The organism is Mucilaginibacter sp. P5_A6, from assembly GCF_056400585.1.
Genome location: NZ_JBFUKZ010000002.1, coordinates 230,687 through 346,029, shown reverse-complemented (window position 1 = coordinate 346,029; position 115,343 = coordinate 230,687). Strand labels below are relative to the sequence as shown.

Annotated in this window: 103 protein-coding genes, 1 tRNA gene and 1 riboswitch (1 of these 105 cut by a window edge); of the genes, 56 read left to right on the top strand and 48 right to left on the bottom strand. The window is 41.5% G+C overall.

The genetic code is table 11. The annotated features are described in order from the left end of the window. From AC1DO4_RS03520 to AC1DO4_RS03500, 5 genes are all read left to right on the top strand, one after another. Window positions 1-499 carry the end of a sigma 54-interacting transcriptional regulator gene (locus tag AC1DO4_RS03520; RefSeq protein WP_477413031.1) on the top strand. Its footprint begins 1,430 nt before the window's first position, so the window shows 499 of its 1,929 coding nt (coding positions 1,431-1,929); its start codon lies beyond the left edge, outside the window; the stop codon is at window positions 497-499. A 383-nt stretch (window positions 500-882) separates the two neighbouring features. Next, complete coding sequence (locus AC1DO4_RS03515; protein WP_477413029.1) at window positions 883-3,153, top strand: histidine kinase dimerization/phosphoacceptor domain -containing protein; 2,271 nt, start codon at window positions 883-885, stop codon at window positions 3,151-3,153. A gap of 485 nt (window positions 3,154-3,638) precedes the next feature. Then, window positions 3,639-5,975 (top strand): tetratricopeptide repeat-containing sensor histidine kinase, encoded by a 2,337-nt coding sequence (locus AC1DO4_RS03510; protein WP_477413026.1) that lies wholly within the window; start codon window positions 3,639-3,641, stop codon window positions 5,973-5,975. 207 nt (window positions 5,976-6,182) lie between these two features. Then, entirely contained in the window at window positions 6,183-6,605 is a 423-nt protein-coding gene (locus AC1DO4_RS03505; RefSeq protein WP_477413024.1) for a cupin domain-containing protein, read from the top strand. Window positions 6,606-6,658: 53 nt separating this feature from the next. Next, window positions 6,659-7,153 carry a hypothetical protein gene (locus tag AC1DO4_RS03500; protein WP_477413022.1) on the top strand — a complete coding sequence of 165 codons (495 nt, stop codon included), beginning with the start codon at window positions 6,659-6,661 and terminating at the stop codon, window positions 7,151-7,153. A 33-nt stretch (window positions 7,154-7,186) separates the two neighbouring features. Here the strand turns inward: AC1DO4_RS03500 and AC1DO4_RS03495 are convergent, their stop codons facing one another. Further along, on the bottom strand, window positions 7,187-8,656 hold the full coding sequence (locus tag AC1DO4_RS03495; RefSeq protein ID WP_477413020.1) for an aminotransferase-like domain-containing protein: 1,470 nt from the start codon (window positions 8,654-8,656) through the stop codon (window positions 7,187-7,189). A gap of 56 nt (window positions 8,657-8,712) precedes the next feature. Next, window positions 8,713-10,005: an NAD(P)/FAD-dependent oxidoreductase gene (locus tag AC1DO4_RS03490; RefSeq protein WP_477413018.1), complete on the bottom strand. Its 1,293-nt coding sequence runs from the start codon at window positions 10,003-10,005 to the stop codon at window positions 8,713-8,715. A gap of 138 nt (window positions 10,006-10,143) precedes the next feature. On the opposite strand from AC1DO4_RS03490, the gene AC1DO4_RS03485 reads away from it, so the two are divergent. Next, window positions 10,144-10,290, top strand: a complete 147-nt coding sequence (locus AC1DO4_RS03485) for a hypothetical protein (RefSeq protein WP_477413015.1) — start codon at window positions 10,144-10,146, stop codon at window positions 10,288-10,290. A 93-nt stretch (window positions 10,291-10,383) separates the two neighbouring features. Here the strand turns inward: AC1DO4_RS03485 and AC1DO4_RS03480 are convergent, their stop codons facing one another. The 11 genes from AC1DO4_RS03480 to AC1DO4_RS03430 form a co-directional block, all read right to left on the bottom strand. Further along, a complete protein-coding gene (locus AC1DO4_RS03480; RefSeq protein ID WP_477413013.1) occupies window positions 10,384-11,628 on the bottom strand; it encodes an RNA polymerase sigma factor in 1,245 nt (414 codons plus the stop codon). Between the two features lie 58 nt (window positions 11,629-11,686). After that, on the bottom strand, window positions 11,687-12,025 hold the full coding sequence (locus tag AC1DO4_RS03475) for a YciI family protein (protein ID WP_477413011.1): 339 nt from the start codon (window positions 12,023-12,025) through the stop codon (window positions 11,687-11,689). A gap of 101 nt (window positions 12,026-12,126) precedes the next feature. After that, window positions 12,127-12,720 carry a DNA polymerase ligase N-terminal domain-containing protein gene (locus AC1DO4_RS03470; protein WP_477413009.1) on the bottom strand — a complete coding sequence of 198 codons (594 nt, stop codon included), beginning with the start codon at window positions 12,718-12,720 and terminating at the stop codon, window positions 12,127-12,129. A 240-nt stretch (window positions 12,721-12,960) separates the two neighbouring features. Then, window positions 12,961-14,562, bottom strand: coding sequence for an efflux MFS transporter permease (locus AC1DO4_RS03465; RefSeq protein WP_477413007.1), 1,602 nt, complete (start codon window positions 14,560-14,562; stop codon window positions 12,961-12,963). Further along, window positions 14,559-15,608: an HlyD family secretion protein gene (locus AC1DO4_RS03460; RefSeq protein ID WP_477413005.1), complete on the bottom strand. Its 1,050-nt coding sequence runs from the start codon at window positions 15,606-15,608 to the stop codon at window positions 14,559-14,561. Before AC1DO4_RS03460 ends, AC1DO4_RS03465 begins: the two co-directional genes overlap by 4 nt. A gap of 24 nt (window positions 15,609-15,632) precedes the next feature. Next, entirely contained in the window at window positions 15,633-16,994 is a 1,362-nt protein-coding gene (locus tag AC1DO4_RS03455; protein WP_477413003.1) for a TolC family protein, read from the bottom strand. A gap of 95 nt (window positions 16,995-17,089) precedes the next feature. Beyond that, on the bottom strand, window positions 17,090-17,419 hold the full coding sequence (locus AC1DO4_RS03450; protein ID WP_477413001.1) for a YciI family protein: 330 nt from the start codon (window positions 17,417-17,419) through the stop codon (window positions 17,090-17,092). A gap of 686 nt (window positions 17,420-18,105) precedes the next feature. After that, window positions 18,106-19,104 carry a hypothetical protein gene (locus AC1DO4_RS03445; protein WP_477412999.1) on the bottom strand — a complete coding sequence of 333 codons (999 nt, stop codon included), beginning with the start codon at window positions 19,102-19,104 and terminating at the stop codon, window positions 18,106-18,108. 14 nt (window positions 19,105-19,118) lie between these two features. After that, window positions 19,119-20,129 carry a bestrophin family protein gene (locus AC1DO4_RS03440; protein ID WP_477412997.1) on the bottom strand — a complete coding sequence of 337 codons (1,011 nt, stop codon included), beginning with the start codon at window positions 20,127-20,129 and terminating at the stop codon, window positions 19,119-19,121. Window positions 20,130-20,363: 234 nt separating this feature from the next. Next, on the bottom strand, window positions 20,364-20,537 hold the full coding sequence (locus tag AC1DO4_RS03435) for a hypothetical protein (protein WP_477412995.1): 174 nt from the start codon (window positions 20,535-20,537) through the stop codon (window positions 20,364-20,366). Window positions 20,538-20,940: 403 nt separating this feature from the next. Then, the gene (locus AC1DO4_RS03430; protein WP_477412993.1) at window positions 20,941-23,628 is read right to left on the bottom strand and encodes a sigma 54-interacting transcriptional regulator; all 2,688 of its coding nucleotides are present in this window, start codon (window positions 23,626-23,628) and stop codon (window positions 20,941-20,943) included. Between the two features lie 587 nt (window positions 23,629-24,215). Between AC1DO4_RS03430 and AC1DO4_RS03425 the strand changes: the two genes are divergently transcribed. Beyond that, window positions 24,216-24,668: a carboxymuconolactone decarboxylase family protein gene (locus AC1DO4_RS03425; protein ID WP_477412991.1), complete on the top strand. Its 453-nt coding sequence runs from the start codon at window positions 24,216-24,218 to the stop codon at window positions 24,666-24,668. Window positions 24,669-25,240: 572 nt separating this feature from the next. After that, entirely contained in the window at window positions 25,241-25,864 is a 624-nt protein-coding gene (locus AC1DO4_RS03420; protein ID WP_477412989.1) for a DsbA family oxidoreductase, read from the top strand. 518 nt (window positions 25,865-26,382) lie between these two features. Here the strand turns inward: AC1DO4_RS03420 and AC1DO4_RS03415 are convergent. Next, window positions 26,383-27,138 carry an SDR family oxidoreductase gene (locus tag AC1DO4_RS03415; protein WP_477412986.1) on the bottom strand — a complete coding sequence of 252 codons (756 nt, stop codon included), beginning with the start codon at window positions 27,136-27,138 and terminating at the stop codon, window positions 26,383-26,385. A 496-nt stretch (window positions 27,139-27,634) separates the two neighbouring features. Here AC1DO4_RS03415 and AC1DO4_RS03410 point away from each other — a divergent pair, with 496 nt between their 5' ends. Continuing rightward, window positions 27,635-28,390, top strand: coding sequence for an SDR family oxidoreductase (locus tag AC1DO4_RS03410; RefSeq protein WP_477412984.1), 756 nt, complete (start codon window positions 27,635-27,637; stop codon window positions 28,388-28,390). A 596-nt stretch (window positions 28,391-28,986) separates the two neighbouring features. Next, window positions 28,987-29,280, top strand: a complete 294-nt coding sequence (locus tag AC1DO4_RS03405; RefSeq protein ID WP_477412982.1) for a hypothetical protein — start codon at window positions 28,987-28,989, stop codon at window positions 29,278-29,280. A 232-nt stretch (window positions 29,281-29,512) separates the two neighbouring features. Here the strand turns inward: AC1DO4_RS03405 and AC1DO4_RS03400 are convergent, their stop codons facing one another. Then, complete coding sequence (locus tag AC1DO4_RS03400) at window positions 29,513-30,736, bottom strand: Pycsar system effector family protein (protein ID WP_477412980.1); 1,224 nt, start codon at window positions 30,734-30,736, stop codon at window positions 29,513-29,515. 698 nt (window positions 30,737-31,434) lie between these two features. Here AC1DO4_RS03400 and AC1DO4_RS03395 point away from each other — a divergent pair. From AC1DO4_RS03395 to AC1DO4_RS03370, 6 genes are all read left to right on the top strand, one after another. After that, the gene (locus AC1DO4_RS03395; RefSeq protein ID WP_477412978.1) at window positions 31,435-32,094 is read left to right on the top strand and encodes a carboxymuconolactone decarboxylase family protein; all 660 of its coding nucleotides are present in this window, start codon (window positions 31,435-31,437) and stop codon (window positions 32,092-32,094) included. Window positions 32,095-32,100: 6 nt separating this feature from the next. Further along, window positions 32,101-32,523: a putative quinol monooxygenase gene (locus AC1DO4_RS03390; protein ID WP_477412976.1), complete on the top strand. Its 423-nt coding sequence runs from the start codon at window positions 32,101-32,103 to the stop codon at window positions 32,521-32,523. A 25-nt stretch (window positions 32,524-32,548) separates the two neighbouring features. Then, the gene (locus AC1DO4_RS03385; protein WP_477412974.1) at window positions 32,549-33,250 is read left to right on the top strand and encodes an SDR family oxidoreductase; all 702 of its coding nucleotides are present in this window, start codon (window positions 32,549-32,551) and stop codon (window positions 33,248-33,250) included. Window positions 33,251-33,625: 375 nt separating this feature from the next. Then, window positions 33,626-34,609 (top strand): helix-turn-helix domain-containing protein, encoded by a 984-nt coding sequence (locus tag AC1DO4_RS03380; protein WP_477412972.1) that lies wholly within the window; start codon window positions 33,626-33,628, stop codon window positions 34,607-34,609. 109 nt (window positions 34,610-34,718) lie between these two features. Then, window positions 34,719-35,663, top strand: coding sequence for an NADP-dependent oxidoreductase (locus AC1DO4_RS03375; RefSeq protein WP_477412970.1), 945 nt, complete (start codon window positions 34,719-34,721; stop codon window positions 35,661-35,663). 91 nt (window positions 35,664-35,754) lie between these two features. Then, window positions 35,755-36,834 carry an alkene reductase gene (locus tag AC1DO4_RS03370; protein ID WP_477412968.1) on the top strand — a complete coding sequence of 360 codons (1,080 nt, stop codon included), beginning with the start codon at window positions 35,755-35,757 and terminating at the stop codon, window positions 36,832-36,834. Window positions 36,835-37,330: 496 nt separating this feature from the next. Here the strand turns inward: AC1DO4_RS03370 and AC1DO4_RS03365 are convergent, their stop codons facing one another. The 5 genes from AC1DO4_RS03365 to AC1DO4_RS03345 form a co-directional block, all read right to left on the bottom strand. After that, the gene (locus AC1DO4_RS03365) at window positions 37,331-38,053 is read right to left on the bottom strand and encodes an SDR family oxidoreductase (protein ID WP_477412966.1); all 723 of its coding nucleotides are present in this window, start codon (window positions 38,051-38,053) and stop codon (window positions 37,331-37,333) included. Between the two features lie 251 nt (window positions 38,054-38,304). Further along, window positions 38,305-39,324, bottom strand: a complete 1,020-nt coding sequence (locus tag AC1DO4_RS03360; RefSeq protein ID WP_477412964.1) for an amidohydrolase family protein — start codon at window positions 39,322-39,324, stop codon at window positions 38,305-38,307. A gap of 115 nt (window positions 39,325-39,439) precedes the next feature. Beyond that, window positions 39,440-40,858, bottom strand: a complete 1,419-nt coding sequence (locus tag AC1DO4_RS03355; protein ID WP_477412961.1) for a carboxymuconolactone decarboxylase family protein — start codon at window positions 40,856-40,858, stop codon at window positions 39,440-39,442. Window positions 40,859-40,893: 35 nt separating this feature from the next. Next, a complete protein-coding gene (locus tag AC1DO4_RS03350; protein ID WP_477412959.1) occupies window positions 40,894-41,805 on the bottom strand; it encodes an alpha/beta hydrolase in 912 nt (303 codons plus the stop codon). A 103-nt stretch (window positions 41,806-41,908) separates the two neighbouring features. Then, the gene (locus AC1DO4_RS03345; protein WP_477412957.1) at window positions 41,909-42,853 is read right to left on the bottom strand and encodes an aldo/keto reductase; all 945 of its coding nucleotides are present in this window, start codon (window positions 42,851-42,853) and stop codon (window positions 41,909-41,911) included. Between the two features lie 196 nt (window positions 42,854-43,049). On the opposite strand from AC1DO4_RS03345, the gene AC1DO4_RS03340 reads away from it, so the two are divergent. The 5 genes from AC1DO4_RS03340 (at window position 43,050) to AC1DO4_RS03320 (ending at window position 47,088) form a co-directional block, all read left to right on the top strand. After that, window positions 43,050-43,949: a helix-turn-helix domain-containing protein gene (locus AC1DO4_RS03340; RefSeq protein WP_477412955.1), complete on the top strand. Its 900-nt coding sequence runs from the start codon at window positions 43,050-43,052 to the stop codon at window positions 43,947-43,949. 312 nt (window positions 43,950-44,261) lie between these two features. After that, entirely contained in the window at window positions 44,262-44,591 is a 330-nt protein-coding gene (locus AC1DO4_RS03335) for a hypothetical protein (RefSeq protein WP_477412953.1), read from the top strand. Window positions 44,592-44,593: 2 nt separating this feature from the next. After that, window positions 44,594-45,382, top strand: a complete 789-nt coding sequence (locus AC1DO4_RS03330; protein WP_477412951.1) for an SDR family oxidoreductase — start codon at window positions 44,594-44,596, stop codon at window positions 45,380-45,382. A gap of 62 nt (window positions 45,383-45,444) precedes the next feature. Continuing rightward, window positions 45,445-46,338, top strand: a complete 894-nt coding sequence (locus AC1DO4_RS03325) for a helix-turn-helix domain-containing protein (RefSeq protein WP_477412949.1) — start codon at window positions 45,445-45,447, stop codon at window positions 46,336-46,338. A 114-nt stretch (window positions 46,339-46,452) separates the two neighbouring features. After that, window positions 46,453-47,088: an NAD(P)H-dependent oxidoreductase gene (locus tag AC1DO4_RS03320; protein WP_477412947.1), complete on the top strand. Its 636-nt coding sequence runs from the start codon at window positions 46,453-46,455 to the stop codon at window positions 47,086-47,088. Window positions 47,089-47,399: 311 nt separating this feature from the next. Here the strand turns inward: AC1DO4_RS03320 and AC1DO4_RS03315 are convergent, their stop codons facing one another. The 4 genes from AC1DO4_RS03315 to AC1DO4_RS03300 all read right to left on the bottom strand — a co-directional run bounded on the left by AC1DO4_RS03315 (window position 47,400) and on the right by AC1DO4_RS03300 (window position 50,486). Beyond that, window positions 47,400-47,789 carry a nuclear transport factor 2 family protein gene (locus AC1DO4_RS03315; protein WP_477412945.1) on the bottom strand — a complete coding sequence of 130 codons (390 nt, stop codon included), beginning with the start codon at window positions 47,787-47,789 and terminating at the stop codon, window positions 47,400-47,402. 67 nt (window positions 47,790-47,856) lie between these two features. Next, window positions 47,857-48,747 (bottom strand): MBL fold metallo-hydrolase, encoded by an 891-nt coding sequence (locus AC1DO4_RS03310; RefSeq protein WP_477412943.1) that lies wholly within the window; start codon window positions 48,745-48,747, stop codon window positions 47,857-47,859. A gap of 77 nt (window positions 48,748-48,824) precedes the next feature. Further along, window positions 48,825-49,403, bottom strand: coding sequence for a Crp/Fnr family transcriptional regulator (locus AC1DO4_RS03305; RefSeq protein WP_477412941.1), 579 nt, complete (start codon window positions 49,401-49,403; stop codon window positions 48,825-48,827). Window positions 49,404-49,895: 492 nt separating this feature from the next. Then, the gene (locus tag AC1DO4_RS03300; RefSeq protein WP_477412939.1) at window positions 49,896-50,486 is read right to left on the bottom strand and encodes a TetR/AcrR family transcriptional regulator; all 591 of its coding nucleotides are present in this window, start codon (window positions 50,484-50,486) and stop codon (window positions 49,896-49,898) included. 260 nt (window positions 50,487-50,746) lie between these two features. On the opposite strand from AC1DO4_RS03300, the gene AC1DO4_RS03295 reads away from it, so the two are divergent. The 10 genes from AC1DO4_RS03295 (at window position 50,747) to AC1DO4_RS03250 (ending at window position 61,864) form a co-directional block, all read left to right on the top strand. Beyond that, the gene (locus AC1DO4_RS03295) at window positions 50,747-51,808 is read left to right on the top strand and encodes an efflux RND transporter periplasmic adaptor subunit (RefSeq protein WP_477412937.1); all 1,062 of its coding nucleotides are present in this window, start codon (window positions 50,747-50,749) and stop codon (window positions 51,806-51,808) included. A gap of 9 nt (window positions 51,809-51,817) precedes the next feature. Further along, a complete protein-coding gene (locus AC1DO4_RS03290) occupies window positions 51,818-54,925 on the top strand; it encodes an efflux RND transporter permease subunit (RefSeq protein ID WP_477412935.1) in 3,108 nt (1,035 codons plus the stop codon). Between the two features lie 10 nt (window positions 54,926-54,935). Further along, complete coding sequence (locus AC1DO4_RS03285) at window positions 54,936-56,228, top strand: TolC family protein (protein WP_477412933.1); 1,293 nt, start codon at window positions 54,936-54,938, stop codon at window positions 56,226-56,228. Between the two features lie 57 nt (window positions 56,229-56,285). Beyond that, window positions 56,286-56,867: a TetR/AcrR family transcriptional regulator gene (locus AC1DO4_RS03280; protein ID WP_477412931.1), complete on the top strand. Its 582-nt coding sequence runs from the start codon at window positions 56,286-56,288 to the stop codon at window positions 56,865-56,867. Window positions 56,868-57,042: 175 nt separating this feature from the next. After that, window positions 57,043-57,633, top strand: coding sequence for a TetR/AcrR family transcriptional regulator (locus AC1DO4_RS03275; RefSeq protein ID WP_477412929.1), 591 nt, complete (start codon window positions 57,043-57,045; stop codon window positions 57,631-57,633). A 140-nt stretch (window positions 57,634-57,773) separates the two neighbouring features. Next, entirely contained in the window at window positions 57,774-58,586 is an 813-nt protein-coding gene (locus tag AC1DO4_RS03270) for an SDR family NAD(P)-dependent oxidoreductase (RefSeq protein WP_477412927.1), read from the top strand. A gap of 23 nt (window positions 58,587-58,609) precedes the next feature. Continuing rightward, window positions 58,610-59,383 (top strand): SDR family oxidoreductase, encoded by a 774-nt coding sequence (locus AC1DO4_RS03265; protein ID WP_477412925.1) that lies wholly within the window; start codon window positions 58,610-58,612, stop codon window positions 59,381-59,383. After that, complete coding sequence (locus AC1DO4_RS03260) at window positions 59,380-60,336, top strand: NADP-dependent oxidoreductase (RefSeq protein WP_477412923.1); 957 nt, start codon at window positions 59,380-59,382, stop codon at window positions 60,334-60,336. Before AC1DO4_RS03265 ends, AC1DO4_RS03260 begins: the two co-directional genes overlap by 4 nt. Window positions 60,337-60,379: 43 nt before the next feature. Further along, window positions 60,380-61,381: an NADP-dependent oxidoreductase gene (locus AC1DO4_RS03255; protein ID WP_477412921.1), complete on the top strand. Its 1,002-nt coding sequence runs from the start codon at window positions 60,380-60,382 to the stop codon at window positions 61,379-61,381. Window positions 61,382-61,423: 42 nt separating this feature from the next. Then, entirely contained in the window at window positions 61,424-61,864 is a 441-nt protein-coding gene (locus tag AC1DO4_RS03250; RefSeq protein ID WP_477412919.1) for a DUF2147 domain-containing protein, read from the top strand. 322 nt (window positions 61,865-62,186) lie between these two features. Here the strand turns inward: AC1DO4_RS03250 and AC1DO4_RS03245 are convergent, their stop codons facing one another. From AC1DO4_RS03245 to AC1DO4_RS03230, 4 genes are all read right to left on the bottom strand, one after another. Continuing rightward, window positions 62,187-63,749 carry a RagB/SusD family nutrient uptake outer membrane protein gene (locus AC1DO4_RS03245; RefSeq protein ID WP_477412917.1) on the bottom strand — a complete coding sequence of 521 codons (1,563 nt, stop codon included), beginning with the start codon at window positions 63,747-63,749 and terminating at the stop codon, window positions 62,187-62,189. Between the two features lie 20 nt (window positions 63,750-63,769). After that, the gene (locus tag AC1DO4_RS03240) at window positions 63,770-67,042 is read right to left on the bottom strand and encodes a SusC/RagA family TonB-linked outer membrane protein (RefSeq protein WP_477412915.1); all 3,273 of its coding nucleotides are present in this window, start codon (window positions 67,040-67,042) and stop codon (window positions 63,770-63,772) included. A 368-nt stretch (window positions 67,043-67,410) separates the two neighbouring features. Beyond that, complete coding sequence (locus AC1DO4_RS03235; protein ID WP_477412913.1) at window positions 67,411-68,613, bottom strand: FecR family protein; 1,203 nt, start codon at window positions 68,611-68,613, stop codon at window positions 67,411-67,413. 101 nt (window positions 68,614-68,714) lie between these two features. After that, window positions 68,715-69,323: an RNA polymerase sigma factor gene (locus AC1DO4_RS03230; RefSeq protein WP_477412911.1), complete on the bottom strand. Its 609-nt coding sequence runs from the start codon at window positions 69,321-69,323 to the stop codon at window positions 68,715-68,717. 790 nt (window positions 69,324-70,113) lie between these two features. On the opposite strand from AC1DO4_RS03230, the gene AC1DO4_RS03225 reads away from it, so the two are divergent. Next, window positions 70,114-73,782 (top strand): ABC transporter permease, encoded by a 3,669-nt coding sequence (locus AC1DO4_RS03225; RefSeq protein ID WP_477412909.1) that lies wholly within the window; start codon window positions 70,114-70,116, stop codon window positions 73,780-73,782. A 317-nt stretch (window positions 73,783-74,099) separates the two neighbouring features. On the opposite strand, the gene AC1DO4_RS03220 is transcribed toward AC1DO4_RS03225, so the two are convergent. The 14 genes from AC1DO4_RS03220 to AC1DO4_RS03155 form a co-directional block, all read right to left on the bottom strand. Next, window positions 74,100-74,441, bottom strand: a complete 342-nt coding sequence (locus AC1DO4_RS03220; protein ID WP_477412907.1) for an OsmC family protein — start codon at window positions 74,439-74,441, stop codon at window positions 74,100-74,102. Window positions 74,442-74,514: 73 nt separating this feature from the next. Then, window positions 74,515-75,540: a YncE family protein gene (locus AC1DO4_RS03215; RefSeq protein ID WP_477412905.1), complete on the bottom strand. Its 1,026-nt coding sequence runs from the start codon at window positions 75,538-75,540 to the stop codon at window positions 74,515-74,517. A gap of 464 nt (window positions 75,541-76,004) precedes the next feature. Further along, window positions 76,005-76,184, bottom strand: coding sequence for a hypothetical protein (locus AC1DO4_RS03210; protein ID WP_477412903.1), 180 nt, complete (start codon window positions 76,182-76,184; stop codon window positions 76,005-76,007). A gap of 166 nt (window positions 76,185-76,350) precedes the next feature. Next, complete coding sequence (locus AC1DO4_RS03205; protein ID WP_477412901.1) at window positions 76,351-77,433, bottom strand: serine hydrolase domain-containing protein; 1,083 nt, start codon at window positions 77,431-77,433, stop codon at window positions 76,351-76,353. A 78-nt stretch (window positions 77,434-77,511) separates the two neighbouring features. Next, on the bottom strand, window positions 77,512-78,564 hold the full coding sequence (locus tag AC1DO4_RS03200; protein ID WP_477412899.1) for a hypothetical protein: 1,053 nt from the start codon (window positions 78,562-78,564) through the stop codon (window positions 77,512-77,514). A gap of 2 nt (window positions 78,565-78,566) precedes the next feature. Next, window positions 78,567-79,757, bottom strand: coding sequence for a beta-ketoacyl-[acyl-carrier-protein] synthase family protein (locus tag AC1DO4_RS03195; protein WP_477412897.1), 1,191 nt, complete (start codon window positions 79,755-79,757; stop codon window positions 78,567-78,569). Window positions 79,758-79,769: 12 nt separating this feature from the next. Further along, a complete protein-coding gene (locus AC1DO4_RS03190; protein ID WP_477402027.1) occupies window positions 79,770-80,036 on the bottom strand; it encodes a phosphopantetheine-binding protein in 267 nt (88 codons plus the stop codon). Window positions 80,037-80,039: 3 nt separating this feature from the next. Beyond that, a complete protein-coding gene (locus tag AC1DO4_RS03185) occupies window positions 80,040-81,323 on the bottom strand; it encodes an ABC transporter permease (RefSeq protein WP_477412895.1) in 1,284 nt (427 codons plus the stop codon). After that, window positions 81,323-82,078 carry an ABC transporter ATP-binding protein gene (locus tag AC1DO4_RS03180; protein WP_477412892.1) on the bottom strand — a complete coding sequence of 252 codons (756 nt, stop codon included), beginning with the start codon at window positions 82,076-82,078 and terminating at the stop codon, window positions 81,323-81,325. The genes AC1DO4_RS03185 and AC1DO4_RS03180 overlap by 1 nt, the downstream gene beginning before the upstream one ends. Further along, window positions 82,066-83,082 carry a BtrH-related acyltransferase DarH gene (gene darH / locus AC1DO4_RS03175; RefSeq protein WP_477412890.1) on the bottom strand — a complete coding sequence of 339 codons (1,017 nt, stop codon included), beginning with the start codon at window positions 83,080-83,082 and terminating at the stop codon, window positions 82,066-82,068. Before darH ends, AC1DO4_RS03180 begins: the two co-directional genes overlap by 13 nt. Continuing rightward, entirely contained in the window at window positions 83,072-83,479 is a 408-nt protein-coding gene (DarG, locus tag AC1DO4_RS03170) for a flexirubin biosynthesis protein DarG (RefSeq protein WP_477412888.1), read from the bottom strand. Before DarG ends, darH begins: the two co-directional genes overlap by 11 nt. Before the next feature lie 19 nt (window positions 83,480-83,498). Further along, window positions 83,499-84,647, bottom strand: a complete 1,149-nt coding sequence (darB, locus tag AC1DO4_RS03165; protein WP_477412886.1) for a dialkylresorcinol biosynthesis protein DarB — start codon at window positions 84,645-84,647, stop codon at window positions 83,499-83,501. Between the two features lie 7 nt (window positions 84,648-84,654). Beyond that, window positions 84,655-85,554 (bottom strand): hypothetical protein, encoded by a 900-nt coding sequence (locus AC1DO4_RS03160; protein WP_477412884.1) that lies wholly within the window; start codon window positions 85,552-85,554, stop codon window positions 84,655-84,657. After that, window positions 85,554-86,066 carry a hypothetical protein gene (locus AC1DO4_RS03155; protein WP_477412882.1) on the bottom strand — a complete coding sequence of 171 codons (513 nt, stop codon included), beginning with the start codon at window positions 86,064-86,066 and terminating at the stop codon, window positions 85,554-85,556. Before AC1DO4_RS03155 ends, AC1DO4_RS03160 begins: the two co-directional genes overlap by 1 nt. A gap of 317 nt (window positions 86,067-86,383) precedes the next feature. On the opposite strand from AC1DO4_RS03155, the gene AC1DO4_RS03150 reads away from it, so the two are divergent. Genes AC1DO4_RS03150 through AC1DO4_RS03130 form a run of 5 tightly spaced genes read left to right on the top strand, consistent with a single transcriptional unit; the run spans window position 86,384 to window position 89,861 of the window. After that, on the top strand, window positions 86,384-87,190 hold the full coding sequence (locus AC1DO4_RS03150; protein ID WP_477412880.1) for an SDR family oxidoreductase: 807 nt from the start codon (window positions 86,384-86,386) through the stop codon (window positions 87,188-87,190). A 17-nt stretch (window positions 87,191-87,207) separates the two neighbouring features. Then, window positions 87,208-87,669 (top strand): 3-hydroxyacyl-ACP dehydratase FabZ family protein, encoded by a 462-nt coding sequence (locus AC1DO4_RS03145; RefSeq protein WP_477402520.1) that lies wholly within the window; start codon window positions 87,208-87,210, stop codon window positions 87,667-87,669. Then, window positions 87,666-88,967 carry a beta-ketoacyl-[acyl-carrier-protein] synthase family protein gene (locus tag AC1DO4_RS03140; RefSeq protein ID WP_477412878.1) on the top strand — a complete coding sequence of 434 codons (1,302 nt, stop codon included), beginning with the start codon at window positions 87,666-87,668 and terminating at the stop codon, window positions 88,965-88,967. Before AC1DO4_RS03145 ends, AC1DO4_RS03140 begins: the two co-directional genes overlap by 4 nt. Beyond that, window positions 88,942-89,199, top strand: coding sequence for an acyl carrier protein (locus AC1DO4_RS03135; RefSeq protein ID WP_477412876.1), 258 nt, complete (start codon window positions 88,942-88,944; stop codon window positions 89,197-89,199). The genes AC1DO4_RS03140 and AC1DO4_RS03135 overlap by 26 nt, the downstream gene beginning before the upstream one ends. Next, window positions 89,196-89,861, top strand: coding sequence for a 4'-phosphopantetheinyl transferase superfamily protein (locus AC1DO4_RS03130; protein WP_477412874.1), 666 nt, complete (start codon window positions 89,196-89,198; stop codon window positions 89,859-89,861). The genes AC1DO4_RS03135 and AC1DO4_RS03130 overlap by 4 nt, the downstream gene beginning before the upstream one ends. Before the next feature lie 10 nt (window positions 89,862-89,871). Here AC1DO4_RS03130 and AC1DO4_RS03125 read toward each other — a convergent pair whose 3' ends face one another. Further along, entirely contained in the window at window positions 89,872-90,357 is a 486-nt protein-coding gene (locus tag AC1DO4_RS03125; protein WP_477412872.1) for a hypothetical protein, read from the bottom strand. A gap of 434 nt (window positions 90,358-90,791) precedes the next feature. Beyond that, window positions 90,792-90,856, top strand: a riboswitch (Fluoride riboswitch). A 214-nt stretch (window positions 90,857-91,070) separates the two neighbouring features. Between AC1DO4_RS03125 and AC1DO4_RS03120 the strand changes: the two genes are divergently transcribed. After that, a complete protein-coding gene (locus tag AC1DO4_RS03120; protein ID WP_477412870.1) occupies window positions 91,071-92,462 on the top strand; it encodes a voltage-gated chloride channel family protein in 1,392 nt (463 codons plus the stop codon). Here the strand turns inward: AC1DO4_RS03120 and AC1DO4_RS03115 are convergent. Then, entirely contained in the window at window positions 92,459-95,038 is a 2,580-nt protein-coding gene (locus AC1DO4_RS03115) for an OstA-like protein (protein WP_477412868.1), read from the bottom strand. The genes AC1DO4_RS03120 and AC1DO4_RS03115 overlap by 4 nt on opposite strands. A gap of 51 nt (window positions 95,039-95,089) precedes the next feature. Between AC1DO4_RS03115 and tilS the strand changes: the two genes are divergently transcribed. Together tilS and AC1DO4_RS03105 are read left to right on the top strand one after the other, a co-directional pair. Beyond that, window positions 95,090-96,424, top strand: coding sequence for a tRNA lysidine(34) synthetase TilS (gene tilS / locus AC1DO4_RS03110; RefSeq protein ID WP_477412866.1), 1,335 nt, complete (start codon window positions 95,090-95,092; stop codon window positions 96,422-96,424). After that, the gene (locus tag AC1DO4_RS03105; RefSeq protein WP_477402512.1) at window positions 96,421-96,906 is read left to right on the top strand and encodes a hypothetical protein; all 486 of its coding nucleotides are present in this window, start codon (window positions 96,421-96,423) and stop codon (window positions 96,904-96,906) included. The genes tilS and AC1DO4_RS03105 overlap by 4 nt, the downstream gene beginning before the upstream one ends. 5 nt (window positions 96,907-96,911) lie before the next feature. On the opposite strand, the gene AC1DO4_RS03100 is transcribed toward AC1DO4_RS03105, so the two are convergent. Both AC1DO4_RS03100 and AC1DO4_RS03095 read right to left on the bottom strand, forming a co-directional pair. Then, entirely contained in the window at window positions 96,912-97,601 is a 690-nt protein-coding gene (locus AC1DO4_RS03100; protein ID WP_477412864.1) for a CPBP family intramembrane glutamic endopeptidase, read from the bottom strand. 52 nt (window positions 97,602-97,653) lie between these two features. Beyond that, window positions 97,654-98,535, bottom strand: coding sequence for a LysR substrate-binding domain-containing protein (locus AC1DO4_RS03095; protein ID WP_477412862.1), 882 nt, complete (start codon window positions 98,533-98,535; stop codon window positions 97,654-97,656). A 142-nt stretch (window positions 98,536-98,677) separates the two neighbouring features. Here AC1DO4_RS03095 and AC1DO4_RS03090 point away from each other — a divergent pair, with 142 nt between their 5' ends. Then, entirely contained in the window at window positions 98,678-99,916 is a 1,239-nt protein-coding gene (locus AC1DO4_RS03090) for an MFS transporter (RefSeq protein ID WP_477412860.1), read from the top strand. 8 nt (window positions 99,917-99,924) lie between these two features. On the opposite strand, the gene AC1DO4_RS03085 is transcribed toward AC1DO4_RS03090, so the two are convergent. Both AC1DO4_RS03085 and AC1DO4_RS03080 read right to left on the bottom strand, forming a co-directional pair. After that, window positions 99,925-101,145: an immunity 26/phosphotriesterase HocA family protein gene (locus AC1DO4_RS03085; protein WP_477412858.1), complete on the bottom strand. Its 1,221-nt coding sequence runs from the start codon at window positions 101,143-101,145 to the stop codon at window positions 99,925-99,927. Between the two features lie 94 nt (window positions 101,146-101,239). Continuing rightward, on the bottom strand, window positions 101,240-102,202 hold the full coding sequence (locus tag AC1DO4_RS03080) for an isopenicillin N synthase family dioxygenase (protein ID WP_477412856.1): 963 nt from the start codon (window positions 102,200-102,202) through the stop codon (window positions 101,240-101,242). 192 nt (window positions 102,203-102,394) lie between these two features. Between AC1DO4_RS03080 and AC1DO4_RS03075 the strand changes: the two genes are divergently transcribed. From AC1DO4_RS03075 to AC1DO4_RS03005, 15 genes are all read left to right on the top strand, one after another. Beyond that, on the top strand, window positions 102,395-104,347 hold the full coding sequence (locus AC1DO4_RS03075; RefSeq protein WP_477412854.1) for a DUF6600 domain-containing protein: 1,953 nt from the start codon (window positions 102,395-102,397) through the stop codon (window positions 104,345-104,347). Between the two features lie 98 nt (window positions 104,348-104,445). Next, a complete protein-coding gene (locus tag AC1DO4_RS03070) occupies window positions 104,446-104,895 on the top strand; it encodes a thioredoxin family protein (RefSeq protein ID WP_477412852.1) in 450 nt (149 codons plus the stop codon). Between the two features lie 499 nt (window positions 104,896-105,394). After that, entirely contained in the window at window positions 105,395-105,706 is a 312-nt protein-coding gene (locus tag AC1DO4_RS03065; protein ID WP_477412850.1) for a hypothetical protein, read from the top strand. Between the two features lie 130 nt (window positions 105,707-105,836). Further along, a tRNA-Val gene (locus AC1DO4_RS03060) sits at window positions 105,837-105,911 on the top strand. 51 nt (window positions 105,912-105,962) lie between these two features. After that, the gene (locus AC1DO4_RS03055; protein ID WP_477412848.1) at window positions 105,963-106,145 is read left to right on the top strand and encodes a GIY-YIG nuclease family protein; all 183 of its coding nucleotides are present in this window, start codon (window positions 105,963-105,965) and stop codon (window positions 106,143-106,145) included. Between the two features lie 330 nt (window positions 106,146-106,475). Further along, entirely contained in the window at window positions 106,476-106,856 is a 381-nt protein-coding gene (locus tag AC1DO4_RS03050; RefSeq protein ID WP_477412846.1) for a DoxX family membrane protein, read from the top strand. Between the two features lie 51 nt (window positions 106,857-106,907). After that, entirely contained in the window at window positions 106,908-107,225 is a 318-nt protein-coding gene (locus AC1DO4_RS03045) for an ArsR/SmtB family transcription factor (RefSeq protein ID WP_477412844.1), read from the top strand. Next, on the top strand, window positions 107,225-107,728 hold the full coding sequence (locus AC1DO4_RS03040) for an SRPBCC family protein (RefSeq protein WP_477412842.1): 504 nt from the start codon (window positions 107,225-107,227) through the stop codon (window positions 107,726-107,728). Before AC1DO4_RS03045 ends, AC1DO4_RS03040 begins: the two co-directional genes overlap by 1 nt. 192 nt (window positions 107,729-107,920) lie before the next feature. Next, window positions 107,921-109,015 (top strand): MBL fold metallo-hydrolase, encoded by a 1,095-nt coding sequence (locus AC1DO4_RS03035; protein ID WP_477412840.1) that lies wholly within the window; start codon window positions 107,921-107,923, stop codon window positions 109,013-109,015. Window positions 109,016-109,302: 287 nt separating this feature from the next. After that, window positions 109,303-110,178 (top strand): alpha/beta fold hydrolase, encoded by an 876-nt coding sequence (locus tag AC1DO4_RS03030; protein ID WP_477412838.1) that lies wholly within the window; start codon window positions 109,303-109,305, stop codon window positions 110,176-110,178. A 105-nt stretch (window positions 110,179-110,283) separates the two neighbouring features. Then, window positions 110,284-110,853, top strand: a complete 570-nt coding sequence (locus tag AC1DO4_RS03025) for a dihydrofolate reductase family protein (protein ID WP_477412836.1) — start codon at window positions 110,284-110,286, stop codon at window positions 110,851-110,853. A gap of 414 nt (window positions 110,854-111,267) precedes the next feature. Further along, the gene (locus tag AC1DO4_RS03020) at window positions 111,268-112,686 is read left to right on the top strand and encodes a hypothetical protein (protein WP_477412834.1); all 1,419 of its coding nucleotides are present in this window, start codon (window positions 111,268-111,270) and stop codon (window positions 112,684-112,686) included. Between the two features lie 134 nt (window positions 112,687-112,820). Then, the gene (locus AC1DO4_RS03015; protein ID WP_477412832.1) at window positions 112,821-113,123 is read left to right on the top strand and encodes a hypothetical protein; all 303 of its coding nucleotides are present in this window, start codon (window positions 112,821-112,823) and stop codon (window positions 113,121-113,123) included. Window positions 113,124-113,224: 101 nt separating this feature from the next. Then, window positions 113,225-113,788 (top strand): dihydrofolate reductase family protein, encoded by a 564-nt coding sequence (locus AC1DO4_RS03010; RefSeq protein WP_477412830.1) that lies wholly within the window; start codon window positions 113,225-113,227, stop codon window positions 113,786-113,788. 357 nt (window positions 113,789-114,145) lie between these two features. Then, a complete protein-coding gene (locus tag AC1DO4_RS03005; RefSeq protein ID WP_477412828.1) occupies window positions 114,146-115,243 on the top strand; it encodes a zinc-binding metallopeptidase family protein in 1,098 nt (365 codons plus the stop codon). Window positions 115,244-115,343: the final 100 nt, after the last annotated feature.

Genomic DNA, 115,343 nt, shown 5'->3' with positions numbered 1-115,343 from the left:
TTTAGAACAGGAAATGGAAGAAGGCCGGTTTCGTTTAGATTTGTATTATCGCCTATTTGTATTTCCTATTGAGATCCCATCCTTACGCGAAAGAACGGACGACATACCGGCCCTTGTGGATCATTTCGTCACTTACTATTCAAATAAATATAATAAGCCGGTTACCGGTGTATCGCCGGAGGTTCTTGATCAGATGCTCGATTACCCATGGCCAGGCAATGTCAGAGAGTTGGAACATTTTATTGAACGCTCCATATTAATGGCTAAAGGAACGGTAATAACGGAAGTCAAATTGCAGAAACGCACAGCAACCAGCGTAAATCCAAATCAACCTGTCGACGAAAGGATCAAAACAATTGAAGAAAACGAAAGGGATTACATTATTAGCGTGCTAAAAAAATGTAATGGCCGTATAAGAGGCGCTGGCGGAGCTGCTGAGGTTACCGGCCTGCCGCCTACTACACTACACTCGAAAATGAAGAAATTGGGTATCAAATAACTTTGAACCACATAATCGTTTATAATAAGTTTCTCTGCTCTAATACAGCGCTTCCCCGTCTAATATCTGCATAGCAATTCGCCCTCACCGTTTTGTTGTTGATCACTTACAATTATTTTATTTCTTAAAGCCGACTAAATATCGTCCGCTATTACAAAACCGTCCGAAATATCGTCTTTATATTATTAAGCTGTAATCATATTTAGCTGATTATTAAAATTTTAAATAAATGGTACAAGCTTGGCTCATACAACTGGAAGTCTTTTCAGCCTTTTAATTTCCACAATGTGGAGTTAGCAATGAATAATATCGATGTGATATTTTAAGATGAAGAATTATAAAAATATCTGCGACGGAACAATAAAAGCTAATTGAACTTTACCATGATTAACAGGCTCATTATCAGTACCGTTATTTTACTCTCCAGATCATTAACTATTGCTCGTAATCGTGCCCTCGCTATATCCATACTATTATTACTCCCATTAGCAAGCCTGGGCCAATATTACCCCTCGCCTCAGCCAGAGAATTCTTCAAATGAACATATCCTGTTAAAACGGCTTGTAAGTGTTTCCGGAAAGAATAAAATAAATATACTCCTCAGGCTAACTAATCTTTACCTGAATAAGCCGTTTCGTCACGATTCAGATATGAAACGCGCATTGGCTTTCGGAATAGCGGCAAGTGATTCAAGTATAAAGTACCATACTAAAAAAAGTAAAGATGAGGCTTTATTGTTTATGGCCGACATTTTTACTTTCCAGAATAATATGCAGGCTGCCGAAAACATTCTCCCGGCATTAAAAGATACAGCCAAAGCCGCATTATGTCTGAACTTAAGCTATAAATATGGAATAACTGACGCTGCTGACCAGCAAGCCGCATGGAACAAAGGGCTCTATTATGCTGAAGAAGCGCGACGCATAAGCATTCAATTTCATTTGCCGGATAAAGCGTACATCCATATGGCTCAGTCAAAAGGAGATTCTGAGAACGAATATCTCGAAGCCTTGAAGAAGTACCGCGCTTTGAAATATCCTTATTTACAGTACACATTTAATGTCCTGGCAGGTTATTATTTTTATACCGGCCATCCCGACAAAGCAGAATACTACAGTCAGGAAGCAATAAAAACGATGAAGGCTACGAAGGACACCCTCATTGCAGGCGACATCTATTTTATCTATGGAATGGTCTCTTTCAATAACGGAAACTACCAAAAGGGCTTTGATCTTGGAAACTTAGCTATTGAATATCTGAAAATACATGCGGGCATGTTTTGCTTAAATCAACGTTCTGCTTTTAATCTGCCGATACGTGCGTTGCGAAAAATGAAAAAATATCCTGAGGCTATCAAGTATGTTCGGCGCATGCAGACTGAATACCCGGCAACAAATGCCGACGATAAGATTGCTGATGCCATGTTACTCGGAAATATTTATCGCGACATGAAAAACTATAAAAAAGCTGAGGAAGCCTTTTTTACTGCGTTAACGATAAATAAAACTCAGGCAGTCCTATCTGTCTCTCTTTATAAGGATATTGGTCAGCTTTACGTCGAGTCAAAACAGTATGCCAAAGCAAAACCCTTCTTAAATTTTGTCGTTAATCATAAGAACAATGTGCTCGCGTCGTCGGTAAAAAGCCATTTAAATTATTTGCTTTTCCTGGCTGATTCAGCAACCGGTGATTATTTCTCGGCCATCAAACATTTAAGTTTTTACCATAACGCACAGGAATTTGACTTGAATCGGGCTAAGGAAGAGAACGCAAAAAAACTCGCCGTTCAATTTGAAACCAGGCAAAAAGAAGATAGCATAAAACTGTTAAATCAATGGGCCGCACTGGATAAAAGCAATCTGCAACGGGCTAACCTGATGAAGGATATTACAATTGCTGGCATCGTGTTAGTCTTAATCATAGCGGCGCTATTATACCGGCAAGGCCGGCTAAGGAAAATGAATAACAGAACCGTCACGCTGCAAAACAAACTTATCACTCAAAAAAATGAGCAGCTGGAAAATCTGGTGACCGAAAAAGAATGGCTACTCAAAGAAGTTCACCACCGTGTTAAAAACAACTTGCAAATAGTAATGAGTCTGCTCTATACGCAAGCTGCATATTTACAAAACACCGATGCAATCGAGGCCATCAAGGATAGTCAGAACAGGGTGCAGGCAATTTCAATTATTCATCAGAAGCTTTATAGCAAGAGTAATGTCGCAACGATTATAATGTCCGATTACGTTAGCGACCTGGTAAGGCATCTTTGTGCTTGTTATGATTGTAACCATCGAAGGATCAAACTGAAAGAGGTCGTAGAACCGGTGAACCTCGACATCTCCCAGGCGGTACCTATGGGTCTGATATTAAACGAAGCGATAACGAATTCCATCAAATATGCCTTTGGAACGGATGGCGGAGCGATCATTATTGAAGGCCACAAGTTAGGCACGGACACTGTTAAACTTACAATTGCTGACAATGGTAAAGGGCTGCCCGACAATTTCAATTTGGTCGAAACGTCGTCGTTAGGGATGGAAATGATGAAAGCACTCAGCAAGCAGCTTGGCGGCAGTTTTGAGATCAGCGGAAAACTGGGTGTAATCGTAACTGTACTGTTTAAGATCGAAAATCAATTAAAAATAGCTTAGCATACACACTATTCCCCCGGAGTAATTATATATGCAGCCTAATTCGCAAGGATGTTAAGCTGAATTTGGCATCACGTATTGGATAGATTAAAACGTCGTACGCTGCACAATAAGCCACATGATATATTTGCATCTTTATTATCTGTTTCCGTTTCAAAGCAATCCCGTCAAGAGCCATCTTTTACAACAACAAAAAATAATAGTAAGTGCTTACTATAGAAAAAGGGAGTAACTATGCGCACCTTCTTTATTAAATTTATACTCCAGTTTACGTAAAAACTTTACAGTTTTTAGCTTAGTTAACCCTGAATGTGGTATGGCAATAATTATCTTCTGATAATTCAAAAATTGAGTAATTTTAAGCTTTTGAATAGCATGATAAAGCTAATTAAGTAATATCCTGCGATTAAAGGGATATAATCGAACAAAACGTCGGTGATCTTAAGATTAATTTATTCCCACATTATTAGTTAATTGAAGGCACTATGAATAAAGGGCTTATTATCTTTATTAGTCTTTTGCTCTCGACATTAATCGCTGTGGCCCAGGAACCCGGTACTCTGCTGTCAAAACTCAGCACAACAGGTAAAGATACTAACCGGGTAAATTTGCTGCTTCAGTTAGGACGTCATTACCTGAACAAGTCCGGCCCAGACAAAAAAAATCTGGACAGCGCTTTTTATTACGTCCAATCTGGTGAAATACTCAGTAGCTCTATTAATGCAATTGATCAACAATATCGTGCACTGGCGATGGCGGCCGAAATTAGTATAAAGAGGCGGGATTTTGAGAAAGCTGGTAAGCTCTTTACAACGGTAACTGATCATTACCATTCAACAGGTGAGCAGTTAAAAGAGGCGGCGATATGGGATAAGTACGCCGATCTTATCCAATATGATGACGCTCCGCATCTAAACATCAGAAGTAAATGCGTCAACAAATCCTACGAAATATATAAATCGAGAAATGATAAACTAAAAGCCTCCCAGGCTCTCGGCAGAGTAGCTGATGTGGATCTCAATCTGGGCCTTTACGATAAGGCCGAACGGGAATTACTTTCAGTTATTGCACAGTCCAAAGCGCTCCATTATCCGAAAACATATTATGCCTATTATTTGCTCGCTGAAACCTATTACCGGAAAAATGACGTCCAGAAAACTTTGATGGCACGAATTGAATGTGTAAACAGTTATGAAAATTATCCTCTTCATACTATTGACGATGGAATGCTTTATTATTATTGTTTGGCCAGGGCCTATTTTAAAAACAAATTATATGAAAAGGCGATCCCGTTTTATCAAAAAAGCATGGCAATTTCTGTTAAGCTGGAAGACAGAAGTTATTATTTCCCGTGTATAAACGGAATTGTAACCTGCTATACTGATCTGAAAAAATACAGGGTAGGCTTGGCCCACCTGCGGAAATTATCTAAAAGGTACCCGGTAAAAACTGTTAGCGAAGAAAGTATGATCTTGTCCACAGAGTTGAAGTTGTACAATTTACTTAATAATGTTTACGATGCAGAAAAGATTGTCCCGGCTTATAAAAGGGTTTTTAAGAAATTATACCAGGACGTTAAAAAAGATTCTCAATTTTACACGCTTGATAAATACATTGAAAATTACGAACCGCTCCTCAAACACTATATTTTTACCAAACAATGGGATAAGCTATCTGAGGAATTAATTTCATTAGAGACGCTGCAAACAAAAAAAATGTTGGTGGTCACCAGGTTGACAATATATACCGACCGTTTTAAACTGGATTCTGCCAGGGGGGATTTCCAGGCAGCACTAAAAGGATTTCAGCGAATAAAACTCATACAGGACTCGCTTACTGATTTGGCAAACAACAGGCAGATTAACGAGCTTGAGGCCAAATATGAGTCGGTGAAAAAGGATAAGACCATTCAAAACCTCAACGGTCAATCAAGTATTCAAAAAAGCGAACTAGAAAAGAGTAACTTACAAAGAAATATTACACTTGCGGGAATCCTCATAACTATTATACTCGCTACTTTATCTTACTTAGCCTACCGAAATAAACGGCGAACCAATTTTCGTCTTCAGTCTAAACAGGATCAAATTAATCGCCAGAACAACGAGCTCTCTGCACTGGTCAAAGAAGAAGAAAAACTATTAAAGGAAAAAGACGCCTTATTAAAACAGCAGGAAGGTTTAATAGCTGAAAAAGAATGGCTGCTCAGAGAGGTTCACCATCGGGTAAAAAACAACCTTCAGATTATTATGAGTTTGCTTTACACGCAATCTGCTTATTTACAAAACACCGATGCTATCGATGCGATCAGGGATAGTCAAAACCGCGTACAGGCTATCTCGATTATTCATCAAAAGCTTTATAGTAAGAGCAATGTAGCAGCTGTTGTAATGCCTGATTATGTTGGCGACCTGGTGAGGTATCTTTGCGCTTCTTATGATTGCAACAATCGCAAAATTAGGTTTAAAGAAGAAGTGGAACCGGTAAATCTCGACATATCACAGGCCGTGCCTATGGGGCTGATATTAAACGAAGCGATCACCAATTCCATTAAATATGCCTTTGGTGATGATGGCGGAGAGATCGTTATCAAGGGCCAATTAATTGAACCGGAAATTGTTCGGCTTATCATTGCCGACAACGGTAAAGGTTTACCGGCTGATTTTAATTTGGCGGCTACGTCGTCGCTGGGCATGGAAATGATGCGGGCCCTTAGTAAACAACTTGGGAGTAGTTTTGAGATAAGTAATGCCCCCGGTGTTGCAATAGCCATAAAGTTTAAGATTGAAAACACTTTGAAAGCAGCCGGTGGAGTAGCCACATAAGCCATACGTATTACATCAAATTGTTTTTTTCAACTATTCAGGAGCGCATCATTCGCATCACCTTTATATTTTTTAGCGTATTGTAATTTTCTATTTTTAGGTTTTTCTGGACCCTCATCCACCCGACCTCTGGACCACTTTTAGGCTGTTGAATAACTGCAATTTTGCATAAGCAGTTTAATACAGGATTGCTTTAAAATTTATCTAATGAAAAAGGTCATTCTCAGCTCAATTATTTTAAGCATTGCATTTTCAATTACCGCAAAAGCGCAGCATTCAATGGCAAATGATGTTATTAAAACACCGCCGGCTGTAATATTTAAAAAGTTGTTTAACACACCTGGTATAAAAAATCAGCAGGTACAAATGGTATTGGTCACCTACGCACCCGGTGAAGTTTCCGGCGGCCACAGACATCCGATCGAAACCATTGCCTACGTATTGGAGGGCGAAGTGGAATCCACTTTTGACGGCAAGGTTCAGCGTTTTAAAAAAGGTGATGCGTTTTACGAAAGGCCTAACGGACTTCATGCCGGAACAAAAAACCTTAGCGCAACTAAAGAAGCGAAACTTTTGGTTTATTTTATCGGAGACCCGGATAAACCATTTGTTATTCCTGAAAAAAATTAATCCAGCATGTTACGGTAAGACGCGGCATTGTTGCTAAACTAAAATTTTAACAAATGGAACAACGAATTCAAATCAACTCAAAACCTAAACCAGGAAGCCTTAAGACTATAACATGGGCAGGTTTAGTAGCGGGGTTACTTGATGGTACTGCAGCCTCGATAACGCTTTATATTAAACATGGTTTAAATCCCGGGCAAGTCATGCAATACGTAGCAAGCGCACTTTATGGCCCATCGGCTTTTGCCGGAGGTATCCCGATGATCCTGATTGGCACAGTGTTGCACTTTATGATATCTATTACAATCGCGGCCATTTATTTCTATGTATATCCTAAAATCAAAATGCTAAGCAGTTCTCCCGTTCTGTCGGGTTTAGCGCTTGGCTTGGTTACCTGGGCTTTTATGAATCTTATAATTGTTCCCTTTAGCAAGACCCAGCCCGCTCCGATTGAGGCAGGTGCAGCAGCAATTGATATTACTTTGCATATGATTTTGGTGGGATTACCTATTTCGCTCATCATCAAAAGGCACTTTGACAAGCAACTTTAATCATCAATCATTTTATTACAAAAGCAGTGGTTACTAACTTGTTAATTCAACAAGGATTGCTACTGCTTTTGTCATTTCTTCTTCCGAAAGTGATGCAAATCCAAAACGCAGACCGTTATCATTCGGATCACCGGGTTGCTGGAAGGACATGCCAATCATGCACAGCCCTGCATGGGAAGCATTATGTATAATTTTGTTTATCGGAAATTTTGCCCGGAATTTCAACCAAATTGCCATACCGCCCAGGGGTTTGGAAAATTCTATAGCATGGGATAGTTTTTTAATTAGCAAGGCGCATAAAAAATCGCAGCGTTGGGCATAAATTCTGTTGGATTTTTTAATATGCCTGCTAAGATCTCCGTTTATTATCATTTGGGATAACATATATTCGGTAAAAGTATCGCCTCGCAAATCTATCAGGCGCCTGAGGTTTATCGCCTTTTTAACAATTTCAGGTGCTGCAATCATGTACCCAACCCTAATAGATGGTGCAAGTAATTTTGTAAATGACCCAATATATATAATCTTACCATTATGCCGGGCACAAGCTAAGGGAAGTGTCGGATTGTTTTCGAAATGAAGGTCGTAGTCGTAATCATCTTCAATTAAATAAAACCCATAGTGCTCAATTAGTTGTAATAACTTAAGCCTCCGGGCTGCTGACAGAGTTACCGTTGTTGGATGGTGGTGATTAGGCACGATATAAAGCAGTTTAATTTGGGTCGTTTTCAAAATTTGCTCCAATTGATCAATATTCGGCCCATGGTGGTCAATTGTGATCTTAATAATATTGGCCCCCGTATTTTCGATGACCTCATTGGCATAAATGTAATTTGGCTCTGTCACAACAACATTGTCACCTTTTGAGAGCAGCACAGAGGCTGCGATATATATGGCCATTTGGGCTCCACGGGTAATTACAATATCCTCCCTGGTTATGTTAAGTCCTCTTGTTTCATTTAAAAAAACGCTGGCCGCGTCTTTAAGCAATCCAAGTCCTCCTTCGTCCCTTAAGCACATTAACTGTTTAATCCTTGCACTAACCCCTTCATCGCGGTACACCTTACTTATATCCTTAAAAGGAGCAAGCTCCGGATCTGGAAAGCCGTCATTGACAACGATGTCAGAACTTTTAGTTAGCCGGTGTTGGGGCTGATCAACGCATTGAGTAGTATTTGCGCGAGAGCTGCTTATATCAGTGGGTATAAAATGGCTTGGTGGACGGAATGTTCGCGGTTTTAGTACAGGTAACTCTGGAATAACCCGGTATCCTTTTCTGTCTATCGATTCAATCCATTCCTCCATCAGTAGTTCTTCGTAGGCATTAATAGCAGTTTTCCGGTTAACCGAAAGTAACTCTGCCATTTGTCTGGTTCCCGGCAAAAACGCGCCGGGAGGAATCATACCTTCTTTTATTAGATTGATCAAACGATTAGTTATCTGCTTGTAAACAGGAAAATGACTTTCTTTATCAGGTAGGATCAAATTATTAAAAGGTAACATACGCTTAGTTTGTAATGCTACGAGAGTAACCCGCAGGAATAAGTTTGGACATTATATTAAACACGGTTCTCTCTACTTTCTGACCGAAAAATCATTCTCAAAGTTTGATCGGAGGTGAGATAGGCAAACGCCCAGTTATAAAATGTTTTTATTTTGTTATTTCCGCTTACCAAAGACATCAGGTGGATGAATAACCAGCTTGCCAGGCCCGGCAAACCGCCAAAGTGCAACTTATGTTTAAATAAGTCGGCAACGGCTACCTTCCGACCTATTATAGCCATTTCACCACGGTCAAAGTATTTGAAGGGTCTCATTTGTTGTCCACCGGCAACGCGAAGTAGATTTTTAGCGAGCGCTTTCCCCTGCTGAATAGCGGGTTGGGCAAGTTGCGGATGGCCATCGGGGTAATCACTATCGCTAAGCTGGATACCCATATCTCCAACTGCATAGATATTTTCATATCCCAGAACCTGACTATATCCGTTTGTGATCATTCGTCTTCCCTTTCCGAGACTGGTTTCGTCTATTCCTTCAAATGAATTGGCTATGACGCCAGCTGACCAGATCAGTGTTTTGGACTCGATTACTTCGCCATCAGACAAATGCACCTTTTCATTTTCAAAAAATACGACATCCGTATTTAATCTGATATGTACGCCAAGTTCATCAAGGGCTTTGTAAGCGGCCTGATGAGTTTTTTCGCTCATCGGGGCCAATAAATAGGGTGAACCCTCAATAATATAAATTTCGCAGGGGTAATCCTTTAATTCAGGATAATCCCGTGCATATATGTAAAGGCGCATTTCTGCCAGCATTCCTGCCACTTCCACACCCGTGGGCCCACCACCTGCAATTACAACAGTGAGCAGCCTTCTTCTTTCATCAGGGTCTTTTTCGATGGATGCTTTTTCAAGTACCCTGATCAGTTCATTGCGCATAATCAGTGCGTCATCAATTCCTTTTAGGGAAAAGGCATTGGTGCCTATATTTTCGTTCCCGAAAAAATTTATTTTTGAACCCGCCGCAAAAACAAGGATGTCATAATATAACTGATCACCATCGCTCAAATAAATCGTATTTTGCGATGGGTCAACCCTGGTCACCGTTGCCATTCTGAAAGCAGTATTCTTGTTTTTAAAAAGCTTTCTGAAAGGATAACTTATACTCGAAGGTGCCAGAAAGCTCGTGGCAACCTGGTACAGTAGTGGCGTAAAATAATTGTAATTATTTTTGTCGACCAGTGTAACATCATAATACTTATTTTTAAAAAGAGAAGTAATGAAGTTCAGCCCCGCAAAGCCCCCTCCGATAACGACAATATGTTTCCGTTTGATATTATTGATTGCCATACAAATGGTTATATTTTATTGTGTTCCGAAAATTGATTAACGGTTATCTATCGCATACTCCAGTTTAACCGTTGGCTGCACCTCACCATGTTTGCAACTCATGTGCCATGTGTTAACTATCTTATTATAAATAATTTAATGAATATCAGTGATGATAAAGGCTCTATATTTAGCCAGTTAGCGGATGATACGCTAAATAGAGAGGATCATCAATTAAAAAAGATCTGGGTAAAGGAAACATGCCTGCTGTTGTCGGAAAGGGAAACTCCTTTTACAGGCGATTAGGTATATTAAATAAATATCTCCGTACCTTACAAGGGATAATCAAGATTGGACATTTTATTGCAGCATAAGTAACCTCAGATTTGATTTCGAGCCTTACACCGATAATTTGGCTTTTAGCTCATCTATATTTTTAATCATCAATACTTTATCCGAATCATTCGTAGCAAGTTTCAGTGCCGTTTGATAATTTTGAAGTGCCTTACGGTCATCTAAATCGGTATAGAGGTTTCCCAGCAAAGAGTAATAAAAGAGATTATCGGCAAGATTTAGTTTTTCGGCTGCCAGAATAGCTGTTTCTTTCCCCTCGGTTTTAGCAAGCGCAAATGTTCTGTTTAACGCAGCTATAGGAGAGTATTCCAAAACAAGTAAATTATTATAAAGCTGAAGGATATTTTCCCACTTTTCAGCCGAATCTTCCTTATGTGTGTRCCAATAAGCAATGGCTGCCTCAAAATGGTACTTCGTCAGCTGTTCTCCTTTGGCAGCCTGGTTTAAAAAATAAGTGCCGGCATCTATTAGTTCTTGATTCCAGAGGTTTTCTTTCTGATCTTTATATAAAATTGAGTTGCCTGCGTCATCAATTCTCGCATCAAAGCGTGAGGAATGAAAACACATCAAGGCAAGTAATGCGTTGACTTCAGGTCTATTTGTGGATTTATCACCTACCAGTAAATAGGTCAAACGCATCGCTTCATCACAAAGCTCCTTACGAAGGCTGACATTTCTGGAGGAGGAATAATAACCTTCAGAATAAAGTAAATACAACGTTTTTAAAACGTTTTCCAGCCTTTCGCGGATAGCTGCCTGGGATGGTTGTTCAATTTTTATATTGTTTTCTTTTAGTTTTTCCTTACCCCGGTTGATTCGTTTATAAACCACTTCCTTGTTAGTTAAAAAACCGTCGGCAATCTCTTGTATTCCGAACCCACATAGTAGGTTTAGGGCCAGGGCCACCTGGGCATCACTGGAAATTGAAGGATTACAAATAGTAAAAATCATTGCTAACTGGCTATCTGTAATATTTTTTACCGATAAGTCAATTTCAATTTCCTCCCAATCAGGCGTGTTGTTTTTTAATTCAGCTACAAGCTTTTGCTCGAAAACGGAATTTCTTTTTAAGTAGTTTTTTGTTTTGTTTTTCGCGACCGCATACAGCCAGGCGGCTGGATTATCTGGCACACCTGTTATCCCCCAAAGTTCAGTTGCGGAGAGAAAGGTATCACTGACAATGTCTTCTGCTATTTCGATATGTCCGATGCCAAACAGGCAAATAAGTACTGATACAATTTTCTGGTATTCAGTTCGAAATAATTTCGGGAGGAGTTCATGTTCAGCCATATTGAAAATGCCACACAAAAATACAAAGATATCCTCTGTGCTTTACTTTGTGGGTTGTCTAAAGTCCCATGCGGATCTCAACGGTCCCGTCCAATTCAAAGATTGGGCAATCCAGGGCAATCTTTTCGGCGGCCTCGTAATCAGCCGCTTTAATTATGATCATACCGCCAATTGACTCTTTAATTTCAACGTATGGACCGTTGACAACACTTTTACCCTGGCTGACAACTCTCCCCAGGCCGTCCCATCGTTGAGTCGGCCTGGCGAGTATTCCTTGTTCAGCAAGGCGGCCAAACCATTCCTGCCAATGATCAAGGTGTGCTTTTAATTCCTCTGGAGTCGGCTGATTTTCCCGGGTCTTAAAATCCCGGCGAAAAAGAAAAAGAAACTCTTTCATTTTTTGTTTTGATTATTGCCGGTATCCGGCTATTTGAATTTAATCATTCCCTATTTAGAGCACAGTTGAAGCATATTTATTCACGTTCAACGTTTTTCAAACTATTGTCGTCCGCTTCCGATAATCGCCATTTCTTCAATTGTTAGATTCGAAAGTACCGATTTATTTTGCAAGGTCACATCTGACTGGCTGGCATACTCGTCGTTATGTTTGATGAACAACCATCCGTCTTCACCCATACCCCGGGTTTTTACAAGTTCGAATTCACCTTTCAGCTTTTTACCATTCAGTTTGATTTTCAGTGTACCGCTTTCAAACTGGTTCAGTAAATATTTTTCTTGTGCAAACTTACCTTCAATCGCCACAATTGGTTCGTATATGCCCCGGTCCCAGACGATGACCGTTCCACCGCCATATTCGCCTTGAGGAATAACTCCTTCGAAATTCAAGTAGTCAAAAGGGCGATCCTCCACCATCACAGCCAGGTGTTTTATTTTAGGGTTGGTTGACGGTCCTTTTGGGATAGCCCAGCTTTTTAATACACCATCCATTTCCAGGCGGAAATCATAATGTAAATGAGACGCCTGATGTTCCTGGATCACGAACATCAGGTGGTTTTTGTCCCGGCTCATTCCCCCCCTGGGCTCATCAGTTTTTGAAAAATCCCACTTTTCAATATAGGGCTTCAGATTCATAAATAATTTGTTTTAAGATTGTTCAAATGCTGTTAGGCTCTTAACCGCGGACGCCTTTTCAGGTTTGCCGGAATTGCTTATCAGGGCACACTCCTTTTGCAAGTCGCATGCCATTTGATAAGATACTGACCACAAGGACCATACAAACAAAACATCACTTTTTGTCCACTATATTTAGTCAGTTCGCTAATCAATTCACGATATTCAGTGACGTAAGGCGGGGCAACTGTCCCTTTAATTCTAAACCTGAATTGTTTCTATATTTTTCTCCTTTATTTTTACATAAACATTGCCGCAATGGATAATCAGGATTATGCCCAGAATTACCATGATAATGATCGATACATATAGAAAAACAGCCCGGTTGGTCAGCAACTGGCTTTGTATGCCAGTTACCCTGGCCAATGATAAGTTTGCCAATGCAGCAGACTGGTCTGGCGAGAATCCTTTGGATTGATAAAGTTGCCTGAAGCTATCCAGTCGCTCAGAGGTTTGTTCATCCACATTCGCAATATGGCGCAGAAAGCCTTCTTTGTACAATTGATTATAGTAGAGCTGTAAATTGTAAAAACCTGCCCCTGAATTCAATAATGCGATAAAACGTGTATCAGCCGCGATTACCAGGCCTGCGGTACCTGTAGTTTGTGGCACTGATGTCAATATATACACCATGATCGGTACGAACAGAATCCCGGAAGCGGCTCCCTGGAAAAACATTGGAAACATCAGGTCTTCATACGACAGATCTGGAGTAAAGATAAAATACATCCATAGGTGATATAGCAGCAGCATGCAAAACCCTACAGTAAAAAACCTGAAAATAGTTCCCTTATGCCGCACAAGCAACTGCGCCGTAATGATCGTTAAAGTAATCAAGCCCGCCAGATTAGTAAGGCCAAGCAGCATGACCTGGATGGGACTCCATTGCAATACATTGGCGGTATATCCGAATATCAGGTTAATACTTTCCTTCATTCCATAATACAAAGCCAGTAACAGGATACCGGCCCAGAATTTTGGATATTTAAAGACACTAAGATCGACGCCCGGACATTTTACTGCAAGTTCCMTATAGATGTAAAATAATGCTCCCGAAACTGCGATCATTGTGGACATTTTAATTCTGTGGTCAGTGAACCAGTAGTATTTTGAACCATAAATCATCGTGTATGCAAGAGCAGCTGCAGCAATTGTAAAAAGGATGGCCCCTATCCAATCGATTTGGTATAAAGGATAGCGCCGTATACCTGAATTATTATTAAAGCCGGCCAAAACCAGGATCAATACAAATACAAGATAAAGCACCAGGTAAATGTATATCTCTTTGAAATTGGTGCTCGTTTCCACATTAGCAGCTACAATGCCAATTAATACACTGCTGCTCAATATTGATCCGTAGAATACGGATGACCCGATCGGTTGCCTGGCTTCCATTTTCGGGACAAATGCGGGTATAAGGAACATTGTACTTCCCGCAATTGAACAAATTGCCATACCCTGAAAAAATCGGATAATAAAAAACGCTATTATATCCGTTACCAGTAAACTACAAATGCAAAGCAAAATCGAACACAGGAGAGCGACAATCAGAATGCTTTTCATTTCAAAGTACCTTAGGAACCGGAGCAGTACAGGTAACATTGTCAGGATACCTACATAGGTTATTTGTATGGAAAAAGTAATGTCTTCGGGCTGTGCTCCAAAGAAGGATAACAAATAAACCTGGTTTAATGAAAATGTAGCAAACTGTATGAGCGCTGAAAGTAAAATCAGGAAGATCACAACACGAAGGCCCAGGTTCCAATTGGCCAGCCAGGGCTTCAGGTAAGCAGGGGCATTCATAAATCTTTCTTTTTAACGGACACAAATACATTCATTCCCGCTGTTATCGGCTCAATATCTGTGCTCGTAAACCTGATCTTAACAGGAATTCGCTGAACAATTTTCACAAAGTTGCCTGTGGCGTTATCGGGCGGCAGCAAGGAAAACTTAGCGCCCGTTGAAGCAGAGATAGCATCTATTGTGCCATGGTATACTTTGTCGTCAATAGCATCCACCTCAATATCCACAGGCTGGCCAACATACATTCCATAAACCTGTGTCTCTTTAAAATTCGCAGTAATCCACTTATCCCTTTCATTTACAATAGACACTAACGGCTGCCCTACCTGTACCTGCTGGCCTTCAAGGATAGTTTTGCGTCCCAACCTGCCGGTGTAAGGTGCCCGGATAAGGGTGTATCCTAAGTTGATGCGGGCGAGTTCCAGTTCCGCACTTTTTCTTTTCAGGTCGGCACTTAATAAGGCTTTCCGTGATTTCAATTCTTTGATCTTTGCATAGCTGGTTTTAAGGTTGTTTTTTGCAGCACTATAGTCACTTACCGATACATCATAATGTGATTGAACCAGGTCAAGATCCGATCCTGTCGCAGCCTCCTGTTTGATTAGGTTTTTATAACGTTTAATATCCTGGCTTTGCTGTATCAATCGAGCTTTTGCGCCATCTATCTGGTCTTTATTCACCAACGTACCCGCCACTGCTGATTCGATACTGGCATTCAGCACATCAACCTGCGCCCGCGAATCATCAACAGCAGCTTCGGCTTCCTGTAGTTTTGCCCGGTACTCTTTATCGTCGATCAAGACAAGGGTATCGCCTTTCTTTACCAGTTGGTGCTCTTCAAATTTAACCGCTTTAATGTAGCCACTTACCCGGGCAGATACTGGATTGATATAGGATTCCACTTGTGCGTCGTTGGTCTCTGTGTAATGTTTCGCCCTGATAAAATAATTCGTGAAATAAAATGTGGCAATAATGATAGCCACTATGGCGACCATTAACAGAAATATGTTGGCAGGATGCATTTTCGTGTTTGGTTTATTTTCCATGGTTCTAATATTTTGATAATCGGTTTATAGTTTTCCTGACGTATAAAGTAAGGTGTAGTAGATAAATTGAGCACTGGTTTGAGCTTGTACGAGGTTATACCGTGTTTCCTGGTATAGATTATCTGCATCCAACAGATCTGTCAGCAGGGCCAGCTGGTTAAAATATTTTGCACTAACTATTTTGTAATTGACCCTTGCCTGCTCAATGGATTTTTCGTTAACCGCGATCCTGTCCAATGCCTCCTGGTATTTGATCAGCAAACTGTTGGCCTGCTGCCTCGTATTATCGCTGATGGATTGTTGTTGCAATTGCAATTCTTCCAGCCTGCTCTTACCAGCCAATACTTTGTTTTTATTTTGATAAAGGGACGATAGATTATACTGTACCCTGAATCCTACAAATCCAATGGAATAGGCCTGATCCACCGGAGGATAAAAAATATTATTGGGATAGCTCAAAAGGTAAGCCGAATAAAGTGATAGGGAGGGTGAATAATTGCTCCTGATGCTTTTAATTCTTTCAGCCTGCAATTTGACATTTTGATCTGCACGCCTAATTGCGTAAGCATCCGTAGTTGCAATACCTATTATTGGCAATAGACTTTCAACCGCCGGACGCATCATATTTGCTGAGTCAATAGGGGTTATTTGGGTGGTATCCGGCAAATCGATCAATACATCCAGTTTTTGATTGCTAATCTTAATATCATTTTCCACCTGTTGCTGGTTTAGCTTTACTGCCGACAGGTTCAGTTCCGCACGCAATAAATCGCTTCGAGTAACTTTTTCGTTTTTGTATAAAGCGTTGATATTTTTCAGGCGCGTTTCGGCCCTTACTATTTGTTCTTCAATAAACCGCTTCTGATTATTTAGATTAACCAGGTTCAGGTATTGTGCAGCCACCTGCAAGCTGATGTTGCCGCTCTGATCCTGTAGGTTGATACCGGCAAGGTCCTTCTTTAAACTTTGCTCGGATTCAAAGGACCGCTGACGCCCACCTGAATAGAGATTAAATGCTGAAGATAGGCTTGCATTCGCACCGTTCGGGCTTGGTCTTTTTGGGATGGTTTTTGAATCGCCCAAAAAATCGTTGTATAAAGTGAGTTTGGTAAACCGTTGGTAATCGCCATTAAATGATATGACCGGCAGAGCAGCATTTTTGGAATCCTTTAAATCGGCAATACTTGCGTTTTCTTCACTCTTCGCAGCACGTACTTGTTTATTTTGTGCCTTCGAAAGCGAGATTGCATCCTGTAATGAGAGTTGGCGTGGCGCGCCGGGGACGTTTTTTTCCTGTCCAAAGGATTCCAGATTGGTGAAAAACGCCATGAATATAATGAGCCGCGCAACCTTGCAGATTGTTAAGCTATATCGTATTGTTTCCATAATAATGGTTTATTTTATTTATGCTTGCACCGCTAGCTTTAAAGGAAAATTGTTTACAGTATTTCATTTGTTTAAGCCATGGAAAGTCTGTTTTTTTATACTGCTATACGGATCTCGACAATGCCACCCAATTCTAATAGCGGACAGTCGCATGCAATTTCCCTGGCCTCTTCATAGTCAGCAGCATAAATAGTAATAAGACCGTCTATCGATTTTTTACCTTCTACATATGGCCCCGCTATAACCTTTCCGTTTTTTTCCAATACCGTTCCTTTTTTGTCCCAGCGTTTTAACTGACTTGCCAGGATATCATTAACTGCAAGGCTGGTCAGCCATTCTTGCCAGTTTTTTAGATGACTTTGCAGCTGTACCGGTGTGAGCTGTGTTTGGTGGTCTCTTTGGAACACTAATAAAAATTCGTTCATTGGCATTGATTAGTTATTGTTATATTTTGAATATTTATGGTTTTTTCAAAGGGTTACTTGATACTGATATACTTCGAGGTTGGCAATGAGCATGCCAGTGCTATATCTATCTGAAAATCAGGAAAATATAGTCAGTTGAACAAGGTGTTATTCCCTTTATTTAGCGAAACAACGCTATGTTTCACGAAATACAGAGTTTTCATTATTACGGAACGATTTGATCGTTAGCACCTGTGACGCAGACCAGCCCATTCGCAAGGAAACTGCTGCAACTATTGCCTATCGAATCTGGTGAATGCATCAAAATGCGGATTGCCTAAGTAGATTTCTGTTGGATAATAATATTTCCAAAGAGCAATCGGTTCATTGAAATTTTTGCCATAGATGGTATCAACGAGCGCATAAGAATGTCAAGGCCAGTCGAAAATATACCTCTATGCGGATATCATGATTCTATACACCAATTCAGAGAAGTTTATCAGATTCGAAATTTGGGAAGTAATACTCGATAATTTGCATATTCGGAAGGACGAGTGTATGGCTTCGTTTTGCAATTTAAACTAAGATATTTAAGTAAAGGGCATAACAAAGCCATTCACCACGCCTATTATTAACAATCCACTATTTTAATTTCTTTTTTCTTCCAGGAAACATGGGTCTCTATAGGATGCCTGTTTTTTTTCTTGTTATTGATATAAATTAATGGTATCGGGCTTATCCATGTCCCTGATCCACCTTTTAATGTAGGCAAGCAAAGCACTTTGATCTGGACTTGTTTTGTACTCGCCATACGCACCAAAAACAATTAATCCAAGTGCGATACAATGCTGGATCTCCAATCGCTGTAGCAAGCCGATGGTGAAACCGGCAACGAAATTGTCCCTTGCGTCTTCTGCAATCTCAATATTGTGATCAACGATCCTCCTCGTCAGCACGAATTGCTGATCATTTGAATATAAAATAGCATCGTTCACAGAATATATCAACAGGCGGTCTATGCTCATCGTTCGAAATATTGAAAAGTATTTTCTTTTCAATTCGCTTTCAGTAAAGTTTTTAAACGAGATGTCTGGATGTTCTCCGTTTAAAACCATCCATAATTTAACCGCTTCGTTTTCGTCCAGGCAAAAGGTTACACGCCCATGTTTTGAAAACTCACTTATAATATCAAGGATCTCATCTACTTGAAACGTAAGCCTTTTAGCGGGATCTCCAAGGTAAAAAATGAAGTCAAGGTCAGCTTTCTTTAAGGGCCTGATCACGTCCGAGAGCAGGCCGACCCATAAGTCAGAGGAATTTGCCACGTTTGCCCAGTCGTCAAATGCAATGGTACGACAATGCTGAAAAAGCCCCTTAAGGTCAGCTATAAGCTGATCACTTTTTATCTCACGCCACTGGCTTTTATCAGAGTCTTCTTCAGCAACATTAAAGGTGTAGTTGTAGATTTTATTATCGTCGTAAGTGGAATCTAACGTTAAACTGCGTATTCCAAATGTATTCAAAAATTTAGGCAACGCAGCTTCATTAATTCCACAAGAGTTTTTTTGAATTCCCCGCTTCGATGAGTCATTGTTATTTTTGCAACTCAGATAGATGTTTTCAGAATCCTTGAAATTCGGGATAGTTTCAATCAGGTCTGTTAATACCGGTAGTGAATTTTTCACCTCAATGTTATATGCTTGCATGGTTTAATATTTATTTAAAGAATAATATAGTTCTGGGGTTCGAGTTTCGGGGGTAAAACTGTTTCACCAAGTAATTCCCTTAATTCAATCTCAATAGTCCGGCACATCTGTGAAATAGGGACATCGTTGGCCGTTCCTTCAAATGGGTTTTCTGTACTTTCCCCAACCTGTTCAAGCGATGTATACATCCATGATATCATAATGCTGAAGGGCACAACCAGCCATACCATATATCCTTTCATGAAACCGCTGGTTAAATTATTCAGTTTTTCAAATTCCTCCAGCATTCCAAATGGAAGTAAAAAGCAAAAGAGGTTGATGAACAAATTGTTAATTATGGCATACTGGCGAGGATATGGAGAATCCTTTATTTGTTCACTTTTTCCCTGCTGTAGTAAGAAATCTCTTAATGTTCTTTCCATATCAACAAACTGGAGCACCACAATCTCCTCCCGGAGGTACATTTCTTTTATGGTGTTGCTTTGCAGTGCCATAATTTGCGTGGTCTTGTTTTTTGTGGCCAGGATCGATGTTAGTTCATTCTCTGAAAGGTATTTCGCCAGTTCATCTACAAGCAGTGTTTCCCTTTCGGGTATCCTATAATACAACTTCTGGTACTCCTCATTATAACTTATTCTGCTTGTTTCCCATACCCTTTCTTCTCTCATCTGGTAGCGAAGCGCAGTAAGCCAGGCTATATGGCGATAAATCAACTTTTTCGTTTTCTCCGGGTTTGTGAAGTAATCCCGGCTGATCAATCCCCAAGATCTGCTGAGGTTTATAATAGCGGTCCAAACTTGCTCTGCTTCTGCTGTTCGCCTATAGGTTTGCGTATTTTTAAAACCAACAATAAAAGCAGTGGCTGTACCCAATAGCGCGACAATCGGCCATGGAATATTCAGCCATTTTAAATCAAAAGTTTTGTATAGAACGACTGGCGTGATTCCTGTGACAAGAAGTACATATATGTTCCTTCTCGTCCACATTAGAAATTCAGGTACCGTATAAGATTTTCCGACATGCATATTGCTGCTGTTAATTAGTTGTAGATTATGCCCGGTCCTCAAAGGAACTTGCCTTGTAATGGCCTATTTAAGAATGCTTAATAGAAATGATTAATCATGTTACATACTAAAATGTACACTCACCGGCTATATGTTTGGGAAATAATTTGTAGATATGGCTCCTCTGCCGAAGCTTTATATCTCCAGTATGCTTTTGCCTGAAAAACATTAAAATTTCCCTTGTGAGCAATTGGCTTACTCCTTTTCAAAAGGCTGTTCTATCATTCTAAGAGAATCATCCATGTATTCTCCACCCTGAGTGGCGCTTTCATCAAAATTAGGGTCTGCATCGTTTTCAATTTTTTCCGGAGTTGGTTCCATGTTTTTTTTTGCAGAATATAGATGGGCCCAAAAATTAAATTGAATCATTTCGCGTTGTTTTTAGTTAATGATTTGTCTGTCGACGTTTGTTGTTTTTTGTAAAATGCTTGCGGCATAGTTACCCCCCCCTTGCTTGCAACGAATATGCCAACTGCTTAATATTCTGAAAATCTGAATGTTATTAAGAATTAAGTGTTTTATCATGCACTGTATATAGCCAATCGACATTGTATTTCACGAAATACAGCGCATTTTCTAAAAAGGATCGTGTACGCATTATCACCGGAGCACAGCAATAAAGAGCGCTTAATATCAGCGTATAATTGTGCAGCGGTTTGAATAGAAGAAGATGATGATAGGGGTTTTATGTTTTTCTTCAGGATGCCATTGCATAATGAATAGAGGAGGATTAAAAGCCCGCGGGCAATAGTCCGTGGGCCTTAGTTCGAAATTAGTTTTTCGATTTTGGAAAATAATCTGATTTTGAAATGGCCAGTTTTTTTATTTTGGAATGCAGCGTAGTTGAAGGTATGTTTAACTGTTCGGCGGCCCCCCCGCTGCCTGATATCTTGCCGCTGCATCTTTTTAAGATTTCGATAATATGCCCACGTTCTACATCTTCAAGCGTCCCGTCAGTGATGACTTCCTGTTTGAACTTCCTGTCGTTTTGAGCTTTGGGCAAATGTACTTCGCGTATGACACTTTCACCAGCAAGCAGGATACTTCTTTCAATGAGGTGTTCAAGTTCCCTGACATTGCCGGGCCAATGGTAACTTTTTAACTCTTGCATCACGTTATTGCTTATAGCGGTTACTTTTTTGCCCGTATTCTTACTGTAACGAACCAGAAAAAAATTTGCCAGGCTGGGAATATCTTCGGTACGTTTTCTTAAGGAAGGTAGACTAATCGGGAAAACGTTCAGCCGGTAAAACAGGTCCTGCCTGAAACGCCCTGCCTGAACCTCTGCCTCCAGGTCACGATTTGTAGCGGCAACAATACGTACGTCAACCTTCAAGGTCGTTTTACCGCCCACCCTTTCAAATTCCCGTTCCTGGATAACACGTAATAATTTAACTTGCAATTCGAAGGGAAGCTCGCCTATTTCATCCAGAAACAGCGTGCTATGGTGTGCAAGCTCAAATTTTCCGATTCTACGGTCAATAGCTCCGGTAAACGCACCTCTTTCATGCCCGAACAATTCGCTTTCGATCAGGTTTGCTGGTAGAGCGGCACAATTGACCTTCACCATTATCTTGCTTTTTCTTGGTGATGAGTTATGTATTGCCCGGGCTATTAATTCTTTCCCCGTACCGGTTTCGCCTAACAGCAGTACTGTAGAGTTCGTTTCGGCCACAAGCGACAACAGGTGATAGACCTTCTGCATTTCCGTGCCACTGCCAATGATGTCTGAAAAGTTGTAAATGATTTTAATTTGTTCTTTAAGGTGGTCATTTTCAACTTCCAGCATCTGTTTGAAAGTGAGAAGCTGTTCATTTGCCCTGATATTGGATATGGCTATCGAGATTTGAGCGCAAATCCCTTTAAGGATCGTCATATTTAAATCGTTGGTCAATAGCCAAAGGGTTCCAACGTTTAAATTTCCCACGCGAAGGGCGGTACCATAGGCGTTTTTCATTCCTGCCTTTTTCCATAATTGAATGTACGCGCCCTTATTTCCGTTTCTTTCTTCGTTTTCAATATTAAAAATTACCGGTTCCTGACTATTAAGCACCCTGGCCGAAAGGGGTTCATGAATAGTAATCGTTTTAGAAGATAACACCTTGAAACTGTCCTCCGCTGCGTAAAACATGCTTTTGTCATACATGTAAGGGCTCAAACCAACAGCGTCTTCGTCCAGCATCCGGATCATCCCCAGCTTTATGTTCAATACATTTTGAAGAACATTAACGATGGCGATTTCCAGGTCATCCTTCGTCCTCACGCTGGCTAAGCTGTTGCTGAATTCCAATAAGAACGATTTATCCTTTTCGTTTTTTACTATTTCTTCATTCGCGGCGATATTGTTTGCAGCTGTTGATAGCTGACTGGATATCCGGTCTATAATATGCAGCGATTTGTCATTAAAAGTTCCTGGCTTGTCTGAAAATAAAATGATACTGTGTTTAGATTTCCCGTTATCAGGCAGGAACTTGACAACCATTTCCCGCGCACCGGCACCATAATTCAGTTTAAGCCAGAGTGGAACCTTACTCAAATCGAGGGATTTAATGTCAAAGAGCACCGGCTTATCAGAGCGTTCCGCCACATTATAAATATTATCGTTTACCGGGTATGTAGTTGAAATAGCTTCCGTGTATTTGGAAAAGTCCTTTGATTTCGACTCTGGATCTATTAAAAATGCTTTGTAATTTTCGCCCGTCTCATCAATTACTGTCATCACATTATGTGTAAAGTCAATGATATTTTTAAGGCAGGAGTTAATTACGTTAACGACGTCCATTCTGTTCCGGACCATAACCAGTTCATTGCTAAGCGTGAAAATAACTTTATTCACCTTGTTGTTATATTCTATTTCCTCATTAGTAAGAATGTTCGCGACCGCATTTGACAAATGAGGGGCTATACCCTTCATAATGTTTTTAAATTCGCTTGTAAAACTGCCTGGCTTATCTGAGTAAATATTAATGAATCCAATGGTTTCATCTTTATTCTTTAAAGGGGTAAACATCACCTCCCTTGCGCCGCATTCATAGTTCGCAGTTAGGAAGCGGGGAACTTGTGGGTCATTTATAATGTCTTCCAATAAATAGATAACAGGGCCTTCCGCATGAACAACTTTTTGGATAAATGGCTCGTTAGGGTCAAAACGCGATACTATTAACCTGGCGTATTCAGGATGGTTTCGAATAGCCGAGTCCTTGTGATCGAGCAGGAAGGGCGAATAGTATTCCCGCTTCTGATCAATCAGCACAACTATTGTGTAAGTAAAGTAGAACAGGTCCTTTATTCTCGATGAGAAAAGCATGATCAGGTCATTCTTGTCTCTGACCTTTGTTATGTCGTTGCTTAACGCAAGGAGTATGTTTTTTTCTCTTTCATAAACTTCGATCTGCTTCTGAAATGTTTCGAAAAAGCTATTGTGTTCATCTTTCTCTTCTAAAAATTGTTGCTTTTCCATTTCGAATTAATTAAATGCTCGGATAACTGTCAGTTTATAAAGCTGTGTGCCTGCCGGATCGGATGGTTGTGCCATTTGACAGGAAGCGGACAAAATCTTGCCGCTGTTACTGTTCAATTCTTCAAGGCAAATTATTTTTATTACTTTCATTAACATCCATGACAATCAGCCTCAACAGATTGGACATTTCTACGAAGAAAATATCATTATTTTATTTAATAACGATGTTGAAACGTAAGTGCTACTTATTAAAAGGGGGTAATTGTACGGTTTTTCCGTACGTCCGGGTGACCTGGTATCAGACCAGCCCTGGGTCAATCCTCATGTGCCATAATTAACAAAAGAAGAGTTTATAAGAATATTGCTGCACGAACGATCTTCTTGGGCATTTACAGCAACCTTTGTTACCATAGATAATCGAATCAGATCATTGTGATTAACATTTTAATCGGCTACAAAAGATTGTTTTATTCTTTATTGAGAATTGTGATGTTCCATTGATGAGGAAATAAAAAGATTTATTGCCAAACGTGTCCAATTCGAGGAGGTCGATTGTCATTGGGTTTTAACATAACAAATTGACAATTATGGAACAGAGACTTAATGTTCATGCTAAAGGTTCAGCTGCCTTAAAACCACTTTATGGAATAACCGGCTATTTGAAGAAATCATCTGTGGAAGACAGCATATTGGAGTTGATATTCTTTAGGGTATCACAAATTAACAATTGCGCCTATTGTTTGGATATGCACTCCAAAGACGCACGTGCAGCCGGTGAAACCGAACAGCGTTTATATAGTATCGGCGTGTGGAGTGAAACCCCCTATTACAACGAACGTGAGAAAGCTGCATTGGGGTGGGCTGAGGCTGTTACAGCCTGCAATATTCCTGACAGCATCTATCAGGACACATTGGAGCAGTTTTCTGAGGAGGAAGTAATTGATTTGACTCTCGCTATTACCACCATCAACACCTGGAACCGAATTAACCTGGCGTTTCCTAACGAGCCCGGTACTTACAAAGTAGGAATGTTTGGGTAAGCAATTGTTAAACGTTGCCTAATTAACATTAAAATGCACCTTTTCTTATTAGTATATCGCAAAGCCTTCACCAATAAAAAAGTACAGCGCTCGCCTCAAGGACTTCAGAATTCGATCCGGGACTGGCAGAATTGGCATGGTTGTATAGCCGCTCAGAACAGATTAGTAAGGCCGCTGCAATGCTGGGACCAGGAAGGGGTGGTAGTTAGCTCCTATAATGTTTCTAGGGGGCCCCACTTGGAAATTAGTGGGTTCATTGGGGGTATGGTGTTCATACAAGCGGAAAACTACGAGGGAGCATTAGAGATCGCCAGGGGATGTCCGATTTTAAAGTTCGGGGGAAACGTAGAGGTGCGAATGGAAGCTCAAAAAGCATGCAGGTAGCTATTAAAACGTCTTTGCTGCGGGAGGGGTACATTTATTTGCCTGACCGATAAGCTGCTTTAAGCGTGTATTAATAAGAATTGGTTATATGGTTTTTGAATAAAAAAACTGACGGAAGAGAAAGCAGCTCGATGCTACATTCTCCGTTGTCGATATGTGCGATTTACAAAATCATTATCTAAAAAATTATGAAAATTGAGATCTGGTTTGATGTGGCGTGCCCTTTCTGCTATATCGGTTTTAATCATCTTGAAAATGCGCTTAACCAATTTACGGGCAGTAAACCCGAAATCGTTCTGCGAAGTTTTGAGCTGGAGCCGGACGCCGCAAATAATAGCGGAGAAACGCCGCACTTAGCGGTAATGCGAAATTATCGTCAATCTCGGTTAAGGGCGCAGCAGACACTTAACAATGCGTCTACTGCAGGTAAGGCAGTCGGATTGTTAATTGACTTTGATAAGGTTATTGTCACCAATACCTTTAATGCACACAGGCTTATCCATTTTGCCGAAACCTTAGGCAGGGGTCTGGAAATGAAAGAATGTCTTTTTAGGGCCTATTTCTCAGACGGCAAACATATAGGAAAAACCACGGTGCTGTCGGAAATTGCTGCTGAACTCGGGATCGATGCTAAGGCAGTTATGGATAGCGACCTTTATTCTGCGGAGGTGAGAAAAGATGAGCATGCGTCTCATTACCTGGGTATTCGTAGTATTCCATTTTTTCTTTTTGATGGGAAGTATTCTGTTTCCGGCGCACAGTCAGCAGAGACATTCCACAGTCTTTTGACCAAACTGCAAGTGAAAAAATAGCGTCCTTAATAAATGCAGTCAAACGATGCGATGGGCTATGCCGCCCGAAACGAAAGTGTCTTTTAAGTTGCATTATCTATAAATAAGATAATAGAGTCTGATCGCTACTAAATAGATAGGTATCAGTTTACATTTTATGCGGTTTAACGTTTCCTTCGAAACAGATTTTTTCCTAAAACACGATAAATGTTTAAAAATTGATGCTGATCCATTTTTCATCTTGCCTGGGATTTGAATGATTGTAGACAAATACTCTCGCTTATTTGAGTTAATACCATAAATAAAAGGGCACCGTTTAGCATATTTCAGGTGCTTTTATAGATATGAATTTCAGGCAGCTGCAACCCTTCGACCTTTCACGTTGCTGACCGGTTTTCACAGGGACACTGTGCCGGCGTAGGTTGTCCCGTGCATGAACGGGTGGAAAATGCACGCCCTTTACAACATCCTTGAAAAGCTGACACCCGTCATCTTCGTTCCGAAGGGCTTACGCAAACCTAAAAAACATACTTAATCAGTTAAATTTTTTTTGGCTGGTTGACAAACCAATTTTCGAAATCTATTTTGCAAATCCTGGTTTTGTCGCCCGGAACAAGCAACAGCTCGCTCAATTCAGCGCCATAATAAAGTGCATGCGCATCTACTATGACTTTGCGGGAGTCATTATTCCTGGCCAGGTATTTCTGAACAAGAGCCGAAAGCCTTATTTTTTCCGGGCCAGCAATTTCAATTATACCATTAATTGGCGCGCCCAAAGTGACGTCTTTTATAACTTCAGCCACATCTGCTGATGCAATTGGTTGGATATAGGCAGACGACAATCTCACAGTGTCTCCGTCAGTTGCAGCCGCGGCAATTCCGCCCAGGAATTCAAAGAATTGTGTCGAGTGTACAATTGAATAAGGAATGCCGGAGGCCCTGATCAAATTCTCTTGCACTTGTTTTGCACGAAAATAGCCACTTTCCTGTAATCGGTCAGTTCCTACAACCGAAAGGGCAACATGGTGCATCACACCTGCAATTTTTTCAGCTGCAAGCAAATTGTGGGTTGAGGTTTCAAAAAACTCCATAACTGCTTTATCTTCAAATAACGGTGAATTGGATACATCAACCACCACCTTCGCTCCGTTAATGGCTTCCTGTAATCCCTCACCAGTGATCGTATTTACGCCACTTGCTGGTGATGCCGCAATAACTTCATGCCCAAGTTGGGTAAGCCTGGTTACCAATTGAGATCCAATTAGCCCGCTTCCACCGATTACTACAATTTTCATAATTTGATTTTTTTAGGCCCTTATTTAGGCCGGCATTTAAATGATTTGATTTTTCATTCAATAGTTTGCAATCGGCATGCCATGTGGTAAATGTCTAACAATCAATAATTTAATAAAAAACAGAGACGTTTTTTTCACTTCATTCGGTGGAAAGTCCGCCAGGCGACACCATATAAAGTGTACAGCGGCTGGTAACCCGGACTTTTTTAATGGGTTTGATTTTCTTTCGACGATTAATCCAATTATAGAATACATACAGCATCATGCGCAAAAAAAGTTAGCGCAAAAAATGGCCGCGCTGTTTTACTGCGAATTCAAAACCTGGTCCGAATCCCCTTTATAAAGTGAATCATAAAGTGAGTTCACTAAATACAGTGAAAAGTACAATTTAAAGAATGGGGCAATCAATTGATTTAAAGCAATTTGAATGAATGGCATCAAATTAGCAAGGTATAAACAGTTAACAAATTTAAATAAGTATTAAAAAACAAAACCCATGAAAATCGTAATCATAGGCGGCACCGGACTCATCGGTACCAAAGTAGCTGGCAAACTACAGAAGCTTGGCCACACAGTAATTGCAGGCTCTCCATCTACAGGCATCAATTCTCTTACCGGGGAGGGAATTGATGAAGCAATGGTTGGAACTGATATTGTTATTGATCTATCGAACTCGCCTTCCTTCGAGGATGGAGCGGTGATGGATTTTTTCCAAACCTCGGGCCACAACCTGATGGCAGCAGAAAAAAAAGCCGGTATTAAACATCACGTGGCACTTTCGATAGTCGGTGTCGATCAGATGCAGAATGTAGGCTACATGAGGGCAAAAAAAGTACAGGAAGATCTGATCAGGCAATCAGGATTGCCGTATACCATCATCCATAGCACCCAGTTTATGGAATTTCTTCCGGCACTTGTCAGTGGTTCGATTCAGGAAAATGAAGCTCATGTTTCTGATGTCGCATTTCAACCTATCGCTGCCGAAGATGTAGCTTCATTCGTTGCTGAATTTGCCTTGAAGAACCCCGCTAACGGTATTCTGCAGATCGGTGGTCCTGAGCGTCGTACACTTAGTGAATTTGTCGCAATCTACCTCAAGGCAACAGGCGGCACTGAAACTGTTGTGACTAACCAAAACAACGAGTACTACGGCGGACACATCCCTAATGACGCATTGGTTCCGCACGGTGAGGCCAAATTAGGCATTATCAATTTTGAGAAATGGTTTTCATTTCAACATGTGAAATCATAAAAAACAATATTATTTGAAGGCTGCCGCTATTTAAGCATGGCTAAACATCTATGCCAGGTATAGTGGTATGCCTTCAATTTAATGGCACCTTGGCTTTTTGATCAACAATTTGGTCGAACCGGATCCGGGATCAGTAATTTATTTTGCTGTGGGGGGAAGACAGTAATTGACGAAAATGAATTGGTCAGTTTCTCTCCTAATTCCAGTTATGCCCGTATCATTTTATAATTCCCCTTGGCTATTCGCTATATCTTCTGCGAAGAATGCCTCTTCTATCCCTCAATGCATATATTTATTGGATTTTGTAACTGGACCGTATTTAAATATACGAAGTAATGGATTGTTTATCAGTTATTTACATTGATATTTAGATCAATACATACTACGGGAAAGGCAACCTGGAAATTTACCTTCCGCCTGAAGTCAATACTAACTGTATTTCGCTGTTTAGCAGACTGCCTAACCAAGTTTCGACAAAATCAATTATAAACTTAATCTAACTAATTGAATATCAAATAGATATTAGAGTGGCATGATCTTTTCAAGTGATATAACCAAACGATATCGCTTTTTTAATCAATGCTAAATCTAAAACGATGAACAGCCCCGAAAAAAAGAACCGCAAACTCAATTTCAGCTTAACAAAAAGGGTAATCGAACTGCATGCTAAAGGTTATCATTTTGATTATCTCGTATTGCATAACGGGCAATTACTATGTATTCAAAATAGCCTGGCAATCCCGGTAAATGCGGTCCATATTAATGTCATAGACCAGGTTTATGACCAGTTGAGCCAGAGTTTCAAATATATACACACGATAGACACCGGCGACGGTGAGATGGGTGTGATGGTCACGGAGGCAATCGTTACTAACCAAGCCATTATCTAGACTATAAGCAAATGAAAGCCCGGTCTTACTTCCTGGTTAGAGGTAGTTCACGGCTGCGGAATGTCCAGCTGCATATCACTAATCTCTCGACGGAATATAGGTAAATTTCCTTTTTAATCGTAGAAACGGTTTTTCGAAAAAAGAATAAGACAATAGTGATACAATAACCGTGACGAGAAAAGCGATAACGAAGCCAACATCGCTTTTCTATTCACTCAAACGGATCATCTTACTAAAAGATGCTTGAAGACCAATTTGGGTGATGACTTACCGTAGTTGCGATAAAGGCCAGAATTGAAACAATCAAGCCAAACATGAATATCGTATAAGAAACCCTCAGTAAAAAATATTTACGGCCAATCGACCGGCCTTGTTCATAAAGGTCTTGGACAAGAGCTCCGTAAACGAGTTCTTTATAATTCATCATGTGAAACATCGACGCTCTGAAGTCCGAAAGATCCATTCTATTAAAGTTTCCATAGAAAAGCAGGTTAGCTTCATTGTTCTCCAAGGCTTCTCTAGTGAATTTACCTGAAGATCGATGAGGTCGGATAGCAAGTATGGCCAGCGTAATAGAAACAAGGCTAACAGCAACCAATGTTAAGGTTGGATACAATAAATGGGCCTCTTTATCGAGCCTTTTTAGTATCAGGCTTATGATCGCTGATAAAATAATTGAATTAACTGTGATCAGTATCCTTGCTTTATTATCAGCAAGTCCGCTGATACGCTGATTGTTTGCAAGTGAAACCCGGAATAATGTGTCTACACCTTTTTCCGGAAAATTTTTATTCTTGCTGATCAGTACAGCAGGAGGATTATTTAATTCGTTAGAGTCGGATTCATGTTTCTCATGATCGATCTCTTGTAATTCACACCTGAGTAAAGACAGGTTTCTTAGTTTTTTAATTTCCAGTAAGTCTCTTGCTGTTGCAGTATGGTATCGGTGATGCTCCAGCAATTCAACAGATTGTTTGCTCCATTCAGCTTTGCTTATTTTTCGGAATTGCAATTCCGCTTGTTCTTTTCTTTTAAGGTCATTTGCCTGTTTAAATGACTTTTCACCTAAGTAATACGTTTCAGCGTCGAGAAATATTTCAGATAATAAACTTAAGGGTTGAGCCGGTGTCGATGTACATATCCATAAATCAGTTATCCGTTCAATAACATTATCCATTAATTTTAGCTGCTGGAGAAAGTTTACCGCGACCCGCAAACCTGCTGTTTCAGGTGCGGTCGGATCTTCTGTGTAGCCGATATCTTTAAGCCAAAGCGCCGCATAGAGCGCAAATTGATCCGCCGGAGCAAGATTAAAAGGTTCGGCGATAATGTGGGCCCACCTTATTATTTGTTTACAACGCTTAAAATTATGGAACTTCAGCTTGACATACTGTTCATCACTGTACCTTTTTTTTACAAACTTTTTAATTTTTTTTAGCAACTGTTTTTCGTCCATGAATGTGTCCATAGCCGATCGAAATACCAAAGTTATGCCATTACCAAAGTTACTAACAACCAGTATTTTAAAAAATAATACATCTAGTGCAAGCACTGTATATCGTTGTTCATTGGAAAAGTGTCGATATATGGTGGACACTATGAATCAACTTCGGTCCTGCAAATATGATTTAACCATGTGTTTTCAAAATCAAGTTTGCCGTAGTGAGGGAGCTCAGATAGGGTGCCGGTTGCTGTTCATAACCGATATTTATGTTACATCGTTTCGTTTCACCCCGTAGCAAAAGGTGGATTAATGCACAGCCTAATCCCAGTTTAGATACGAGCGGTCCATTTTTACCAAGGTTTATTTTTTCTATGTTTTTCATAGCAGATATGTCATGTATTTACAACACAAAGATCTGCATTATATGCTACGGTCTGTTTCTTTTATGGCTCAATCTACTTGCCTGTATGGCTCATCTTTCTGTTCTCTTTGACCTGTCGGCTGCTATGTTTCCAATGCCTATCAAATGTTATACAAAACTATAACAAGATTTTCCGGGCAAGCTGCCTTTGTATCATAATCAGGAATAATGGTAAGTATTTCAGGAGTCTGTATAACCACGGACTGATATTTTCGCACGAATTTTGCGTTACAATCAAACAATGATCCGCACATTTCTAACACTTCTGATAACAATTACAAGTCTTACTATGAATGCACAGCAAAGTCATGAATTAAAAGCAAACGAAAAACATCTCGTATTGATTGCCGCGTTTGCCGCAACGGGTAACCTACCGCAATTGAAAAATGCCCTGAATACAGGTCTTGATGTCGGATTGACCATCAACCAGATCAGGGAGGAACTGGTGCAGTTATATGCCTACTGCGGTTTTCCGCGTAGCCTCAACGGTATCACCACTTTTATGTCCCTGCTGGAGGAACGGAAATTCAAGGGTATTCACGATCTGGAAGGACAGGCCCCAACTGCTGTAACAGGCAATAATGAAAGCAAATATGAGATGGGAAGGAAAACCCTGGAAACTTTAACAGGTAAGCCGCAGAACGGCCCGTTCACCGGTGCCAATGCTTTTGCGCCCGGCATTGACGCGTTTTTGAAAGAGCACTTGTTTGCTGACATCTTCGGGCGAGGCGTACTGACTTATCGGGAGCGTGAGCTGGCAACAATCACAGTACTTGCGAGCCTGCCCGGACTAGAAGCACAGTTACAAGCGCACCTTGGCATGGGGATGAATGTCGGGCTAACGGAAGGGCAACTGGAACAAGCTTTTGCCTTACTGGAAAGCAGTATCGGGAAACAGCAGGCAGATGCTGCCCGTATAGTATTGGATAAGCTCAAGGTCATTAAATAAAGATCTATGAAAATCAGCAATCATTTTTACAGAGCAACAGTGCGGGCATCATTTAGGATACTTGGTTGTTGCGGAATGTTACTCGTTTCTATTTTACATGCCAAAGCACAAACAGATATGCGCATGATCCGTATAGCCAAAATTGAAGTTGATTCGACACAACTCAAGGAATATAATGCAGCACTGAAAGAACAGATGCAAACCGCTGTCCGGCTGGAACCTGGCGTATTGACCTATTATGCAGTCGCCGATAAAAAAGACCCTTCGCGGATAACTATCCTGGAGATCTACGCCGACAGCACCGCCTATCTCAAACATATTGCAACGCCTCATTTTAAGAAGTACAAGACTACCGTAGAGCAAATGGTAAAGAAACTGGAACTTGTAGACGTTAACCTCATCGGGAGTGCGAAGCAGCCCGGCTTATAGAACATTAACAGACATTTTAAGCTGTATGCAGCATAATTTCATCCGAAGGATGCAATTATGGCAAAATATATTAACTATAGAATTGAATATGACAAAGGTATTAATACTTGGAGCCGGCGGACAAGTTGCCCGGCACGTGATCGATAGGTTATCACAAAACAATTCCATCTATCTTACTTTGTATCTGCGTAATGCCTCACACTTGCAGCATTTGGACGGCGAGCAGATTAGGCTGATCGAAGGCGATATACTGGTTTGCGAAAAACTCAAAAATGCTATGCGGGGACAGGACCTGGTCTATGTTAATATAAACGGTCAGGAAGATGTGATCGCCGAACAGACGGTAAAAGCCATGCAGACCGCAGGTGTGAAGCGTATTGTGTTCATTGCAGCCATTGGGATCTACGATGAAGTTCCCGGTGCTTTTGGCCTTTGGAACAAACAGATGATAGGGCCTATACTGGAACGCTATCAAAAAGCTGCAAGCCTCATTGAGGCATCTGGCCTGGCATATACGATTCTTCGTCCGACATGGTATACGAATAAAGATGAAATTGATTATACAGTCACTCAAAAAGGCCAGCCAGTTACCGGAACCGAAATATCCCGAAAAAGTGTTGCTGACCTGGTGGTAAAACTTATAGAGGATCCGAAACTTCATGTTAATGAAAGCCTCGGCATGGAAAAAGCCGGAACGGAAGCTGATAAGCCTGGTTTTATGAATTAAAGAAATAAATTTGACATCAAACGACAAGTAGCGTTAAGGGAATAGGTAGAAATCCAAGTTGGCTCCAAACTAGTGTTAAGTCAACAGTACTAAGTCGTAAATCTAAAGTTGATTTTTTTCTTTTTTTGACTTAGAACTTAAGACTTTGGGCTAAAGACTATCCATCAATTTATCATTGACATGACACTAATTAGGTCAATCTATTTTGTTTTATAGCAACCTTGAGAAAAAAAATGTTGCAAATAATACTGTAGGATCTAATTATCTTCCATTATATATCAAATACTCATCATCAATGGAAATGTATTGAAAGAAAGTGACTTTTTTTGGAGAAATTTACATAACCTTAGACATATTAATTAGTTACTTCCTGCAATGATTTTTGAATTTACAACTGCCCCGGGTTTTGACTTTATAACACTGTTCTCAAAACAGATCAATGCGCCCGTAAGGGACAATGTATTGGAAATCCCGAAGACACTTGGAGAAGGGTATGTACGTAAAGTTGGGTTTGGGGATGATTTCAAATTAACGATCCATCGTTATGTATTGAAAGAAGATCTGATTGTTAAACGCAATCCGGCTGCAATAGCTAATGATGTCCGTACCATTTTCTTTTATAATGACAGGGAAGATCTTGAAGTTAAATATCATAATGAGGCAAACATACCATGCTCACAAAAAAATGATTCTTCTATACTCCTGTCATCAAATGATTTGCGCACGGAAATTCGTTTTCCTGCCGGYAGCAATATTCAATATGTAGTAGTTGGGATCACTGCTAACAGATTACGCTCAGTTCTATCTATTGAAAAACCCAACGGTACCTTAAAGACCATCATAGCGGAAAACGCATCCTTTCTCTTTTTCGAAAGTTTGGATGCTGAAATGCAGTTACTGCTTAAAAATATTGTATCCGTCGACATGAATAACTTGCTGAATAATTTTTATGTGCAAATTAAGGTACAGGAACTAATGTACCTGCTTTTTAGCAAGTTATCGCTTAGGGAGCATACGACTTTTAAGAGTATAAATAGCAACGATGCAGAAAAACTTTTAGTTATTCGCAATGAAATTTTAAGTGATCTGAGTACCCCACCGGTTCTAAGTGAATTAGCCTTTATCGCTTCGATGAGCGAAACGAAACTTAAGCAGCTGTTTAAGCAAACATTTGGAGATACAATCTATAATTATTATCAGCAGGCAAGAATGGAAGAGGCTGCTTTTCTGTTAAAACAGGCTAAACATTCCGTTTCTGAGGTTGGTTATGAGTTGGGATTTTCAAACCTTAGCCACTTTAGCAGATTATTCGCGAAGCGGTATGGCATTACCCCAAAGAAGTTCTCCTACACCTCATAAAACTTCTTTTCTCCAAAATCAATACTACCTGCCGGATAGGGCTATTCTTATGTCTTTTTCGGTTATTTTGCCCATTTATTAACTTCTACATTTGTTCATATAATTAAATATGACAAAGAAAAAAATAATGAAAGCAATATTATATAAGGCATTTGGCAATTCCAATGTAATAGAGGTGGCAGAAATCCCTCAGCCTGAAATCAGCAATGAAACCCAAGTTTTAATTCAAGTTAAAGCAGCCAGTGTAAATCCTTTGGATATCAAATTACGGAGTGGAATTATGCAACAGATCCGTCCTATCAGTTTGCCATTTGTACCAGGTGCAGATGTAGCCGGGATCGTTGTTGCCACCGGAGAAAATGTAACCCAATTTAAAGCAGGTGACCAGGTGATCGCTGTGACCAGAGAAGGCGGGTATGCCGAATACGCGATTGCAAATGAAAGTCACGTAGCTATTAAACCCACTAACGCCTCCTTTGAAGAAGCAACCTCCCTGGTGGTTAATATCGGCACCGCTCAATCGGTATTATTTAACGAGGGAAAATTAGCGAAAGATCAGAAAGTTTTAATCCAGGGGGCTGCGGGGGCAACAGGCGCAACTATGGTGCAGATGGCAAAAAACACCGGGGCCTATGTTATCGCAACAGCATCCGGACAAGGCGTAGCATTAGTAAAAAGCCTTGGTGCAGACGAGGTGATAGATTATAAATCGCAAGACGTTAACCTGTTAGCCAGCAATGTTGACCTGGTGGTGGATTGCGCTGGTGGCGAATCACAGCATCAACTTTTTGAAGTGTTAAAGCCCGGAGGTAAATTATTCAGTATAGTAATCCCGCCTTCCGCAACATTAGCGGAAAAGCACCAGGTTGACGCACGGTTTATCAGTTCAAATATCTCAGCGGGTAGTTTGGCCGCTGGTTTGGCTTTGGTCAATGAAGGAAAACTCCGTCCCATCGTTGCAAAAACTTTCCCATTAGACGAAGCTGCTCAAGCTCAGGATTTTGTGTCGGCTGGGGGAGTGAACGGTAAAGTTGTCCTTGTAGTTATTCAATAACAGAGTCGATCAGTGGGCCGATCTAAGGAAACATCTTCCAAATCAAACAGTACAATTTACAGATATCAATAAGATAATAAAAAAAGAGACCATGAAATTATTAGAAAAGATAACATTAGGAAAAGAAATATTGCAGAACGCCATTGCGATGGCACCTATGACACGCAGCCGGGCTAACATTGAGGGGGTCGTATCAGAGCTGACTGTATTATACTATACGCAGCGTGCCAATGCCGGGCTCATCCTTACGGAGGCCATCAATATCTCGGAACAGGCGTTGGGCAGCCCATTTACGCCTGGCCTATACAGCGGGGAGCAAATTGAGGCCTGGAAGAAAGTGACCCAATCGGTTCACGACAAAGGAGGTGTTATGTACGCGCAGTTATGGCATACCGGCCGTGTCGGGCATTCGGTAGATAGAAAGGGAAAACTTCCTGTAGCACCATCGGCAGTAGGGATAAAAGGGCAGCAGCATTTCACCTCCCAGGGAATGAAAGATTACGAAACTCCACAGGAATTAACTACCGCAGAGATCAAGCAGATCGTAAAGGATTACGGTCAGGCTGCCAAAAATGCTATCGCTGCCGGTTTCGATGGAGTTGAATTACATGCAGCATTCGGATATTTACCTAACCAATTTTTATCGGAAAGTGCAAACCTCCGGACTGATGAGTATGGTGGCAGCATTGAGAACAGGAACCGCTTTGTGTTGGATGTTATGCAGGAACTGGTTGATGCGTCGGGAAGCGATAAAGTTGGCATTAAGCTATCGCCAACTGTCCATTATAACAATATAGAAAACAGTGATCCTGTTGCTCAATTCAAACCTTTGATCGAAGCATTGAATGAATTACCATTGGCCTATATTCATCTGATGAATGGCTTGTTCCCTTTGGATAATTACCCGCACTACCCTAAGAATGCTGTGGAAACATTCGGGAGTATAAGTAAACACCTGGTCATCGCCAATGGCGGGTTCAATAAAGATAGCGGGAAAGCAGAACTGGAAAAGGGAATCGCTAAAATAATCTCTTACGGCTCATTACTTCTTGCCAACCCCGATTTGCCTAGACGGTTTGAATTGAATGCTGAGCTAAATGTACCGGACGTAGCTACAATGTATGGTGGAGGAGAAAAGGGGTATACCGATTATCCGTTCTTGAAAGATTGATCCTGAAGCTACCTTTCACGAAGTGGTAGTTTCGAATACATTTGGATAAAATCAACGGGATACTATAAGGATCTCGGCCCCACGTCTTACATGGCATGAGTCCTTTTAGTATTTAAACTGATTAATAAAGTCGGGAGTGAGATCCCCGGCTTTTATCGGTTTAAGTATTTTGTTATCGGAGTATATTTGGCCATAAATGCTTGTCGCGTTTTTCCGAAACTGGGCTCGAACCGATTAAGTCAGCTTTGCTATTTTCTGTAAATCTTGGACAATGTGGTTCAAAAAAAGCTTCATAAGGCTCTATTGATTTATGTAACGCTGACCAGGCACCGCGAAACAGCTTAGGATGTCTCGCAATACCTTTTTATACCCAGTTTCAATTATTAAAATGCTGCCCATATTTTATAATATTGGCTTCGAGATCATGAAAAAAATCTGATACGACTCATTTAATTCATTTCCAACACGCTAACTTCAAAATATTGATTATTTCTTCTTATGGGTTCATTCTTTTAAACATTCCCTGTATTTCAGCTGGTGTTGCTTTCGATAGCATTTCGCTATATCCAAAAGTCAATTCATTTTTGCCTTCTTCCAGTTGTTGAAACACTCCATTAATAAAATCACCAACAGAAGGATGCTCGCTGTGCAACCCTTTACCTCCCAGGTCAGTGTTGAGGGCTGGCGGAATCAATTCGATGACCTCTATATTTTTTGATTTTAGCAAATGCCTCAATGAAAGGGTAAACGAGTGAAAAAAAGCTTTTGTGGCGCAATAAACGGGCACTTTTGTAAGCGGCGCAAATGCCAGGCCGGAAGTTACATTGATGACAGTATCCAATGATTTGATTTCGGTAAAGAGCGAAGTCAAATGTAGCGGAGCTAAAACATTTATTTGAATTTCATTTTTTGCTTTATCATAAAAGCTTTTATCTGAAATATCCATCCAGTTTTGAATGCCTGCATTGTTTACCAATACGTTCAAATCACTGTGATGTTCAGCAATCCAATGATAAATTTCCATCCGCCCGGATTCCTCTGATAGGTCGCAAACCTTTGTTATTACTGCCGGGAATTTGTCTGATACTTCTTTCAGCGCTTCTTTCCTTCTGCCACAAATGATAACCTGGTTATTTTCCTGAATAAATCTTTCAGTCAATCCCAAACCGATGCCAGTGGCTCCGCCAGTGATTAAAATTTTGTTGTTTGATAATTTCATTAGTTTTTGTTAAAATTAAATGTTCTTAAAAGACTCTGTTTTTACTTCAATGCCTTTCATAGCCTCAGTAAATGTCCTTACTTTATTGAAGGACAAAGTTCCTGATACTTTCGGGCAAGGCCGTTATATGGATTCCTGTTTTGTTTACCATTATTCCGATTGTAGACAAGAAAGGTGTATAATAAAATTGGTAACGGTAGCTGCCACAATGCTTATGGATGTATTCACGAAGTAGTCTACAAAAAAACAGACTATAAACTCAGCAATTTTTCGGCATTCTTATAACCGATTTTTTCTTTGGCCTCTTGTGAAATAGGTGCTGTTTCAAGAAATTGCCTGGTGTTTTTATCTATTAAATAAGGATAGTCACCTGAATAGATAATTTTATCTAGCCCCAACTCATCAATCACATATTTAAGTTGAGCGTTAGAAAAAAGCCCGCTGGGTGTGATATAGATATTGCTTTTATAATAGTCGGAAATCTTGCGGTCTAATTTTAAAGTCTTGCTTAATTGATCGTCTAAGCGATTCAGGAAAAAAGGAACCAGTTCGCCCCAATGTCCTGAAATTAGTATCAGATCTGGTAGTTTGTCAAAAATGGCCGAAGCAATTAATCGGACAATTGCAATCCCTGAATCTAAATGCCAGCCATACCCTGCTGATGCAAACATAGCCCCTGCAACGGCAGGCCAGCTATCACTCTGATAATAGTGCGCGGCGATATTTTTTGAGATGAAACCAGGGTGCATATATACAGGCACCTTTAATTCCCGGGCTTTGGAAAAAATGGGTAAAAATTCATGTTCATCAAAAAAGCGACCATTGAAAGTTCCTGAAAGCATTGCGCCTTTAAAACCTAATTCTTTCACAGTCCGGTTCAATTCTTCCCCGGCTGCAGTTGGATCAGCAACGGGCAAATTGGCAAAGCCGGCAAACCTTGTTGGGTGCAGTTTTATCAAATTAGCTAATTCATCATTGGCTTCCTGGCAAAGTTCAATAGCTAAGGTTTTGTCTGTTATATTTTGAGGGCCTCCGGCACCATACGAAAGCACCTGCATGTCGATGCCGCTCTCATCCATAAATTTTATCCGCCGCTCCCCAACATCTTCCATATCATCGCTGGTTGGCCCAATTTTCATTAGCTCCTTTTGCACTTCATCGTTGGGCGCTACCCCTCCATTTTCTTTGATGTTGAATGCGGTTACTTTTTGCGAGATGCTTTTCAGGATAAAATGCTCCTCAATGGTAATGATTTTCTTTATTGGCATCATGTTTATTTTAGTGATGATTTGAACCAGACCCGTCGTAATGGAGCCCTGCTCTTTTATATAAGAACCCGGTATTTTACTCCCAAAGCTTTTTTTAGGGATACGTTAGCTAAAGAAATTATTTACCTACACCGTCATATACCTCTTTTACAATTTCTGACGCAGAAATAAGTTTAGGCCAGCCTGCATAAAATGCCAGTTGAGTCAATGCTTCACCCATTTCCTGCCTGGTAATGCCGTGCTCAACAGCCCTGCCCATGTACATTCCCAGAAATTGAATATCCCCGGCTGCGATCATTGCACATACCGTTGCCAGGCTTCTGCTTCTTGATGATAATCCAGCACGTAGCCAAACTTCGCCATACAATAATTCATTGGTGTACTTAGCAAAACCTTCTGCTATTGGGGCGATGTTTTGTTGAATGAAAGCTACCCTGTTTTCGTCGCCCGGTAAAGCTTCATTTTTATCAAGCGTCAGTGGGTCGATTGAAGGTAATTCTGCTTGTGATATTCCATAGTTTGCAAATACATCTTTTGCAACAGCCACAGCCGACATGGCGTTAGGCACTCCCGAATAGAAAGCAAGGTGAGTAATAATCTCTGAAAGTTCGCCAGGTGTAATACCGTTGTTCAGCGCTTTAATAAAGTAATGGGGCATTGCATTACTTTGGTTTCTTGCTATCAGGCTTGATAAAGTAACTATGCAACGGTCATGCTTTGATAACCCGGGGCGTTCCCAAACCTCGCCGACTAATTTTTCAGCAATATACTTGCCTAGTGGAGGAGAGATGCTACTTACATCAGCGCTTGAAAATGCAGGTTTAGGCGCTGTTGCACCGGTGCTGTTAATTTTAAGCGCTTTTACGATGGCTTCCCCTACACTTGCGGCAGATTGCGGATTTTGACCCGTGATCAACCTGCCATCAATAGCGATGTTGTTGTTCCAATTAGGCGCGTGCTTGTAAACAGCGCCGTGGTTAATTAAAGCATCCTGCAGCAGGAATGGAACTACATTGGTTGACTGCACTTCTTCCTCTTCGCCATTAGTAAAACCTGCCACATTTTTACCCGAGATCAAATATGAGCCATCACTTAGTTTTACATTTACCAAAGCCGCAGGGCCGTGGCAAACTGCCGAAACAATTTTCCCGGACTCATAAAACTCCGGTACTAACTTTAAGACTGCGGGACTATCAGCAAAATCCCACATGGTTCCGTGACCACCTGCAAAAAATATGGCGTCATAGTCTGAAGCTTTTGCATCATCTAATATCAGGGTATTCGCGATAGCCTTACGAAAATCAGCATCTGCCCAATATTTGGCATTAACCGGATCATTGAAATCCTCTAAGCCATCTAATGGGGCTTCGCCGCCTTTTATAGATGCAATATCAACAACAACACCGCTTGCTTCCAATTTTTCCAGCGGATGGGAAACTTCGCTTAGGTTAAATCCTGTTGGGATACCTGTAGCTCCTTTTACATTACAGCTTGTTACTACGAACAAGACTTTTTTTGAACCGTTTTCTTTGTTCATTTCGTTTTTCTTATGGGGATTTATTTAGATAATTATTATAGTGCCTGAAAAAAATCAATCAGCTTTGGTACAATCTGATTTACATATTCAGGTATGTCGTAAAGGGCAATGTGAGTTGCACCTTCTACAATGAATAATTCTTTTTTGCCTTTTGCGAGGCTGTAGGCCTGTTCGCTGAACAATCTGGTATCAGCTTTACTTCCGGCAATTAAAAGAATGGGTTGCGTAAGCAACGTGCTGATTTGGTCAAAGGCCGAGAAGGCTATCATTCTGTCTGTGCCGGTAAATAAATATTTATTCACGGAATTTGGATGTTGTCCCCTTGGCGTTTTATAATAGTCATGACCTTCTCTCCATAGATCGGGGGTATTTTCATTGATCTCTTCTTTTGTTTCAGGTACCCAGTGCACGTAAAGGAGTTCTCCGCCATTTGCCTCTACAGTGCGCTGTTGCCCTACATTTTTTAGCATATCCAGCAAAACAGAAGCGGGTGTTTCGTTTCCAAGAAAGTTTCGGAAGCCTTCACCCATAGGTGCTGCACTAATCGTTGCTACTGCTTTAAAGCGATGTTCTGTTTGTGCCACGCTGATGGCATAACCGCCACCTGCACAAATCCCGAACACTCCCATGCGGTCGGTATCAATGTAAGGAAGCGTTGATAAATAATCGGCACCAGCACGGGCGTCTTCCACTCTGGCAGTAGGCTCTTCCAGGTAACGGGGCTCTCCTTCGCTTGCTCCCTGGTACGAAGCATCAAACGTCAATACTACAAATCCATGTTCCGCCAGCCGTGAAGCATACATCCCGATGGTTTGTTCTTTTACGCCGCCGGCAGGGTGGATACATACAATAGCGGGATATTTTTTTGTTTCAATAAAACCCTCCGGCAGATGTATTTCGGCTGCCATCTTCAGGTCTTTGTTTTTAAAACTTCTTGCTTTTTTCATTCTGGTAAATTGAATGCTTCGTTTTTAAGGATGTAAATGAACTGTGAATGATGCCATCGGTGGGGCAAATTTGGGGTGAGCCTGTCTTTAGCGCCCAGTACAATTATATCATTGATTTTTCCCAGGCACCCTGGGTATCAACTCCCGCCTTTGCTGCCAATGACTCTATCTTTTCTATTTCCTGAATAGTTAAAATAATTTTAGTGGCATTTAAAGCGTCTTCAATTTGTGAAGTTTTAGTAATGCCGATAATGGGCAAGGTGTTTTTAGAAATGGCCCACGCAATGGCAACCTGGGCAACGGAAGCATTTTTGCCGACGCCAATTTCTTTCATTACATCGGTTAATTCTTCTACTTGCGGAAGTACTTTATTGTAGGTATTTGCTCTGGCACTACCTTCGGGAAGCGGGTTCCGGGTGTTATATTTGCCAGATAATGTACCTTGTTCCAACACCATATAAGCAAAGAAAGTGATGTCATGTGTTTTGCAATAGTCAATGATTCCGGCATCTTCGGATGAACGGTATAAAAGACTATAATGGTTTTGAACGGCGGAAATACTAAAGCCTGCTTTTGCGAGGATACTATTTGCCAGTTTAATTTCTTCCAGGTTATGGTTAGATACCCCAACGCTTTTTATTTTTCCGCTTTTAAGCAGCGGAATCAGTTCAGGAGTCCATTTACTAACGTCGGTGGGGTTATGAATCCAGTAAATGTCTATATAGTCTGTTCCCAAACGCTCCAAACTGCTATTCAGCATTTCCTCGACAGGGTTGCTGGAAGAACCTGCCATTTGTGGAGTGAACTTGGTAGATAACAGGATGTCCTCGCGCGGATATTGCTTTACAAATTCACCTAAAATGGATTCGGATGAGCCCATGCCATAAGCCGCAGCAGTATCCCACAGATTAAACCCAGCCTTCATTGCTGTATCAAACACCTGCTTCAAATCCCCCGCGTTAAGGTTGTTGCCGAAAACCTGGTCGCCTCCCGCTAAGCCTGTTCCCCATGACCAGGTACCTAATGCTATTGATGGTAAGTTTTTCATTTCTCTTTATTTTTACTGTTTTTGCAGAACTATATCCAATGATTCAATAGATCATTGGACGGAGCGAAGTTCTTTATACTTTTGCATCAGATAGTTATACAGATTCCTGTTTCTCTTACCATTATTTCTGTTCAGGAGTATTTCTGTAAGATTGTTTGCAATACTTAATCTAATTTCACCTCAAATAACCGAAGTCATGGGAAATCCTCTTAGAATTGAAAGCGTGGCTCAGATCAATAACGACCGGGGACAGAAGACCTTGCATCCTTTGGTTAGCGTTCTTGACCAGTCACTGTCGAAGCCTGTAAAGGAGGCACGTTATATTTCGGACGTATACATGATCTTTTTAAAAGACGAGAAGTGCGGGGAGATGAAATATGGCCGCAATCACTACGACTACGAAGAGGGAACGCTCCTTTTTATTGCACCCGGGCAGGTATTTGGTTTTGAGGAAAGCGAAAACATGATACAACCAACGGGGTGGGGATTGTTCTTTCATCCCGATTTGATCCGTGGGACCCATCTTGGCAAATGCATTAACGAATACAGTTTTTTCTCTTACGATGTCAATGAAGCGCTTCACGTATCCGATGCAGAAAGAGAAATAGTGCTGGAGTGTTTTAATAAGATCCGATATGAATTAGCTCACCCAATTGATAAGCACAGCAGGACGTTGATCGTCAGTAACATCGAAATGTTCCTGAATTATTCTGTCCGGTTTTACGACAGGCAGTTCCTTACAAGAGAACATATTCATAAGGATGTATTGACTGGATTTGAGGGATTACTGAACGATTACTTCCAGTCGGAAAGGCTGCAAACCCTGGGATTGCCTTCAGTTTCGTATTGTGCAGCCCAACTCAATCTGTCTCCAAAATATTTCGGAGATCTGGTAAAAAAAGAAACTGGGAAATCAGCACAGGAGTACATACAGCTAAAACTGATTGATGCTGCGAAAGAACAGATACTCGATATAAGTAAATCAGTAAGTGAGGTTGCTTATAAGCTTGGCTTCAAGTATCCCTCACATTTTACCCGTTTCTTTAAACAGCATGTTGGGCATTCACCTAATGAATACCGGAATTCATTGAATTGATAGATAAGCGCAATGCATTTGAATAAAAAAGGCCTTACGACTTTGTTTCATAAGGCCTGAGCATGTCAAAAAATAGTTAATAATTTTAACAAATAAACGGACATTCTTAAGATGGGATATTAAAAGCGACTTTACCTAAAGCGACAAAACGGACTTAATTTGGAGATTCTGATGAATGAGACCACACCGTTTCGGCGCAAGAACTGTTTACTACTATCTGCACAAGTGGTTCTTTTGTGTCAGAGATCCACCCTTTTGTACTAACAGCAGTTATTTATTGGAGCGTAATTTTGTACTGTAAATTTTAATTAAATGCAGCAGCAAAATAAACTCAAAAGATCCATTATCAATGCCCAGCTTATCGATAGCACTTTGCCCATTACTTTGGCATTAGCTAAAGCCCCATTTACAAAAGGGATTAAGGGCATGGATTTCTTTTCAACAAAAACACTGTACGAGTTTACACTTCGAATAAATCGTATCACCAGTAATTCTGAAAAACAGTGGGGAACGATGACGCCCGATCAAATGCTGCATCATCTTAACCTGGCAACCGGCAGCGCATTGGGTTACTATGATCTTCCGGATAAAAGTTATTTGCTGTCAAGAACTGTATTTAAATGGATATTGGTTGATGAATAGGATTGCAAATTGCTAAAGCTGCACTTGCCGCAGGCAATAAAGTTGTTGCAACAGGTAGAGATATGGGTAAAGTAACAAAAGCTATCGCTGACGTTACCGGTAATTTGTTGGTGATAAAAATGGATGTAACTAATCCAAAAGAAATAGATACAGGAGTAAATTCAGCCATTGAGAAATTCGGAACAATTGATGTGCTGGTTAATAATGCGGGCAACTTTTATGCAGGCTTTTTTGAAGAGTTAAGCCAGGATCAGGTTGAGCGGCAAATAGCTACTAATTTGTTTGGTCCCATGAATGTAACAAGGGCTGTTTTGCCTGTTATGAGAAAAAGCAAATCAGGGCATATCATATCCATTTCATCTACTGCCGGTTTAGTTGGTTATGAACTTTGTTCAGCCTATGCTGCATCCAAGTTTGGTTTAGAGGGTTGGATGGAATCTTTACAAATGGAGGTTGCACCATTTGGCATACATACTACCATTGTAGATCCCGGATTTTTCAGAACGAACTTGCTGGAACCATCTTCAACAATCTGGTCAGAAAATCAGGTAGAAGATTATGCGGCCCGTATTGCAGCACTCCGCCCATTTTGGAAAAGCACGAGCGGACAACAAGGCGGTGATCCTGCTAAATTAGCAACAGCATTGCTTGAAATTGCGAGTGAAAACACGCCTCCAAAACGTTGGATGGCGGGAGCAGATAGCATTGCAGAAGCAGAAAGAAAGGCGAAAGAACTACAGGAACAAGCTAATACTTATCGTGCCTTATCTTCATCTTTAGCATATGAGTAATGGCACAATCAAAAATAGAGGCTAATATACAGGCACATATCAGAAATGTTTAACTTTATAGAATGACATTGTTTAAAGGCTTTGAGTCATTCAATAAATATGTAGGGTTGCCGCAACCCTTAGACACCAACATTGACATTGGTTACTATGACGTTCCTAAAATGCGTTTGAAATCGGAACCAGTATCAATTGACTTTTACCGCATCTCCGTCAAGAGCAATTTCATTGATAAATCCGTTTCCGACTTTGATCCGGGCAATCCTAAACCAGTTACGGCCGTTTTCTTTAACAGCCCCGGACAGCCAAACGGCTGGGACATAGAACCTGCATTCAATGGACTGTATTTACAGATTTCTAAGAACCTGATCGAGGAAAACCGTTTTTTGTTCAAAAACTACCTTGACTATGGCGAGCATGAACCATTACATTTAACAGAAAAAGAAGAACAAGAAATCAGGACCATTTTTTACATGATGCTGAAATACTATAATAGCAGAAAAGAAAACTTTGAGGTTTTACTTTCTTATGTTCATGTTTTAGTTTCGTTAGTGGAAGCATTTTATAAAAGACAACTCTCGTCAAATCCAGTACAATACAGTCCCGTCGTATCGGGGTTTCAGCAACTCCTGGTAAATTATTACAATCAACCACTTAAAAATATTCCTACAGTTCAATATTTCGCCGATAAATTAGGTTTAACACCAAACTATTTAGGCGACATCATTAAACACTTTACTCAAAAATCACCTCTTGAAAATATTCACGAATTTGTGATCAGGAAAGCAAAAGAGATGCTTGAAAAAAGAAGTGATTTAAACAATACCGAAATTGCTTATGAGCTTGGCTTTGAATACCCAAATTACTTTGCTAAGTTTTTCAAGAAGCAAGTTAATTTGACCCCGAAAGAATACAGGCTGCAAGTAACCGACAAGCTTTTGGATAAGCAACGGCTTTAGGCCGTTTTTTTTGTAACAGTAATTTGTTTCCTTCTTTGTAGTGATTTCTACCCTTCTGCCATGTTGGTGCTTTATAGTTTTGTCTTTAGAATCAACACTTTAAGATCAAAAGAAATGGTAGAAACAAAAAAAGTATTACTAATCAATACACATTTAACATATCCTAACTGGACAGAAGGAACATTAAACAATGCTTTCCATCAGGTTGCAAAGGATTTTTTTACATCACAAGCATTTGATGTTCTGGAAACAACCGTTGAAGACGGTTACAATCCTGAAGAAGAAGTACAAAAGCATTTAGAAGCCGATATGGTGATTTTACAAATGCCGGTAAACTGGTTCGGCGCACCCTGGATCTATAAAAAGTATGTTGACGAAGTTTTCAATTCCGGGTTGTTCAGTAAAGCATTCCTGTCTGATGACGGCAGAACTAAAGACGACCCGACAAAGCAATACGGAACAGGCGGACACCTGCAGGGGAAAAAATTCATGATCTGTGCAACCTGGAATGCACCGGCGGAAGCATTTGACAACCCTGCACAACAATTGCTGCAAGGAAAAAGCGCAGCAGACCTTTTCCTTAACATTACCAGCAATTACCGTTTTTGTGGTTATGAAATCATGGACGGCTACAATTGCTTTGACATTTTCAGAAGAAGCGACATTGCCAAAGACCTTGAAAACTATCCGTCACACCTAAATGAAGTTTTTGAGTTAAAACAATTTTCTAATCAAGAAGTATTAAATTAGGCAATAAAGTTTTTGGCCGAAGATAGGAGCGCAGCACCTCCGCCAAAGGCACTACAATCTGTTGCCTGCTTAAATTTAAAGTAGCTACCTCAGTACACGCTTTACGATGTTATCCAAGCTTTGAAAACCTGGGGAATCAATCATAGGAAAAAAGTTATCTGCTGATTTTAGTTTACTGGTAACCGGGATTACACAGGGATATCAGTTTGATATAAATTGAAATTGGGAAGTTGGTTTTAAACCGACTTCCCAATTTCTTAACATAATAATTTATTAGATACTCAAAGCAATTAAAGCAACGAATATGCTTATTACCTCATGGAATTGTTTACTGATTGACTATCTACAAACTGTTCAAAACTTATAATTCTTCCATCTTTCAATTTCCATACATGCGCAACCCTTGCTTCAAATGGTTTACCTGCTATTTTATAAGTCCCTGTGTAGGTGCCATAGGCTACCACCTTATCTTCGTTGGCCACATAGTCTTCCGGTGTAAATTTATAATCTATCCATTCGCTGCCTAAGCGGCTGAAAACATTTTTAGTGATGCTATCCAGGCCGATGTAAATTCCGCCATAAGGAAATCCTTTGGCTTCTGTCCAACTGATATTATCAGCTACATATTTAGCCAGATTTTTACCATTTTCCTCGGACGTTTTACCCTCGTAGGTGCTCCTTACGATCTCTAAGTTTGTCATTTTTTTTTATTTAAAGAACAACCTGACAGCGCGATAAACACTGCCAGATTGAACAGGATTGATAATTTTACCATTTCATTTCGCCTGTGTTTACTTTTGCACCTATTTGCAAGGCGATGTCAAAAGTAAGCGCGGAATATTTTGCTTTTAACGCGGCAATCAGTGCCGCTGATGTTTTGTTGGTTTTCAAAGCTTCTTCGTAGAACTGGATATAATCTTTTGTATGCTTCACTGCGCTTTCGTCGAACGGACTTGCAGAATTAGCGTGGGCGGGAACCACGACAGCAGGATGTAATGCCTCAATTTTGTCTAAAACGCTGATCCATTCTTTACGGGCTTCCGTTGTTTGTGCATCAGCCATCCAAAGATGGAAAGTGGTTCCAAAAACATTAATACCACCTATCACGGCTTTGATAGAAGGTATCCAGACAAAAGTTTTAGCCGGAAATTCTTCTAAACCAATGATCTCTAATTTCTGGCCTTCCAGGTCAATGCTGTTTCCTTTCAGAACCTGCGGTAAAACAACGTTTGAAGTAACTTTATTACCCAATTGCCCACCCCAGACATCTAATTTCTTTTGAGCCGTCGCTTTGATGTGCTCTACGGTTGCCGGTGATGCATAAGCGGTTACTTCCGGGAAATATTTCTTGAATACTTCCAACCCGAAGTAAAAATCAGGGTCGCCATAAGAAACATAAATAGCGGTTAATTTTTTACCTGAATTTTTTATTTCCTGGGCTACCTTTTCAGCGTCTGCCAGGGTAAATTGTGCGTCGATCAGAACCGCATCTGTTTTTCCTGATACAATAACTGAAGCTACACCAAAACTATTTTCTGATGCGTTGTAAACCTGTAGCTTTAGATTGTTTGCTTCAATAGTTTTGAAACTTTGTGCCTGTACGTCCATTTTGAATAAGATTAAGATGATTAAAAAAGTTGCTGAAATAACTGGTTTCATTTTTTTGTTTTTAATGACGATGCAAAGATGCGGTCATCAGATACCTAAAAATGTTGAACAAGTTCAATAAATAAAATTCAGCCTATCTTTTTATGGGCAACTTTGTTTCTTATTTTACTCAAAAACTCATGACTGATGCCTAAGTAAGCCGCGATCTGAAGATTAGAAAGTCGCCTGAAGAGTTGGGGGTATCTTTCTATAAACTCAGCATAGCGTTGATCGGCAGTTTTACCTAAATTATCGATCATTCTTCTTTGGAGGGCGACATGGGTCTTTTGGGTCATTACCCGGAATAACTTCTCTATTTTGGGTAAATTTGCATAAGCAAACTCCTTGTCTTTTTTTGAAATTAAAAGCACCTCACTATCTTCAATAGCTTCAATAAAAAGCTGCGATGGTCTTTCATTAGTAAAGCTGTCAATATCTGTGATCCACCAATTTTCTATGGCAAAATAAAGTATTTGCTCTGCTGCGTTTTTGTCAATGTGATACACCCGGAATATCCCTTTGGTGACAAAGCCCTCAAACCTGCAAACCTCGCCAGCGCTTAAAAGTATTTGTTTTTTGCTTACTTTCTTCAATTCAAACAGCGTCATAAAGCTGGAAAGTTCCGCCTCAGTAAGATGAACATGCTGTTCAATATTTTCGTGTAGCAATTGGTACATAGTAAATGATTCTATCAATTTTGAAGATCTTTTGGGCAATAATCCGGTTTGTTCCGGCAAGTTACCGATTTGGGCTGAATGAACAGGTCATCATTTGCTTACCTAAAGGTAACTGCTTTTCTTTGGGTAACCGCTTACTTTTTGATGGCATAAGACCTGATTTTGATCAGCTACCCAAAATGAATTTCCCGGATGTTTCGGATATGCTGGCCAGATACAAGGCGCGGGCAGTATGCGAGAAGTTGGATACCCATGGCCATTATATGGCCCCTATAACATATTCCCAGATGCAAGTGCTTGAACAGGCCGGCGGCGGACAGCCGCACGGGTTGTTGTTTCTCCTCCATAATACATTTCAGGTTCTTTTATCTGTCCTTATGTGCCTGAAAACTACCGTTTTTTCTTTCCAAACTGTGGTGATATTTTCATACTTGGGTATAATTAAATAGTGCGGATGTATAAACTTCCATCTAAACCCGTGCGTTACATCAGGCCTTTATGTATTATCTGCGCCAGCCAGGTTATTTTGCTTTCAAATTGCGGAAACCTTCCAAAAAGAATGATTTCCTGATCAAAGCTCTTGAAAACCGTTTGTAAGGTCTCTGCTAAAAACTGGCTGTCTTCCTCGTTTAGTTCCGCTATTTCCTTGTTTTCCATAGCCCACCTGATCATGAGCTTCACGGCTAAAATCTCTTCTTCAGACATAATACGTGACTGCATAATCAGCAGCGATGGATCCTGCCTCATGTCTTCTATAATCAGGCTGTATTTTAAAACCAACTCGCGCAGGCGTTTGACTTTCAGCTCGTTAAACGATTCAATATTGGCTGAAAAAGAACGGCGCTTACTTATCGTGGCTTTACTTTCCTCAAGGCATTGGGAAAACATTTTGTGACACAACGCATCAAGCACCTCTGTTTTATTCTTAAAATAATGATAAAGTGTACTTCGGCCTTTTTTGCATTCATTTGATATATCCTGCATAGATACCCTTACAAAGCCGTAACGCTCAAATACCACACCGGCTGCCGCGATGATCTCTTCCCTTATGCTGTCGTTTTGATCTGCTTTCATGATTCGACAAAAATACAAATTTTGTTGGTGGTTTTTTTGTCATTAATGACTTGCCGGATTATGCAAGATTAATAATATGACACAATTATTAAAAAATCACAAAAACAAATACTGTATAATTGTCGAAAATATCTGAGCGGCGATAAAACTTACTATTGAGCTTTATTTTAACTTTTTAAAGCTTTATGCGATGCTCTTTAAGATTAATAAACAGTGGAATAGTAATCGACAGAAACACAAATAATGTTCAATTTAATTATATGAAAACCAAACTTACACTTGCGGGAGCAATGATAGCCGGTATCTGGATTTCCGGCTGCTCAGGCAAAAAAGAGCAAAAGAACGGGCTGGACACGTTAGCGGTAAACGTATTCAATTTGAGTGCGGAATCCACGTCAACCACAGACCGGATCGTTTACGACGGAACACTTGAAGCTGAAAAGACAATCGATTTAAGCTTCCAGGTTTCCGGAACTATTCTGTCATTCCCGATACTAACCGGCGATTACGTTAAAAAAGGACAACTGGTAGGAGCTGTAGATGAAACAGTATACCGTAACCAGTATAACGCGCAGTTGGCGCAGGTTAAACTTGCCGAAGAAAACTATATCCGTATCAACGATGTATTTAAAAAAGGTAGCATTTCCGAAATAAAAATGCTGGAAGCCAGGTCAAATTATGAACAGGCAACCTCCGCCGCCCGCGCAACTTACCAGAATATAGTTCATACGCATCTTTATGCACCGGTAAGCGGATATGTTGGTGAAAAGAAAGCCGAAGCGGGAGCTGTTGCCAATCCAGGGCAGCCGGTTTTGCAGCTGCTGGACACCCGTTCGGTGAAGGTGCTGGTTGCGGTGCCCGAGAGTGAAATCAATCACTATAAAGCAGGAACTCCGGCTACGGTAAAAATTGATGCATTAGGGGATCAGCCTTTGCAGGGCAAGGTATCCGAAGTTGGCGTTTTAGCGCTTAACGGCAGCGCTAATTATAACCTTAAAATATCGCTGGCTAATAACGATATGAAGCTAAGGCCCGGCATGCTTTGCAAAGTGGTGTTTAACAAAAACGCCGGTGCTGTCGCCCCCTCTAATGATGTTAAAGAAGTTATTGTTCCCGTGCAATCCGTTCAGGTGGACGAAAAAGGGGCCAGCTTTCTCTATGTAATGAGCGCAGCGCATAAGGCAGTACGGAAAGATGTAATTACCGGTCAGCTTTACAGTAACGGCATCACGATCAAATCCGGGCTATCGGGTAATGAGCAGGTGATCACCTCGGGTTACCAGAAACTTGCCGATCAAACCCCTGTCATTGTCAGTAAATAAGCCCATATCATGAAAAAGAACTCAAATTTAATTGAATGGGCAATGGAGTACCATGTATTCCCGCTTGCGCTTTCGGCCATACTCGTACTGCTTGGTTTATCCGGGCTTTTCAATATGCCACGAAACGAATTCCCGGATTTCACCATCAGGCAGGGCCTTATTGTCGGGCAATATCCGGGCGCTTCATCCAAACAGGTAGAAGAGCAGCTGACTAAAAAAGTAGAAGAATACCTTTTTAGCAACAACGAGGTTAACAAGAAAAAAACTTACTCCTTTTCGCGGGATGGCGTGATGTACATCTTTGTTGAAGTAGCGGATAACCAAAATGCCATCCAAACCAAAGCGTTTTGGAATAAGATCAAAAACGGGATGCTTATACTGCAAAGCCAGCTTCCTAAAGAAGTTAAAGGGTTTTATATCGACAGTGATTTCGGCAATACCTCTGCCATGCTTTTGTCCGTAGAATCCAAGACTCGGCCCTACAAAGAACTGCTCCGTAATGTAGAAGATATAGAGGCAGAATTAAGGCAGGTACAGGATGTTGCCAAGATATCCCATACCGGCAACCTGAACGAGCAGATCACCATTTATGTAGATAATAATAAACTGCTTCAAAAAGGGGTATCGGTTAATAATGTAATGCAGGTGCTCCAAAACGAAGGCGCAATTAATGCCACCGGTAAAGTAGAAGGAAAGGTGGTAGATGAGCCTATTCATTTAAGCACATACTATAAAACCGAAGCTGAACTTGCCGAGCAGATCATCAGGCAGGATGCCAACGGCAACTCGGTACGCCTGCGCGATGTGGCTACGCTGAAACGTGAATACGATGAGCCGGACAGCTATGTAACCTCCAACGGTACCAAATCCATCGTGATATCGCTGGAGATGATTACAGGTAAAAACATTGTCCAGTTTGGTAAGGAACTGGAAGAGCATATCGAAAAAGTAAAGCAGCACCTGCCGCCCGATATTCAACTGGTAAAACTGGCTGATCAGCCGGAGGTGGTGGATGATTCAATCAGCCACTTTATGAAAGAGTTTGCTTTTGCGCTTATCGGCGTGGTGTGCGTTGCATTGCTGTTGCTGCCCTTTAGGGTTGCCGCGGTTGCTGCAGCAACTATACCGATTACTATAGCCGCAACGCTGGGTATTATGTATATGGCAGGCATAGAGCTGGATACCGTTACGCTTGCCGCGTTGATCGTGGTGTTGGGGATTGTGGTTGACGACCCTATTGTGGTAATTGATAACCACGTAGAAAAGCTGGACCACGGCATGTCTGTTTGGGAAGCCGCCATTAGCAGCGCCAAGGAATTGTTTCCATCGGTGTTTACTGCTACGCTGGCCATATCGGCGACTTTTGTACCGCTGGCATTTTTTATGACCGGTACGGCAAAAGATTTTATCCGCCTGTTCCCGGTAACCATCATGATCGCTTTGACACTGTCGCTGATAATCTCCATGATGGTGGTGCCATTTTTCAATACGCTGTTCATCAAAAAAGGCTTGCTGCATAATAAGGCAGATGAAAAAAGATCTTTCCTTGACAGATTGCAGGATTTCTTTAATAGCCATATTGGTAATTCTATGAAACACTACAAGCTAACCGTTTTTTTTGCGGTGCTGTCGGTAGTGATCGGTATAAGCATTATGGGTGTATTGCCGCAGCAGTTATTCCCTAAAGTAGAGCGAAACCAATTTGCTATGGAGATCTACCTGCCATCGGGCTACAGGCTTTCGCAAACAGACAGCGTGGTGAAGGGAATGGAAAAGATATTAAAGCAGGATAAACGTATCCTTAATTATACCAGTTTTATCGGCAGCAGTTCACCGCGTTTCCACTCGGTATATGCGCCAAATCTCCCGTCAAAAAATTATGCGCAGATCTTGATCAAAACAGTATCTGAAGACGCCACCGCAGAGGTGATTGTTGACTATCAGCATAAATACAGTAACCTGTTTCCTGCTGCTTATGTGCGGATGAAACAATTAAACATGATCAACGCGTTGGCACCTATCGAGGTAAGGATCAGCGGAAATGATATTCCAGCCTTAAAACAGGTAGCTAACCAGGTTTTAGCCATTGGTAAAACGCATAAACAGGTTACCTGGGCACGGACAGATTATAACGAGATACAGCCAACCCTTAAAATAGATGTAAAAACAGCGGAAGCTGCACGGTTTGGATTAAGCAAGAGCGATATTGCCAATGCGGTAGCCATGCATTCAGAAGGCATTACGGCCACACAGGTTTGGGAAAACAATTACGCGGTTGACGTCAAGATCAAATCGCCGAAAGCTTCCAGGAGTGATTTGTCGGCATTGCGTGACCTGAATATCGTGTCCCCGCAAACAAAATCTCTGATACCCCTAAGGCAGGTAGCCGACGTAAACCCGGAGTGGAATGATGGCCAGATTGCCCGCAGGAACAGTGTGCGTACGCTGACGGTACGTATGGACGTAACCCAGGAAGCTGTTGCCAATGCCGTATTGCTTGACCTGCAACCGGCCATCGAAAAAATAAAACTTCCCGCAGGAGTGGAATTGCGTTACGGGGGCGAACTGGAATTGCAGGGAGAGAACCAGGGCCCGATGGGTACCGCGCTTGGTGTAAGTATCATATTTATATTCCTGATTTTATTGTGGCACTTTAAACATCTTAAACATGCCCTCTTAAGTATTACCACTATGCCATTAAGCTTATTGGGCGCTTCTTCCGGCTTGCTGATCATGGGCTACCCGTTTGGCTTTACCTCATTCCTTGGTTTGCTGGCACTTTGCGGAATTGTAGTGCGTAATGGTATCATCCTGATAGATTTTGCAGAAGAGCTACGATTACATGAGGGCAAATCTGTTTTTGAAGCTGCTAAACTTTCTGCCGAACGCAGGATGCGGCCGATCTTTTTAACCTCTTCGGCAGCGGCTGTGGGTGTGATCCCGATGGTGATCAGCAGGTCATCTTTATGGGGACCGCTGGGTACGGTGATCTGTTTCGGGTTACTGTTATCCATGTTGCTGACCTTATTCGTGCTGCCAACGCTGTATTGGCTGTTTTTCCGCAAGGAGGATCAAAAAATACCGGAAAACAAAACACCGGAACTTGTAAACGCATAAGCTCATTATCATGAAAATATTCCTAATTTCAATATTTATTTTTACATGTCTGCAGGCCGGGGGCCAGCAGCATATCATATCCCTGCAGGAAAGTAAGCAGGCTGCCATAGCCTACAGTTACGCTTTAAAAAATGGTGAACTGAGGATAAGCTCAGCCAAAACTGATGTAGCTGCAGCCAAGTCAGATTACCTCCCATCGGTTAGCGCAACCGGCGTGGGTTTATTCGGGTTTAAAGATTTCGTATCGGCCGCGCCGCCATTATTAGAAAAAGGCATCAATAATTTTTACCTGTTTGGCGTAACCGGTACAGAATCCCTTTATGCCGGCGGTAAAATTAAAACGGGTAACCAGTTAGCGGCATTGCAGCTACAGGTCAGCCAGATCAGGAAAAAACAATCAGCAGATTCTGTGATACTGCTGACCGAGCAGAAATACTGGAACCTGGTAAACATACAGGAACAGCAGAAAACCATACTGGTCAATGAAGCATTGCTTAACGCGGTGCTGAAAACGCAAAAGGATATGCTGGCATCCGGGTTGATTGCCCGGAACGATCTGCTGAAAGTAAAAGTTCAGCTTAGCCAGTTGCTGGTTAACAAAAGCAAGCTGCAGAACGGCCGCCGGGTGGCCCTGCTGGATTTTTCCATGTATACCGGTATTGCCTTTGATTCACTTATGGTGATGCAGGACACACTTAATAAAAAAAGCATCCCGGTATTACCTGCCTTGCAGCCCGATACTAACCTGGACCGTAATGCTAATTACCAGTTATTGACCAAACGTATAGCCGGTGAAAAGCTACAGACCCGGTTAGCTAACGGCGACAACCTTCCGAGTCTGGCAGTAGGTTTAAGTGCATCGCAGACGGGATCGGTCAACAGCGGGATCGGGAGTAACTTTGCACCGGCCAGCTTTGTTACCTTGAGCATTCCCATCTCCGGCGGTTTATGGGGCCGGGGCAAGCAAAAGATGCGGAAGCAAAGAATCAATGAGCAAATAGCTCAAAATGATTTCCGCGATGGACAAAACCAGCTGAGGATAGGTATTATACGCTATTGGTATGATATGCAGGATCAGCTTACGCAGATTAGCTACGCAAAGGATAACCTGGAGCAGGCTACCGAAAACCTGAAGGTTAACCAGGATAATTACAAAGCCGGTTTGGCTACAATCTCTGAGGTATTGGATGCCCAGACTGCTTTCCAGCAAGCTTCAAGTACTGTTGCTACTGCATTTGCTGATTTTTATGTGAGGTCTGCCATATATAATTATGTTACCGCGAAAACCGAAAATCAACCCTAAAGCCGGCTTGAAAAATAGCATCCTTGAGGCGTTGGAAGCAACAACTAAAGCAACCAAATGGAAGATAAAAGAAAACATCTGATTGATCATGCTATTGAGCTTTTTATCAATCATGGTATAATCAGTGTAACGATGGATGAACTGGCGAAGGCATCCGGCATGTCAAAGAAAACCGTCTATCAATTTTTTGCCAATAAAGCAATCCTTGTCGAAACTGTAGTTGACCAGTTGATCGGGCAATCTAAAAGTATCATCAGCTCAAATATCGATGCCTCTGATGATCCGGTACAGGAGTTGGTTCTTCAACAGGGTCTTTTCAAACATTTGATCGCCTTGAGGTACCTTTTTAACGAGCTAATGTTAAAAAGGTACCCCAGGGCGCTGAGAGCGCTTCATGAATTTAAAAGCAATTACCTGAAGATGATCATTGAATCAAATTTATCAGACGGCATTGCAAAGGGGATCTATCGGCCGGGCCTGGATGTCCCGGTCACAGCCGGCATCTACGTTTCGGTAACAGACTTTTATCTGTTTAATCATTTAAAGTCCCAGGCTGATATATTTGAAGCGCTCAAACTATTTATCAACGGTATAATTACTAAGGAGGGGCATCGCCTCTTCTCGAACTATAATAAGTAAAAGCAAACGGTCTTGTTGTAAATTTTTGCTGCGCAGCCCATACCACTATGTGATATTTTGGTTAATCTCCTGGATTGCAATTACTGTCATCTTCATATCATAAAGAACAAAATATACTAAAAAGTCTTTTTAATTAAACTTTTTAGTATATTTTTGTATCGTAAAATTTATGAACATGCTTACTAAAGCGGAAAGAACAAAACAATTTATCCTGGAAACAGCAGCCCCTATCTTTAATCAGAAAGGGATATCCGGTGCGAATATAGACGACGTGCTTGCTGCCACAAAATTAACTAAAGGATGTCTTTACGGTCATTTTGAAGGCAAGGAAGACCTGGCCCTGCAGGTTGTTGACCACATGCTGAATACTAACGGCGAAAAAATGCTGCTGACCATCAGCAAGGGTAAAACAGCGAAGGCTAAGGTATTTGCTTTTCTCGATTTTTATAAAGATCCTTTGAATACTTACCTTAAAGGCGGATGTCCTGTATTTAACATTGCGGTGGAATCCGATGATAACTTTCCAGCCATTAAAGAAAAGATAGCCGGTGTCATTCGCCATGGGCAGGAAATATTTGTTAGCATTTTAAATCAAGGCATCACCGACGGTGAATTTTCTGATAAACTTGACCCGGCTGTTTATGCATTCAAAGCGGTGGCTGCGGTTGAAGGAGCCGTTGTCATGTGCAGGGCGATGAACACGGCAAAACCGATGGCTGGTTTGCTCAGAAGCCTGAAAGCGGAATTGGAAAGTTATGCAATATGATTTTTTAATATAAAATATACTAAAAAGTCTTTTATGTAAACGCCACTAAAAACAAAGCATAAATACATCCTCAATAATTAAGTAAATAAAAAGTACAAAATTGTCATAAAATATACTAAAAAGTCTAAAATAAAAAAATCATGGAATTAAAAGGAAAAACAATATTAGTCACAGGTGCCTCATCGGGCATCGGGCTGCTTGTCGCCAACAAGCTCCACGAAAACGGCTACCAGGTAATCGGCACAAGCCGAAATCCGGAAAAACACCAGGCAAAATTACCATTTAAGCTACTGCCGTTGGATTTGAATGATGACCATTCTATAGCATCTTTTGGCAAGCAGTTGTTCAGCCTGATCAAAACATTGGATGTGCTTATCAACAATGCAGGTTCCTTAGTAAACGGACTTGCCGAGGAAACCCCTATTGAGTTAGGCAGGCAGCAGTTTGAAACCAATTTTTGGGGAACCATCAAATTAACTAACGAGCTGCTACCCTACTTCAGGAAGCAAAAACATGGAAAAATAATCACACTTGGTTCCCTGCTGGGTTTAGTGAGTCTTCCAAATGCGGCCTACTACGCGGCTTCCAAACATGCCCTCGAAGGTTATTTTAAAGCACTTCGGTTTGAATTGAACCAGTTTAACATCAAGGTGGTTATGGTTGAGCCGATGAGTTTTAAAACCAGTATCGGCGAAAGTGGAACTGTTGCAGCAGGAACGATCAAGGACTATGATCTGTTCCGCCAAAAGGTAACCGCGTTTACCAAAGAGACATTGGATAAGGCACCCGAACCTACGCCTGTCATCAATACCTTGCTGCAAATAGTGGAGGAAAAAAATCCAAAGTTTAGTTACCCTGTCGGCAAAGGATCTTCAATCGCACTCCTGCTTCAGCATTTCGCTTATAAGGTGTTTGAGAAATCCATTCTGAAATCTATTAACGCTTCAAAATAGAATTAACATCAAAAATTAAAATCATGCAATTAAAAGGAAAAACGGTATTGATCACGGGTGGTGCATCAGGTATCGGGCTGGAAGCAGCCAAACAATTTTTAGCCAATGGTGCCAGTGTGATCATCACCGGCAGAAACCAGGCGAAACTGGATGCGGCCCAAAAAACATATCCGGCCCTAACTGCTATACAAAGCGATGCCGGAAATGAGGCAGATGTAAAAGCTCTTTTTAATAAAGTAAAAGAATTGGGCGGTATTGACATCTTGTATAATAATGCTGCTGTGCTCGTTCCACCATCAAATCTAGGTTTCGCAAATGACAAACATCTTGAAGGTGCTGCCTACGAAATGGAAGTTAATTATTTGGGTGTAATAAGACTGAATAATATTTTTTTGGATATGCTTAAATCCAGAAATGATGGGGCGATAATCAACACTACCTCAATACTGAGTCTGGCTCCTTCCCTAATTGAGGCTACCTATTCTTCATCAAAAACAGCACTGGCCTTCTATACTATATCATTACGTGAACATTTAAAAATTATCGGGAGTAAAGTAAAAATATTTGAACTGATCCCGCCACTTGTTGCAACAGAGATGACTGCAGAAAGAAACGATAAAAAAATATCCCCGGAGAAAATGGTAAAAGGTCTTATTTACGGTTTAGCAAAAGACAATTACACTATAAAAGTAGGCGATGCAAAACTATTTAGTTTGATCAACAGGTTTTTTCCGAAAACTGCATTTAATATACTTAATCCCAAAAAAAGTAATGAACTTTTAAAAAATGAAAAATGAAAGCAATAATTTTAAATGAAGCAGGCGATGTTGATAATCTAAAATATATAGATATGTCAAAGCCAACAATTAAAAGTGATGAGGTGTTGGTAAAAACAATTTCATTAAGTATTAATCCTGTCGACTATAAAGCAAGGTCAAACAGTGGTGCATTATCCTGGATTTTGGGAGAAGAGCGACCAGTAATTTTAGGTTGGGATTTATCGGGAGCAATAGTTGAAGTTGGAGAAAATGTATCCGATTTTAAAATAGGTGATGCTGTTTTTGGGATGGCGAATTTCCCTGGAAAAGGAAATGCTTATGCAGAATTTGTCGCAGTTCCATCAATGCATTTAACTTTAAAGCCCGCCAATATTTCTTACCAGGAAGCGGCATCAGCTACCCTTGCTGCACTTACGGCCTGGCAAACTTTAGTAAAAAAAGGAAACGTTAAAAAAGGAGACAAAGTGTTAATTCTCGGTGCTTCCGGTGGCGTAGGGCACTATGCTACACAAATAGCCAAACATTTTGGAGCTTATGTATACGGCACTTCATCAGCAAAAAACAAAGAATTTGTTTTGCAAAATGGCGTAGATAAACACATAGATTACGTAACAGAAAATTTTTCGGAGTTAGTTTCTGAAGCTGATTTTGTGCTAAATACAGTTACTGATGGAAATATTATTTCCAAAGCAATTGATGTAACAAAAACGGGCGGAACTATTGTTACAATTTCATCATCAAATATTTCCAACGAAGATATTGATAACGCAAAATCAAAAAGTGTGGATCTATCATTTGCACTTGTAGCATCATCAGGCACTGATATGTTGGAAATTGCACAGTTAATGGAAAAAGGAATATTGAAATCGCACGTTTCTAAAACATTTTCTTTTGAGGAGATGGGTGAGGCTCATTTGTATTTAGAAAAAGGCAGGACTGTTGGCAAAATTGTAGTAAATATTAAGTCTTAGCTAAAGCAGATCTAAAGGATAAAAATCATAAACAAATTAAAAAATGAAAGCATTCATCATTGACAAATACAAAAGCAAGGACGGTGGCCGCATTGGGCAAATACCCGTTCCTGTACCACAACCGGATGAAGTATTGATAGAAGTACATGCCACAGCTCTCAACCTCCTGGATTCCAAAATCAGAAACGGGGAATTCAAACTCATTTTGCCGTATAAGACACCGTTTGTTTTAGGTCATGATGTGGCAGGTGTTGTAACCAAAGTTGGGGCACGTGTTCAACAATTTAAAGTTGGAGACGAGGTTTACGCCCGGCCGGCGGATCATCACATTGGCACATTTGCCGAGTTCATAGCGATTAAGGAAGCCGATATTGCGCTTAAGCCAAAGAAATTGAGCATGGAAGAAGCCGCATCCATCCCCCTGGTGGGCCTGACCGCCTGGCAGGCACTGATTGAAAAAGGGAACCTGAAGAAAGGGCAAAAAGTTTTCATCCAGGCGGGTTCCGGCGGTGTAGGCACATTTGCTATTCAACTGGCGAAACACTTAGGTGCTACAGTGGCTACAACCACAAGTGCAACCAATACCTCGTTAGTAAAAAGCCTTGGTGCAGATGTTGTTATTAACTATAAGAAAGATGACTTTGAGAAACTTCTGAACGGTTACGACCTGGTTTTAAATAGCCAGGACGGAAAGACGCTCGAAAAGTCGCTCAATGTTTTGAAACCAGGTGGAAAACTCATCTCGATCTCCGGCCCGCCTGATCCTGACTTTGCGGCAGAAATCGGAGCTCCCTGGTTTGTGAAATTAATCATGCGCCTTTTGAGCTTTGGAGTAAGGAGAAAAGCAAAAAAGCTTAATGTGCGCTTTTCTTTTCTATTCATGAAAGCAAACGGTTCTCAGTTAAAAGAAATTACCGCTCTCATAAATACTGGCGCAATAACACCGGTGATAGATAAAGTTTTCCCGTTCGAATCGATCAAGGAAGCGATCACTTATGTTGAGAGCGGACGGGCTAAAGGAAAAGTCGTTATTAAAATTAAATAAAGTTGTTGCATGTTCAACTCAATGTCTTAAACCCACATAATAATGAAAAAAATAAGAATAATATTATTGCTATGCCTTTTTATAGTAGCAAAAACTTTTGCACAAACTCCCGAAGCCGATAAGATCTTAGGCGTTTGGCTGAGCGAAGATAAGACGGGTAAAATTGATGTTTATAAAGCAGAAGGAAAGTATTATGGCAAGCTGATCTGGGGCAAAACGATGTACGAACCGGATGGAACTACTTCCCGGAAAGATGTTAAAAACAAAGATGAAAAATTAAGGTCACGTAACCTCAAAGATCTAATCATGCTCAACGATTTTACCTATCATGATGAAGCCTGGGATGGTGGTCAGATCTACGATCCTTATAGCGGCAAAACATACAGTTGTACCTTGAAACTAAAGGATAGTAAACTGAACATCCGCGGATACGTTGGTGTATCCCTATTTGGCAGGACAAGTGTTTGGGAAAGGGTAAAGTAATACTTTGTTCCTATCGGAATGTACAATGTGTGTCTTTTGGAGATTCCATTTTGTTTACGGCACTTGGCTGTTTACTACAGCCAAATCAAAGAAATATGTAAACATTCATTTGCCGGTTGTATTAGATAAAGGTTTTAAATCTCTTTCTCCTGGGTTGCATGGGAAAGAAGAATGATTAAGGCATAATCGGATTTTGAACCAGTTTTTTTCCATTAGTTAAGAATAGACTCAGGGCTTCTATCTGAACCTTTTCCGTAGATGGTTCAAAAAGACAAGGGGCGCCATAAAAGAGGCACCCCTTGTTTCTTTAACAGTTTACCAATTAATACCCGGGATTTTGCACGAGTTCGGGCGCATTTCTGTCAATTTCCGGCTGAGGAATAGGCCAGAAATCATAATTGTCGGCATATTTTGTTTTTACAGCAGGGAATAATGGGTTTTGAACAAACCCGTTCAATTTCTGCGTCGCGATACCCCATCTCCTTAGATCGAAGTAACGTGTTCCCTCCAGGGCAAATTCCACCCGCCGTTCATGGCGGATTCTTTCCCTTAACTGTGCCTGTGATAAACCGGCAGGCAATGCGGGCATATTAACCCGCGCCCTGACCAGGTTTACTGCATTGTAAACACTTGCATCCGGCCCGGAAGCTTCGTTTTGCGCTTCCGCATACATCAGTAAAATATCTGCGTAACGGAGTAAAACAAAATCATTATCACCTTTTGCTCCGTAGTCAGGATCTATTAACGTAGGGTCAAGCCATTTCCGCACCGGGTAGTAGCCGACAATCCAGGAATCTTTTCCAGGCGTAGCCACGGCATAGGATCCTGTGAATGGCCATCCCTGAGCTTTGGTATCACCAGGAAAGAATAAGGTCATACGCATTCGCGGGTCCCTGTTATCATAAGGTTTCCCCTTGACATAGACGGCAGAACCGGTTGTGTCTTTACCATCTGCGGCCTCATATTCGTTAACGAGGTCCTGTGTACCCAGTTCACCTTTCCAACGCTGTAACGGAACGCTGATTCCGTTATCCTGATGGGACAGGTTCGGAAGCTGGTATTTTACCGAGAACATAATTTCGGGGCTGCTGTTTTGAGCCGGCTTATAGAAGTTTCCAGGATAGGAAGTGTTCAGAGAAAACTTTCCGCCGGTTATAATTTCATTGGCGAGGGCGGCGGCCTCTGTATACTTTTTCTCAAATAACAGCGCTCTCACTTTATAACCTTTCGCTGCACCTTTAACTGCATGTCCGCTGCTGTAAGAAACGTCGGGTAAACCAGCAATTGCCAGATCCAGATCTGCTTCAACCTGCTTCAAAACATCTGCCCTGCTTGATTTAGCCATGTGTTTAGTATAGTCAAGGGTGTATGGATCGGCTGTTGTTATAATAACATTGCCGTATAACACCGCGAGCCAATAGTAATTAAAGGCACGCAGGAAATAAGCTTCGCCTTTGTATTGCTTAAGTTTATCACCTGTAAGCACTTTATCCACATTAGCCAGGAAATAATTAATAGATGCTATAGCTTTATAATTATTAACATAGTAAGATGACTGGAAAAGATTATAGGTGTCAAAAACGCCGGCTGAAAGACCGGAAGATAACGCGCTTGTTCCGCCTCCGTAATTATATTGCCCATATGAGTTATCGCTGAAATTATCCCAGGCCACCACCTGGTATTGCGAAGTAGAATAGCCTCCTCCTGAGGCATATAAAAAGTTGTAGCATCCGGTTAAAGCCAGGTCCGCATCACTTTCAGATTTCCAGAAACTCTGTGTAGATAATTTATCAGGCGGATTAAGGTTCAAAGAACTTTTCTTGCAAGATGCCAGCATGACTGATAACATAATCAGCATGAATATATACTTATTGTAATGATTCATAATTGTATTCTTTAATTGGGTTAAAGTTTAATGGATGCACCAAAGGTTATTGTCCTGTTCTGTGGATAGGTTACATAGTTACCGTCTCCAACACGCTCAGGATCCAAACCCGGATATTTACTGATGGTGAAAACGTTGTCGGCAGCTACAAAAACGCGGAGGCTTTTAATTGAGATCTTATTCAATATTGCTGTTGGCAAAGTATATCCGAGCTGTAAACTTTTCAACCGGATGAAGGAAGCGTCCTTTAAGAAATAAGTAGAAGGATAATTCTGCACAGGTGCATAGCCGTCTGCTACGTATATCTTAGGCATCGTGTTTGTATGATTGGTTGGTGTCCAGCGGTTCAGCCAGGCTGTTGTTGGTACAGAGCCCTGCCTGAAAGGCTCGATTCCCCACCCGTTAACATATGCCTTCTGCCCCTGGGAACCATATATCTGCGCACTAAAGTCGAATCCCTTGTAGCCGGCACCCAAATTGGCCGAATATTGATAGGATGGAAATTTGCCCCCTACATAGGTCCGGTCATTGGCATCTATTTTCCCGTCACCGTTTACGTCCCTTATTTTTAAGTCCCCTGGAGTTGGTGTAACAGCTTGTTTTGGAGAATTGTCAATCTCTGCCTGACTTTGGAATATACCATCCCAAACATACATGTAATAGGCATCGAGTTCATGCCCTTCTTCCCTGATGGTATGGTCGCTGATATCTTTTGATCCATATCTCTCAAGCTTGTTTTTGTAGGTTTGCAGGTTTAATCCTACGGTATAGGTAAAATCTTTACCAATCCTGTCATTGTACTGAACGGCAAATTCGAAGCCTTTATTCCTGAGGGCGCCATCGTTTATTGTAGGAGCGTTCAAACCGATGTAGTAAGGCACCTGTGAACCCCTTAAAATATCGAAGGTATATTTATTAAAATAATCTGCAGAGACAACCAGCTTATTATTAAATGCAGTCATATCAAGACCTACATCAGCTACCCGGGTAGTTTCCCAGGTTAGGTTTGGGTCAACCAGCGTATTTGAAACAAAACCAGAAGTAACTGTGCCGCCAAAAGCATAATTAGCGCCCGACAATGTGGATTGATAGGGATATGTTCCGATATTCTGATTACCCAATTGCCCCCAGGAACCGCGGACCTTAAGGTCATTTAACCAGGAAATATCTGTCAGGAAATTTTCCTTTGAAATTCTCCATCCACCTGAAAATGAGTAAAACGTTCCATAACGGGTATCAGATGGCAACCTGGATGTTCCATCATACCTGATGCTGGCGCCGAGCAAATATTTATCCTCGTAATCATAATTGGCGCTACCATATAAAGAACTGATCGCCCATGCCGAAGATGTGCCTCCGTTCGTCTGTCCGTCTGAGGGCCCCGCATCAAGTTCTCTCAGGAAATTTGTTACATATTGAGTTCTTGATGCATTGATGTTGCTGGCCGTGTTTTTTTCCTGCTGAAAGCCTGCAAATGCAGAAAAATTATGGGCTCCGATACTTTTTTTATAGGTCAGCTGGCTGTAATAAACGGTATATAAATTGTCCGAATTGCCTACATTCAAGCCAGGGGATCCGTCATCGAGATTCCCTGCGGGGCTCATGTCACTATAATAATAAGTAGGTATAATCGGTCTGAAATCATTGAATTTATAAATACCGTAATTAAATCCTGCCTTATTCTCCCATCTCAGTCCCTTGAAAAGATCAATATCCAGCGATAGGTTACCCTGTATATATTTGTCATCCCCCCGGGTTCGGATGTTTTCATCCACAATAGCCACCGGGTTTTTATTGCCCAGCTCATTTGAATAGGCTTTCTTTATCCATTTTCCATTCGCCTGCGCCGGATACAAAGGAGATTGCGCCAGAGCAGAAAGAAACTGGTCACTTGCACCATTTTCAGGGGTGAGCTTTTTGCCATAGCGCATCTGTATATCACTTCCAAAGGTTATTCTCTTGTTAAGTTTCGAATTTAACCCCAGGGAAAGCGTATATTTTTTATAGTCGAATCCTCTCATAACACCTGGCTGATTGGTGATACCGATACCAACACTGTAAGTCGTGCTATCTTTACCTCCGCTCATGTTCAGGTAGTGATTTTGCGTATATGCGGTGCGAAAGATATCGTTTAGCCAGTTGTGGTTAGGATATTTCACTCTGTCAGTTGCATTTTGATACAAATCGATCTGAGCTTGCGTATACAATGGCGCCAACGAAGAATTGGTGCGTGCTTCATTGGATAATTGCATATAGGTGGCGGAATTAGTTACCAGATCCGGAAGCTTCGTGGCATTGGAAATCCCGAAATTGTAGGTGTACTGAACAGAAAGACTGCCGGCTTTGCCTCTTTTGGTTTTTACCACAATTACACCGTTCGCACCGCGTGATCCATAAATCGCGGCAGATGATGCGTCCTTCAATACCGAGATCGACTCTATATCATTCGCGTTGAGCACATCCAGGCTCCCGGGAAGCCCGTCCACAATAACCAAAGGATTTGACCCTGCACCACTGAAGGTACCGGTGCCCCTGATTGTAAGCTGGACATTTTCGGCTCCCGGCTCACCCGAACCCTGAAGAACCTGTAAACCAGGAAGCTTTCCCTGTAGTAAAGTTGAAGGAGAGGTGGCCACCCTTTTGTTCAGTTCGTCGCCAGATACTGTAACTACGGCGCTGGTGAGTTTGTGTTTGCTTGTAGTGCTGTAGCCTACAACAACCATTTCATTTAACGCATTGGTGAGCGCAGTCATCCTGATTTCAATTTTCGATTGTGAACCGATTACAATCTCCCTGGTTTGAAATCCTATGAAAGAAATGACAAGTACATCGCCAGGCTTAGCATCAATCGAAAATTCGCCCACAGCATTAGTGACTGTACCTTTTTTCGCATCTTTTAACATAACTGATGCACCGGGCAATGGCGCACCTTTGTCATCTGTAACTGTTCCACTTATCTTTTGAACAGCAATAACCGGCTTTTCACTTTGTAATTGCTCTGCTTCTTTTAAAGCAATAGTCTTTTGGAATATTTTGTAACTAACCGGAATCCCATTGAAACACTGGTCAAGAACATTGCCGATAGTTTGCTTTTCGACACTAATATTTAAAGTTCTGGATTTAAGAATATCAAGATTGTCATCGTATATAAAATGATATCCGCTCTGTTTTTCTATCTGTAATAAAACTTTTTCTATGGATACATTCTTCTCATGAAGGGTTATCAACTGAGCATAGCTTTTTGCACCTGCCTGCGCAAGTCCTACAATCAATAGGACAATTGTTAGTTTCATAATCAGAAAAATTTTGGACATAGTGCGCCATGTCGCTTCCGCGCACTTTAAATTAATTTTCATAATTTTGGTTAGTTTGGGTTAAACGTTAGATTTAAATTCGTTAGTTCTGATGGTTTGGCACCCAGATATTGGCCGGGAAAGTGTTAGAGCACTCCCCGGTTTTTTAATTTAACAGATTGATTGCACAATAACAGGTAAATTATACCCGGTATCCTGTACATCATCATTAAAGGGTACCCATTTTTTAGGTGGTCTTTCGTATTTCTTTCTCCATAATTAGTTTTAAAGTGAATAATTGGTTATTTATTATATGCCTGCTACATCAGGCATTGAACAGGTTGACCTTCTCATGAGCCAGCCTTTGCCTAATTAGTAACAATAATGGTTTTTCCTTCTATCCGTAATTTGATTCCCTCATATTGTAATATTCCCAATAACTCAGAAATATCTAGGTTACGTGACATTCGTCCTGTAAGTTTTGTCTTGGGAATTTTCCCTTCATATTCAACCTTAATATCATACCAGCGTGATGCCTTGACCATAATTTGCCCAATACCGGCTTTTTTGAAATTAAACAATCCGTTCTTCCAGGCAATTTCCATTTCTGCATCTATATCTTTATTTACTGTTAGCTGTCCCTGATCATTTAAAACAGCTTGTTCGCCAGGTTTCAGCATAGCAGCCGCTTGCTTGCTTTTTATTATTACAGCGCCTTCAAGCAGGGTTGTTTTGGTATCCTGATCATCATCATATGCAGAAACATTAAAATGTGTACCCAATACCTGTACTTCGGTTTTGGCTGTTTTTACAATAAAGGGCATAGCCACGTTATGACTTACTTCAAAATAACCCTGTCCGGTCAATTCTACTTTGCGCTCATTTCCTTTAAAGGCCACTGGATATTTCAAGGAAGAGGCGRCATCCAGCCAAACATGGGAGCCATCAGGAAGTATTACCTGGAACTGTTCGCTTCTTTTTGTAGTCAGGGTATTATATTGAAGTACCTGCTGACCACTATGCTCATCTGAGGCAATCGTGTAAACAATCTCACCTCGCTTTGTTTTACTTACTTTAACCCCGGCTTCATTGGCCAGCTGACCATGGAGAGCATCAGTAAGAATTAGTTTTTTTCCATTTGCCAGGGTTAACGTGGCTTTGTTGACGCCTGGTTTGATATCCTGGGCATAAATGCTTTCTTTTTGCCCTTTATCGTTGTTCAGCTTATTATCATTCCGCAGAAAAAACCATCCTGCACCTAAAGCTATAAATAACAAGGCCGCAGCACCGGTTAACCAGCGGTAAGGAATTAAACGCCTTTTATCCGTATTTCTTAATTCAGTATCTTCCTGCTGGTTTATCCTGGTGCTGATGGCGTTAAAAACGGATTGCCTGGCCTCACCATCTGCCTCTGCAAAAGCCGGCTCCTCAAATGCGTTTTTAAGCAAATCATCAAATAATGCCTGATAGCGGTCATCCTGGATAGCCCCCTGTAGTTCCAAAAGGTCTCCGGGTGGAAGGCTATCATTGAGATATTGTTCAAATAAGGCTTTAAATCTTTCTTCGTTCATCTTATTGGCATGTGAAGTACCCCTTACGAACATGCATGAATCAGGGCATTCTGGTACTAAAGACGGAAAAGAGCAGTAGGGTAAGACAAGAAATTGTTTATTTATTTTGACATACCGTACAAAATAGCTCCGGCGGCAAAAATGATGGCAGTATTGTCTGTGTGTAGGGCCATAAATTTACGGATATCCTGCAAGGCCCTTACCACATAGGTTTTGGAGGATACTATGGATATATCCAGTTGTTTGGCAATCTGTTCATGGGTAAGGCCATCAACCCGGCTCAGCACAAACACATCTTTCACTTTTCCCGGCAATTGATCGATAGCGGATTTAAGCGTATTTTCCAATTCGTTATATTCCAGCTTCTCCTGCGGACTAATGGTGCTATCTTCAAAATAATCAATCAGGGTTTCAATATTTTCGGTATCGAAAACCTTTTTACGCAGAAAATCAAGAATAACATTGCGCGATAAAATATAAACGTAGGCATCTTCTTCCTTTACTTCGGTTAGCTTGTGTTTATTTTCCCAAAGCTTAATGAAAATATCCTGGGCAAGATCCTGGGCTTTTTCAGGTGATTTAGTCAGCCTCAAACCAGTGCCATAAACCTGTGGCCAATGGTAGTTAAAAAAAAATGCAAAAGCCTGCTGATCCCCAAGTGCTACCCTGGCGCGTATATCCTGTGGATCATATAATGGCTTCCCCTGCAAAGTATCGGTTATCTAATTGGAGTTTAAATTTATGCAATAACACACAAATGTGTAAATTATTTCAAGAATACAACACTTTGGGTAGATTATTAGGTTAGTTTATTATTACCGGTTTCTCGCCAGCCCGATTGTTAACAGAGGCTTAACCATTCTACACCGTGCCGCACATTCATTTAGTTGCGTAAAACAAGTTAAAAAATGCACATTGCAAATTAGGAAATGAGCTTGGTCGAAGTGTTTCGGAATGGTTTGATTTTGATTCCAAAACCTGGCAATCAATAGCTCCATATTTTCCAGCCCCATCCTATCTCGAATCATATAAACTAATTAATTTGCAGAAACATTGGTCGTTGAAAACTTATTTTCATTTTTCAAAATTGGTTCAACAGCCTCCAAAAACTCCATTAAGTGTTCTAAGAACTCCCCTTGGGGGCTACGGAAAACAATATCAAAAGATGTTAAAACCTGCAAAATCAAACATTTGCATGATTTTTTGTTTGCGCCAAAATGCCAATTTATGCCTCAATTTTTTAATCTACAAATTGTGATTTGTACTAATCAGGTTATTGATTTGTAACGCTTTTTTAAACAGCCTCCCGTAAGGCTTAGTTTCAAGCAAAAGGGCTTTTGACGTAGGCGGCGGCAGTTATAGCAGGTGACTGCTACACAATCCAAAACCGAACGGCTCAATGTCCGGTTTTGTTACAGCGTACATATTTTATTGATATATAATTTTTTATATATCAATAAGTTATAAGTTTGGAACAGCGATTGAGTTTAAATATTTCAAATGGATACATATACTTTCCATATTAATACTTATGACCTGGCTTTCTGTGGAACGATCTTTATCGGGCTCACTTTTATCCTGCTTTTATGGTTCACCAGAAGGATAAACCGGGCCGCAAACCGGTTTTTGGCCCTGGCAATGGTTACGATTGTTTTATGGATAGCCAGGATACTGGGCATCGACATCGGGCTGTCAACTTACATTACTAATTGGAGCCGGCTGCCGTTGCAATTTTCGCTCGCACTTGGCCCCTTCATTTTCTTTTATGTACTTAAAATAACCCGACCGGAATATAAATTCCGGTCTAAGGATCTGCTGCATTTTACTCCATTGCTGCTGGAGTTAGGTGCCCAGGCATTGGAAGTTAGGGATAGTATAAAAACCGGCACAACTACTTATGAAACGCCAATCTTTCAGCAACTGAACCCGGCATTGCAATTGCTGGCCTTTGTTTCGGTCATGATTTACCTTTACCTATCTCACAGACTGATAGGGCGCTTTTACCGGCGACTAAAATTTAATAGGGGTGACCGATACCGGTACGAATTGCAATGGCTGCATCGCTTACTGACGGGGTTCGGCCTGTTATGGCTATTGTGGATACCTTTTACAGCCGCAGACTATTTTTATTACCGTTACCAATTAAGTATACATGCTTACTACCCCTTATATCTCATTTTAGCTGTAATGACCATCCGGATTGGGGCCGTGGCCTTTTTAAGACAGGAGACTGGCGTGTCAGTCGCCCCCACTCCGTTTTTAAAGCCCCCGCTTCCTGCAGAAATGAAGCAAAGGGGTATTTGGCTAAAGAAAGCGGTGCAAGCCGACGTGTATTACCAGGACCCGGAAATAAGCTTAAGTTCGCTGGCTGAAAAGCTTGAGCTGAGTACTCATGAATTATCGAGGATCATGAATACAGCGCTCAAAAAAAGCTTCAATGATTTCATCAATGAATATCGCGTTGCAGATGTGGTTCAGAAAATGCAGGACCCTGCATATGACCATATCACCCTGCTGGGCATTGCATTTGAATCGGGATTCAATTCTAAAACTACTTTTAACCGCACTTTCAAACAAATGACCGGGAAAAGCCCGGTGGAATATAAGAATGAACTAAAAAAAGAGAGTCCATCTTATAATTTGGGGCGCTATCCCCGGTTTGCGAAGGTAATTTCGTTCCAGGAAGCCACTCCCGGGTGGTCTCATGACAAATTAAATCGCAATTATATGTTTAAAAATTATTTTAAAATAGCATGGCGCAACCTGGTACGCAATAAAAGTTATGCAGCTATTAATATTACCGGCCTGGCTGTTGGTATTGCCGTTTGTATGGTGATCTTTATCATTATACAATTTCAAACAAGCTTCGATACTTTTCACGCAAAGAAGGATCGCACCTATCGTGTGCTGACCGAATTTCATTACGCAGAAGGAGGAAATATTTCTTACAAAACAGCCGTCCCTTTTCCAATGCCTTTAGGCCTGAAAACGTCTTTTCCCCAAATAGAACAGATAGCTCCGATCTTTGCCAGCCACGATGATCAGTTGCTGATCGTTGATAACAATGGAAATACGGAAAAAAATTTCAAGGAGCAGCGGGGTGTATTTTACATGGACCCTTCATTCTTTAAAATATTCGATTTCCCGCTGTTGGCGGGTTCTTATGAATCATTAAAAGATCCTAACAACATATTGCTTACCAAAGAAACCGCTGAAAAATATTTCGGCGACTGGAAAACAGCAATAGGCAGAACCATTAAACTGCAAATGGGCGGCTATATGTTCGAACACGGCGTCGACGTATTAAAAGTTTCAGGCATTTTAGCCACCATACCGGCAAATTCAGATTTTCAGCTAAAGGTTGTTGTGGCCTATGGAACGGGTTTTACCGGGGACTATTTGGCAAAATCCACCGATTGGGACGGGAATGTAGCCGGTTTTGGCTGCTATATTTTGCTACCGCCAAACACTTCTGCCGACAATTTCAACCTGCAATTAAGAGCTTACTCCCACAAGGTAGAATCGCCGGGCAATACCGACCTGCATTTTATCCAGCCGTTAGGTGCGGTACATTATGATACGCAAGTGGGTGATTACAGCAACAAAACAATCAGCCATCAACTGCTCAATGTATTGTGGCTCATTGCAGCATTCATCCTGTTAATTGCCTGCGTAAACTTTGTCAACCTCGCCACTGCGCAAGCCGTTAACCGAGCGAAGGAGGTTGGTGTTAGAAAAGTGTTGGGAAGCAATAAATCTCAATTGCAAACCCAGTTCATCGTTGAAACATTTTTAATAGTTATAAGCGCTATAATGCTCGCGGGTTTTATTACCATGCTTGCATTACCTTCTGTGGGGAGACTTTTGGAACTTTCGCTTTCATTCAACATTTTCAGCAATCCCGCAATTATCTTATTTCTTTTGACTGTAACCATCGTAGTTACCGCACTCGCAGGCTTTTATCCCTCTATTGTTTTATCGCGTTTCAATCCAGTTAATGCGCTAAAGAGTAAGCTCACATCAAATGCAAACGGAATTTCATTACGAAGAGGTTTGGTAGTGTTTCAATTCATCATTGCGCAGGCGCTCATTATCGGAACGCTCATCATTGTAAAGCAAATGGATTATTTTATGAACCAGCCGTTGGGCTTTGATAAAGACGCCATCATCAATGTTCCTTTCCGTGTGGATAGTCTTCGCCTCAGCAAACTTGGTTATTTAAAGAAAGAATTATTGTCTATAAACGGCGTGCAGGCGGTTACTTATAGTTCCAACACCCCGGTTGAAAATGGCACAGATCTGTGGAGCATTATCAAATATAATCATGCAGTAAAACAAACAGACTTCCAGGTTATTACCAAGTTCGCCGACAACGAATACGTGTCTGTTTACAAATTGCCGCTTATAGCCGGCAGAAATGTGAACCCGTCTGATACCACGGGAGAATTTCTGGTAAACGAGTCTTTGGTGAAAACTTTGGGACTGAAAAAACCAGAGGACATATTGAACAAGCCTATGTCCACCTGGCATGATCAGATCAAAGGAACTGTTGTTGGCGTATTAAAAGATTTCCATGACCGGTCTTTCCGCAATGACCTTGCACCATTGCTGATCACCACCGACATTGCCATGTACAACCAGGTCGGGATAAAGCTGGCAACTAAAAATATTTCTTCTACCATGCAATCGGTAAAAAAAGTATTTGATAAAACATTTCCCGATTTTGTTTATGAATACAAATTCCTCGATGAAAAAATTGGGAGTTTTTACAAACAGGAAAACCAGTTATCGCAGCTGTATAAAATTTTTGCGGCAATCGCCATATTCCTTAGCTGTCTGGGGTTGTATGGTTTAGCCTCATTCATGGCAGTGCAGCGAATAAAAGAAGTTGGTATCCGTAAAGTACTTGGTGCTACTGCAGGCAATATCGTTTATTTGTTTTCAAAAGAATTTATCATACTCATTGCAATTGCCTTTGCAATTGCTGCACCCATTGCATGGTATTACATGCGCCAATGGTTGCAAGCTTATGTTTATCGCATCAACATTAGTTGGTGGTTAATTGCCACAGGCGGACTTGCGGCCATAATTATTGCACTTGCAACAATAAGTTTCCAGGCAATAAAAGCAGCAATGGCAAACCCGGTAAAGAGTCTGCGAAATGAATAATTCAGGCAGTTTCTTACAAAGAACTTAGATCCATAAACGTGCGATCTGAGGTTTAGTTGAAACACTATGTGGTGCGTTCCGGGGTGAGATACGGAACGCATTTTTATATCCGGCGTTAGTCCGGATGTGTTATCCGGACTAAAATAACGTGAGTTCTATTTAAGAATTAATGTGTTTCTTGTATATTCCTTACAGCTTCATAATCCTCTATCTTTTGAGGTTAGTACAAGTGAGTTTTTAGTTAGAAAGCGAGCCCGGAAACCCCGGCTATTCTTTACCAGGCAGTTGCTAATTGCAACCGCCTGGTAAGTTATTTCTTATGAGCATACCATCTTTCCCAAACATTCTCTATCCATCTCTGTGCCTGCGTGATACCGCCACTCCAAAAAAGCAACGGGCATTAAATCTCCGTCATTATTGGTAAGAAACTTTAAAGTAATGGGCACCCTCAGGACTTTGGATACAATACAATTGGCCTTAGCGCCGTCTGCAATTTTCTGAAAAGCTTCCGGGGATACTCCGTCGATTAATGATGCTTTCAAATCCAAATAAATGCCGGTGATCTTAAGATCGGCCAAATCTACATCGAGAGTGGCCTCGGTGCTTAAGTCGTTTGCAAAAAAGCCTGCGCGCTTGAACTCTAAAACAAATGAGTGCACAGTAAAATATCTGCGTTTGTTGTTAAGGGGAGACCGGAGATAAATTTATTAAAATCCTTAGTTCATAATATTACTAACGCCGGGTCGCCCAGGCCAGGCCGTCTGCTCCACGTATATCAATGTGCCCGGTTACCGCTAACGTCTTGAGGCTTATAACCGCTACATAGTTATCAGCCGTGCAGCCGATAAACGCGCGTGATCCATCGTCGTCTACAAGGATACCCGCCGCCCCACGGCCGGTATTCAGGCGCTTCAATTCCTGGTGCGATGCCGCATCATAAATAAACAGATCGCCGGTTCGCAGACTCGAAATCAGCACCCGCTTGCCATCCGGCGTAAACTTGAGCCGGTTGGCCCCCAAAACCTTCGCATCAATTTTACCGCTTAGCTTTTTGGTGGCGATATCGATGATTGAAATGGTTCCGTCGTCGGCGGCGGCGGTCCATAATTCCCGGCCATCTGGTGATACGTCAAACCCCTCAGAACCCCTGGCCACCTGGATAACGGTCTGTACCCAGTCCCGGCGTGCCGGAGGCGTAAACCCAGTGGGAGAGGTTGCTGGCTTGAGCAGGCTATCCACCAAAATGCTTACAGTTCCTGCCGAGACATTTGTGGTGTAAACCTTTTTACTGTCTTCGGTTACGTAAATCATATGCGTTCTGTCCTGCCCTGTTCCCATGCTCCAGTCGAGTTTACCGGTTGCCGGGTCGTAGCGCCCAACGGATTTGGAGCCCTCTGCACTAAACCACACTTTGCCGCTGGCAAACGTTAGGCCATGCGGACCCATCAGGGGCCTTGTATCAATGGTAGGTAACGGTTTTTGTGCCACAAGGTCAATAACATTAAGTTCATGTAAGCTGCCTCCGCCGTAGATAGAAACATAGGCCGTCTTTCCATCAGCCGACGCAATAACCTCATGTGGATCAGAACCGACCGGCACGCGCGCAACAACTTTCAGTGTAACCGGATCTATGATTGCCAGGACATGATCTGCTTTTGAAAGGGCAAGCAATGAGCGTGGTGGTGTAGACTGGGCGGCACATTCAGTTGTAGGGTAAACTAACAGGATCAATAAAAAATTTACAGCAAGTAACCTCATCTGGATAAATTTTACATCCTTAATAGTCTTAAAGATTTGATTGTACACGGCGTTGTTCATATGATTCACAGATTAGAAGACTGGTAAGTAATTTGATTGAGGATATACAGCAATAAGCCGCACCCTTTCCTATAAACAAATATAGCGAACCCCCGCCAGGCTTTCTCAAAGACTGAGGGACAAATCGACAATAGCTGAAAGGCAACCGATCAGTAATTGTTTTTAATCGAGCTAACCACGAGCCGGAAAACAACCATTAATAGTCGTTTTGCTGTTCCGGTTGCAAAGAGCATCGGAGGCAGGAAATTTCACCGCAGATTATTTACCTGTTTCCGAGAATTTAAAACAACGATTCAGAAAAAAGCTGCCGCACGCGAAATTACACAACGGGTCTGGTGAACCAGCAGCGAAAAGTGACTAAAGCGCATTCAACCTGAGCCGGCGCTTGATTCTAAATTAGTTTCTTAAAAAGATGATGGTCCGTGATTGCTTCCGAATGGAAATCTATTAACCCTACCATGTGAGTGATCATAATGTGCATGATCCCGATACATTTTTGGAGTAAGAGCTTGGCCGTTCAGCAATTCTGCTTTAATAGTTTCAGTCTTATCAGGCTGATTAACCATAGTAGTTTTCTTCTTCATGACGAGTTCTCCTGAATTTAAGGTTTTTTTGCAATTGGTTTTACTAATATAAGCACAAAAACACTCATTTCCAATAGTTCTTATAGAAAAAATCACTAAAGCAAGGGACGGATCTTCATGCTGTATTTATAAGAAATATTGCAAGCTTTTTGTTAATGACCATTGACTATTTAAAGGATGGAATAATATATTTAGTTAAAATGTCAAAAGCTCGTTTTGCCTTCCAATTATTATAATTTCCCTGGGTAAATGTTACCACCAGGTCCATGTCTCTTATGATTATGATATACTGCCCGCCATTACCGGATGCAAAAAGCGCTTCTTCCGTATATGCTTTAGTTTTTACCTGTTCGTTATACCAATAGTAGCCGTAATAGGCAGGCTGTGGAATAGCTATTTTACTCCTGCTCAGTTTTGTGAATGAAAAGTCGGGTATAGCTATAGTGGCAGTAGTTGATTCCCTTAGCCATTTTTCCGAAACGATTCTTTTGCCATGCCACAGGCCGTTATTTTTCACCATCAAACCTATCTTCATCATGTCTTGCGGCAACACAAAAAAGGAGCCGGCTGTTGCACCATGCCCAACAGGATCAATGGTCCAATGATAATGGGTAATACCTAATGGCCCAAACAGGTATCGTTTGGCAAAGTCCATAACCGACACATGCGCTACATTACTTATTATACCGCTAATGATCATTGGGTTGCAGGATGTATAATTCCAAACTGAACCAGGATCATTTTTCAGCGGACGATCTAAAGCGAATTTAACCCAGTCCTTGGTTTTCACCATTTCACCTTCGCAATCTTTGCCGTCGTCGGTCCATTCATCACAATCAAATCCTGAACGCATTTCCAGCAGGTTCTTAATGGTAATACGCTTTTTTCGTGGATCATCATTATTTGCCCACTTATATTCTGGGAAGAAACTGTAAACTTTTTGATTCACATCTTTGATTAGCCCTTTATCAATGGCGATGCCCAATAACAAACTGGTTATGGATTTAAATGCCGACCGGGAATCATGCAGGGAGTCTGCACTAAAGCCGTTAAAATAATGTTCGTAAACCAGGTTGCCTCCCTTCGATACCAATATACTGTGAATGCCTGTATACTCCTGTTTTTCAATGGTGCTGGTCATCGAATCCAATAATGTTTTGGGGTTGGTTTGGCTAAAGGCCCCGTAGTTACCGGCAAATATAACCAAGGTAAAGGTTAATATTTTTAAAGGCACGAATGTTCTTTTCATGGCATCATTTGAAGAAGACATAAAGTTACAGGATTCGATAATTTGGCAAAAGAGAATGGAGAATTAATTAAGCAGGACTTATTCAGGTACGGCTACCAACACGCAGCTATGCTGAGCGGTTTTGTGCGTATTATAAATCAATATATTCTTATACGCTAATGCGGACCCCGGCCTTTTAATCATGTGTTCCGGAACCGTCAATTGCCCGCTTACAAAATTACAGGCCAGCCAAAGCGCAAATGAAGATGCCGTAGGATATTCGCCGCACAGGTGCTTAAAGCGAGCAATTGGAGTTTCGCTATTCATCAATTGTTCACATGATGTGTAATACTCCTGCGCGCGTTTATCACCGTTTTCACCGCTTAAAAGCAGATCTATTTTTTCGCCTTGCTGCAGGTTTTTTAACAAAAAATGTTTAATATGTTGTTTTACAATATGAACATCGGTACTGTGAATGGTGGTGATTCCCTTTAATTGAGCTAACGCGTTTACTTTATTGTTACTCACGCAAAACATTGCGGCGCCTTCGCCAGATAAACTTCCGTTTGTATTTGACTTATAGAGATCGCTATTGGTACAGTCTTCTTTTTTAAACCAGCCTGCAAGGGTATCCAATGTATAATTATTGCCGCATATCTCATCAACTCCACCTAACAAATAGGTGTTTTGAGGATGCTCATTAAGCAGCATTGCCGTATCTATAACCGCGTTTTCAAATGCGAGCCCCCGGTGAACATGGGTAATGTTATAATTTTTATTATTACTGACCAGTGCAATCTGCGATGAAATAGTATTGGGCGTACCCTGTACAAAATTGCCTGGAGTAAGCATATCCTCATTATATTCGATAATCTGATTTAGGAATTTACCGTTCTCTTCCATCCCGCTCACCTGGGTACCAATGATTATACCATCGGGTTGCACGCCATCTGCAAGTAAAGGTAATGCCGCTCCCGCCCCCATACGCGTGCTTTTGCTCATCCGGCGAAGAGCATTTGGCGTAAAATGCGGATATTTCGGTTCGATGGCTTTCAGCTTATTATCAACCGAAGCGCGCAGCTGTTCAATGTCAATCTCTCCGAAGCTTTGTTGGGGCGAGATACAGGTGGCTTTATTGATGTAAAACCTCATCACTATATTTTTGAAAAAATTAATGATGTACAATTCCCGCCAAAACCAAATGAGTTCGACATGACGTGCTTTATTTCTGCGGATCTATAAGCCTCGACCGGCTGCAGGCCAATATCTGCTATTGGTTGCCTGAAATTCAAATTAGGATACAATTCCTGCCTGTGTATATTTAAAATGCTGTAAACCGCCTCAATAGCGCTGGCAGCCCCAAGGGTATGCCCCGTAAAGCCTTTGGTAGATGCAAAACCGGGCATGGTACTAAATACCTTTAACATGGCGCGGCTTTCTACCTCATCGTTGTTCTCGGTGCCAGTGCCATGGGCGTTTATGAAATCGATGTCAGCAGGATTTAAATTGGCGCTGCTTAATGCGTTCTTCATGGCCAGGTAAGGACCGTCGCCCTCTGGCGATAGGGATGATGGATGATAAGCATCATTGGCGTTCCCAAAGCCGCTTACTGTTGCATATGCTTTTTTACCGGCCGCATCCGCTTCTTTTTCCAACACCAAAAATGCGGCTCCTTCGCCTAAATTGAGCCCCTTACGGTTTTGATCAAATGGAGTGCAAGCTTCGTCCGAAAGGATACGCAACGCATTAAAACCGTTCACAGTAAACTTTGCCAGGGCATCTGCCCCGCCAACAATTACCCGGTTGGCCAGCCCGTTTTTGATTAGCCTGCAGCCATACATGATGGCATTTGCAGACGACGAGCAAGCCGTATTCATGGTATTTACCACACCAGATATGTTATACCTGTTTTGTATAAACAGGTTTACCGATGCATAATCATATGATCTTACGTATTCAATATTGTCAGAATCTCCGTGGGTGTTGGCGTAAAGCTCATCGGTAAGGCACATGCCGCCAACAGTGGTTGCCCCAACTAATGCCGTATCTTCAGACGACAATTGTGCTCCTGTCAGGCCCGCGTCGGCTATCGCTTCTTTAAAAGCATGCAAGGCTAATAAGGTAGTGCGGGTAACACCATGCTCTGTAACACCAAGTGTTGTTTTCAACGCTCCTGTACCCATCAAAACCTCACCAAATGGCAAAATACCCGAATAATGCGAAGGGAAATTGCCTCCGCCTTTTATAACGCCGGTTTTGCCATTAACCAATGCGGCATGATTTTCATCTACCGAATGGCCAATAGCACTAATCACTCCCATGCCGGTTACCAAGATCCTGTCCAATGCTGTAAACGTTTATTTTTCCCTGTGTTGCTCAATATAAGAGGCCATGGTATTTACATCAATCAATACTTTGCGCCCCTCTTTAGGATCCTGTATGTTGATGCCGTACTCACGTTTCAAAAGCACTATCAGTTCCAATGAATCGATGGAATCAAGGCCCAGGCCATCACCAAATAATGGCTCATCATCTTTAATGTCTGCCGGAGTAAGGTCGGTTAAGTTAAGGAATTGAATTATCTGAACTTTTAACTTCTCCTTTAATTCTGCTATTTCCATCATTATCTATATTAAATTTTTTCTTTTTAAACCAAGGTAGGTTAACCCCTGGAACACCAAAGTAATCCCAACCAGTGGTATTATACTAACCATCACATCCTTTAAGCCTGCATTCTCTAAAAATAAGCTATAATACGCTTGTATACACCAATGTAATGGCGACAATTGGCTAATTGTTTTCAACGCGCCCGGCATTACAAAAGACGGCACCATTAAACCGCCGATAGCAGCTAATATTACTATGGATACCGCCCCGAAACCATTGGCCTGTTCCTGGGTATTTGCAAAAACGCCTATGCAAATGGCATAGCTTACCGCGCAATAACCGCAAGCCAAAGTCACGATAAACAGCCCGAATACATCGGCGGGTAAATTTAAAGCGGGCAAATTAATGTACGGAAAAAACCACAACCCAAGCGAAAATATAACTATTGCCTGGAACATGGTAACACCCAAATAAGTTATTTGCTTTGATAGCAAACCCACCGCGTAATTAGTTGGCAATGTTTTTAGCCTGATAAAGCTACCGCTAATCTTTTCTCTTACCACACTGCCGCTTAACGACATAATGATAAAAAACATGGCAAATATCGTCCATGCCGGTACATTATGTTGGGTAGCATCCGGCGCTTTTGCAATGCCACTTTTTGATACCGGCACCTGGCTGATTTCGGCTTTGCCATTCAGCATTTCGTTTTCCAGCTGCTGCGGCATCTCCTTTTCGTTGATGGCAAAGTAAAGCGTACGCAAAGTCTCGCGACTTTCTACAATCTGCAGCGCGCTTGCTAAAGCCCCATTTACCGAAAACCTCATCGACTCGGGTATTGATGGATTGTAATATAATATAAGCGGTGTGGCGCCGGCTAATTTTACTTCCTTTGCCGATTCGGCCTGCAAGCCAAAACTTTTCAATGCTTTGTTTGATGAGCTTTTGGCTTTGGCCTCTATTTTGGCCGAAAAATCAGCCGGGATAGTAATGGCCAGCATAGCATCGTTGGCGCTCATGGCATCGGCAATTTGCAGCCGGTTTTGACTTTTATCAACCTGCATCACTTTAAACATCCCTATCTTATTGATAGTTGTTATAAGTTGGGGGCTCAACTTTCCTGCATCTTTATTACAAACCACAACCGTTAGCTTGTTTTTATTCATGAGCTGAAAAGTGCTGTTCTGGATAGTGGTTACTACAATAACCAATATCACGGGCATAATAAACATAAGCGATATGCCCACTTTATCGCGCAGCAGTATCCTTACATCTTTTACTATGGAGGCCCAGAGTTTAAACATCAGTTCCTGAAATCCTTTCCGGTTAAATTTAAAAACAGATCTTCTAAATTCTGATGATCATATTCTTCCAGCAGCTTATCCAAATTACCTTCCCGTACAATTTTGCCATTATCAACCAGGGCAATCTGCTGGCACAAACCCTCGGCCTCACTCAATTGGTGCGAAGTGTAGATTAAAGTTGTACCTTTTTTATTCAATGCCATTAAATAATTGATGATGGCATGGCGCGTTTGTACATCAACACCAACAGTTGGCTCATCCAAAAACAATATCCTTGGATTATGGATCACTCCAATAGCCAGGTTGATCCTTCTTTTCATCCCGCCGCTAAAATTCTGAACGGGTTTATCACCCACATCTGATAAGCCAAGAATATCCAGTAACTCTTTGGTTCGCTGAGCAATTTCCTTTCGGTTTAAGCCATACCATGCACCAAAAAATTCCAGGTTCTCTACCGGGCTCAGTTCCTGGTAAAAGGAAAAATCCTGCGGTACAAAACCAAATAGCTTATTTACCTTTTTGCTTTTTGTGCCAATGTTGTGGCCCAATAATTCAATCTTTCCTGTATCAGCTACCAGCAAACCGGTCATTAAATTCATAAGCGTGGTTTTGCCGGCACCGTTGGGGCCAAATAAACCAAAACGTTCGCCTTCAGTTATCTTTAAATTAAGGCCGTCATAAGTCACGCCCGAGTTGCCCGGATAATGGAAGCCCAGGTTTTCGATATTTACAGCTAAAGAGGTCACGACTGCCATTTTATATTTTTCAGTACTGTAAATGCTTTCTTTTCAATTTCGGCTATTTCCAACAGGTAATTGCCCATCACATTAAAATCCTCCTGGCTGCCAATCCGACCTTTGTATATTCCCGCGGCCTGTACAGCGGCCGTACGCCACATATCACCGGCCTGGGTAAACATTTCTGATGCCTGGAGCAAGGTGTCATTGGGCAGATAATCATTAGCCTGCTGTAAAAACGCGGCGTATATATATCTGAAACCGCCACCGCCTGTACCAATCTCTTCCTGCATACGTACCAGCTGAGCCAAATAAAGCCCGGCAGTATGTAAGCCTAATTTATCCCGCCAGCCTTTAATTTTTTTGCCTGTATATTTTATGCCGCTTACACCAGCAAACATGCCGGGAATGGATAACATATTAAACACGTTTTTCCTGATACCGCTTTTTATGGCGCTTTTTATTTGTTCATCAGTAATTTCCTTTTGATTACCGGGATAGTAAAGCTGTCCCCTGGGTGCTAAAGCTCCTTTGGCAAAGCGCACCCGCTCCAACTCGTAACTTGTTAAGGTTGTAGCATGCTCCATAATAGGGTCGCTTATCAGGTAGTTATCACCCTCCTTGCCAAAAACAATCAGGTTATGGGCGTTAAAGTGAAACCGGTATTCTTTTGGAAAGTACGACAGATAGTAAACCCCCACCTGGCAGCCAACCGGGTTGCCGGCGTTAAGGCTCTCCAATAAAAAAGATTCTGCTTTTTCCTTCGAGCCAAATTTCTTCTGCACAACAGGTACCCCCAGTGATTTACAGGTACGGTTAAATATAAAACCGGGCATCGAGCGGAAAGCGATAGCCGGCCCGTTATTCACCTTTATCAGGGGTACGTATACAAAAAACAAGCCTGCGCCAATACCAAAAGCCAACGGTTCTGTTATTTTCCCGTTGGATATCTTTTTTAGTAAATTACTGGTAACTCCCGATTCGCAATGTGCCGCCTGCCCATGTTCAAAATCAATCTTCATGCACATTCATACTTTTTAGCTCATCAACCTTTACATTAAAGGCCCCGGCATATTTTTTCAATTTTTTTTCTGATAATTTATTAAACACTTCGGGTTTTAGATGCCGTTTTATCTGCCATTTCCAAAACCCGGTGTAATCGGCCAAAATACTAAGATCCATCAGTCTTAACTCCATAAAAAACAGCAGCGGACTTGCCTCATTATTTAAAACCTGCTGCTTTGCTTTGGCAATACGTCCCTCTATCTCCTGCCAGGCTACATCAAGCGCTTTTATTTTAACATCCCATCCGTTGCTAAGCTGGGTAACGTATTTGCCCGTGCTATCAGTTGCATAGCAAACCTCCCTGGTTATTTTTCCAAGCGAACTCAGGTCCTGCGGTACGTTTTCTTTTTTCATGACAGATACATCTTTCTGCTTAGCATACGGTAAGCATCGCATACATATACGAGAATCTTGAGCTTTCGGGTACCAAAAGCAAGATCTTTTCGCCAACTTTTAATTTACCACTATGAAACAGCTCGTTTATCATCAGGTAAACCGATGCGGCGCCAACATTACCAACGGTATATAAGTTCATAAACCATTTTTCGTAAGGGATGCCACCTCCATAAATCTCAACCATTTCATAAATTTTAGGTCTGAAGAAGTCACTGGAGATATGTGGTAAAAAGTAATCAATATCCTTGGTTGTCAAGCCCCTTTTTTCAAAGATCTCTTTAATTTTCTGCCCCCCAAGCGGAACAATATTGTCACTCAGCAAACCAATATCCTGTTTAACGCTAAAGATAGATTTGTTCTTAATCTCTTCGGGGGTAAAATCCATAAAGCCTTTCAGTGTTCCATCAGCCTGTTTTTCGGCACCCATATACATACACGCGTCCATTTGGTTGGCGTATGATACACCTTCAATCCATTCCACCCGCAAACTCAGGCCTGTTTTATTAGGTTTATCCGTCATTAAAAATGCCGAAGCGCCATCAGACAGCATCCACCTTAAAAAATCTTTTTGGAATGCGATGTACGGATTTTCGCTCAACTCTTTTAGTTTTTGTGCTTCTTCCTCAAACACATCAGACACCAGTAAACCCGAAAACCTTTCAGACCCTGCGGCTACAGCCTGCTTAATCTCGCCCGATTTGATGGCCAGGTAGGCATATTTTAACGCATGCATCCCGGCGCAGCAAACGCCAGATGGCGATACTACTTCAATAGCGCCGGCTTCAGGCAACCAGCCATGAGTCATTACGCCGTGGCTCGGCATCATCTGATCTGGTGATGAGGTGCCGCACGACAGCAATTCTGTTTCATCTATTTTAGCTTCCGTATTTTTAAATAGCTCCTTTACAGCCAAAGCCGTCATTTGCGCATTGGTATGGGTCGCTTTTTTATTTTTATCTAAGGCGTAATACCTGGTTTTTATCCCATTGTTACGCAATACAATTTTTTTTGATTTTGAAGGCTTGTTGTCAATATAACCCAAATACAGCTCCATGTCATCACTCGCGACAGGCTCGTTAGGCAGGAAAGCAGATGTGGTATTTATATAAACCTGATTAAAAGACATGTAGATGTTAATTTAGTTGTAAATAATGGTTCATTTTATCCTGAATTCTTTTTCCAAAAAAAGGTTTAATGAAAATCATATCAAGTGTTAATAATATTGGCGCCCCAATAAACAAGGCAATAAAAAGATAATATTTAAATGCTGCAACCCATGGCTCCTTTTTTTTCTGCCTGGCAATTATTTTTGCCCAAACTGCAAAAATAATTTTGGCCTTACCCTCTATAAACATCAGCGGGTATTTAATGTTTACCGCGCCCTGCTGCATTAGCTGATCTTGGAGGCTGTCCCAATATGCCATATCAATGCGGGCTGCTATTGTACGGCCAAATTTGGCTGTTTCCAGCATTTCCTGCTCATTAATACCTGGCTTAGGGAATATATTTAAATAACGTTCTTTTTTACCGGTTAGCATCCAGTAAAAAATGGTAATAAAACTTATAGGGTTAAGGTGCCTGTCAACCAGTGCAATATTGCCTACCAGTTTGGCGCCCGCATCCCGGAGGGATTTACGTACGCGTTCAAAAGCATTTAACCACATGTTACGGGCAGCGCTGATGGTAACAACTGGGGTATCTTTTAAAACCCTGATAAAGTCGGGATGATTTAACAAAGAATTTGAGGGAATACTTGGCGATAAAAACCAGGGTTGATAGCCTAAAATGATCAGATCGTATTTTGTTTCTTTCAGGGTGAATGGCTGAATCTGGGCAGGCACACTTAAAACACAATCAGGCATCACATTAAAAAAGCTGGGGCCGGTCCACGGGAACGGATAGCTATTCACCATTTTTATCACAACCTTTTCAACCGAAAAGCCCGCGTCAATAATCGGTTGGGTAAATGAGTTGATGATATCGCCCATCTGGCCGGATTGGGTGTAGTAAATAACTAAAACTTTCTTATTCATTACACTGCTGGTTTAAGGTCTTCGGGATGCAATACCTTCGAGGTTTTACTATAATCAACTATCGCTCGTTGTACAACAGGCGACAGGCTGCTAAAGTTTTTCAACACCATGTTTTTGTCCTTTTCAATATCAGTGCGATAACGAACAATTTTAGGGGCTTTCTCCTGGATCACTAAACGCAGGAAATGCAGATCCGTATTATCCGGGTCGGCAAGCAAAGCGGTTTCCAGCTTAATGCGGCCTGCTTTAAAAAAGCGTAGCTTATCTTTCGGCTTGCTCACCAGGCTGGCTTTTTTCATTAATAAAGCGCCCTCATATCCGGCTTTAACTTCGGTACCGGCATCAGTAAAAACGGCTAATTCCTGGTTAATCTCCTCGATATCATCAGATGCCATCGCTTTATAAAAAGCGGCTCTTTCCAGTTTTTGCGCCAAAACTTTTGTATTGCCCGCAAACAAAATCGCCAGGAACAAACAAACAAAAGCAATGCGACTTTTTATATAATTCTTCATAAACCTAACCAAATGTAATAAATAATACGTGCTGCACAAACCACCTGGTTGCTTTACCACTATAGTAGTATGCGCAACCTTTTAACCCACATTTAGTTTTAAGTTTTTACTGCGGGTAAAATTAAAGCAATACTATTTAAGATGTTTTATACTGATAATGGTTTAACTTATAGTCTAATAAATAGTAGTTGAACCATTAAAAACCGGTTTTCTTTCGCTTACTTTGGGGTTTGAATTTTTTTAAGGAACTTAATAGCATAAATATTTAACAGTATCTTCCCGATAATAAAGTATGATAGTAGCAATAAGTGGTTTACATGGATAAAACTCAACAGTTTGCTGGCTCCTGGGCTGTAATTTTAGGAGGGTCGAGCGGTTTTGGTTTTGCAGCGTTACAAAAATTGGCTGCGCATGGCATGAGCATTGCCGTTTTGTACCGTGAAACTGCCATTACCGAAAAACCGCTTAAAGAAAAACTTGCCACAATAGCAGCAGAAAACAGCGTTACCATTTTACCTTTTAACATAAACGCGCTTGAACAAGCCGGTCGCGATTTATTTTTAAAACAATTTGCCCAGGTTGCTGTACATAAACATTGTGTTAAGTTATTGCTGCATTCTATAGCCCGGGGCAATTTAAAACCGCTTGCTGCAGAAGCTGATAACGTTTCCGTTCTTTCAATTGAAGATATACAGGCAACAACCTACGCTATGAGTAACAGTTTGTTAGACTGGACAAGGCTGTTGTTAGAAGCCGGGCTTTTTAATGCCGATGCAAGGGTGATTGGTCTTACCAGCGATGGTGCACATAAATATTGGGAAAGCTACGCGGCAGTATCCATTGCGAAGGCATCATTGGAGAGCCTTACCAAATACATGGCGGTTGAGTTTAGCCGTTACGGGCTAAAAACAAACCTGGTACAGGCGGGCGTTACCGAAACACCATCGTTAAAAAAGATCCCGGGCAGCGATAAGCTGATAGCATTGGCCGGTGCCAACAATCCCATGGGCCGCATAACCAGGGCAGCAGATGTTGCAAACGTAATATATATGCTTTGTACCGATGAAGCATTTTGGATAAATGGTTCATTAATTCATGTAGACGGGGGTGAGCATTGTTTATAATTATTAGTTTTTGATACATGATGAATAACCATATTCTTAACCATTTACCATATAAATCCACCTTTCGTTTTATTGATAACATCACATCGTTAAATGAAAATGGGGTTACAGGCGATTTTACATTAAAGCAGGATGCCTTTTTTTACGAGGACCATTTTGAAGGCAACCCGGTTACACCCGGCGTTATCATTACCGAAATTATGGCCCAAATAGGATTAGTTGTGTTGGGCATATTTTTAATTATGAAAGAGCCGGGTAATGATTTTACAAACGACTCATCCTTATATCCCGTGCTTACATCAACCGATGTTTCTTTTTATAAAATGGTTTTGCCGGGCCAAAAAGTTACGGTTATTTCCAAAAAACAATATTTTCGTTTTGGTAAGCTAAAATGTACCGTCGAGATGCTGGATAGCTCAAAAGAGCTGGTAGCACGCGGAACATTTGCCGGTATTATTAAACATATTGATATAAAATGAGCAGGCGCGTAGTAGTTACAGGAATGGGCGTGGTAGCGCCAAACGGAATAGGGATCAGCGCCTTTTTAAACGCTATACAAAATGGAATATCTGGCATAAAGTTTATGCCCTTGTATGAGGAGCTTAAATTTAGCTGCCATGTTGCCGGCAAGCCGGATTTTGTGCTCGAAGACCTTAAAAATAAAAACTACATATCCGAAGTTACCTTTCATGGCTTAAAAGGGACAAATATTGGCTATGGCCTAATGGCCGCCCTTGATGCCTGGGCCGACGCCGGCCTGGCTTATGATACCGACGAGCCCCGCTGGGAAACCGGCTGCATTTTTGGTAACAGCGTGTCTGATACTGAAGCCATGAAAAATGTAATTACCCGGGTTGATAACAAAGAAGCAAAAAAATTGGGTTCGCGCGTGGTTGAACAAGCCATGAACAGCGGCGTTACCTCTTACATATCGGGCAGGCTGGGCCTTGGCAATAAGGTGATCACCAATTCGGCGGCATGTGCTACGGGTACCCAGGCCATTTTAATGGGATACGAAACCATTAAAGATGGATATGCCAAACGGATGCTGGTTGGCAGCAGCGAGTATGTGGATACTTATGTATTCGGCTCGTTTGATTCCATGCGGGTACTGTCACGAAAGTTTAATGATCAGCCAGAAAAAGCATCACGGCCAATGAGCATCACGGCCGGTGGCTTTGTCCCCGGATCGGGCGCGGCGGCTTTAGTTTTAGAAGACCTTGAATTTGCCCTTGCCCGGGGAGCAAAAATTTATGCCGAAGTTTTGGGCGGATCAACCAACAGTGGCGGACAGCGTACAGGTGGATCCATGACGGCGGCCAACCCGGTGGGCGTGGTAAGGTGTATAGAGGAAGCCATGGCCAACGCGCGGATCGGCGGACAGGATGTTGATCTAATCAGCGGCCACCTGACTGCTACTAATGCTGATATGCAGGAAATTCAAAACTGGTGCAAGGCCCTGAACAGATCAGGTGACGATTTTCCGCTGATGAATTCCCCCAAATCAATGATCGGCCATTGCTTAAGCGCGGCTGGTTCAATTGAATCGGTGGCATCAATATTGCAAATTGTGCATGGCTTTGCACACCCTAATGTTAACCTTGATGATCCTAATCCGGAAATAAGTAATTATATCGGCTTAAACCGTTTGCCTGTTTCTGTAGTCAATAAAGAAATTAATATCGTTGCAAAGGCTAATTTTGGCTTTGGCGACGTTAATTCCTGCTTAATATTTTCTAAATTTAACCCTAATGACACGACAAGAAATTTTAATTGAACTAAAAAAGGTTTTATCGCCATATACCCTTGATAAAGAAACACTGGCTAACATTGATGAAAGCACCGACCTTATTAAAGACCTAAAAATCAATTCGGCTAATCTTGTTGATATCATTATTGATGCCGAAACTAAATACGATATCGAGATAGACTACGATGCTGCCGATAAAATGGTGAACGTAGGCGGCTGTATTGATGTAATAGAAGAAAAAACCAACCAGCAAACATGATCAAAAGTGCCGGTAATGATATTGTAGACCTCGGGATCATCGATGCCAAACGCACAAAAGATCAAAGGTTTTATACAAAGTTTATTACCGGTACCGAAACGGCTTTGCATGGCCAGCCCCACCTGGCCGATATGCCGTTTGAGTATTTTGTATGGATGGTATGGTCGGTTAAAGAGTCGGTTTACAAGTTCATGCAAAGGCACAATCCCAGCCTTGTATTTTCTCCCTCAAAAATTGTAATTAAGCAAATTGAATCCTCCGGGGGCACTGTAACTACGGCAGTAACCCAATCTGAAATTGAAGCAAAAGGCTTTGATTCTCAAATCACCTACAATGGCGCTATTGCTTTTGGGGCAGATACTTTCTATTCCCGGTCCATAGTAAGTTCCCGTTATATTGCCACATTTGTTAATAATACCAATGAACTTGAAAATATTTATTGGGGTATTAACAGGATAGACCAAAGCGAACCGGAATACCAATCAAAAGCAGTGCGACAATTCCTGTTAAATAAGCTGGCTGCCGTTTTAGAGCCCGGTGATTTAACTATTATCAAAAACCCCTCCGGCTGCCCGGTTTTGTTTAACGGAGATAATGAAGTAGGTGTGCCGGTTTCGGTAACCCATCATGGCCATTATATAGCATATGCGTTTTTTGTGTGATGGGCCAATTTCAGGAAGTTAAGGCTTCAATCTTCTTAATATCGCGATAGCAAATATACAGCGGGATAAAACCGAAGATGCCAAAACAGCAATCAATACAACGCCAGTAAACGGGGATGCCGCGGATAGGTCCGGCTATAAAAGCCAGCGGGAATACCATAACACAAGCTATCATCCCAAACTGAATTACCCAGATATTTTTAACCGGATCTTTTAACGGGCCGAAGAACACTGTGGCAATAACCAGGTGACCGAAAGCCAGCCAATCGGTGCCATAGCTTAAATAGGGATAGTTTTCGTTGGTTGTTTTTACGGCCAGGTAAACTTTTGTTATCCAATCCTGCATAAAGGATGCAAATATATTGGCATGCGCCGCCAAAAAAGCCAGTTCACTTTCAATGGGGAAGGCTGTTACCCCGCTTAATACCAACCCGATAATGAATACGATAACCCAGGTTTTAACTTTTTTGCGCAGTTGCTGTTCGGTTTGCATCATGGGCTGAATTTATGATTATTTTGTGCAAAGACGAGGAGTTGCACCAAGGAAATTCAGCATTTTATAAGTGTTAAGTTTGGTGACAGGCTTAGGTCCAATACAAAATGTTTGTTAGTCTTTTTAAGGTTCTGTCCGGATCTCAAAACAACACCTTTTCAAGCACCGTTCTTATACCTGCCGAGCACTTTACCGGCACTTTGCACACCCTTTTAATTACCCCTTTTTATACCTGTTTATCCGATTTAATAAGTTAATAATCAGTGTGTTGACTTGAAAAAGGCGAGTTCCCGATCTTCTTTATTTTAAACCAAACCGGGCGGTTATCTTTGGAGGATAATCGCCCGGTTTGGTTCTATACAAATTTACAAAAAATCGACAAAATATGCAATTCGAAATTGTCCTTTTAGGGTGAATCAGATAGATTTTATTATATTTGTTTCAAAGGAAATGGTGTCTTCCTACTTAACCGCCCTAAAAAGCTGATGGCGCCTGCAATAATTAACCCGCGGGATTTATCCTGCACTAATTTTTTGTAGGTGAAAGTTTTTCAGATCAAATCCATTTCAAACACACGCCGCCGTTTAATGCAGCGCGTTTTTTCTTTCTCCAATCCGGTATTATTTAAGGTATCCTGCATCAGTACTTCTGTATCGAAGTTTCTATGCTTTACTAACAATCAATCAGTTTTAAAACTAAATTAGCATCGCCATACAATGAACGATAAAGTATTTCTGTCAGAACATTTTTCGATAGTGAAAAACCTGTTAAGGTGGACACTCCTCATCATCCCGATAGCGATAGCGATCGGCAGCATGGTGGCTTTGTTTTTATGGCTGCTTAGCTGGTCTATTCATTTCAGGTTTAAACATCCTTACCTGTTATATTTTTTACCTGTTGCAGGCATTGCTATCCACTTTATATATAAACTGGTTGGCGGCTCGTCCGAAAAAGGAAACAACCTCATCATAGATGAGATCCATCAACCCGGCTGCGGCGTGCCTAAGCGTATGGGGCCGGTTGTGCTGCTCACTACCATCATCACCCACCTGTTCGGTGGCTCGGCAGGGCGCGAGGGCACAGCAGTACAGATAGGCGGCAGCATTGCCCAGGCATTTGGCAAATGGTTTAAACTTAATGAAGCCGATACCAGCATTGTACTAATTGCCGGTATCGCGGCCGGTTTCGGAGCAGTTTTCGGCACGCCGCTAACGGGGGCCATATTTGCTATGGAAGTTTTAACCATCGGCCGCATCCAGTATAACGCGCTGCTGCCATGTTTAATAGCAGGTATTATTGGCGATGTTACCGTTGCCACATGGGGTGTTCACCATACCGCATATCATATTGCTGTTTTGGCAGGCACCTCCCATTGGTATGCCGCGTATACCGCTTTTGATTTTTTATTGCTGGCTAAAGTCATCATTGCATCTGTGGCCTTTGGTTTAGCCAGTTACCTGTTTGCCTACATGGTTCATGGCATTAAAGCGTTTTTTGTAAAACGCATTCCCAAACAATGGATGATACCTGTAGTTGGCGGATTGATCATCATCGGTTTAACAGCCCTTATAGGCAAACCCGATTACCTGAGCCTGGGGATCGACCCTGAACATGCGGGCGCAGTCACTATTCCATCTGCATTTAACGCTGGCGGCGCCGGCACCTGGAGCTGGCTCTGGAAAACTATTTATACCACAATCACCCTGGCAAGCGGCTTTAAAGGAGGCGAGGTTACTCCTTTGTTTTATATCGGGGCCACCCTGGGCAATACCTTGTCAGTATTAATGGATGCACCGGTTAGTCTTTTTGCGGCATTGGGCTTTATCGCCGTTTTCGCGGGCGCAACCAATACACCCCTGGCCTGTACATTTATGGGGATTGAGCTTTTTGGCGGGCAATACGCACTGTTTTTCGCGGTGGCCTGTTTTACAGCCTACTTTTTTAGCGGCCATTCGGGCATTTACGGCTCGCAGCGAATAGGCGTAGCTAAAATACAGAGCCGCTTTTCTGATGCGGCCACTATAGGCGAAGCCGGTAACCGAAGGCTGACTTATGTACAGAAAAAACTGGAGAAATATAGGCTAAAGGCCAAAACAAAAAAAGACTAATTCTGCTGTTCAGGCTTTTTAGCCGGGCTTTTAACTGTATCCTTTGGAGCTTTCACCGGCGGCGGCAATGGTGGAACGGGCTGGGTTTTAGCAACTGTATCTGTTGCCGTTTTAATCGGCTTCTGCTTTGTAGTATCCGTTTTAAGCAAACTATCCTTGCCCATTAATAATGGCTTTTTCAGGCTATCGGCAACAGCGGGCTTACCTGGCTTTGTGCCGGGTAAATTGGTTGGCTTGCCTTTTACCGGTAATTTGCCTCCCGGTGGCTTTACATCAGGTGTTTTGCGCGGCAAGATGATAGACTCCTTTGATATAGGCCTGTCCTTTGGTTTCCAAATAAAACCTTTTAATATCTTATCATCCTCTACTACTTTTTTTAGGGGCAGGTAGCGATTCTCGGGCTTGGTCATAAAACGGATACTGGTAAGCTTACTGTTTTTAAAGGATACCACCATACGGCTGCTGAGCGATCGCTGCATCCCCTCAACCGTATTGCTCACACTATCCCGTTTAAAGTATATGCTTTCGGCATTACCAACCGTGTACATCTTATCCAGCTTATCGTTTTTAAAAAAGCCGCGCATTTTTTTCCCACCCATCTGGTTAAAAAACAACGAATCATTCTTTTCGATATTTACAACAAATGCCGAAGGGAACAGCTCCATGTTGTCCATTTTTTTGTTCCGCATCTGCACGTAGATGGTATCGCCGGATAGTTGTGAGCCCTGTGTCCAGAACATAGGATTTACATAGCATCTGATGGTAGAATCGCTGTTGCTGTAAAAAATCGAGTCGGCCTTCCCCTGCAGATCCGATTTAAACAATTTTGCGTGATGATGCGCTATCACAATCCTTACACGCGCCGTATCCTGCAATTTAATTTCGCGTTGGGCAAATACCGGGTCCCGCTTAATCTCCTCGGCCCGTATACTATCCTGCCTTGCTTTTTTTATACCCGATAATTTATCTTTTTTTATTTGCGTAGTATCTATTATCACTTTGGGATGGCCAAAAAAATCAGTGTGCCTGTAGGTAGTATCTTTGGGTATCGAAAGCCTTCGGGCCACCAGTGCTTTGGATAGTTTTTTACTTTCGGTGATCTGTTTCCTTGCTGCCGCCGATGTATCGCGAACATAGGAATAGGCCAGTCGTTGTTTTTCCTGGTACAGCTTCAGGTTTTTATAGGTCAGTATCTGGGTTTCCAGCGTATCGGCCGTCATATAAACAGAATCCTGCTTTACTTTTCCGGCTTTAGCTGTATCTGCCGGGGTCTTTATACTTTTTGTATCCTTAACAGGTTTAACCGCTGCTGCCACCTGTGCCAAATTGCCTATCTTCTTTTTGGCATCGGCCGGGCTTATGTTTTTTGCCTGCGCGGTTACCCCTTTTACTACTGAATCAATTTTAACCGAGTCCTTTTTTGTTAATTTAGGTTTAATCTGGCCCGCCATATTGGCCACATCGGCTATATTTTTAATCTGTTCCGGTGTAACCACTTTATTAGGAACGGTTAACTTCCGTGCTGCGGAGTCAATTTTAGCCGAGTCTTTTTTTGATACAACAGTATTAGGCTGAATTTGCCCTGCCAGGTTTGCCATGTTGGTTATCTTCATGGTATTGGGTGGGGGTTTAAGCGTTTTGGTTTTAGCAGTAGGTGTTGCGGGCGGCACCGAATCTGTTTTCGTGGTGTCTTTCTGTTCGGTAACCAATACCATGTAAGCGTTTTGGGTAACCATGGTGCGCTCATCGGCTTTAAAATATTCGGCCAGGTTGCCCTTCATGGTTATCTTTTGTTCCCGGTCAATAAAGGTGACGTTTTTAACCGCCCGGCCATATCCTTTCAGCTTATCATAAAACAAACTATCGCCTTTCAGTGATTTTGTACCTTGCTTATAGTGGTTTTTTTTGCCGAAGCGTGCCTGTTCTGTAACGGTATTGTACTGCCCGTTCTCGGTATACAAAGTATCTTTGTCTTTTTTGCCGTAAATATTGGTAGGGCCGTAAAAGAATGCGATGCGGGTACCCGTGTTATATTTCATGGTATCCGTTTTGATGATAGCATCAACCGTATTTAAAACTACATCGTAGCGAAAATAGGAGTCGCGCGAGAAGGCGAAATAATATCCGTTTTTACTGGTGAGCACATTATCTTTATTAATAAGCTTACCGCCGCCCGTATAAGTTCCTATGCGCGTTGCTGTATTGTAGGTAAGGTAATCGGTGGTAAGGGTAGCGTCCTTATCTACCATTTTAACATTATTGGTTAAAATGGCAATTTTTGTATTACCATTATAGTTTAACTTGTCCGAGTAGATGTTCAGCGTATCACCCTGGTTAATGTTTACGTTGCTAAAAGCATCAAAAGCATTATCCTGCGGATAGAAATAGGCGCTATCCGACCGTAACAGTGAAAAATCCTGTTTAAAAACCCCTTTATAAACCTTAATAACATCGCGGCCATTTATTATTGCGCGGGTGCTGCTTTCTGATTGTATCAGGTTTACAATTGATTTTTTTTGAGCCATAACCGCGGCCGCCATCATCAATAACAAAAAGCTTAAAACATATTTTCTCACTGCGGCAAAATTAGTTTTTTGTTGGGGTTATTAAATTAATAATTTTGGTGAATGCTTCCAGTTATTCAATTTGTTAATTTTATTGAACAAAATGCCTTGTTTGCACCCGACAGCAAGGTTTTGGCTGCTGTAAGCGGTGGTATGGATTCTGTTTTAATGACTCACTTATTAAAGGCTTCGGGAATTAATTTTAGCATTGCTCACTGCAACTTTCAGTTACGGGGCGATGAGGCCCTGCGCGATCAGGAGTTTTGCAATAACCTGGCTAATAAACTGCGGGTACCCTTTCATACCATCAATTTTGATACCATACAATATGCCGGCGTACATAAAATATCTATCCAGATGGCCGCCCGTGAACTGCGTTACCAATGGTTTGATACTTTATGCCAGCAATCGGGTTACCAGGCCATTGCGCTTGCACACCACCAAAACGATGCGATTGAAACAATATTGTTAAACCTTACCCGCGGAACCGGCATTGCTGGCTTACACGGCATATTACCCAAAAACGGGATGCTGGTGCGCCCGCTGCTGTTTTTAAAGCGCGAAGAAATAGCGGCCATTGTTGTCGCCAATAAATTGGACTTTGTTGAGGACAGTTCAAATGCTTCTGCAAAATATGCCCGCAATATGATAAGGCTGAAGGTGGTGCCCAAACTAAAGGAGCTAAACCCATCGCTCGAAAAAACTTTTGAAAACAACCTGAAACATTTCAGAGACCTGGAACTCTTATTGGAGAACCAGGTTGCCGCATTAAAGAAAACGATTTTACAGCAAGGAAAGGATGAAACATTTTTATTGCTTGCCGATGTTAAAAAACTAAGCCCGCCCCGCCTTTTGCTATTTAAGTTACTACAGCAATACGGTTTTAATGAAACAACCGTTGATGATGTGCTATCGGTATTGGATAAGCATTCGGGCCGGATCTTTGAATCAGCCGGGTATTTACTGGTGCTTGACCGCGACAGGCTGATCATTAAACAAAAGAAAACCGGGGTGCAGGAAGCTATGAGCATACCGGAGCAGGAACATGAGGTTTATTACGGCGGATATAAGCTTAATTTGTTACATGATGATAGTCCGCTCATTATAAAAGATAACCCGCTGGCAACATCAGTTGACGCGGCTTTGTTGGTGTATCCGCTCACGATACGTGCGTGGCAGGAAGGCGATTATTTTTACCCGCTGGGGATGAAGGGACGAAAAAAACTGAGTGATTACTTTATCAATCAGAAGTTACCTTTACATCAAAAAGAGGCAGTGCCCATACTGGTGAATGGCAACGGCGATATAATTTGGGTGGCCGGTTTCCGCCCCGATGAAAGGTATAAAGTAAACAATAACACTAAAAAAGTTACTATATTCGAATTGTACAAATTATGACAAGCGAGAAAACTGTATTTGTAGAAAAGCAATACCTGGGCCGTGAATTCATCCCTATTACCATACGCCTGGTTTTGGCTATGTTTTGTTTTGCAGCCTACTTTTTTACCGATGAGCGGGAGCGCAATGGCGATTTGCTGGTGGTAGTTGGTTTCGCTATTATCATCATATCTATCATTATGGGCTTTCTACTGCATTACAGTACCACGGTAGAAAATAAAAGCATCCGCCTTAGCGGCTTATGGACTGCCCGCGTTGTAAAAATCGATCTGAATGGCATTGTAAAGGCCGAAAAAGGATTATACAGCCGTTACCTTTTTAATAACCCCGTTTATAACCTGCATACCAAGGGCACCATTCGTTTTTATGCTGCCGGTAATGACGCCATTCATTTAACAGATAGAGACGGCCTGGTTTACATTATAGGCTCGCAGCATGTTAATGAGTTTTTAAGGGCGATAAGGGAAGAGATGAAAAAGTAAGTTCCTTAGTGCCTCACATGAAAAAATCCTATTAATGCATTATAGTCTATCAGGAGATGACAAGTAATAAGGATTTTTAGGTTGCGGTATTTATGGTAGTGGTAACCAAAAACCAACCCGATCAATAAAGGGATCAATACATTTATTATAGTACCGTACCCGATATGCCCCAGGCTAAAAATTACCGAAGAAATAATTACAGGTAAATGTTTGCCTTTAAAAAAAAGGCTCAATCTTGGCATCATATACCCCCTGAAAATCAATTCTTCCAGTAACCCTGCTGTAAAAATGCCGAATAGTTTAACCGGAATACTAAACTTAAGCATCAATAGCATGGCATTGCTTACTTTAAGCGTGCCCCAAAGTTTAAAAGGCAGGGCGATTATAATGGCCCCTATCAGTATAATCATCAGGATTGCAAAAACGGATAGTATAGAAAACCCTATCGAATAACGATTCTCGGTCCATAATAAAAGGGGCTGCTGCTCTTTGTTTAAAACGTACAGGTAAATAACAGCAAAACACAACCAGAATGCTACCCTGGTTATTGTGAAACGGGTTTGCATAGATAAACTTTGGCCGGTAAGCATGGAGAATACTTTTGAGCCAGCCGTTAAGCAGAAAAGCAATGCAACTGTTAGTATAAGGCCGTTTAAAATAACCGAGTTTTCTTTTCTATTTGTCAATGATACCATCACCCCTGGTTTAGTTATCCAATGATACTGAAAATAAGGTATAGTTTTGGCCTTACTCCTGTCCCATAATGCTCATCAGTTCATCTATAAATAAAATAGCGGCCTTTTTGCGGTAAACACCTTTTTGCCACAGGATATATGATTGCCGCTTGATTCCCTTTGCAATAATGGGAACAGCCGCCACCTTATCCCATCCTATAAGCGCTTTTTCATTAAGTATGGTAGCCCAATGGCCGTTTTGAACTAATGAGAGCAGCGAATGCACATCATTTAACTCGATTTTAATGTTTGGGGTTATTTTATTTTTGTAAAATAACTCATTAATAAATTCGCGGGAGCTGAACCCTTTGCCCGGTAATACAAGGTCGAGCGCGGCCAGGTCTTTCAGGTTAATTTTTTCGAGTTTAGCCAGGGGATTGTTTTTGTCCACTACCATTACAATACTCGAACTAAAAAGCCATTGCATTTCCAGGTCCTCATCGTCCGACTCATTATGAAAAGCCAGGATCATATCCAGCTCGGATAAGCGAAGCTTTTTCTCCAGGTCTTCGGGATTGCCGTAAGTAATAAAAATTTTAATCCCCGGGTATTTGGTAGAAAACGGTGCAAGAGCCGGTAATAACAGCGAAGTAAAGGCGTATGAAACGCCAAGGTTTAATTCGCCGGTGGCTGCGTTATTAAGCTCGGCAATGGCTTGTTTGCCTTTTTGTACCGCTGCCAGTATTTTGCGGGCGTGTATTAAAAATATATGCCCCGCTTCGGTAATGCGCACATGTTTGCCTACCCTGTCAAACAAAAGCAGGCCCAGCTCTTCCTCCAGCTGCTTAATTTGCTGCGACAGCGTGCTCTGTGTGATGAATACAGCCGCCGCCGCTTCGGTGAAGTTCATCGTTTCGGCCGCTTTTACAAAATACTGTAATTGCCTAAGCTCCATAATTAATCGTTTTTAACGATCATTTCTATTAAAACAATCTATTTTACAAATATATCATCATTGCGGATATTTGCATCATAAACAATTTCAATAGTCTTGTATTAAGATCTCCCCTGGATTTGCTTTTGTAATGAATGAATAAATGAATGTCTTCCGCTCTTTAAAATACCGTAATTTCAAGTTGTTTTTTTACGGTCAGTCTATCTCTCTTATTGGTACCTGGATGCAAAAAACAGCTGTAAGCTGGCTGGTTTACAGGCTCACCGGCTCGGCAGTATTGTTAGGTATAGTTAGCTTTGTAAGCCTTATCCCTTCGTTAATTCTTGCGCCGTATGCAGGCAGTATTGTCGATAGGCATAACCGTTACCGTATATTGGTTATAACCCAGGTAGTATCTATGCTGCAGGCAGGTGCATTGGCCTTTTTAATATTGTTTAAGTTTTATAACATCCCGGCCATTATTGGGCTAAGCCTGGTGCAGGGCATTATCAACGCGTTTGATGTTACCTGCCGCCAATCTATCATGGTAGAAATGGTTGATGATAAGGCCGACCTGCCCAACGCCATCGCGCTAAACTCCACTATGACCAATTTTGCCCGTATCGCGGGGCCTGCTGTGGCGGGTATCATTTTAAGCACCTTTGGCGAAGACATTTGTTTCTTCGGCAACTTTTTAAGCTATATACCGGTGCTGGCCTGTTTATTTATGATGAAGCTGAATACAACTGTAGCAGGCAAACCTCAAAAAGGAATCTGGGCCGAACTGCAGGACGGCTTTAAATATGTGTCGGGCGACCGTGACCTGAGCAGCCTGATCGTGATGCTTACCATAAGCAGCTTATTTGTTATCCCCTTTAATACCTTGATGCCAATTTTTGCAAAAGATATTTTTAACGGGGATGCCAAAACCTTTAGTTGGTTTGAAAGCGCCGCGGGTGTAGGTTCGGTGATCAGCGCGGTTTATTTGGCCAATTTAAAAACAGGTAAAAACCTGGTAAATATCATCATTACAGCAAGCCTCATTTTCGGATCGGCTGTACTGATGGTGGCTTATGCAGGCAAACTGCCATTCGCATTAATATTTATGGGTTTTACCGGTTTGGGGATGATGGCGCAAACATCGGCCATCAACACCTATATTCAAACACATGCTATACCGGCCATGCGCGCAAGGGCTATAAGCTATTATGTTATGGCTTACCAGGGAATGATCCCCGTAGGTAGCTTATTAGTAGGCTGGCTGGCCAATGAGCTGGGCCCAAGGCAGGCGGTTTTTATTGAAGGTGCGATAGGACTGCTGGCAACAGGTGTTTTTGTTTTGTATAAAAGAAGGCAGGGGATTGAAGGGAATATTGGCGGGAAAGCGATGCTGGCGAAGTAAGGGTTGCGTTAATTGTCTATCTTCTTTAGAAGGTCAACGGTTTTAATTGTTTTAGTTAGATCACAATTTTCTTCGTAGCCTTTGTCTGGGTCGAGGCCGAATTGCTTCATGATTTCAGCCCTGATTTCACGGTTTTGAGGATTGCGAAGGTCAAAATGCGTTTTGTAACCAGGACGTTTTTGATAATCATATTCGCCGTTGTTCGCAATCGTTTCTTTTATATCAATGGTGTTAAATTTAGGTCTAAAACCGATCCCATAATACCCAAACGGATTGTATGCTTTTCTTGAAGGGCTGTTTTCCGGCACGAAGGGGTTATCGACAGTTACATATTTATTAAAACTTGCAGCTGGTATTTCTGCACTGATCATTCCCCACTGCAAAAACACGCTGAACCTGGACGGTGAGATATGCCGACCATGAGACATTGGAAAATCAAAATCGTTATTCAATAGTTTTTTATGTCCAATGATTTCAAATTCGCCATAAAAAAGTAAATTATCCATCATATAGTCAGATGGCAAGGCACTGCACCTTTCTAACTTATCTATATTGATTTCTTTGCTATCAGCAACATAAGTGTATATTTTAATTAAAACGGGTTTTGCCATAAATAAGGAAAGCCCATGCCCATCTTTAAGTAGATATTTTGCCCTCAATTCAGCAACATTCAAAAGTATCCGACCAAAGCCATACTCGCTCCTACTAATTTTAAAAGTGAAAAAATCGCCCACTTTATACTTTACATTCTTCCTGGTAGCTTTTTTGAATAAATTTAAATCGGCAATATAATTCTTTGGAGCCGATTGGATAAACTCATCAATCCATTCAATAAGGTCTTTCTTTACTATACCGTTTCCTTCCCACCAGCTGTCATAAAACGTAGTTTGTGTGGTATGACTGCCTATAAAGATTTTTCCATAAACATCAATTATGCAATAAACACCTATAGGATGTCGTGATTCTAACACCGAAGCAGTAAGCTTTTTCTCTTTACCCTTGCCAGTTTTAGGCATCAGTACTGTTCGCAATTTCGTTAGTTCGTCGTATTGCTTTTCTTCGTACCGATCTTCTATTGATACGATATGCCTTTTAATGACATCTCCCTCAAAATAAAGAATACTTTCCTGTCTGTAGTTATCTCCCTTGAGCATCACCCTTTCCCATTCAGGATTGATAGGTTCCAAGCCAAAATATATTCTTTGCGGGTTGGTTAATTCAAATTTCATTAAAAAGTGACATTGAGGTTAAGGTTGTATTTTACTTATGCAAATCCCGGCAATACACCAAGCCCTCTCCAACCCGGAAAGGGCTTTCATTATTTTACATCTTCAAACCAATCTCTCTTAACCGCTCATCCAGGTATTCCCCGGCAGTGATATCGGAATATAATTTAGGGTGATCGGCATCAATACATGATTCCAAACTCGTCAGATCCATCCCCGATTTAGGGTGCAGGAAAAATGGCACCGAAAAACGCGAATATTTCATCAGCTCGCGGGGTGGGTTTACCACACGGTGCGTGGTTGATTTTAATTTATTATTGGTTAAGCGTTGCAGCATATCACCAACGTTCACTACCAGGTCTTCTCCATGGGCCTTAACCGGGAACCAGGCGCCTTCGCGGGTAAGCAGCTCAAGGCCATCGGCGCTGGCGCCTATCAATAGCGTAATGAGGTTTATATCCTCATGCGCCCCGGCACGCACTGCGTCATCAGGAACCGAATCAGGGTCGGTTATCGGGAAGTAATGCAGCGTGCGTAATATAGAGTTACCGTTATGTACTTTGTCGTCGAAATAATTTTCGGGCAGGTTCAAATAAACCGAAATGGCCTGCAACAGGTGTTTGCCGGCAGCTTCCAGCTTTTTATAAACCTCCAGCGTAGTAGTATTAAATGATGGCAATTCATCAACCACTACATTATCAGGGTAAATATCTTTTATCGGGTCACCATCGGTAACGGTTTGGCCTATCTGCCAAAATTCCTTCAGGTCGGGCGTTTTAAAGCCTTTTGCGGTTTCTTTTCCCTTACCGGTATAGCCACGCTGGCCGGCCAGGCCCGGAATCTCATATTTTTGCTTTACCGCATCGGGCAATGCAAACAAGGTTTTAACCTGCTCATAAAGCTCATCTATTAATTGCTTGCTTAAGCCGTGGTTGGTTATGGTAACAAAACCGGTTTCATTAAATGCTTTACCAATATCGTCAGAAAACTGCTTACGATCGGCGGTGCTGCCGTTTATATAATTATTAAGATCAAGTCGTGGAATATTTACTGTGCTCATAGCTGTCGCTTTATAATAAAAAGTAAAATTATTTAAATTTTAAGTTAGCAAGTACAAAGTATAAATAAAAAATTGTTTAACCCTTTAAATCACTATCCAAACGATGTTAACCCGTAAAACAATTTTTGATTTAAACGTTTTATACTTTGTTTCGTCATACATATAGTATCGACAACAAAACTGAATGAAAAAATGAAATATATAAAGAAAATATGCGGTTTAAGCTTAATAGCATTTTTGATAATGCTTGCCGCACCAACTATAAGCAAGGCCCAGGAGGAGGGCGGCTACGTATCTGACCAGGAATTTTATGACGAACTTTCCCCTTATGGTACCTGGGTTGATGACCCGCAATATGGAAATGTATGGGTGCCTGATGTGGAAGACGGTTTTAGGCCATATGCAACCCGTGGGTATTGGGTTGTTACCGATTATGGTAATACCTGGGTATCTGATTATCCCTGGGGATGGGCAACGTTCCACTACGGACGCTGGCGTTATGATAATTATTATGGCTGGGAATGGATCCCGGGTAATGAATGGGCGCCTGCCTGGGTAAGCTGGCGCCGTGGCGGAGGCTACTATGGCTGGGCTCCTTTAACTCCGGGCATAAGCATCAGCCTGTCATTCGGCAACAGCTATCACGTGCCCGATTCATATTGGGTATGTGCTCCACAGGAATACATTAACAGCCCAAATGTTTATAATTATTACGCGCCGCATACACGGGTAGTTAATATTATAAACCGTACTACAGTTATCAACAACACGTATGTTTATAATAACCGCACGTATATAACCGGGCCAAGGGTTGCCGAAATAAGGAGGGTTACCCGGAATAATAATGTACCGGTTTATAGGGTTAACAACACCAACAGGCCCGATGGCGGCGGCAGGGTTGCGAATAATACGGTAAACATTTATCGTCCGCAGGTAACAAGATCAGCCGATGCAAGGCCTGCAAGGGTCATCAATGCAGCCGAGTACCGGAAAGCTAATCCAAACCAGGGCATAGCTAACCGTGCAGGCGGACAAGCAACTGTAAACCGGAATAATGCTACACGATTAGCTGATGTAGCTAAAAGCAACGACACTAAATTTGTAAGGGTTAACAACAACAGACCGGCAAAAGCGCCCCAGGATAACAATCGCCCGGCGCAACCAAACGCAAGGCCAAACGATCAGCAAAACAGGCAACAGGCCGCTGAGCAAGCCAGGCAGCAAAGGGATCAGCAGCAAAACCAGGCCCGGCAACAGCGGGATCAACAACAAAATCAAGCGGTTCAGCAACGCCAGCAACAGGCTAAACAACGCCAGGACGCTCAAAAAGAGCAGCAAGTTCAACAACAGCGCGATCAGCAACAGCAGAACCCTCAAAGGCAGCAGCCGGTAAAACAACAGCGTGATCAGCAACAAAACCAGTCTGTTCAACAACGCCAGCAACAGGTTCAGCAACGTCAACAACAACAGGAGCAGGCTGTTCAACAACGCCAGCAGCAACAGGAAGCGCAAAAACAGCAACAGGTTCAACAACGTCATCAACAACAGGAGCAGGCTGTTCAACAACGCCAGCAGCAACAGGAAGCGCAAAAACAACAACAGGTTCAGCAGCGTCAACAGCAACAGGAGCAGGCTGTTCAACAACGCCAGCAGCAACAGGAAGCGCAAAAACAGCAACAGTCTCAGCAACGTCAACAACAACAGGAGCAGGCTGTTCAACAACGTCAACAGCAACAGGAAGCGCAAAAACAACAACAGATTCAGCAGCGTCAGCAACAACAGGAAGCGCAACGCCAGCAACAGGTTCAGCAGCGTCAACAGCAACAGGAGCACGCTGTTCAACAACGCCAGCAGCAACAGGAAGCGCAAAAACAGCAACAGGTTCAGCAGCGTCAACAACAACAGGAGCAGGCTGTTCAACAACGTCAACAGCAACAGGAAGCGCAAAGACAGCAACGTCAGCAGCAACAGGAGCAGGCCCAACAGCAACGTCAGCAGCAACAGGAAGCGCAAAGACAACAACAGGCTCAGCAACGTCAGCAACAGCAGGAAGCGCAAAGGCAGCAACAGGCTCAGCAACGCCAACAGCAGCAGGAAGCGCAGCGCCAGCAGCAAAAAGAGCGCGAACGTAAGCCCGCCAATTAAAAAGCTGTTTTAAATTATAATCAATAGCACATATGAACAAACATTAATTAGTTTATATGTGCTATTTTTATTGCTGCTATATATAAGTTAAATTAATTATGAAATACCTGCGCAAACTTAGTTATCTTGTTGTTTTAGCCTTATTACCTCCATTTTTTTATCCGTTAAAGGGTAAGGCTCAGGCTGTAAATACATCAACCCAGATCAATTTTATTGAAAATTCATGGAGCCAGGCTTTAAAGCAGGCTGCTGCCAAAAACAAATATATTTTTGTAGATGCCTATGCCAGTTGGTGCGGCCCGTGTAAAATGCTTAAGGCCACTACCTTTAAAAACAATAAAGTAGCCGAGTTTTATAACAGCAATTTTGTGAATGTAGCTATTGATATGGAAAAAGGAGATGGACCGCAACTGGCTGTGCAATGGGGCCTGCGGGCTTATCCCACACTCATTATTTTTGATGCAAAAGGAAACCCGGTTTACGGTACAGTTGGCTTTATTAAGGCCGATGACCTGATAAAATTTGGTGTAAAAGCCCTTAATAAATAATAGTCCGGTTTAAACAAACTCAAAAACCGCAATCCTTTATTATGCAATGACGAAGGTATGGGCAATAATGCGCCTTCTTGTGCACGCTTAATAAGGTCAAAAACAATTGTAGCAACTAATAGTAATCCTTTGCCGGCGCTTTTTGGAAAGAAAGCGCAGTAAACTGAGGAAGACGGAAATAAAAAAGGCCGGAAAACTCTCGCAGTTTTACGGCCCTACATCTACCTATGAAAAACAACCCTTTTGAGAAGGGTATTAAGTTATATTCAAATGAGATGCCAATTATTAAATAGGAGTTAATACGCATAAAAATGCACAATTAGATATCTGCCATAATTTATTTGTGGAAACTCTTCCCCGGCTATTGGGGAGAAATTGCACAACGGTTTGATTTATAGCTGAGTATTCTCAACAATGCAGACATACAGCTGTAGTTAAAATTTGTCAACTTAAATAAACATTCCAGAAACCATAAACCACAAACATTGTTACTGTTTATATGGATTATAATATTTACTTATTGGCAACCGATCCTAAAAACCCTTGCCGGGATGTCATCCATTCCAGGGATACCCGTTTGAAGGTCAGGATATTTTGTCTTGATGAAGAAGGGTTTAATCCGGATGCCAATGAGATCCAGCTATATGGCTATGCCAACAGCAAGCTATATGCCTTTGAAACCATAAATATCGCGGCCGACGATGCACTTGACCTGGTAGGAGCCATACAATGGTATGCCGACTATATCGATGACCCTGAGATGGAAATACTCCCCGAAGACCCCCGTCCTGGTGACAATATAGCCATGTAAAACCCTTACGGCAGCCTTGCGATCGCTTGAAAAAAAATGCAACAACCTAATAAATAGCCATTTAACATAAAATTTAAAATATTTTTTGAAGAATAGATCAAAGCTTCTATATTTGCAGACCCAAAAGGAAGGGAGTTTAGCTCAGCTGGTTCAGAGCATCTGCCTTACAAGCAGAGGGTCACTGGTTCGAACCCAGTAACTCCCACAAAAACCTGATAGAAATATCAGGTTTTTCTATTTAAAGAGATTTCCAAACATGTATTTTGCTTACATAATCTATTCGCCAACAAAAAACAAATATTATGTCGGCTCATGTGAAGATGTGGCTAAAAGGCTGGTAAAGCATAACACCAATCATAAAGGATTTACCGGGGGCATGTTAGATTGGGAAATAAAATGGATGGAAGAACATCCAATGAAGAGTGATGCAATAAAATGAGAGCGCCAAATTAACGGGTGGAAAAGTCGTAAAATGATAGAAAAGCTCATAGCTGGTTCAGGGCATCCCGATTTATAATCGGGAGGGTCACTGGTTCGAACCCAGTAACTCCCACAAAAAGAAAACCTCTTAAGAAAATATCTAAGGGGTTTTTTGTTGCCCGAAACTTTTCTGTCCTTTCAAAGTGCGTGCAAATGTTTGCAAATTGGCTGATTTACCGGGAGCTGCCGCTCCAATTTCCCGACTTAAAATTTTTTGAAAAAAATTTGCGAAACCAATCAGTTGCTTATATGTTTGCAACCAATTAGTTTCTTATTTAAATAAATAATCATGAAAAATAAAATCCTCTTTGTTTTATGCCTGCTAACCGGCCTGATGTTTATCAATGCCGGCCTGGACAAATTCCTTCATTATATCCCGATGCCTAAAGAAATGCCGGAGAAAATGGTGAAAGCAGGGAAGGCGTTTATGGAAATAGGTTGGCTAATGCCGCTGGTGGGTGCCGCGGAAATCCTTGGCGGTTTATTGTTAATCTTTGGGAGAACCAGGGCGCTTGGTGCTATTATTATCGTACCTGTTTTAACCGGCATTCTATTGGCCAACATTAGTATGGCCCCATCGGGTTTGCCTATTGTATTGGCATTGATCGCAATTATTCTTTGGGTAATTATTGACAATAGGGGAAAATACCTGCCTATGATAAGGCGATAATTTTTTTTTAAGCTTGATCCCTATAATTCAAGCCAGTATAAGAACACTTTAATGAGAAGAGATATTTTTCAAGCGATAGCCGACCCGACACGAAGGGCTATCATTACTTTAATTGCAATTCATGCAATGACACCGAATGCTATTGCCGAGCATTTTGATACAACACGGCAGGCAATTTCAAAACATCTAAGGGTTTTAACCGAATGTGAACTGGTGAACCAGCAACACCAGGGGCGGGAGATATATTACCAGCTTGAAATTGACAAGATGAAAGAAATAGACAAATGGCTGGAACAATTCCGCGAGATCTGGGAGACCCGCTTTCAACAACTCGACGACCTTTTATCAGTTATTAAATTTAAAAAATAATGAAAAACAACTTGCACTTCGACTTCATTGCAGATAAGGAAAAAAATACGCTGACGATCAGGCGTGAGTTTTTAGCCGGCCGGCAATTAGTTTGGGACTGTTACACCAAAAGTGAATTGCTTGACCGATGGTTCGCTCCCAAACCCTTAACCACCAAGACAAAATCAATGGACTTTCGTGAAGGCGGCCATTGGCACTATGCAATGGTAGAACCAAACGGCACAGAATACTGGGGCTATACAGCGTACCTTAAAATAAAACCGATTGACTACTATATAGCATCAGATGCATTTAGTAATGCAGAAGGTGAAATAAATAAAGACCTGCCCCTTGCAGAGTGGCTGGTAACTTTTACCGACAAGGGAGAAAACGCTTTGGTAGAAACTATCGTCACCTACAAATCGCTTTCAGATTTAGAAGCTGTTATTCAAATGGGTATGGAGCAAGGAATGACGGCAACACTGGAAAAACTTGATGAATTATTATTAATCTTAAAAAAATAAACAACAAGATCACCGTTTTAAACTCCAACCTTTTTTATAGCTAAAAACCGATAACTTCGAACTTAAAACTTTCGACTAAAGGCTAATAGCAATTCAAGGTTAACACCACACTAATGCCCCATCGCGCATTACCTAATTTAGTCATTAATGAAATAATCAGCGAACCTAAGCGTTAGTAACCTTTTGTAGGGAATGAAAAGGAGTTGTTTGGCGATCGGGATGGCCGCGCTGCTGCTGACGATAATCGCCGGCTGTGGTGTGGTAAAGTCAATGGGTAAAAACCCGGAGGGCGAAGAGCTTACCCGGTTAGAGGCATTGCCTAATTACAAAAATGGCGGTTTCGAAAATTTGGCTGAACGTTCCGACTCGACAGTCAAGCGCAACCGGTTGCTTTATATGTTCCACAGCCGCCCTCAAACCATCAGGCCTTCTCACGGGCTGCCATGGGTTAAAACTGATTTGAAGACACTGGCTGCTGCTGAACCAACCATCGTTTGGTTCGGTCATTCGTCTTTGCTGATCAAAACCGACCAGGGTAATATACTCATCGATCCTATTTTTAGTAACCATGCGGGGCCGGTGCCTGGATTGGTTACGGCGTTTCAAGGTACTAAGCATTATCACGCCGAGGATATGCCGCCGATAGATGTGCTGATCATTTCCCATGATCACTATGATCACCTGGACTATCGCACCCTGAAAAAATTGAAAGACCATATAAAAATGGCGGTAGTGCCAATGGGTGTAGGTTCAGATCTGGTGTACTGGGGATTTGATCCTAAAAAGATTATCGAATTGAATTGGGACCAATCGGTCACGCTGCCTGGTGGCCTCAAAGTTACCGCTACGGCCGCGCAGCACCGCAGCAACCGTTCGTATACTAACGAAAATAAAACACTTTGGGCATCTTATGTAATACAAGCAGAGCATTACCGGCTGTTTTACAGTGGCGATAGCGGTTATGGGCCACAATTTAAACAAATAGGCCAGCAATATGGCCCATTTGATCTGGCGCTGCTGGAATGCGGACAATACAGTCCGAATTGGCCGTGGACACATCTGCGCCTTGGGCAGGCTGCCCAGGCCGCTGTTGACCTGCAGGCTTCTTTGCTGCAGCCTATCCACTGGGCTAAGTTTGTGGAAGCGGATCATCCCTGGAACGAACCTATAGAAAAGCTCCTGCCCGCCGCCGAAAAGCTGGGTATCCAGGTAAACGTTCCGCGTATCGGGGAACCTTATACTTTGGGTGATCCGCCCAGGAACGTAGTCTGGTGGGATTTTAAATAAATCATTTGAGCTAATAACTTACCGGTAGCCTAAGCCCAGGCGATCAGCCTGAGTGCTGTCAGGACTCAAACTTTAGCTTAGAAAACTTATCCCGCCTGCTCCTCCGCTTATTACCGGCTTTTCGCATTTCCTCCATAATATGCTCCTTCTCAAATCATCTGGCCTTTTATAGTAGTTGTTTTTTGTCGCGATCCACCCCTCGATTTGTCAATTTTACACAGCGTAAAATCCTGAAAATGCTTCGATCTTTGTATTGTCAATAAAATCAATAATTTAAATAACGCATTATGAAAAGAGCAATTAAAGGATTTAATATCCTCAAACCGGTACTATTAATCGCTATTCTGTTTTTTACAGTGCTTCAGTCTGATGGCCAGCAGCTTAAACCTGCAAACAGCGGCTATGCGCCTGTTAATGGCATTAAAGTTTACTATGAGGTATATGGTGAGGGTAAGCCTCTCGTTTTGCTACATGGTGCATTTATGACAATTGATGGGAACTGGGGCCAATTAATCCCTGAGTTGTCAAAAACCAGGAAAGTAATTGCCATTGAATTGCAAGGACATGGTCATACACAATTTTCAGATAGAAAATTATCGCATGCTACTTTAGCAAGTGATGTGGAAGGGGTAATGGATTACCTGAAAATTGACAGCGCTGATATAGCAGGATATAGTTTTGGCGGCTCTGTGGCTTACCAGTTGGCAATACAAAGTCCTAAACGGGTAAGAAAATTAGTGATCATTTCTTCTACTTATAAAAGTAGTGGTTGGCGGCCCGAAATAGCCAATGCATTTAAAGGTATGAAGCCTGAATTATTTGCGAATAGTCCTATGAAAGCGGCATATGATGCAGTAGCACCCGACAAAACAAAATGGACAAAGTTCCTGGAACAGATGATTGCTTTTGCCGGGGAGCCCTTCAACATGGGTGACGCTAATATTGCGAAAATTACTTTGCCGGTATTGCTTATATCAGGCGACAATGATGGCCTGGACAAAGTGGAGTTGATGAAAACGTACCAATTACTGGGAGGTGGTGTATCTGCTGACTTGGGGCCGATGCCAAAATCACATTTAGCCATTGTTCCTGCGCAGGGACATGTCAGCTTAATGATGCAGACGAAAACCATATTAGGTTATCTGGATGGCTTTTTACAATAAAAATCGTACCTGGGATTCAATTGATACCCAGTGAATATTTTCAAATTGAATAACCTTAACAGGGGAATATTGATGTAAAATTTATCTTAAAACAATTATAAGCAAATGAGAAAGATCAGAATTTTTGAACATATCTCGCTGGATGGCGTGATAGAGCATGACGGGGACTACACCTATGGCGCATGGACTACACCCTATCGAAGCCCTGCGGGGGCGGCAGCCCTCCTGGAGGCATACGGGCCAAACTTTGACCTGCTGCTTGCCCGCCACACCTACGATATATTTAGTGGCTTTTGGCCTAATGCCGGAGATTTCCCAATGGCAAATGCTATAAATGCTGCAACCAAATACATTGCAACCCACAGGCCCGACAGCCTGGAATGGGGTCCGGTGCAGCATTTGGGCGAGGACCTTATAGCGGCGATTCGCGATCTCAAGTCAACGGACGGTCCCGACCTGATCGTTGTGGGAAGTTCGACGCTAACGTCCGTATTGCTTGACCAGGGACTGGCTGACGAGGTTGTGCTCATCACCTACCCGGTTTTGCTTGGCCGGGGTAAACGCTTATTGTCGGACAGTATTGACGCCCGGGAACTTGCATTTGTTGACTCGAAGGCCACGCCCACGGGTTTACTCATCAACACTTATCGACACGTTGGACCGCTGAAATCCTAATATTTCACTGACTCTTAGGCGGCTGAGCGGGCGAGATTTTACTATTATTGGTTTGTTCAGCCCGGCCAGTATATTGCCTAACCCTTTAAAATAAAGCCCTGATATAAATTATGTATCGGGGTTTTGTGCTTAGATCTCCCATTCGATCTTTGATATGTAAGAAGCGCCAAAAGGCGCAGATCTTGAAAAAGGGGTTCGAAAAACTTCCCCCACGGGCTACGAAGCCGCTTTACGAAAGTAGAGCGGCTTTTGGGTTTACGGTAGATGCAATCTAAAAGGATATTGTTCGAAGTTGCAGATCAGTATGAAATCACAAACTTGAATATCTTGATATCATAAGATCACCCCCTAATCAGTCCGCATTTGATCTTAATTCTAACCTTTGTACTTATCTTTATAGTTGGTAAAATCTGTATGAGCAAGTTATATACTATTGTAGATACAATTCTCGAATGTAAAGGCGAGTTATTAAACATTCCTTTTGCTGTCTGCTTTTTAGAAAATGGTGTTTATTCGTTTGATACACGGATTCATGACTCTGATTTTTATAAAAAATATCGCGATTCTTATATCGTCTTAAAAGGCACAACAGACAGCAATCACAAAATTGAAGCGGTTGGTTTATTTATTTCCAAATTTGTTACTCCTTCAAAGGCAGCGACACTCGCATGTGACAAATTTGTTAAAATTACCAAGCCTTGGGGCGGCGAATTTAAGAATGATATCGAAGAAAGCTCGACTGAAAATAAAAGGGTTTTTGCAATTGAATTAGAAGGTTTAAAAATTCGTTATAGCGACAGAACTGAAATTGAACGGTACAGAAGAAGTGGCAAATTAGAGGATTTTCTCAATTTTGAATTTGATCATAATGAATGCGTTATTTTATTAAATAACAACGTTCTGCAAAAGAATTATTCAGTCCTGCTTACCGCAAATTCGCAGAATGAAAATACTTTTATCGAGTTTGTTACCAAAGAAGGTTACGACGACCTGTTTGAAGACGACTTTAAGAAATTCAGAGCAGCGTTTATTCAATTCTTATCTTTTATAAATGGAGCACCTTTATTGTTGAGAAAACAATTTTCGGGAAACTTTCACACCATTTCCGGATCGGGAAATGTAGATGCCGAAATTACAGCCATTTACTCACATAAACCTCTGGACAAATTATATTACAGTGAATATCTGCCAATAAATTGGAATCATGGCATGACTAACGATATACTGCCCATTTTGTTTCTAGATGGGTTTAACAACTACTACATTCAAAATCAGACATTAGATCTGAATTCCTTAGTTTCATCGTTAAATGAAGCTCATCAAACTGGCGGGCCCAAGGAGCAATATTATATTCTCATAACCGCGCTTGAAAAGATTGTAAATAACTTTTACAAAAAAGGAAATAAGTCGGAGACACTTATTCAACCAGCTATATTTAATAATTCGATAAAATCTGAACTACTACGGGTACTTGAAAATTACAAGGCTGAAATAAAAACGGACAATAAAGCCGCATATGACATATTTAAGTCGCGAATTGGCGGCATTAACAAGATAAAGGATAATGATAATAAACAAAAATTTTATCAGTTCTTTAACTTTTGCAACATCGAGGTAAGCCCCTATTTATCAAATCTGATTGAAGTCGAAAGAAATCAGGCAGTTCATGAGGGTAAAGTCGGGAATGATGAAAACGATGCATTATCGGCGTATTTAAAATTAGACCACCTGTTGAGAGATGTAATTTTAAACTTAATGCAGTACAATAAAACAAGAAACCCCAAAGTTATGCGTCAAAAACCTTTCCCTTACAAAACGCCTTGGTCAGGATAGCCATGCCTTTCAAACATAGTTAAACAGAAGTATATAAATTTGATTAGCTACTAATTTATCAGACCCATATAAAGAGTAAAATCTTAATATATTTGAATTACAAAGTATTTTAAAAGAAACTAACTTTCAGACTTATGAACGAAGATCATATTCTCGAAATAGGTATTAACTCATCAAACCAGCTTTATATCAAACCTGAGAAGGAACGCTTTACAATGATTTGGAGAAGCGCAACGGAAGTCCATTGGCATGATAAAGAAAACTTTCTTTATTCTCCAAAACCAAGAGAATGGTCATACCTTGATTGGTATAAACACACTGTGAGTGTTATTCAAGATGAATATAAATGTATGCTTAAAGCGAATACTAATACTGTATGGACACATATTCCCGACGACCTTAAAGAGCATATTATAGATTTCAATTCAAGATTTTGACACCCGCGATAAAAGGTAAAATTCGCTAACCTTTAATAAAATTATCCCAGACAGCAAAACCAACAACAGTTCAACAACGCATATTCGCAAATAACACCTAAATGGCGACAGACACATTTAAAATAACCATACATATGGTTTCAAGTCTTGATGGTTATATCGCCAAAAAAGACAATAGCGTTTCGTGGTTTGAGACAGCCGACAACTATGAAAAAGGGGTTAATATTACCGAACAAGATGCGGAGGAATTTCTTAAAACGATAGACTGCTATGTAATGGGTTCCCACACATACGAACACGCTTTGGAACTTTCAAAATCGTATGGCTGGGTTTACGGCGACGTACCGACTATTGTATTAACCCACAGAAAACTGCCGATTGACAGGCAGAACATTGAAATTTATTCGGGCAACCTGAACAAATTGGTGAATGAACAACTTAAACCAAAATACAAGAATGTTTGGCTTGTAGGCGGTGCTAAACTTGCCAGGGATTTCATTCGTTTAAACTTAGCAGACGAAATAAGACAGTCAATTCTGCCAATTATTTTGGGTGACGGAACGCCGTTTTTTGATCAGATAGGACAAGAACAAGCATTACACCTAAAAGATGCGAAAGCCTACAAAAGCGGTATGGTGGAACTATGTTACGAAATAAGAAAATAACAGCATTCTAAGAGGCTGTCTAAAAATGATTTATTAAATGTTTTTAGACTTCCAATGAAGCATATATCCACGCGTCATTGCGAGGCACGAAGCAATCCCCACCTTACAGAGTAGCTTTGCAAATCCGATCTGCATAGTTTGGGATTATTAATGTTGTGTTTTTATTTTTATAGGTATTAATGAGCTCCCTGCGGTCGGTTATCTTCGTACCTCGCAATGACGGTCTGTTTTTTTATTTTTAGACAGACTCTAACAAGTTAAAAATTAATAATATTTGTTTCATTTCTCCCCAAACCCACGGCCTTATAATCTGTTAATCCACAAGCTGTTCCACAACCCACAGCTTTAAAATGGATTATGAAATTATTTAAATGCGCCAATTGCAGTCAGTTGTTATATTTTGAAAACAGTTTGTGCGAATGCTGTAAGCATGCCTTGGGTTTTATTGCTGATGATTTAAACCTGGTTACTTTGGTACAGGATAATAATGGGTATTACCATTTATACAGTAATAAAAAGCCTTTTATTGGTGGCTTACTTAATAGTAAGCAGCCGCAGTTTAAGTATTGCAAAAACCAGGAGTTTGGTGTTTGTAACTGGCTGATACCGGCTGATGACCCGAAAGCTTATTGCCGGGCATGCGAACTGAACCATATGGTGCCCGATTTATCCGACAATGAACACGTGAGGCAATGGAGACTAATTGAGGCCGCCAAACATAGGATGATTTATAGTTTGCTGCAATTGAAACTGCCATTGGTGAGTAAACTGCAGGACGTGGAAAAAGGCCTGAGCTTTGATTTTTTGACGGATATAAATCCAGCTCAAAAGGTTTTAACCGGGCACGAAAACGGCCAGATAACACTCAACGTTAACGAGGCCGACGATGATAAGCGCGAGCTATCGCGTAAGCAAATGAACGAACCTTACCGTACGTTGCTGGGCCATTTCAGGCACGAGGTTGGCCATTATTATTGGGACAGGCTGGTAGCGGATAGCACCTTTATTAATGAATACCGTGAATTATTTGGTGATGAACGGCAGGATTACGAGCAAGCCCTGCAACGCCATTACAACCAGGGCGCCCCGGCCAATTGGAATTTAAACTTCATTAGCGCGTATGCCAGCGCCCACCCATGGGAAGACTGGGCCGAAACCTGGGCACATTACCTCCATATTACCGACACGCTTGAAACAGCCGGCGCCTTTGGCATGCAGGTAGCTCCAGGCATTGCCAACAGCAACAGCAGCCTGGTAGCAAACATAAATTCAAGCCCTTATAAGCAGCAAAACTTTAAGCAGCTACTTGATATGTGGCTGCCATTAACTTTTGCTGTGAACAGCATGAACCGTAGTATGGGCAATAAGGATTTATATCCTTTTGTAATTCAACCTAAGGTGGTGGAGAAACTTAGCTTTATACACAAAGTTTGCTTTGCTTCGCGTGTAAATTAAAAAAAGCCTCTGGAAGGGGGAAGTTTAGAGTAGAAATGGTAGTTCATCAGATCTTCTTTATAGACATCTTTTTAATAAAAGAAAATGTCATTTCGATAGA

Bases quoted from the DNA above. Each gene is read 5' to 3' on its own strand.
- AC1DO4_RS03015 (WP_477412832.1), top strand. From the start codon at position 112,821: ATGAACGAAGATCATATTCTCGAAATAGGTATTAACTCATCAAACCAG.
- AC1DO4_RS03030 (WP_477412838.1), top strand. From the start codon at position 109,303: ATGAAAAGAGCAATTAAAGGATTTAATATCCTCAAACCGGTACTATTA.
- AC1DO4_RS03065 (WP_477412850.1), top strand. From the start codon at position 105,395: ATGGATTATAATATTTACTTATTGGCAACCGATCCTAAAAACCCTTGC.
- AC1DO4_RS03070 (WP_477412852.1), top strand. From the start codon at position 104,446: ATGAAATACCTGCGCAAACTTAGTTATCTTGTTGTTTTAGCCTTATTA.
- AC1DO4_RS03370 (WP_477412968.1), top strand. From the start codon at position 35,755: ATGAAATTATTAGAAAAGATAACATTAGGAAAAGAAATATTGCAGAAC.
- AC1DO4_RS03405 (WP_477412982.1), top strand. From the start codon at position 28,987: ATGAACAGCCCCGAAAAAAAGAACCGCAAACTCAATTTCAGCTTAACA.
- AC1DO4_RS03435 (WP_477412995.1), bottom strand. From the start codon at position 20,537: ATGATTCAATTTAATTTTTGGGCCCATCTATATTCTGCAAAAAAAAAC.
- AC1DO4_RS03255 (WP_477412921.1), top strand. From the start codon at position 60,380: ATGAAAGCATTCATCATTGACAAATACAAAAGCAAGGACGGTGGCCGC.
- AC1DO4_RS03390 (WP_477412976.1), top strand. From the start codon at position 32,101: ATGAAAATCAGCAATCATTTTTACAGAGCAACAGTGCGGGCATCATTT.
- AC1DO4_RS03505 (WP_477413024.1), top strand. From the start codon at position 6,183: ATGAAAAAGGTCATTCTCAGCTCAATTATTTTAAGCATTGCATTTTCA.
- AC1DO4_RS03005 (WP_477412828.1), top strand. From the start codon at position 114,146: ATGAAATTATTTAAATGCGCCAATTGCAGTCAGTTGTTATATTTTGAA.
- AC1DO4_RS03315 (WP_477412945.1), bottom strand. From the start codon at position 47,789: ATGACAAACTTAGAGATCGTAAGGAGCACCTACGAGGGTAAAACGTCC.
- AC1DO4_RS03250 (WP_477412919.1), top strand. From the start codon at position 61,424: ATGAAAAAAATAAGAATAATATTATTGCTATGCCTTTTTATAGTAGCA.
- AC1DO4_RS03105 (WP_477402512.1), top strand. From the start codon at position 96,421: ATGACAAGCGAGAAAACTGTATTTGTAGAAAAGCAATACCTGGGCCGT.
- AC1DO4_RS03040 (WP_477412842.1), top strand. From the start codon at position 107,225: ATGAAAAACAACTTGCACTTCGACTTCATTGCAGATAAGGAAAAAAAT.
- AC1DO4_RS03140 (WP_477412878.1), top strand. From the start codon at position 87,666: ATGAGCAGGCGCGTAGTAGTTACAGGAATGGGCGTGGTAGCGCCAAAC.
- AC1DO4_RS03215 (WP_477412905.1), bottom strand. From the start codon at position 75,540: ATGAGGTTACTTGCTGTAAATTTTTTATTGATCCTGTTAGTTTACCCT.
- AC1DO4_RS03500 (WP_477413022.1), top strand. From the start codon at position 6,659: ATGGAACAACGAATTCAAATCAACTCAAAACCTAAACCAGGAAGCCTT.
- AC1DO4_RS03055 (WP_477412848.1), top strand. From the start codon at position 105,963: ATGTATTTTGCTTACATAATCTATTCGCCAACAAAAAACAAATATTAT.
- AC1DO4_RS03270 (WP_477412927.1), top strand. From the start codon at position 57,774: ATGGAATTAAAAGGAAAAACAATATTAGTCACAGGTGCCTCATCGGGC.
- AC1DO4_RS03290 (WP_477412935.1), top strand. From the start codon at position 51,818: ATGAAAAAGAACTCAAATTTAATTGAATGGGCAATGGAGTACCATGTA.
- AC1DO4_RS03145 (WP_477402520.1), top strand. From the start codon at position 87,208: ATGATGAATAACCATATTCTTAACCATTTACCATATAAATCCACCTTT.
- AC1DO4_RS03340 (WP_477412955.1), top strand. From the start codon at position 43,050: ATGGGAAATCCTCTTAGAATTGAAAGCGTGGCTCAGATCAATAACGAC.
- AC1DO4_RS03385 (WP_477412974.1), top strand. From the start codon at position 32,549: ATGCAGCATAATTTCATCCGAAGGATGCAATTATGGCAAAATATATTA.
- AC1DO4_RS03240 (WP_477412915.1), bottom strand. From the start codon at position 67,042: ATGAAACTAACAATTGTCCTATTGATTGTAGGACTTGCGCAGGCAGGT.
- AC1DO4_RS03470 (WP_477413009.1), bottom strand. From the start codon at position 12,720: ATGAATCTGAAGCCCTATATTGAAAAGTGGGATTTTTCAAAAACTGAT.
- AC1DO4_RS03335 (WP_477412953.1), top strand. From the start codon at position 44,262: ATGCAGCAGCAAAATAAACTCAAAAGATCCATTATCAATGCCCAGCTT.
- AC1DO4_RS03100 (WP_477412864.1), bottom strand. From the start codon at position 97,601: ATGGTATCATTGACAAATAGAAAAGAAAACTCGGTTATTTTAAACGGC.
- AC1DO4_RS03035 (WP_477412840.1), top strand. From the start codon at position 107,921: ATGAAAAGGAGTTGTTTGGCGATCGGGATGGCCGCGCTGCTGCTGACG.
- AC1DO4_RS03125 (WP_477412872.1), bottom strand. From the start codon at position 90,357: ATGATGCAAACCGAACAGCAACTGCGCAAAAAAGTTAAAACCTGGGTT.
- AC1DO4_RS03490 (WP_477413018.1), bottom strand. From the start codon at position 10,005: ATGGCAATCAATAATATCAAACGGAAACATATTGTCGTTATCGGAGGG.
- AC1DO4_RS03455 (WP_477413003.1), bottom strand. From the start codon at position 16,994: ATGGAAACAATACGATATAGCTTAACAATCTGCAAGGTTGCGCGGCTC.
- AC1DO4_RS03090 (WP_477412860.1), top strand. From the start codon at position 98,678: ATGAATGTCTTCCGCTCTTTAAAATACCGTAATTTCAAGTTGTTTTTT.
- darH (WP_477412890.1), bottom strand. From the start codon at position 83,082: ATGAAGATTGATTTTGAACATGGGCAGGCGGCACATTGCGAATCGGGA.
- AC1DO4_RS03410 (WP_477412984.1), top strand. From the start codon at position 27,635: ATGAAAATCGTAATCATAGGCGGCACCGGACTCATCGGTACCAAAGTA.
- AC1DO4_RS03085 (WP_477412858.1), bottom strand. From the start codon at position 101,145: ATGAAATTTGAATTAACCAACCCGCAAAGAATATATTTTGGCTTGGAA.
- AC1DO4_RS03045 (WP_477412844.1), top strand. From the start codon at position 106,908: ATGAGAAGAGATATTTTTCAAGCGATAGCCGACCCGACACGAAGGGCT.
- AC1DO4_RS03180 (WP_477412892.1), bottom strand. From the start codon at position 82,078: ATGGCAGTCGTGACCTCTTTAGCTGTAAATATCGAAAACCTGGGCTTC.
- AC1DO4_RS03395 (WP_477412978.1), top strand. From the start codon at position 31,435: ATGAATGCACAGCAAAGTCATGAATTAAAAGCAAACGAAAAACATCTC.
- AC1DO4_RS03260 (WP_477412923.1), top strand. From the start codon at position 59,380: ATGAAAGCAATAATTTTAAATGAAGCAGGCGATGTTGATAATCTAAAA.
- AC1DO4_RS03265 (WP_477412925.1), top strand. From the start codon at position 58,610: ATGCAATTAAAAGGAAAAACGGTATTGATCACGGGTGGTGCATCAGGT.
- AC1DO4_RS03460 (WP_477413005.1), bottom strand. From the start codon at position 15,608: ATGGAAAATAAACCAAACACGAAAATGCATCCTGCCAACATATTTCTG.
- AC1DO4_RS03430 (WP_477412993.1), bottom strand. From the start codon at position 23,628: ATGGAAAAGCAACAATTTTTAGAAGAGAAAGATGAACACAATAGCTTT.
- AC1DO4_RS03245 (WP_477412917.1), bottom strand. From the start codon at position 63,749: ATGAATCATTACAATAAGTATATATTCATGCTGATTATGTTATCAGTC.
- AC1DO4_RS03130 (WP_477412874.1), top strand. From the start codon at position 89,196: ATGATCAAAAGTGCCGGTAATGATATTGTAGACCTCGGGATCATCGAT.
- AC1DO4_RS03325 (WP_477412949.1), top strand. From the start codon at position 45,445: ATGACATTGTTTAAAGGCTTTGAGTCATTCAATAAATATGTAGGGTTG.
- AC1DO4_RS03495 (WP_477413020.1), bottom strand. From the start codon at position 8,656: ATGTTACCTTTTAATAATTTGATCCTACCTGATAAAGAAAGTCATTTT.
- AC1DO4_RS03515 (WP_477413029.1), top strand. From the start codon at position 883: ATGATTAACAGGCTCATTATCAGTACCGTTATTTTACTCTCCAGATCA.
- tilS (WP_477412866.1), top strand. From the start codon at position 95,090: ATGCTTCCAGTTATTCAATTTGTTAATTTTATTGAACAAAATGCCTTG.
- AC1DO4_RS03320 (WP_477412947.1), top strand. From the start codon at position 46,453: ATGGTAGAAACAAAAAAAGTATTACTAATCAATACACATTTAACATAT.
- AC1DO4_RS03205 (WP_477412901.1), bottom strand. From the start codon at position 77,433: ATGAAAAGAACATTCGTGCCTTTAAAAATATTAACCTTTACCTTGGTT.
- DarG (WP_477412888.1), bottom strand. From the start codon at position 83,479: ATGAAAAAAGAAAACGTACCGCAGGACCTGAGTTCGCTTGGAAAAATA.
- AC1DO4_RS03420 (WP_477412989.1), top strand. From the start codon at position 25,241: ATGAAAATTGAGATCTGGTTTGATGTGGCGTGCCCTTTCTGCTATATC.
- AC1DO4_RS03120 (WP_477412870.1), top strand. From the start codon at position 91,071: ATGAACGATAAAGTATTTCTGTCAGAACATTTTTCGATAGTGAAAAAC.
- AC1DO4_RS03440 (WP_477412997.1), bottom strand. From the start codon at position 20,129: ATGCATGTCGGAAAATCTTATACGGTACCTGAATTTCTAATGTGGACG.
- AC1DO4_RS03450 (WP_477413001.1), bottom strand. From the start codon at position 17,419: ATGAACGAATTTTTATTAGTGTTCCAAAGAGACCACCAAACACAGCTC.
- AC1DO4_RS03025 (WP_477412836.1), top strand. From the start codon at position 110,284: ATGAGAAAGATCAGAATTTTTGAACATATCTCGCTGGATGGCGTGATA.
- AC1DO4_RS03275 (WP_477412929.1), top strand. From the start codon at position 57,043: ATGCTTACTAAAGCGGAAAGAACAAAACAATTTATCCTGGAAACAGCA.
- AC1DO4_RS03225 (WP_477412909.1), top strand. From the start codon at position 70,114: ATGGATACATATACTTTCCATATTAATACTTATGACCTGGCTTTCTGT.
- AC1DO4_RS03080 (WP_477412856.1), bottom strand. From the start codon at position 102,202: ATGAGCACAGTAAATATTCCACGACTTGATCTTAATAATTATATAAAC.
- AC1DO4_RS03485 (WP_477413015.1), top strand. From the start codon at position 10,144: ATGAATATCAGTGATGATAAAGGCTCTATATTTAGCCAGTTAGCGGAT.
- AC1DO4_RS03300 (WP_477412939.1), bottom strand. From the start codon at position 50,486: ATGAAAGCAGATCAAAACGACAGCATAAGGGAAGAGATCATCGCGGCA.
- AC1DO4_RS03365 (WP_477412966.1), bottom strand. From the start codon at position 38,053: ATGAAATTATCAAACAACAAAATTTTAATCACTGGCGGAGCCACTGGC.
- AC1DO4_RS03135 (WP_477412876.1), top strand. From the start codon at position 88,942: ATGACACGACAAGAAATTTTAATTGAACTAAAAAAGGTTTTATCGCCA.
- AC1DO4_RS03310 (WP_477412943.1), bottom strand. From the start codon at position 48,747: ATGAAACCAGTTATTTCAGCAACTTTTTTAATCATCTTAATCTTATTC.
- darB (WP_477412886.1), bottom strand. From the start codon at position 84,647: ATGTCTTTTAATCAGGTTTATATAAATACCACATCTGCTTTCCTGCCT.
- AC1DO4_RS03375 (WP_477412970.1), top strand. From the start codon at position 34,719: ATGACAAAGAAAAAAATAATGAAAGCAATATTATATAAGGCATTTGGC.
- AC1DO4_RS03425 (WP_477412991.1), top strand. From the start codon at position 24,216: ATGGAACAGAGACTTAATGTTCATGCTAAAGGTTCAGCTGCCTTAAAA.
- AC1DO4_RS03350 (WP_477412959.1), bottom strand. From the start codon at position 41,805: ATGAAAAAAGCAAGAAGTTTTAAAAACAAAGACCTGAAGATGGCAGCC.
- AC1DO4_RS03020 (WP_477412834.1), top strand. From the start codon at position 111,268: ATGAGCAAGTTATATACTATTGTAGATACAATTCTCGAATGTAAAGGC.
- AC1DO4_RS03400 (WP_477412980.1), bottom strand. From the start codon at position 30,736: ATGGACGAAAAACAGTTGCTAAAAAAAATTAAAAAGTTTGTAAAAAAA.
- AC1DO4_RS03160 (WP_477412884.1), bottom strand. From the start codon at position 85,554: ATGAATAAGAAAGTTTTAGTTATTTACTACACCCAATCCGGCCAGATG.
- AC1DO4_RS03285 (WP_477412933.1), top strand. From the start codon at position 54,936: ATGAAAATATTCCTAATTTCAATATTTATTTTTACATGTCTGCAGGCC.
- AC1DO4_RS03475 (WP_477413011.1), bottom strand. From the start codon at position 12,025: ATGAAAGAGTTTCTTTTTCTTTTTCGCCGGGATTTTAAGACCCGGGAA.
- AC1DO4_RS03095 (WP_477412862.1), bottom strand. From the start codon at position 98,535: ATGGAGCTTAGGCAATTACAGTATTTTGTAAAAGCGGCCGAAACGATG.
- AC1DO4_RS03295 (WP_477412937.1), top strand. From the start codon at position 50,747: ATGAAAACCAAACTTACACTTGCGGGAGCAATGATAGCCGGTATCTGG.
- AC1DO4_RS03010 (WP_477412830.1), top strand. From the start codon at position 113,225: ATGGCGACAGACACATTTAAAATAACCATACATATGGTTTCAAGTCTT.
- AC1DO4_RS03210 (WP_477412903.1), bottom strand. From the start codon at position 76,184: ATGAAGAAGAAAACTACTATGGTTAATCAGCCTGATAAGACTGAAACT.
- AC1DO4_RS03510 (WP_477413026.1), top strand. From the start codon at position 3,639: ATGAATAAAGGGCTTATTATCTTTATTAGTCTTTTGCTCTCGACATTA.
- AC1DO4_RS03155 (WP_477412882.1), bottom strand. From the start codon at position 86,066: ATGAAGAATTATATAAAAAGTCGCATTGCTTTTGTTTGTTTGTTCCTG.
- AC1DO4_RS03445 (WP_477412999.1), bottom strand. From the start codon at position 19,104: ATGCAAGCATATAACATTGAGGTGAAAAATTCACTACCGGTATTAACA.
- AC1DO4_RS03150 (WP_477412880.1), top strand. From the start codon at position 86,384: ATGGATAAAACTCAACAGTTTGCTGGCTCCTGGGCTGTAATTTTAGGA.
- AC1DO4_RS03345 (WP_477412957.1), bottom strand. From the start codon at position 42,853: ATGAAAAACTTACCATCAATAGCATTAGGTACCTGGTCATGGGGAACA.
- AC1DO4_RS03050 (WP_477412846.1), top strand. From the start codon at position 106,476: ATGAAAAATAAAATCCTCTTTGTTTTATGCCTGCTAACCGGCCTGATG.
- AC1DO4_RS03200 (WP_477412899.1), bottom strand. From the start codon at position 78,564: ATGAGGTTTTACATCAATAAAGCCACCTGTATCTCGCCCCAACAAAGC.
- AC1DO4_RS03075 (WP_477412854.1), top strand. From the start codon at position 102,395: ATGAAATATATAAAGAAAATATGCGGTTTAAGCTTAATAGCATTTTTG.
- AC1DO4_RS03280 (WP_477412931.1), top strand. From the start codon at position 56,286: ATGGAAGATAAAAGAAAACATCTGATTGATCATGCTATTGAGCTTTTT.
- AC1DO4_RS03415 (WP_477412986.1), bottom strand. From the start codon at position 27,138: ATGAAAATTGTAGTAATCGGTGGAAGCGGGCTAATTGGATCTCAATTG.
- AC1DO4_RS03355 (WP_477412961.1), bottom strand. From the start codon at position 40,858: ATGAACAAAGAAAACGGTTCAAAAAAAGTCTTGTTCGTAGTAACAAGC.
- AC1DO4_RS03360 (WP_477412964.1), bottom strand. From the start codon at position 39,324: ATGATGCCAATAAAGAAAATCATTACCATTGAGGAGCATTTTATCCTG.
- AC1DO4_RS03190 (WP_477402027.1), bottom strand. From the start codon at position 80,036: ATGATGGAAATAGCAGAATTAAAGGAGAAGTTAAAAGTTCAGATAATT.
- AC1DO4_RS03185 (WP_477412895.1), bottom strand. From the start codon at position 81,323: ATGTTTAAACTCTGGGCCTCCATAGTAAAAGATGTAAGGATACTGCTG.